Annotated in this window: 101 protein-coding genes, 3 tRNA genes and 1 pseudogene (1 of these 105 cut by a window edge); 45 read left to right on the top strand and 60 right to left on the bottom strand. The window is 55.9% G+C overall.

Annotated features, from left to right (window positions below; genetic code table 11):
- Window positions 1-117: the final stretch of a GIY-YIG nuclease family protein gene (locus SB719_RS12980; protein ID WP_412159288.1), read on the top strand. 171 nt of this gene lie to the left of the window's left edge; the window shows 117 of its 288 coding nt (coding positions 172-288); the start codon falls outside the window, past its left edge; the stop codon is at window positions 115-117.
- On the opposite strand, the gene SB719_RS12985 is transcribed toward SB719_RS12980, so the two are convergent.
- Window positions 101-607 carry a GNAT family N-acetyltransferase gene (locus SB719_RS12985; protein WP_065650263.1) on the bottom strand — a complete coding sequence of 169 codons (507 nt, stop codon included), beginning with the start codon at window positions 605-607 and terminating at the stop codon, window positions 101-103. The genes SB719_RS12980 and SB719_RS12985 overlap by 17 nt on opposite strands.
- A gap of 59 nt (window positions 608-666) precedes the next feature.
- Window positions 667-913, bottom strand: a pseudogene (locus SB719_RS12990) (SCP2 domain-containing protein); the annotation flags it as partial.
- Window positions 914-1214: 301 nt separating this feature from the next.
- Here SB719_RS12990 and SB719_RS12995 point away from each other — a divergent pair.
- On the top strand, window positions 1215-2225 hold the full coding sequence (locus SB719_RS12995; RefSeq protein WP_065650264.1) for a luciferase-like monooxygenase: 1011 nt from the start codon (window positions 1215-1217) through the stop codon (window positions 2223-2225).
- A gap of 69 nt (window positions 2226-2294) precedes the next feature.
- Here SB719_RS12995 and SB719_RS13000 read toward each other — a convergent pair whose 3' ends face one another.
- From SB719_RS13000 to rlmE, 17 genes are all read right to left on the bottom strand, one after another.
- A complete protein-coding gene (locus tag SB719_RS13000) occupies window positions 2295-4196 on the bottom strand; it encodes a DEAD/DEAH family ATP-dependent RNA helicase (RefSeq protein WP_065650265.1) in 1902 nt (633 codons plus the stop codon).
- 16 nt (window positions 4197-4212) lie between these two features.
- Window positions 4213-4269 (bottom strand): protein YrbN, encoded by a 57-nt coding sequence (gene yrbN, locus SB719_RS13005; RefSeq protein ID WP_100229640.1) that lies wholly within the window; start codon window positions 4267-4269, stop codon window positions 4213-4215.
- A 105-nt stretch (window positions 4270-4374) separates the two neighbouring features.
- Window positions 4375-5259, bottom strand: a complete 885-nt coding sequence (gene nlpI / locus SB719_RS13010) for a lipoprotein NlpI (RefSeq protein ID WP_065650266.1) — start codon at window positions 5257-5259, stop codon at window positions 4375-4377.
- 185 nt (window positions 5260-5444) lie between these two features.
- Window positions 5445-7577: a polyribonucleotide nucleotidyltransferase gene (gene pnp, locus SB719_RS13015; protein ID WP_304236305.1), complete on the bottom strand. Its 2133-nt coding sequence runs from the start codon at window positions 7575-7577 to the stop codon at window positions 5445-5447.
- Window positions 7578-7884: 307 nt separating this feature from the next.
- Window positions 7885-8154 carry a 30S ribosomal protein S15 gene (gene rpsO / locus SB719_RS13020; RefSeq protein WP_010615981.1) on the bottom strand — a complete coding sequence of 90 codons (270 nt, stop codon included), beginning with the start codon at window positions 8152-8154 and terminating at the stop codon, window positions 7885-7887.
- Window positions 8155-8288: 134 nt separating this feature from the next.
- Complete coding sequence (truB, locus tag SB719_RS13025) at window positions 8289-9233, bottom strand: tRNA pseudouridine(55) synthase TruB (protein WP_065650268.1); 945 nt, start codon at window positions 9231-9233, stop codon at window positions 8289-8291.
- On the bottom strand, window positions 9233-9640 hold the full coding sequence (gene rbfA, locus SB719_RS13030; RefSeq protein ID WP_039382283.1) for a 30S ribosome-binding factor RbfA: 408 nt from the start codon (window positions 9638-9640) through the stop codon (window positions 9233-9235). The genes truB and rbfA overlap by 1 nt, the downstream gene beginning before the upstream one ends.
- A gap of 66 nt (window positions 9641-9706) precedes the next feature.
- A complete protein-coding gene (gene infB, locus SB719_RS13035) occupies window positions 9707-12403 on the bottom strand; it encodes a translation initiation factor IF-2 (protein ID WP_065650269.1) in 2697 nt (898 codons plus the stop codon).
- Between the two features lie 17 nt (window positions 12404-12420).
- The gene (nusA, locus tag SB719_RS13040; RefSeq protein ID WP_065650270.1) at window positions 12421-13908 is read right to left on the bottom strand and encodes a transcription termination factor NusA; all 1488 of its coding nucleotides are present in this window, start codon (window positions 13906-13908) and stop codon (window positions 12421-12423) included.
- Window positions 13909-13932: 24 nt separating this feature from the next.
- Window positions 13933-14385, bottom strand: coding sequence for a ribosome maturation factor RimP (gene rimP / locus SB719_RS13045; RefSeq protein ID WP_065650271.1), 453 nt, complete (start codon window positions 14383-14385; stop codon window positions 13933-13935).
- Window positions 14386-14598: 213 nt separating this feature from the next.
- Window positions 14599-14675: transfer RNA gene (locus SB719_RS13050), tRNA-Met, on the bottom strand.
- 59 nt (window positions 14676-14734) lie between these two features.
- Window positions 14735-14821 (bottom strand) — tRNA-Leu (locus SB719_RS13055).
- Between the two features lie 53 nt (window positions 14822-14874).
- Window positions 14875-15210, bottom strand: coding sequence for a preprotein translocase subunit SecG (gene secG, locus SB719_RS13060; protein ID WP_039382274.1), 336 nt, complete (start codon window positions 15208-15210; stop codon window positions 14875-14877).
- A 216-nt stretch (window positions 15211-15426) separates the two neighbouring features.
- Complete coding sequence (gene glmM, locus SB719_RS13065; RefSeq protein ID WP_304236274.1) at window positions 15427-16761, bottom strand: phosphoglucosamine mutase; 1335 nt, start codon at window positions 16759-16761, stop codon at window positions 15427-15429.
- A gap of 5 nt (window positions 16762-16766) precedes the next feature.
- The gene (gene folP, locus SB719_RS13070) at window positions 16767-17600 is read right to left on the bottom strand and encodes a dihydropteroate synthase (protein ID WP_412159289.1); all 834 of its coding nucleotides are present in this window, start codon (window positions 17598-17600) and stop codon (window positions 16767-16769) included.
- Between the two features lie 82 nt (window positions 17601-17682).
- On the bottom strand, window positions 17683-19611 hold the full coding sequence (gene ftsH, locus SB719_RS13075; protein ID WP_065650274.1) for an ATP-dependent zinc metalloprotease FtsH: 1929 nt from the start codon (window positions 19609-19611) through the stop codon (window positions 17683-17685).
- Between the two features lie 173 nt (window positions 19612-19784).
- Window positions 19785-20414 (bottom strand): 23S rRNA (uridine(2552)-2'-O)-methyltransferase RlmE, encoded by a 630-nt coding sequence (gene rlmE / locus SB719_RS13080; protein WP_039382266.1) that lies wholly within the window; start codon window positions 20412-20414, stop codon window positions 19785-19787.
- 126 nt (window positions 20415-20540) lie between these two features.
- On the opposite strand from rlmE, the gene yhbY reads away from it, so the two are divergent.
- Window positions 20541-20834, top strand: a complete 294-nt coding sequence (gene yhbY / locus SB719_RS13085) for a ribosome assembly RNA-binding protein YhbY (protein ID WP_065650275.1) — start codon at window positions 20541-20543, stop codon at window positions 20832-20834.
- 121 nt (window positions 20835-20955) lie between these two features.
- Here the strand turns inward: yhbY and greA are convergent, their stop codons facing one another.
- Window positions 20956-21432 (bottom strand): transcription elongation factor GreA, encoded by a 477-nt coding sequence (greA, locus tag SB719_RS13090; protein WP_039382260.1) that lies wholly within the window; start codon window positions 21430-21432, stop codon window positions 20956-20958.
- Window positions 21433-21678: 246 nt separating this feature from the next.
- Here greA and dacB point away from each other — a divergent pair, with 246 nt between their 5' ends.
- Genes dacB through pmrB form a run of 3 tightly spaced genes read left to right on the top strand, consistent with a single transcriptional unit; the run spans window position 21679 to window position 24832 of the window.
- Window positions 21679-23112 (top strand): serine-type D-Ala-D-Ala carboxypeptidase, encoded by a 1434-nt coding sequence (gene dacB, locus SB719_RS13095; protein WP_304236402.1) that lies wholly within the window; start codon window positions 21679-21681, stop codon window positions 23110-23112.
- Window positions 23112-23774 carry a two-component system response regulator PmrA gene (gene pmrA / locus SB719_RS13100; RefSeq protein ID WP_065650277.1) on the top strand — a complete coding sequence of 221 codons (663 nt, stop codon included), beginning with the start codon at window positions 23112-23114 and terminating at the stop codon, window positions 23772-23774. Before dacB ends, pmrA begins: the two co-directional genes overlap by 1 nt.
- Window positions 23771-24832 (top strand): two-component system sensor histidine kinase PmrB, encoded by a 1062-nt coding sequence (gene pmrB, locus SB719_RS13105; protein ID WP_065650278.1) that lies wholly within the window; start codon window positions 23771-23773, stop codon window positions 24830-24832. The genes pmrA and pmrB overlap by 4 nt, the downstream gene beginning before the upstream one ends.
- 58 nt (window positions 24833-24890) lie before the next feature.
- On the opposite strand, the gene cgtA is transcribed toward pmrB, so the two are convergent.
- From cgtA to rplU, 3 genes are all read right to left on the bottom strand, one after another.
- Window positions 24891-26066 carry an Obg family GTPase CgtA gene (cgtA, locus tag SB719_RS13110; protein ID WP_065650279.1) on the bottom strand — a complete coding sequence of 392 codons (1176 nt, stop codon included), beginning with the start codon at window positions 26064-26066 and terminating at the stop codon, window positions 24891-24893.
- A 248-nt stretch (window positions 26067-26314) separates the two neighbouring features.
- A complete protein-coding gene (gene rpmA, locus SB719_RS13115) occupies window positions 26315-26572 on the bottom strand; it encodes a 50S ribosomal protein L27 (RefSeq protein WP_006121751.1) in 258 nt (85 codons plus the stop codon).
- Window positions 26573-26587: 15 nt separating this feature from the next.
- Window positions 26588-26899, bottom strand: a complete 312-nt coding sequence (rplU, locus tag SB719_RS13120; protein ID WP_039382246.1) for a 50S ribosomal protein L21 — start codon at window positions 26897-26899, stop codon at window positions 26588-26590.
- Between the two features lie 254 nt (window positions 26900-27153).
- Here rplU and ispB point away from each other — a divergent pair, with 254 nt between their 5' ends.
- Complete coding sequence (gene ispB / locus SB719_RS13125) at window positions 27154-28125, top strand: octaprenyl diphosphate synthase (RefSeq protein WP_065650280.1); 972 nt, start codon at window positions 27154-27156, stop codon at window positions 28123-28125.
- A 228-nt stretch (window positions 28126-28353) separates the two neighbouring features.
- Window positions 28354-28647, top strand: a complete 294-nt coding sequence (locus SB719_RS13130) for a helix-turn-helix domain-containing protein (protein ID WP_065650281.1) — start codon at window positions 28354-28356, stop codon at window positions 28645-28647.
- Window positions 28648-28703: 56 nt separating this feature from the next.
- Here SB719_RS13130 and murA read toward each other — a convergent pair whose 3' ends face one another.
- The 7 genes from murA to mlaF form a co-directional block, all read right to left on the bottom strand.
- On the bottom strand, window positions 28704-29963 hold the full coding sequence (murA, locus tag SB719_RS13135) for a UDP-N-acetylglucosamine 1-carboxyvinyltransferase (RefSeq protein WP_412159290.1): 1260 nt from the start codon (window positions 29961-29963) through the stop codon (window positions 28704-28706).
- Window positions 29964-30009: 46 nt separating this feature from the next.
- Window positions 30010-30267, bottom strand: a complete 258-nt coding sequence (gene ibaG, locus SB719_RS13140) for a BolA family iron metabolism protein IbaG (protein ID WP_039382236.1) — start codon at window positions 30265-30267, stop codon at window positions 30010-30012.
- 114 nt (window positions 30268-30381) lie between these two features.
- Window positions 30382-30687, bottom strand: coding sequence for a lipid asymmetry maintenance protein MlaB (gene mlaB, locus SB719_RS13145; RefSeq protein WP_065650284.1), 306 nt, complete (start codon window positions 30685-30687; stop codon window positions 30382-30384).
- A complete protein-coding gene (gene mlaC / locus SB719_RS13150) occupies window positions 30687-31325 on the bottom strand; it encodes a phospholipid-binding protein MlaC (RefSeq protein WP_065650285.1) in 639 nt (212 codons plus the stop codon). Before mlaC ends, mlaB begins: the two co-directional genes overlap by 1 nt.
- 19 nt (window positions 31326-31344) lie before the next feature.
- Complete coding sequence (gene mlaD, locus SB719_RS13155) at window positions 31345-31878, bottom strand: outer membrane lipid asymmetry maintenance protein MlaD (protein ID WP_065650286.1); 534 nt, start codon at window positions 31876-31878, stop codon at window positions 31345-31347.
- A gap of 4 nt (window positions 31879-31882) precedes the next feature.
- A complete protein-coding gene (mlaE, locus tag SB719_RS13160) occupies window positions 31883-32665 on the bottom strand; it encodes a lipid asymmetry maintenance ABC transporter permease subunit MlaE (RefSeq protein ID WP_065650287.1) in 783 nt (260 codons plus the stop codon).
- Window positions 32666-32669: 4 nt separating this feature from the next.
- Entirely contained in the window at window positions 32670-33485 is an 816-nt protein-coding gene (gene mlaF, locus SB719_RS13165) for a phospholipid ABC transporter ATP-binding protein MlaF (RefSeq protein ID WP_065650288.1), read from the bottom strand.
- Window positions 33486-33710: 225 nt separating this feature from the next.
- On the opposite strand from mlaF, the gene SB719_RS13170 reads away from it, so the two are divergent.
- The 11 genes from SB719_RS13170 (at window position 33711) to npr (ending at window position 41682) form a co-directional block, all read left to right on the top strand.
- On the top strand, window positions 33711-34694 hold the full coding sequence (locus tag SB719_RS13170; RefSeq protein ID WP_065650289.1) for a calcium/sodium antiporter: 984 nt from the start codon (window positions 33711-33713) through the stop codon (window positions 34692-34694).
- A gap of 12 nt (window positions 34695-34706) precedes the next feature.
- Window positions 34707-35687, top strand: a complete 981-nt coding sequence (gene kdsD / locus SB719_RS13175; protein WP_065650290.1) for an arabinose-5-phosphate isomerase KdsD — start codon at window positions 34707-34709, stop codon at window positions 35685-35687.
- Window positions 35688-35700: 13 nt separating this feature from the next.
- Window positions 35701-36267, top strand: a complete 567-nt coding sequence (gene kdsC / locus SB719_RS13180; RefSeq protein WP_065650291.1) for a 3-deoxy-manno-octulosonate-8-phosphatase KdsC — start codon at window positions 35701-35703, stop codon at window positions 36265-36267.
- A complete protein-coding gene (gene lptC, locus SB719_RS13185) occupies window positions 36264-36836 on the top strand; it encodes an LPS export ABC transporter periplasmic protein LptC (protein ID WP_065650292.1) in 573 nt (190 codons plus the stop codon). The genes kdsC and lptC overlap by 4 nt, the downstream gene beginning before the upstream one ends.
- Window positions 36811-37365, top strand: coding sequence for a lipopolysaccharide ABC transporter substrate-binding protein LptA (gene lptA, locus SB719_RS13190; protein ID WP_065650293.1), 555 nt, complete (start codon window positions 36811-36813; stop codon window positions 37363-37365). The genes lptC and lptA overlap by 26 nt, the downstream gene beginning before the upstream one ends.
- Before the next feature lie 3 nt (window positions 37366-37368).
- Window positions 37369-38094 (top strand): LPS export ABC transporter ATP-binding protein, encoded by a 726-nt coding sequence (gene lptB / locus SB719_RS13195; protein ID WP_039382204.1) that lies wholly within the window; start codon window positions 37369-37371, stop codon window positions 38092-38094.
- Window positions 38095-38142: 48 nt separating this feature from the next.
- The gene (gene rpoN, locus SB719_RS13200) at window positions 38143-39576 is read left to right on the top strand and encodes an RNA polymerase factor sigma-54 (RefSeq protein WP_065650294.1); all 1434 of its coding nucleotides are present in this window, start codon (window positions 38143-38145) and stop codon (window positions 39574-39576) included.
- A gap of 21 nt (window positions 39577-39597) precedes the next feature.
- The gene (gene hpf, locus SB719_RS13205) at window positions 39598-39885 is read left to right on the top strand and encodes a ribosome hibernation promoting factor (protein WP_065650295.1); all 288 of its coding nucleotides are present in this window, start codon (window positions 39598-39600) and stop codon (window positions 39883-39885) included.
- A gap of 137 nt (window positions 39886-40022) precedes the next feature.
- Complete coding sequence (gene ptsN / locus SB719_RS13210) at window positions 40023-40505, top strand: PTS IIA-like nitrogen regulatory protein PtsN (RefSeq protein ID WP_039382195.1); 483 nt, start codon at window positions 40023-40025, stop codon at window positions 40503-40505.
- 53 nt (window positions 40506-40558) lie between these two features.
- On the top strand, window positions 40559-41413 hold the full coding sequence (gene rapZ, locus SB719_RS13215) for an RNase adapter RapZ (RefSeq protein WP_039382191.1): 855 nt from the start codon (window positions 40559-40561) through the stop codon (window positions 41411-41413).
- A complete protein-coding gene (npr, locus tag SB719_RS13220; protein ID WP_065650296.1) occupies window positions 41410-41682 on the top strand; it encodes a PTS phosphocarrier protein NPr in 273 nt (90 codons plus the stop codon). Before rapZ ends, npr begins: the two co-directional genes overlap by 4 nt.
- A gap of 5 nt (window positions 41683-41687) precedes the next feature.
- Here npr and mtgA read toward each other — a convergent pair whose 3' ends face one another.
- Together mtgA and arcB are read right to left on the bottom strand one after the other, a co-directional pair.
- Complete coding sequence (gene mtgA, locus SB719_RS13225; RefSeq protein WP_292975855.1) at window positions 41688-42410, bottom strand: monofunctional biosynthetic peptidoglycan transglycosylase; 723 nt, start codon at window positions 42408-42410, stop codon at window positions 41688-41690.
- Between the two features lie 885 nt (window positions 42411-43295).
- Window positions 43296-45638, bottom strand: coding sequence for an aerobic respiration two-component sensor histidine kinase ArcB (gene arcB, locus SB719_RS13230; protein WP_412159291.1), 2343 nt, complete (start codon window positions 45636-45638; stop codon window positions 43296-43298).
- Between the two features lie 887 nt (window positions 45639-46525).
- Here arcB and SB719_RS13235 point away from each other — a divergent pair.
- Together SB719_RS13235 and SB719_RS13240 are read left to right on the top strand one after the other, a co-directional pair.
- Window positions 46526-52057 (top strand): glutamate synthase-related protein, encoded by a 5532-nt coding sequence (locus tag SB719_RS13235; protein ID WP_304235774.1) that lies wholly within the window; start codon window positions 46526-46528, stop codon window positions 52055-52057.
- A 64-nt stretch (window positions 52058-52121) separates the two neighbouring features.
- On the top strand, window positions 52122-53876 hold the full coding sequence (locus SB719_RS13240; RefSeq protein WP_065650300.1) for a sulfite reductase subunit alpha: 1755 nt from the start codon (window positions 52122-52124) through the stop codon (window positions 53874-53876).
- Between the two features lie 52 nt (window positions 53877-53928).
- On the opposite strand, the gene sspB is transcribed toward SB719_RS13240, so the two are convergent.
- From sspB to zapE, 5 genes are all read right to left on the bottom strand, one after another.
- Window positions 53929-54414 carry a ClpXP protease specificity-enhancing factor gene (gene sspB / locus SB719_RS13245; RefSeq protein ID WP_065650301.1) on the bottom strand — a complete coding sequence of 162 codons (486 nt, stop codon included), beginning with the start codon at window positions 54412-54414 and terminating at the stop codon, window positions 53929-53931.
- A 2-nt stretch (window positions 54415-54416) separates the two neighbouring features.
- Window positions 54417-55058: a stringent starvation protein SspA gene (gene sspA, locus SB719_RS13250; protein WP_039382163.1), complete on the bottom strand. Its 642-nt coding sequence runs from the start codon at window positions 55056-55058 to the stop codon at window positions 54417-54419.
- 327 nt (window positions 55059-55385) lie between these two features.
- Window positions 55386-55778 carry a 30S ribosomal protein S9 gene (gene rpsI / locus SB719_RS13255; RefSeq protein ID WP_039382160.1) on the bottom strand — a complete coding sequence of 131 codons (393 nt, stop codon included), beginning with the start codon at window positions 55776-55778 and terminating at the stop codon, window positions 55386-55388.
- Window positions 55779-55793: 15 nt separating this feature from the next.
- Window positions 55794-56222 carry a 50S ribosomal protein L13 gene (gene rplM, locus SB719_RS13260; protein WP_039382157.1) on the bottom strand — a complete coding sequence of 143 codons (429 nt, stop codon included), beginning with the start codon at window positions 56220-56222 and terminating at the stop codon, window positions 55794-55796.
- 238 nt (window positions 56223-56460) lie between these two features.
- Window positions 56461-57588 carry a cell division protein ZapE gene (gene zapE / locus SB719_RS13265; RefSeq protein WP_292975871.1) on the bottom strand — a complete coding sequence of 376 codons (1128 nt, stop codon included), beginning with the start codon at window positions 57586-57588 and terminating at the stop codon, window positions 56461-56463.
- 189 nt (window positions 57589-57777) lie between these two features.
- On the opposite strand from zapE, the gene zapG reads away from it, so the two are divergent.
- The 3 genes from zapG to degS all read left to right on the top strand — a co-directional run bounded on the left by zapG (window position 57778) and on the right by degS (window position 60834).
- Complete coding sequence (gene zapG / locus SB719_RS13270; protein ID WP_065650303.1) at window positions 57778-58188, top strand: Z-ring associated protein ZapG; 411 nt, start codon at window positions 57778-57780, stop codon at window positions 58186-58188.
- A gap of 109 nt (window positions 58189-58297) precedes the next feature.
- Window positions 58298-59668, top strand: coding sequence for a serine endoprotease DegQ (degQ, locus tag SB719_RS13275; RefSeq protein ID WP_293004926.1), 1371 nt, complete (start codon window positions 58298-58300; stop codon window positions 59666-59668).
- Window positions 59669-59754: 86 nt separating this feature from the next.
- Window positions 59755-60834, top strand: coding sequence for an outer membrane-stress sensor serine endopeptidase DegS (gene degS, locus SB719_RS13280; protein WP_065650305.1), 1080 nt, complete (start codon window positions 59755-59757; stop codon window positions 60832-60834).
- 39 nt (window positions 60835-60873) lie between these two features.
- Here the strand turns inward: degS and epmA are convergent, their stop codons facing one another.
- The 3 genes from epmA to efp all read right to left on the bottom strand — a co-directional run bounded on the left by epmA (window position 60874) and on the right by efp (window position 62852).
- A complete protein-coding gene (gene epmA, locus SB719_RS13285; protein ID WP_304235767.1) occupies window positions 60874-61851 on the bottom strand; it encodes an elongation factor P--(R)-beta-lysine ligase in 978 nt (325 codons plus the stop codon).
- 136 nt (window positions 61852-61987) lie between these two features.
- On the bottom strand, window positions 61988-62122 hold the full coding sequence (locus SB719_RS13290) for an entericidin A/B family lipoprotein (RefSeq protein WP_039382142.1): 135 nt from the start codon (window positions 62120-62122) through the stop codon (window positions 61988-61990).
- A 163-nt stretch (window positions 62123-62285) separates the two neighbouring features.
- Complete coding sequence (gene efp / locus SB719_RS13295; protein ID WP_039382139.1) at window positions 62286-62852, bottom strand: elongation factor P; 567 nt, start codon at window positions 62850-62852, stop codon at window positions 62286-62288.
- Between the two features lie 40 nt (window positions 62853-62892).
- Between efp and epmB the strand changes: the two genes are divergently transcribed.
- Complete coding sequence (epmB, locus tag SB719_RS13300) at window positions 62893-63921, top strand: EF-P beta-lysylation protein EpmB (protein ID WP_293004928.1); 1029 nt, start codon at window positions 62893-62895, stop codon at window positions 63919-63921.
- 93 nt (window positions 63922-64014) lie between these two features.
- Here the strand turns inward: epmB and SB719_RS13305 are convergent, their stop codons facing one another.
- The 4 genes from SB719_RS13305 to SB719_RS13320 all read right to left on the bottom strand — a co-directional run bounded on the left by SB719_RS13305 (window position 64015) and on the right by SB719_RS13320 (window position 67197).
- Window positions 64015-64362, bottom strand: coding sequence for a DUF4156 domain-containing protein (locus SB719_RS13305; RefSeq protein ID WP_039385686.1), 348 nt, complete (start codon window positions 64360-64362; stop codon window positions 64015-64017).
- Between the two features lie 198 nt (window positions 64363-64560).
- Complete coding sequence (gene groL / locus SB719_RS13310) at window positions 64561-66210, bottom strand: chaperonin GroEL (protein ID WP_065650308.1); 1650 nt, start codon at window positions 66208-66210, stop codon at window positions 64561-64563.
- Window positions 66211-66256: 46 nt separating this feature from the next.
- Complete coding sequence (locus SB719_RS13315; protein ID WP_039382130.1) at window positions 66257-66550, bottom strand: co-chaperone GroES; 294 nt, start codon at window positions 66548-66550, stop codon at window positions 66257-66259.
- 194 nt (window positions 66551-66744) lie between these two features.
- Window positions 66745-67197, bottom strand: coding sequence for an FxsA family protein (locus tag SB719_RS13320; protein WP_065650309.1), 453 nt, complete (start codon window positions 67195-67197; stop codon window positions 66745-66747).
- A 376-nt stretch (window positions 67198-67573) separates the two neighbouring features.
- Here SB719_RS13320 and aspA point away from each other — a divergent pair, with 376 nt between their 5' ends.
- From aspA to SB719_RS13350, 6 genes are all read left to right on the top strand, one after another.
- Window positions 67574-69010 (top strand): aspartate ammonia-lyase, encoded by a 1437-nt coding sequence (gene aspA / locus SB719_RS13325; protein ID WP_065650517.1) that lies wholly within the window; start codon window positions 67574-67576, stop codon window positions 69008-69010.
- A 115-nt stretch (window positions 69011-69125) separates the two neighbouring features.
- The gene (locus SB719_RS13330) at window positions 69126-70427 is read left to right on the top strand and encodes an anaerobic C4-dicarboxylate transporter (protein WP_292975890.1); all 1302 of its coding nucleotides are present in this window, start codon (window positions 69126-69128) and stop codon (window positions 70425-70427) included.
- Window positions 70428-70509: 82 nt separating this feature from the next.
- Window positions 70510-72198, top strand: a complete 1689-nt coding sequence (locus tag SB719_RS13335; RefSeq protein WP_304235761.1) for a protein-disulfide reductase DsbD — start codon at window positions 70510-70512, stop codon at window positions 72196-72198.
- 64 nt (window positions 72199-72262) lie between these two features.
- Window positions 72263-72841, top strand: coding sequence for a division control transcriptional repressor DicD (gene dicD, locus SB719_RS13340; protein WP_314688806.1), 579 nt, complete (start codon window positions 72263-72265; stop codon window positions 72839-72841).
- Window positions 72842-72947: 106 nt separating this feature from the next.
- Window positions 72948-73023, top strand: a tRNA-Phe gene (locus SB719_RS13345).
- A 250-nt stretch (window positions 73024-73273) separates the two neighbouring features.
- Window positions 73274-74158, top strand: a complete 885-nt coding sequence (locus SB719_RS13350) for a sugar phosphate isomerase/epimerase family protein (RefSeq protein ID WP_065650313.1) — start codon at window positions 73274-73276, stop codon at window positions 74156-74158.
- A gap of 54 nt (window positions 74159-74212) precedes the next feature.
- Here the strand turns inward: SB719_RS13350 and SB719_RS13355 are convergent, their stop codons facing one another.
- Window positions 74213-74386 (bottom strand): hypothetical protein, encoded by a 174-nt coding sequence (locus tag SB719_RS13355; protein ID WP_304235753.1) that lies wholly within the window; start codon window positions 74384-74386, stop codon window positions 74213-74215.
- Window positions 74387-74456: 70 nt separating this feature from the next.
- Window positions 74457-75569: an RNA-guided endonuclease InsQ/TnpB family protein gene (locus SB719_RS13360; RefSeq protein WP_304235749.1), complete on the bottom strand. Its 1113-nt coding sequence runs from the start codon at window positions 75567-75569 to the stop codon at window positions 74457-74459.
- Between the two features lie 108 nt (window positions 75570-75677).
- Between SB719_RS13360 and SB719_RS13365 the strand changes: the two genes are divergently transcribed.
- From SB719_RS13365 to SB719_RS13375, 3 genes are all read left to right on the top strand, one after another.
- On the top strand, window positions 75678-76697 hold the full coding sequence (locus SB719_RS13365) for a LacI family DNA-binding transcriptional regulator (protein WP_304235746.1): 1020 nt from the start codon (window positions 75678-75680) through the stop codon (window positions 76695-76697).
- Between the two features lie 101 nt (window positions 76698-76798).
- Window positions 76799-77680, top strand: coding sequence for a glutathione-dependent disulfide-bond oxidoreductase (gene yghU, locus SB719_RS13370; protein WP_293004934.1), 882 nt, complete (start codon window positions 76799-76801; stop codon window positions 77678-77680).
- On the top strand, window positions 77680-77970 hold the full coding sequence (locus tag SB719_RS13375; RefSeq protein ID WP_039382107.1) for a DUF1330 domain-containing protein: 291 nt from the start codon (window positions 77680-77682) through the stop codon (window positions 77968-77970). The genes yghU and SB719_RS13375 overlap by 1 nt, the downstream gene beginning before the upstream one ends.
- A gap of 83 nt (window positions 77971-78053) precedes the next feature.
- On the opposite strand, the gene SB719_RS13380 is transcribed toward SB719_RS13375, so the two are convergent.
- The gene (locus tag SB719_RS13380; RefSeq protein ID WP_304235740.1) at window positions 78054-79295 is read right to left on the bottom strand and encodes an MFS transporter; all 1242 of its coding nucleotides are present in this window, start codon (window positions 79293-79295) and stop codon (window positions 78054-78056) included.
- 418 nt (window positions 79296-79713) lie between these two features.
- Between SB719_RS13380 and SB719_RS13385 the strand changes: the two genes are divergently transcribed.
- Window positions 79714-80307, top strand: coding sequence for a hypothetical protein (locus SB719_RS13385; RefSeq protein WP_304235737.1), 594 nt, complete (start codon window positions 79714-79716; stop codon window positions 80305-80307).
- A gap of 289 nt (window positions 80308-80596) precedes the next feature.
- Window positions 80597-82975: a glucose/quinate/shikimate family membrane-bound PQQ-dependent dehydrogenase gene (locus SB719_RS13390; RefSeq protein WP_065650518.1), complete on the top strand. Its 2379-nt coding sequence runs from the start codon at window positions 80597-80599 to the stop codon at window positions 82973-82975.
- A gap of 48 nt (window positions 82976-83023) precedes the next feature.
- Here the strand turns inward: SB719_RS13390 and SB719_RS13395 are convergent, their stop codons facing one another.
- From SB719_RS13395 to SB719_RS13405, 3 genes are all read right to left on the bottom strand, one after another.
- On the bottom strand, window positions 83024-84244 hold the full coding sequence (locus tag SB719_RS13395) for an MFS transporter (RefSeq protein WP_412159292.1): 1221 nt from the start codon (window positions 84242-84244) through the stop codon (window positions 83024-83026).
- 109 nt (window positions 84245-84353) lie between these two features.
- On the bottom strand, window positions 84354-85244 hold the full coding sequence (locus SB719_RS13400) for a LysR family transcriptional regulator (RefSeq protein ID WP_314688924.1): 891 nt from the start codon (window positions 85242-85244) through the stop codon (window positions 84354-84356).
- 104 nt (window positions 85245-85348) lie between these two features.
- Entirely contained in the window at window positions 85349-85717 is a 369-nt protein-coding gene (locus SB719_RS13405) for a helix-turn-helix domain-containing protein (RefSeq protein WP_065650321.1), read from the bottom strand.
- A 178-nt stretch (window positions 85718-85895) separates the two neighbouring features.
- Between SB719_RS13405 and SB719_RS13410 the strand changes: the two genes are divergently transcribed.
- The 3 genes from SB719_RS13410 to SB719_RS13420 all read left to right on the top strand — a co-directional run bounded on the left by SB719_RS13410 (window position 85896) and on the right by SB719_RS13420 (window position 89843).
- Window positions 85896-86555 (top strand): response regulator, encoded by a 660-nt coding sequence (locus tag SB719_RS13410; protein WP_065650322.1) that lies wholly within the window; start codon window positions 85896-85898, stop codon window positions 86553-86555.
- The gene (locus SB719_RS13415; RefSeq protein ID WP_314688923.1) at window positions 86552-87910 is read left to right on the top strand and encodes a HAMP domain-containing sensor histidine kinase; all 1359 of its coding nucleotides are present in this window, start codon (window positions 86552-86554) and stop codon (window positions 87908-87910) included. Before SB719_RS13410 ends, SB719_RS13415 begins: the two co-directional genes overlap by 4 nt.
- A 1069-nt stretch (window positions 87911-88979) precedes the next feature.
- A complete protein-coding gene (locus tag SB719_RS13420; RefSeq protein ID WP_065650324.1) occupies window positions 88980-89843 on the top strand; it encodes a nucleoside-specific channel-forming protein Tsx in 864 nt (287 codons plus the stop codon).
- A 54-nt stretch (window positions 89844-89897) separates the two neighbouring features.
- Here the strand turns inward: SB719_RS13420 and yjdN are convergent, their stop codons facing one another.
- From yjdN to SB719_RS13440, 4 genes are all read right to left on the bottom strand, one after another.
- Window positions 89898-90335 carry a VOC family metalloprotein YjdN gene (gene yjdN, locus SB719_RS13425; protein ID WP_039382083.1) on the bottom strand — a complete coding sequence of 146 codons (438 nt, stop codon included), beginning with the start codon at window positions 90333-90335 and terminating at the stop codon, window positions 89898-89900.
- 163 nt (window positions 90336-90498) lie between these two features.
- Window positions 90499-91815, bottom strand: coding sequence for a c-type cytochrome (locus SB719_RS13430; RefSeq protein ID WP_065650325.1), 1317 nt, complete (start codon window positions 91813-91815; stop codon window positions 90499-90501).
- An 11-nt stretch (window positions 91816-91826) separates the two neighbouring features.
- Window positions 91827-93611, bottom strand: a complete 1785-nt coding sequence (locus SB719_RS13435) for a GMC family oxidoreductase (protein WP_292968360.1) — start codon at window positions 93609-93611, stop codon at window positions 91827-91829.
- Window positions 93612-93613: 2 nt separating this feature from the next.
- Entirely contained in the window at window positions 93614-94348 is a 735-nt protein-coding gene (locus SB719_RS13440; protein WP_412159293.1) for a gluconate 2-dehydrogenase subunit 3 family protein, read from the bottom strand.
- 296 nt (window positions 94349-94644) lie between these two features.
- Here SB719_RS13440 and sbmA point away from each other — a divergent pair, with 296 nt between their 5' ends.
- Window positions 94645-95895, top strand: coding sequence for a peptide antibiotic transporter SbmA (gene sbmA, locus SB719_RS13445; protein ID WP_065650328.1), 1251 nt, complete (start codon window positions 94645-94647; stop codon window positions 95893-95895).
- Between the two features lie 74 nt (window positions 95896-95969).
- Here the strand turns inward: sbmA and SB719_RS13450 are convergent, their stop codons facing one another.
- Complete coding sequence (locus SB719_RS13450) at window positions 95970-97610, bottom strand: dihydroxyacetone kinase subunit DhaK (RefSeq protein ID WP_293006318.1); 1641 nt, start codon at window positions 97608-97610, stop codon at window positions 95970-95972.
- Between the two features lie 131 nt (window positions 97611-97741).
- Window positions 97742-98911, bottom strand: coding sequence for an MFS transporter (locus SB719_RS13455; RefSeq protein WP_412159294.1), 1170 nt, complete (start codon window positions 98909-98911; stop codon window positions 97742-97744).
- A gap of 106 nt (window positions 98912-99017) precedes the next feature.
- On the opposite strand from SB719_RS13455, the gene SB719_RS13460 reads away from it, so the two are divergent.
- Complete coding sequence (locus tag SB719_RS13460) at window positions 99018-99974, top strand: AraC family transcriptional regulator (RefSeq protein WP_412159295.1); 957 nt, start codon at window positions 99018-99020, stop codon at window positions 99972-99974.
- Between the two features lie 3 nt (window positions 99975-99977).
- On the opposite strand, the gene SB719_RS13465 is transcribed toward SB719_RS13460, so the two are convergent.
- The 4 genes from SB719_RS13465 to gltP all read right to left on the bottom strand — a co-directional run bounded on the left by SB719_RS13465 (window position 99978) and on the right by gltP (window position 105590).
- Window positions 99978-101522: a methyl-accepting chemotaxis protein gene (locus tag SB719_RS13465; RefSeq protein ID WP_065650332.1), complete on the bottom strand. Its 1545-nt coding sequence runs from the start codon at window positions 101520-101522 to the stop codon at window positions 99978-99980.
- 269 nt (window positions 101523-101791) lie between these two features.
- Entirely contained in the window at window positions 101792-103225 is a 1434-nt protein-coding gene (murP, locus tag SB719_RS13470) for a PTS N-acetylmuramic acid transporter subunit IIBC (protein WP_412159296.1), read from the bottom strand.
- On the bottom strand, window positions 103225-104136 hold the full coding sequence (gene murQ, locus SB719_RS13475; protein WP_314688787.1) for an N-acetylmuramic acid 6-phosphate etherase: 912 nt from the start codon (window positions 104134-104136) through the stop codon (window positions 103225-103227). The genes murP and murQ overlap by 1 nt, the downstream gene beginning before the upstream one ends.
- A gap of 152 nt (window positions 104137-104288) precedes the next feature.
- Window positions 104289-105590 carry a glutamate/aspartate:proton symporter GltP gene (gltP, locus tag SB719_RS13480; RefSeq protein ID WP_065650335.1) on the bottom strand — a complete coding sequence of 434 codons (1302 nt, stop codon included), beginning with the start codon at window positions 105588-105590 and terminating at the stop codon, window positions 104289-104291.
- A 579-nt stretch (window positions 105591-106169) separates the two neighbouring features.
- Between gltP and acs the strand changes: the two genes are divergently transcribed.
- The 4 genes from acs to SB719_RS13500 form a co-directional block, all read left to right on the top strand.
- Window positions 106170-108125, top strand: a complete 1956-nt coding sequence (gene acs, locus SB719_RS13485; RefSeq protein ID WP_292968340.1) for an acetate--CoA ligase — start codon at window positions 106170-106172, stop codon at window positions 108123-108125.
- Window positions 108126-108298: 173 nt separating this feature from the next.
- Window positions 108299-108628 carry a DUF485 domain-containing protein gene (locus tag SB719_RS13490; protein ID WP_039382048.1) on the top strand — a complete coding sequence of 110 codons (330 nt, stop codon included), beginning with the start codon at window positions 108299-108301 and terminating at the stop codon, window positions 108626-108628.
- Entirely contained in the window at window positions 108625-110277 is a 1653-nt protein-coding gene (locus tag SB719_RS13495; protein ID WP_065650337.1) for a cation acetate symporter, read from the top strand. The genes SB719_RS13490 and SB719_RS13495 overlap by 4 nt, the downstream gene beginning before the upstream one ends.
- A 119-nt stretch (window positions 110278-110396) precedes the next feature.
- A partial coding sequence (locus tag SB719_RS13500; protein ID WP_412159297.1) for a hypothetical protein occupies window positions 110397-110580 on the top strand: 184 nt, incomplete at its 3' end.

Below are 110580 nucleotides of genomic sequence, written 5' to 3' on the forward strand. Positions count from 1 at the left end.
CGCGCTGCGGCCTCACGCCTGGAGTATCAGGTCAAGCAACTCGCCCGTACCCATAAACTGCTGCTGATCGCGCAGCAGCCGGCGTGTCTGACGACCTGGTTTACTCAGCGTGGTTGAACGGCGCAGCAAATACGACTAACCCTTCCGCGCCGCTGAACGCATCGTCAGCCAGCTTATAAACCTGAAATGCGCTTTCGCTGTCGGGCCAGCGGCAGTGCAGCCCATGGCGCGCCGCCGGCTCGAAACCCAGCGGCTGGTAAAAAGCGGGATCGCCCAGCACCACGACCGCGCTGTAGCTGAATTCGTTCAGGGAATCGAGACCCTCATAAACCAGCTGCTTTGCAAGACCCTGCCCGCGCAACGAACTGTCAACAGCCAGCGGGGCCAGCGCCACCCAGTTACGATCTTCACCCTGCAGCGTCACCGGACTGAAAGCAGCGTAGCCCAGCACCTGACCTTCATCGTCGGTCGCCACCACGCCCAGCGTGAGCAATCCATCTTCGCGCAGCTGCTGTACCCGTTCAGCCTCAGCTGTCGTCGCAAAACTGCGTTTTAGCAGGCTATCGATGCCGGCAGCATCAACGCCAATCTCAGTACGAATTAACATGGCATCCCCGTGCGTGACGCATAAGCCTGCGCCTCCTGTTTCCTTTCTGCTTTAGCCAGAGCAGCTACCAGCAGCAAGTCATTGGCTTCGCCGCGAAACCCGGCATCTGCTTCGGCATCGCGTGAAACGGTCAGACGCCGCCTGCAGCGTAGCGATGCGGCAAAACTGACTCGCAGCAATCCGATCGCCCAGGCCGCGCCCTTGCAGAAAGTCTAACTCACCTTTGACGAAAACATGACGAAATTGCGCGTTTAAGAGTTGTTGCAAAAGACTTTTTTCCGTCTGATTTGCAGTTATGCCCGCAATAAACGCGTAATCAGAAGACTTTTTCCGCCAACAGGCAGTGTACAGACGCGAACAGTGTAGCGCAGCGCATTCTGTAAAATGTGATCAATTATGCCACGTCAGTCGCACGGGGTTCTGTGCTGAGATCAACAAGGTGGTCACTGCGCGTCAGGAAAAGCGGGAGCCCCCGCGGGAAATGGTTAATAAAGGCACAATCCGGCTATATCCCTGCCCGTAATAGCAGTTTTAATATGGGTAATGTTGCGTAATACTTATGGCAGCAGGCTGCTCAACGCCTGCGCCATCATTTGCTGGAGTACTCATGTCTGAGAAAAAACCTGTTCGCCTGTCCGTGCTGGATCTGGCTCCTATTCCGCAAGGCGCGTCTGCGCGCGACGCCTTTCACAACTCACTGGCGCTGGCGCGCCAGGCGGAAGCGCTGGGTTTCCACCGCTACTGGCTCGCTGAGCATCACAACATGACCGGCATTGCCAGCGCAGCGACTTCGGTACTGATTGGTTATCTCGCAGCAAACACCGAAACTCTGCGTCTTGGCTCCGGCGGGATTATGCTGCCCAATCATGCGCCGCTGGTGATCGCCGAACAGTTTGGTACCCTGGAGTCGCTCTACCCTGGCCGTATCGATCTCGGGCTGGGCCGTGCACCGGGTTCCGATCAGCGCACGATGATGGCGCTGCGCCGTCATCTCTCCAGCGCTCAGGCTGACAGCTTCCCGGAAGATGTCGCTGAACTGCTGCGCTGGTTTGACGCTGAAGAGGGCGAACATCATCCGGTACAGCCTGTGCCGGGACTCGGCCTGAAAATTCCGGTATGGCTGCTCGGTTCAAGCCTCTATAGCGCCCAGCTGGCGGCGAAGCTCGGGCTGCCGTTTGCCTTTGCCTCGCATTTTGCTCCGGATCTTCTGCTGCAGGCGCTGCACCTGTATCGGGAAAAATTCCAGCCTTCAGCGCGGCTGGCAAAGCCATACGCTATGGTGTGTGTGAATATAGTCGCGGCGGATAGCGAACGCGACGCGCGCTTCCTGTTTACCTCTATGCAGCAGCAGTTTATCAACCTGCGCCGCGGTAAACCGGGCCCGCTGCCTGCGCCGGTGGAAAATATGGACAACCTCTGGTCACCGTCAGAGCAGTATGGGGTGCAGCAGGCGCTGAGCATGTCGATAGTGGGCGACAGCGAAAAGGTGCGTCACGGTCTGGCTGCGCTGCAGCGTGAAACGCAGGCGGATGAGATCATGGTTAACGGTCAGATCTTTGATTCCAGCGCGCGGCTGCGCTCCTTTGCACTGGCGATGGAAGCCGCCAGCACGCTGTAACGGCTGAGCCAAAAAGATAAAAAAAGGGACGCCATATGGCGTCCCTTTTTACTGCTTAACGTTTAGCGATTATGCATCACGACGACGTGAGGTGCCTTCGTCGCGACGTGGGCCACGGCCCGCTTCACGGCTAAAGCGTCCGCCTTCGCGGCCACCTTCACGACGCTCTGAGAAGCGACGCGGTGCGCCTTCACCACGTGGTGCACTGTCGCCACGCGGTGCGCTGCTGCGACGCTCGCCACCGAAGTCACGACCGCCACTGCGGCGCTCAGTACGTTCGTGCGGCTGCGCATCACCCAGCAGCTGCATATTCATCGGCTTGTTCAGAATACGCGTGCGGGTAAAGTGCTGCAGAACCTCACCCGGCATGCCTTTTGGCAGCTCGATGGTGGAGTGCGTGCCAAACAGCTTGATGTTACCAATGTAGCGGCTGCTGATATCACCTTCGTTAGCGATAGCACCCACAATGTGGCGAACTTCAACGCCGTCATCGCGGCCCACTTCAATGCGGTAAAGCTGCATTTCGCCAACGTCACGACGCTCACGACGCGGACGATCGCCATCACGGCTCTCACCACGGCTGTCACGGTCACGGCGTGGACGATCAGCGCGGTCATCACGATCGCGGAACTCACGACGCTGCGGACGCGGCGCGTCAGCCGGTACGATCAGCGGACGTTCACCCTGAGCCATTTTCAGCAGGGCTGCTGCCAGCGTTTCGATATCCAGCTCTTCTTCCGGCTGCATTTTGCTCAGCAGTGCACGATACTGATCCAGATCGCTGCTTTCCAGCTGCTGCTGAACTTTAGCGGCGAACTTAGCCAGACGACGTTCACCCAGCAGCTCTGCGTTTGGCAGTTCTACTTCCGGAATAGTCAGCTTCATGGTGCGTTCAATGTTGCGCAGCAGACGACGCTCGCGGTTCTCAACGAACAGCAGCGCACGGCCAGCACGACCTGCACGACCGGTACGGCCGATACGGTGAACATACGATTCCGCATCCATCGGGATATCGTAGTTTACGACCAGGCTGATACGCTCTACGTCCAGGCCACGGGCCGCAACGTCGGTAGCAATCAGGATATCGAGACGGCCATCTTTCAGGCGCTCCAGCGTCTGCTCACGCAGTGCCTGGTTCATGTCGCCGTTCAGCGCGGCGCTGTTGTAGCCACTGCGCTCTAAGGCTTCAGCCACTTCCAGCGTTGCGTTTTTAGTCCGCACGAAAATGATCGCTGCATCAAAATCTTCTGCTTCCAGGAAACGCACCAGCGCTTCAGTTTTACGGCCGTAAGCGGTCCAGTAAGACTGTGAAATATCCGGGCGCGTGGTTACGCTTGACTGGATACGCACTTCCTGCGGATCTTTCATGAAGCGTTTGGTAATACGACGAATCGCTTCTGGCATAGTTGCAGAGAACAGTGCGGTCTGATGACCTTCCGGGATCTGCGCCATGATGGTTTCAACGTCTTCGATGAAGCCCATACGCAGCATTTCATCAGCTTCGTCCAGTACCAGACCACGCAGGTTAGAGAGGTCCAGAGTGCCACGTTTCAGGTGGTCCAGCAGGCGACCCGGGGTACCCACAACAATCTGTGGTCCCTGACGCAGGGCGCGCAGCTGTACGTCATAACGCTGGCCGCCATACAGGGCCACGACGTTGACGTTACGCATGTGTTTAGAGAATTCTGTCATTGCTTCAGCCACCTGCACCGCCAGTTCGCGGGTCGGTGCCAGCACCAGGATCTGTGGTGCGCGGACAGAAGGATCAACGTTGTTTAACAGCGGCAGTGAGAACGCCGCGGTTTTACCACTACCGGTCTGCGCCATACCCAGAACATCACGGCCCGCCAGCAGGTGAGGAATACACTCAGCCTGGATTGGGGAAGGCTTAACGTAGCCCATACCGTTCAGAGATTCGAGGATGTCGGCGTTCAGGCCCAGATCAGCAAAAGTGGTTTGAATATCAGTCATGTAGTACACGTGCCTCTTAGATTGCGGCGGCCAGTCTACATAACTCGTCGTGAAAATTTTCAGTCATTTTCATCAAAAAGTGTGAACCGGCTCAAATTAGAAGTTTTGACGAACAGAAAAGCCCTCACCTCTTAAGGTGATGACTTTACAGGTACAACAGGCAATAAAAGTTCGTCAGCTATTGCTGGTCAGATTCTGATAAATCGTCTTGTGTCTGGCCGAGTTGCGCCAGTTCCAACAATGCGTATCGGTGTTCAACAAAGTTGTTAACGTTGTTAGACACCGCCAGTTTGAACAACGCTTTCGCGTCGTCCTTCTCCCCCAGACTTAGGTAGTACTTACCTAAATAGAAGTTGGTTTCACTGAGATGTTCAGCGAGCGAGGTGTTATCCGTTGCGTCCGCCTTGAGACGTTCCATCAATGTTTTTTCACTGATGTCGCCCAGGTAGAACTCGACAATATTCCATCCCCATTGGTCCTTAGCCGCTTTGTCATAACGCTGTTTCAGCGCTACTTTAGCCTGGTCTTTATCCATCTCGCGTTCAGTGAGATAGAGCCAGAGGCTGCGGAACGGATCGTTAGGATCGTCTTGATAAAACGCCAGCAGATCATCTTGCGCTAACCTGTATCGACCACCGTAGTAGAGAGCGATACCGCGGTTCAAATGCGCATAATTGTAAGTTGGATCAAGCTCAAGTACAGAATCAAACGCTTCGTAGGCGGCATCAAAGTTGCCAGCCTGCGTTAAGTATATACCAAGATAGTTAAACACTTCTGGCATATCTGGTCTTATAGACAGCGCTTGCGAGAAATCGTTCCGCGCCAGTGCCCTCAGACCCAAACTATCATACAACACTCCGCGCTCATATAACAGCTGTGCGCGTTCATCGTCGGTCAGGGCCCGACTGGCAAGAATTTGTTCCATTCGCGCCAGAATGACCTCTTGCTGCAGTGTGGGCTGCAAAGGTACTGCCAGAACTTCGTTCTTACGCCAATTGGAGTTGCTGCATCCTGCCAGCGAAATAGCTGTCGCAACAATACACCAGCGCAAAAAAGGCTTCATTTCCCACTCCCGATACAAACATTGGGATAACCATCCTGTCATCCGCCTGCTATGCACAAGGGTTCCCGCCCTCGCGATGATACCCCGGCGGTGTCAACTTATCGGCACAGCCGCCGAAATCTGACGCTACCAGGGTATACAAACACCCCTTCCCGCCAGGCAGGAAGGGGCTAATCAGGACACGCTTATTCGGCGTCAGAAGCGTCCACAGCAGCAACGGCGTCTGCCGGCTTCTGCTCAGTGGCTTCTTTGATGCTCAGACGTACACGGCCCTGACGATCAACTTCCATCACTTTAACCGGTACTTCCTGACCCATCTGCAGATAGTCAGTCACTTTCTCTACGCGCTTGTCGGCAATCTGAGAAATATGAACCAGACCTTCTTTACCGCCACCGATAGCCACAAACGCACCGAAATCAACGATACGGGTCACTTTACCGGAGTAGATGCGGCCTACTTCGATTTCAGCGGTGATCTCTTCGATACGACGAATCGCTTCTTTCGCTTTCTGACCGTCGGTCGCAGCGATTTTTACGGTGCCGTCATCTTCGATTTCGATGGTAGTGCCGGTTTCTTCGGTCAGCGCACGGATCACCGAGCCGCCTTTACCAATCACATCTTTGATCTTGTCAGAGCTGATTTTGATGGTGTAAATACGCGGTGCGAATTCAGAGATTTCCTGACGCGGCGTGCTGATAGCCTGTTCCATAACGCTCAGGATATGCAGACGCGCACCTTTAGCCTGGTTCAGCGCAACCTGCATGATTTCGCGGGTAATGCCTTCAATTTTGATGTCCATCTGCAGCGCAGTAATACCATCACGGCTACCGGCTACTTTGAAGTCCATATCGCCGAGGTGATCTTCATCGCCCAGGATGTCAGACAGCACGACAAACTTCTCATCTTCTTTCACCAGACCCATAGCAATACCGGCAACGGCTGCTTTGATCGGGACACCTGCATCCATCAGGGCCAGAGAAGCACCGCACACGGAAGCCATAGAAGAAGAACCGTTCGACTCAGTGATTTCTGATACAACACGTACGGTGTACGGGAACTCTTCCTGCTTAGGCATCACTGCCAGCACGCCGCGCTTCGCCAGACGACCGTGACCAATTTCACGACGCTTCGGTGAGCCAACCATGCCGGTTTCGCCCACGGAGTATGGAGGGAAGTTGTAGTGGAACAGGAAGCTGTCGGTACGCTCGCCCATCAGCTCATCCAGGTTCTGCGCATCACGTGCGGTACCCAGTGTGGCAGCAACCAGCGCCTGCGTTTCACCACGGGTGAACAGTGCAGAGCCGTGCGTGCGCGGCAGTACGCCGGTACGGACGTCCAGACCGCGGATCATATCTTTCTCGCGACCATCGATACGCGGTTCACCGCTCAGAATGCGGGTACGAACCACGTTCTTTTCCAGGCTATGCACGATATCGCCGATTTCTGCATCATCCAGCGCAGCATCTTCAGCCAGCAGCGCAGCAACCGTTTCATCTTTGATCACGCCAACCTGCGCGTAACGCTCCTGCTTGTCGGTGATGCGGTAAGCATCAGCGATGCGCGCTTCAGCCAGTGCCGCAACGCGTGCAATCAGCGCATCGTTAGTCGCTTCTGGTTTCCAGTCCCAGCGCGGTTTGCCCGCTTCGGCAACCAGTGCGTTGATGTTTTCGATAACAACCTGCTGCTGGTCGTGGCCAAATACCACAGCGCCCAGCATCTGCTCTTCAGTCAGAATATCTGCTTCAGATTCAACCATCAGTACCGCATTCTGGGTACCGGCAACCACCAGGTCCAGACGTGACTGTTTGATCTCATCTGCGGTCGGGTTCAGGACATACTGGTCGTTGATGTAACCAACGCGAGCAGAACCGATTGGGCCGTTGAACGGAATACCTGACAGTGACAGCGCAGCGGAAGCGCCAATCATTGCAACGATGTCCGGGTTAACCTGAGGGTTAACAGAAACCACAGTCGCGATAACCTGCACTTCGTTAACGAAGCCTTCCGGGAACAGCGGACGCACCGGGCGGTCAATCAGACGCGCAATCAGAGTTTCGCCTTCGCTTGGACGGCCTTCACGGCGGAAGAAGCTGCCCGGGATACGACCAGCAGCGTAGGTACGCTCCTGATAGTTAACGGTCAGCGGGAAAAAGTCCTGGCCTGGTTTCGCTTTCTTCTGGCCAACCACGGTAACAAATACCGCGGTGTCGTCCATGCTTACCATCACTGCTGCGGTAGCCTGACGTGCCATCATGCCGGTTTCCAGCGTGACAGTATGCTGACCATATTGGAATTTGCGTACGATCGGATTCAGCAAAATTAACATCCTTAAATTCAGGGCAGAGCCATTGCGGCCCGCCAGTAGTAACCGATCTTTGTCGCATCCTCGCGACTAATGACAACCCTCAACCGCCCCTGCGGCAAAGCCTCTCATTAGCCGCGCGAACCTCTGCAAACAAAGATCACACTCAGCAACAATACATGACTTTGGTCTGGATTGCTGCGGATTGCTCGTAAAAAGGGGCCTTAAAGGCCCCCTTTTCGCGAAACTCGCACAAATCTGATCGTCAGATGCGTTTTTTTGCATAATGCATGTAATACATCCTTGATCAGATTCTTCAGACTTAGCGACGCAGACCCAGGCTTTCGATCAGGCTGGTGTAGCGAGCAACGTCTTTACGCTTCAGGTAGTCCAGCAGCTTACGACGCTGAGATACCATGCGCAGCAGACCGCGACGGCTGTGGTGGTCTTTCTTGTGCTCAGAGAAGTGACCCTGCAGGTGGTTAATCTGAGCAGTCAGCAGAGCAACCTGAACTTCAGTTGAACCGCTGTCATTAGCGCCACGACCATATTTAGCAACGATCTCTGCTTTAGCTTCTACGCTTAGAGACATAATAAACTCCAGTAAAAAAATGAATGTATGGGTGCCGATCTCTAATTCAGCAGCCCGCTTTTAAAGCCGAACTATTCTACTCTGCGCCCGCAGGCAACGCAAATGCGCTGTTGCAGCGAAGCTGAGCAGCGCGGTCAGCCAGGAAACTCCACCACCAGACGGCGGGGCGCGACCCGTCCATCGGCGGCTATTTCAGCCATGCCGATAAATTTTTGTGTTTCGCCTTCCGTTACCCGTACCAGTCCTGTTGCCGGCGCGTTTGCAGCCTGAACGGGCATACCCTGCTTAAAGCAGGCGGCAACGGCTACAGGCAGATTGACTACCGGAAAGTCTTCTGCCGGGCTGTCCATAGGCAACAGCAGCGCATCAAGTGCACTGTAGTCAGGCGTTTCAGCCGCTGTCGCGTCTGCTGCCACCGCCTGCAGCTGCTCCAGCGTCATCATTCGTGCAATCGGGTAGCGTGCGACCTGCAGGCGACGCAGCATAATGACATGCGCACCACAGCCCAGCTTCTCGCCCAAATCGTCGATGATGGTACGAATATAGGTACCTTTGGAGACGTGGATCTCCAGCTCCAGCTCATCACCTTCCCAGCGAATAAACTGCAGCTCAAATACGGTAATTGGCCGGGCTTCACGCGGTACGGTTACGCCTTCGCGCGCATACTCATACAGTTTACGCCCCTGATATTTCAGGGCCGAAAACATGGTCGGCACCTGCATCGTATCACCGCGAAAACTCTCCAGCGCTGCATCCAGCTCAGGCTGGCTGAAGGTCACCGGACGCGTTTCCACAATGTTGCCATCTGCGTCGGAGGTATCCGTACGCTCGCCCAGCCGGGCGATAACGCGATAGCGCTTATCAGAGTCGAGCAGATATTGCGAAAACTTAGTGGCTTCGCCCAGGCAAACCGGCAGCATGCCGGTGGCAAGCGGGTCCAGCGCACCGGTATGACCCGCTTTGTTGGCATTAAACAGGCGCTTAACTTTTTGCAGCACATCGTTAGACGACGCGCCCTGATGCTTATCGAGCAGGAATACACCGTGTACGTCGCGGCCGCGACGACGAGGACGACTCATCAGTCCTCCTTGTCATCTTCCGCCGGGGTTTCACCGCGCCGCTCTGCATCGTTTCTGATCACGTTAGAGACCAGATTCGACATGCGCATCCCTTCAATCAGTGAATTGTCATAGAAGAAGGTCAGCTCCGGCACGATGCGCAGACGCATCGCCTTGCCCAGCAGAATGCGGATATAGCCTGACGCCTCTTTCAGCGCTTTCAGACCATTTTTTACCGCTTCCTCATCCTGATCGTTCAGGAAGGTCACAAATACTTTGGCATAGGCCAGATCGCGCGACACTTCAACGCCAGAGACCGTCACCATCATGCCCAGACGCGGATCTTTGATTTCGCGCTGCAGAATAATCGCGATCTCTTTTTGCAGCTCCTGAGAAACCCGCTGCGGGCGACCAAATTCTTTCGCCATAATGATATCTCCCAAATAATTCGGGAGGCCAGTGGCCTCCCAAATTGCAGTACATCGATAATAGAATTATGCGATGGTGCGTTTAATTTCAATGATTTCGAACACTTCGATCATATCGCCAACGCGAACGTCGTTGTAGTTCTTCACACCGATACCACACTCCATGCCGTTACGCACTTCGTTGACATCATCTTTGAAGCGACGCAGGGATTCCAGCTCGCCTTCATAGATAACCACGTTGTCACGCAGAACACGGATTGGGTTGTGACGCTTGATGTTGCCTTCGGTAACCATACAGCCCGCGATCGCGCCAAATTTCGGTGATTTAAACACATCACGTACTTCGGCCAGACCGATGATCTGCTGTTTGAATTCCGGCGCCAGCATACCGCTCATCGCAGCTTTCACTTCGTCAATCAGATTATAGATGACAGAGTAGTAACGCAGGTCGACGTTTTCAGAATCAATCACGCGACGCGCAGATGCGTCAGCACGGACGTTAAAGCCGAGGATAATTGCGTTGGAAGCAGCCGCCAGCGTAGCGTCGGTTTCGGTGATACCGCCCACGCCAGAACCGATAATCTTCACCTTCACTTCGTCGGTGGAGAGTTTCAGCAGCGAGTCGGAGATCGCTTCTACCGAACCCTGTACGTCAGACTTCAGTACGATGTTCAGCTCGGAGACTTCGCCTTCAGTCATGTTCGCAAACATGTTTTCCAGCTTGGACTTCTGCTGACGCGCCAGTTTCACTTCACGGAATTTGCCCTGACGATAGAGTGCGACTTCACGCGCTTTCTTCTCGTCACGCACCACGGTCGCTTCATCACCCGCTGCCGGCACGCCAGACAGACCGAGGATTTCGACCGGAATGGATGGGCCTGCTTCCTGTACTTCACGTCCCAGCTCATCACGCATCGCACGTACACGGCCATACTCGAAGCCGCACAGAACGATATCGCCCTTGTTCAGCGTACCTTCGCGTACCAGCACGGTAGCAACCGGACCACGACCTTTGTCGAGGAAGGATTCGATAACTACGCCGCTCGCCATACCTTCACGAATTGCGGTCAGCTCCAGCACTTCCGCCTGCAGCAGAATGGCGTTCAGCAGATCGTCGATACCGGTACCTGCTTTCGCAGAAACGTTAACGAACATGTTTTCGCCGCCCCACTCTTCCGGAATGATTCCGTACTGAGTCAGCTCATTCTTCACGCGATCCGGATCGGCTTCTGGCTTATCACACTTGTTCACGGCAACCACAACCGGGACGCCGGCCGCTTTTGCGTGTTGAATCGCTTCGACGGTCTGTGGCATCACGCCGTCGTCCGCTGCAACGACCAGGATAACGATATCCGTTGCCTGCGCACCACGAGCACGCATAGCGGTAAACGCGGCGTGTCCCGGGGTATCCAGGAAGGTGACCATGCCGTTTTCAGTTTCAACGTGATAGGCACCAATGTGCTGGGTGATACCACCCGCTTCGCCAGAGGCGACTTTCGTTGAGCGGATGTAATCCAGCAGGGAGGTTTTACCGTGGTCAACGTGACCCATGATGGTCACGACTGGCGCACGGCTTTCCTGCGCTGCATCGGTATCACGATCGTCCATTACCGCTTCTTCCAGCTCGTTCTCGCGGCGCAGGATCACTTTATGACCCATCTCTTCCGCGACCAGCTGTGCAGTTTCCTGGTCGATAACCTGGTTGATAGTCGCCATCGCGCCCATCTTCATCATCGCTTTGATGACCAGTGAACCTTTCACTGCCATCTTGTTCGCCAGTTCAGCTACGGTGATGGTTTCGCCGATAATCACGTCGCGGTTAACGGCCTGAGCGGGCTTGTTAAAGCCCTGCTGCAGCGCGCTAGGTTTGCGATGCTTACCGCCTTTACCGCCGCGAACCTGCGCACGCGCTTCTTCACGGTCGGTTTTGGCTTCTGAATGCTTGTTGCCTTTTTTCGCAGGACGCGTGGCTTTAGCGGTGGTACGTGCACGTGCACGGCCCGCTTCAACCTGACGATCGTTTTCGTCTTCTGCCTGACGGGCATGAGTTGAAGTTGTGACGTGGTAGTCACCTTTATCTTCTTCCTCAGGTTTGTCCCACTCAGCGCCTTTCTCTTCTGCCAGGCGGCGCGCTTCTTCTGCTACGCGGCGTGCACTCTCTTCAAGCTTACGGCGAGCTTCTTCTTCGGCTTTACGCTTCAGTTCAGCCGCTTCAGCTTCGCGACGGGCTTTATCAGACTGCGTAGCCTTGGTCACTTCATCGGTAGGTTGGTTTGTCACTTTATCTTTTTCCGCTGCTTCACGCTTGGCCTTGTCAGCGGCTTCGCGCCTGGCTTTATCTTCGGCTTCACGTTGCGCTTTTAATTCAGCCTCGCGACGGGCTTGTTCTTCCGCCTCGCGACGCGCCTGCTCTTCCGCTACGCGCTGTGCCTCGGCTTCCGCTTCTGCCTGAGCCTGCTGCTCAGCTTCTGCATCACCCTTCACGTATGTGCGCTTTTTGCGAACTTCAATTTGCACCGATTTACTTTTACCCCCGGTGCCCGGAATATTCAAGGTGCTGCGCGTTTTGCGCTGCAACGTCAGTTTACCTGAACTGGTTTGACCGTGCTCACGGTTCAGGTGGGACAGTAATGTCTCTTTCTCTTGCTGGGACACCGCGTCGTTTTCAGACTTAGGGATCCCCGCATCAGCAAATTGCTGTACCAGGCGATCGACCGGAGTCTGAATTTCGGCGGCCAGCGATTTTACGGTTACATCTGTCATGCTGTTCCTTCCTGTTATTACGCGTCATCGCCGAACCAGCAGATATTACGTGCAGCCATAATCAGCGCACCGGCCTTCTCATCATCCAGCCCTTCAATATCTGTCAGATCGTCAACACCTTGCTCAGCGAGATCTTCCAGCGTGCAAACGCCTTTTGACGCCAGGCGATAGGCCAGCGCACGATCCAGGCCTTCAAGATTCAGCAAGTCCTCAGCGGGCTCCTGATTACCAAGGCTTTCTTCTTTCGCTAATGCCAGGGTGGTTAACGCATTTTTGGCTCGTTCACGCAGGGCTTCAATGGTCTCTTCGTCGAGGCCGTCAATTTCCAGCAGCTCGTTCATTGGCACATAGGCCAGTTCTTCCAGCGAAGAGAAGCCCTCTTCCACCAGTATGGTGGCGAACTCTTCGTCGATGTCGAGATGTTTCGTGAACATATCGATTGCTGCATGGGCTTCAGCCTGATGCTTCGCCTGCAGATCGTCGACGGTCATCACGTTCAGCTCCCAGCCGCTCAGCTGGGAAGCCAGACGCACGTTTTGGCCATTACGGCCGATCGCCTGAGCCAGATTACCGGCCTCAACAGCGATATCCATGGTGTGATTATCTTCATCCACCACGATCGACGCCACATCGGCAGGCGCCATGGCGTTAATTACAAACTGTGCCGGGTTATCATCCCACAGCACGATATCGATACGCTCGCCGCCCAGCTCACTGGAAACAGCCTGTACGCGCGCGCCGCGCATACCGACGCAGGCACCTACCGGATCGATACGCTTATCGTTGGTTTTTACCGCGATTTTAGCGCGTGAACCCGGATCGCGGGCGGCTGCTTTAATCTCGATAACTTCTTCGCCAATTTCCGGTACCTCAATGCGGAACAGTTCGATCAGCATCTCAGGTTTGGAGCGGGTAACAAACAGCTGAGCACCGCGCGCTTCAGGACGCACAGCATACAGCACGCCGCGAATACGGTCGCCCGGACGGAAGTTCTCACGTGGCAGCATATCTTCGCGGACGATTACCGCTTCGGCGTTGCTGCCCAGATCCAGCGTGATGTTGTCGCGATTCACTTTCTTCACCTGACCGGTGATGATGTCGCCTTCCTGCTCGCGGAACTGATCCACAACCATCGCGCGTTCAGCTTCACGTACTTTCTGAACGATAACCTGCTTCGCAGTCTGTGTGGTGATACGGTCAAAGGTGACAGATTCAATCTGATCTTCAACGTAATCGCCCAGATTGAGCGCTTCATCTTCGAAGCGAGCCGCGTCCAGCGTAATTTCACGCGTAGGCTGAGTAACTTCGTCAACGATTACCCAACGACGGAACGTATCGAAATCGCCGCTGCGACGGTCAATACTGACGCGCACGTCGATCTCCTGCTCATACTTCTTTTTGGTCGCAGTGGCCAAAGCGCTTTCCAGCGCTTCGAAGATTTTCTCACGCGGCAGAGCTTTTTCATTAGAAACGGCTTCTACTACAGCTAAGATTTCTTTATTCATCCTGGTTAGCCTCAATCCGGACTTTTAAAAGTGGGGGACCAGGTTCGCTTTCTGAATGTTGCTCAGCGCGAACACTTCATCGTTACCCTCGACGGTCACTGTGATCATCTCGCCTTCCACCGACTTGATGATGCCCTGCCATTTGCGACGATTCTGTACCGCCATCCGCAGGACCAGGCTGACTTCCTCACCCGCAAAGCGCGCGTAGTGTGCTGCGGTGAAAAGTGGACGATCGAGACCCGGCGAGGAAACTTCAAGGTTGTAAGCCACCGTAATTGGATCTTCCACATCCATTACAGCGCTCACCTGGTGGCTAACATCGGCGCAATCATCAACATTGATACCCTCTTCGCTATCAATATAGATGCGCAAGGTTGATGTGCGACCACGAACGAATTCAATACCGACCAGTTCGTAGCCAAGCGCTTCTACCGGAGCAGAGATCAACTCTGTCAATTTTTGCTCTAATGTGGACAAGCCCACCCCCAAGACATAAAAAAAGGGCCTAAAGCCCAGTGTTACGATTTCCTGATAACAAAAAACCCCGAAAAATCGGGGCTTTTTATGACTGGACCCTGTATGCCGCAGTGCGGCTTCGGCGCACAATCCAGAAGAATTTTTTTCAAAAACTCACTGATAGTGCGTCCGTCGATGCATACAGTATATTTGAAAAAGAACTCTAAGGGAAAGTGGTTGCGGGGGCCGGATTTGAACCGACGACCTTCGGGTTATGAGCCCGACGAGCTACCAGGCTGCTCCACCCCGCGTCCGAAAACGTGGCGAATATTACGCCGATCTTGCGAAAATAGCAAGTTTTACTGAGAATTGGTACCGAGGACGGGACTTGAACCCGTAAGCCCTTTCGAGCACTACCACCTCAAGGTAGCGTGTCTACCAATTTCACCACCTCGGTACTGCACTGACTGCGACGATAGTATGGTCGCTTAAGCGTTGACGATTTACTGCTTACTGCGGGATATCATTGCCCGGGGTTGCCGGTTTAGCTGGCTGAGTCTGCTGTTCAGACTGAGCTGGCGCAGTGAGGTTTTCCCACTCGCTTCCTTTGGAAGTCTTGTTGCTGTTCAGGTTACCCAGAATCAGACTGATAATGAAGAACAGCGAAGCCAGTATCGCGGTCATACGTGTCATAAAGTTACCTGACCCGTTTGAACCAAACAGCGTACCGGAAGCGCCTGCACCGAATGAGGCTCCCATATCAGCGCCTTTGCCTTGCTGCAGCATGATCAGACCAACCAGGCCAATCGCCACAATAAGGAAAACAACTAACAGAGCTTCGTACATAATCAACCTGTTTCCTTGCGCGTAACCGCACAGTTAAAGCTTCAACCAATACAGACGGGTAGTCTCGTCATTACCCATCAGAAGCGGGTGTGAATACTAACCAAAGGCGCCTGGCTCTGCAAGTGCAATTTTAGCCATAAAATTTAATTGCAGAAAAAAGCGCCAGCATGATGATTTACCAGGCGAAAAGGCGACAGACCTGCCGCCTGGCTGGCTTTAAGCCGCTTTTACCGCTGCGGCAATATTATGCGCCAGCGCGGTGACCTGCGCCTCATCTTCGCCTTCTACCATCACACGGATCAGCGGCTCTGTGCCTGATTTACGCAGCAGTACCCGCCCGCGTCCAGCCAGCGCGCGCTCCGCTTCGGCAGCTGCGGCTTTGACGCTTTCACTCTCCAGCGGATCGTGGCTGCCGGTAAAGCGCACGTTAACCAGAATTTGCGGCAGCATTTTCATGCCGCTGCACAGATCGTGCAGGCTCATGTGGTTACGTACTATCGCAGTAAGCACTTGCAAACTTGCTACAATGCCGTCGCCGGTACTGATTTTATCCAGCAGAATGACGTGCCCGGAGTTCTCAGCCCCCATGCGCCAGCCTTTTTCCTGCATCTTTTCCAGTACATAGCGATCGCCTACTTTAGCACGGGTAAACGGAATACCCAGCTGCTTCAGCGCCAGCTCCAGACCCATGTTACTCATCAGCGTTCCGACCACGCCACCGCGCAGCTGCCCCTGACGCAGTGCTTCGCGCGCAATGATGTAGAGGATCTGGTCACCATCCACTTTCTGACCCAGATGATCCACCATCATGATGCGATCGCCGTCCCCGTCATAGGCAAGACCAAGATCGGCCTGCTCTTCCAAAACCCGCTGCTGCAGCTGACGCAGGTCAGTTGCTCCGCATGCCTTGTTGATGTTCATGCCATCGGGCTGCACGCCAATTGCTATTACCTGTGCCCCCAGCTCACGCAGCACGTTAGGAGCGATGTGATAGGTGGCACCATTTGCGCAATCCACCACGATTTTCAGGCCGTTCAGGCTCAGTTCACCGGGGAACGTGCCTTTGCAGAACTCAATATAGCGACCCGCGGCATCAACAATGCGGCTGGCACGCCCCAGTTCGGCAGACTCCACGCAGGTCAGGGGCTTTTCCAGCTCACGCTCAATCGCTTCTTCCACATCATCCGGCAGCTTGGTGCCCTCAGCGGAGAAGAATTTGATGCCGTTATCGTCAAACGGATTGTGAGAGGCGGAAATAACGATCCCTGCTTCTGCGCGGAACGTTCGGGTCAGGTAGGCGATTGCCGGGGTTGGCATCGGTCCGGTAAACGCTGCAGAGAGACCGGCGGCTGCCAGCCCGGCTTCCAGCGCCGACTCCAGCATATAGCCAGAAATACGCGTGTCTTTACCGATTAATACCTTTCTGGAACCTGAACGCGCCAGCACTTTGCCTGCTGCAAAACCCAGCTTCAGTACAAAATCGGGCGTAATCGGCGCTTCGCCTACTTTGCCTCGGATGCCATCTGTACCAAAATATTTACGCTCACTCATGCCTGTTATCCTTTTGCTCTCTGGGTCGCTTCCACGATGCGCATCGCTTCAACCGTCTCTTTCACATCATGCACGCGAATAATCTGCGCGCCCTGCATCGCAGCAATCACTGCGCAGCTCAGGCTGCCGGTAAGTCGCTGTGCCGGGCCGACATTAAGCAGCTGGCCAATCATCGATTTACGCGACATTCCCACCAGCAGCGGTAAGCCGTAATGGTGAAAATGGCTCAGGTGGGCCAGCAGCTCATAATTGTGGCTGAGATTCTTACCGAAACCAAAGCCCGGGTCGAGTAACAGTTGCGCTTTTTTAATACCTGCCGCTTCACAACGCGCAATTTGGGCAGCGAAGTAAGCGTCCACTTCGCTGATGACATTTTTATATGTGGGGGTCTGCTGCATGGTACGGGGTTCACCCTGCATATGCATCAGGCAAACCGGTAAACCGGTCTTTGCCGCCGCATCAAGCGCCCCTGGCGCCGAAAGCGAGCGAATATCATTGATGATGTGAGCACCCGCTTTCGCGGCTTCACGGATTACCTCAGGCTTGGAAGTGTCAACGGAGATCCAGACCTCAAACCGCTGCGCAATGGCCTCCACGACCGGAATAACCCGCTCCAGTTCCTCTTCAACGCTGACCTCCTCCGCTCCGGGCCGGGTCGACTCACCACCGACATCAATGATGGTTGCGCCGGCGTTCACCATCTCATTGGTGTGCGTCAGCGCGTTTACCAGAGAGTTATGTGCACCGCCATCAGAAAAGGAGTCGGGGGTCACATTCAGAATACCCATTACGTGGGGGAAGGAGAGATCGAGAAAGGCATCACGTGCGTGGAGTTTCATGGCAGGTCTTGTCCTGAAGTGGTCAAATGTTAAATGTAAAAAACCCCGGACTGGCCGGGGTTTTTGCTGAGGTGATGGCCTCTTATTTATTGAACTGCTCAGACATGGTGTTACCCGGGTTCGGCGTACGCGGTTCATCAACCGGACGTGGCGCCTTTGGCGTACCGTTACTGTCAGAGTTGCTGCTGCCGGGATCTTCCCAGCCCGCTGGTGGTCGCACATCGCGGCGCGCCATCAGGTCATCAATCTGCGGAGCATCAATGGTTTCATACTTCATCAGCGCATCTTTCATCGCATGAAGAATATCCATGTTCTCACCCAGAATACGACGTGCACGCTGGTAGTTACTGTCGATCAGGTGTTTAACTTCCTGATCAATAATGCGCGCAGTCTCATCTGACATATGCTTGGCTTTCGCTACGGAACGGCCAAGGAACACTTCACCTTCTTCTTCCGCATAAAGCAACGGACCCAGCTTCTCTGAGAAGCCCCACTGCGTCACCATGTTGCGTGCCAGATTGGTCGCCACTTTGATGTCGTTAGAGGCACCGGTAGAGACATGCTCAGCACCGTAGATGATCTCTTCTGCCAGACGACCGCCATAAAGCGTGGAAATCTGACTTTCCAGCTTCTGACGACTGGCGCTGATAGCATCACCTTCCGGCAGGAAGAACGTCACACCCAGCGCGCGACCGCGCGGAATGATCGTTACTTTATGGACCGGATCGTGTTCTGGCACCAGACGACCAATGATCGCATGCCCGGCTTCATGGTAAGCCGTTGACTCTTTCTGCGCTTCCGTCATCACCATGGAGCGGCGCTCTGCACCCATCATGATTTTATCTTTGGCTTTCTCAAACTCAACCATCGACACCACACGCTTGTTACCGCGGGCAGCAAAAAGTGCAGCTTCGTTGACCAGGTTTGCCAAATCGGCGCCTGAGAAGCCCGGCGTTCCGCGTGCGATAATACCGGCATCAATATCCGTTGCCAGCGGCACACGGCGCATATGCACTTTCAGAATCTGTTCACGACCGCGCACATCCGGCAGGCCAACCACAACCTGACGGTCGAAACGGCCTGGACGCAGCAGCGCCGGATCCAGTACGTCCGGACGGTTTGTGGCAGCAATAACGATAATGCCTTCATTACCTTCAAAACCATCCATCTCAACCAGCATCTGGTTCAGCGTCTGCTCGCGCTCATCGTGACCACCGCCCAAACCGGCACCACGCTGACGTCCTACTGCATCGATCTCATCGATAAAGATGATGCACGGCGCCGCTTTTTTCGCCTGTTCGAACATGTCACGCACACGAGATGCACCGACACCAACAAACATTTCTACGAAGTCTGAACCGGAAATGGTAAAGAAAGGAACTTTTGCTTCACCGGCAATCGCTTTAGCCAGCAGCGTTTTACCTGTACCCGGCGGGCCCACCATCAGGACGCCTTTCGGGATTTTACCGCCCAGCTTCTGGAAGCGGCTTGGTTCACGCAGATACTCTACCAGCTCACCCACCTCTTCTTTCGCTTCATCGCAACCAGCGACATCGGCAAAGGTGGTTTTGATCTGGTCTTCCGTCAGCATGCGGGCTTTGCTTTTGCCGAAGGACATCGCGCCCTTTCCGCCGCCGCCCTGCATCTGACGCATAAAGAAGATCCATACGCCAATCAGCAGCAGCATCGGGAACCAGGAAATGAAGATAGAAGCCAGCAGGCTTGGCTCTTCAGGTGGTTCACCCACTACTTTGACGTTTTTGGTCAGCAGGTTATCGAGTAACTTGGGATCGTTGACAGGAATGTAGGTGGTATATTTATTACTGTCTTTTTTGGTTACGTTAATTTCACGCCCGTTAATACGTGCCTCGCGGACCTGATCCTGGTTCACTTCCGACAGGAAGGTTGAATAATCAACCCTACGGCCATTCGACTCGCTGGGCCCAAAGCTCTGGAATACTGACATCAGCACGACCGCGATGACTAACCAGAGAATCAGGTTTTTCGCCATGTCACTCAAGGGATTAACCTCATATTACAACGGTGTTAACAGACAGCGTAGGGTACTATATATCCTTCATACCTGGAATCGCAGCATGGATGAATTTACTGGTTTATCCTGAAACTCAGAATCAGGCCGGGATAAACGCAGTATTCAGCTTGCTTTGACGCCGGTAATCGGGCCTACAGTTTGCGCCCTGTCGCCACAATATACACTTCACGTGAACGTAACCGCGAAGCGTCTGGCTTACGAATTTTCACTTTCGTAAATAGGGAGCGAATTTCCCGGAGGTATTCATCGAAGCCATCTCCCTGAAACACTTTCACAACAAAACTGCCGCCGGGAGCCAATACATCCCGACACATTTCCAGCGCCAGTTCAACTAAATACATTGAACGTGGAATATCCACAGCCGGCGTGCCGCTCATGTTAGGTGCCATATCTGACATCACTACCTGAACTTTCTGGTCCCCTACCCGCTCAAGCAGCGCTTTCAGCACAGCCTCGTCGCGGAAGTCACCCTGCATAAAATCAACGCCGACAATCGGATCCATGGGTAGCAGATCGCAGGCAATAACCCGCCCGCTGTTGCCAATCTGTTGTACCACATATTGTGACCAGCCACCGGGCGCCGCGCCTAAATCCACTACGGTCATACCGGGTTTAAACAGCTTGTCACCCTGCTGAATTTCATCAAGTTTAAACCAGGCACGCGAACGCAGCCCTTTTTTCTGTGCCTGAAGCACATATTTATCGCTAAAGTGTTCCTGAAGCCAGCGACTGGAACTGGCCGAACGCTTTTTACCCGTCATAATTTTTCCAGTTAAATCGTCATCGTAGCGATAAATCAGCGCGCAATGGGTAGCGATGATTTGGCGATATACCCGAGATGGCGGTAGAATGACCCGTTTTCAATCCCTGAGTAAGCAAAAAATACGATGAATCTGAGTACCAAACAAAAACAGCACCTGAAAGGCCTGGCCCACCCACTGAAGCCAGTAGTCATGCTGGGCGGCAACGGCCTTACTGAAGGCGTGCTCGCCGAAATCGAACAGGCGCTTGAGCATCACGAACTGATTAAGGTGAAAATTGCCTCAGAAGATCGCGAAACCAAGCAGCTGATCGTTGAAGCTATTGTACGTGAAACCAACGCCAGCAATGTGCAGGTTATCGGCAATGTGCTGGTGCTGTACCGCCCGGCGAAAGAGCGTAAAATCACGCTGCCTCGTTAAGCTACACACTACGCGCGGCGCTGCGGGCAGAGAAAGTGCCACGCTCACGCATGCGATAAAAGGCCGCCATGCGGCCTTTTTCCTTTCTTTACAATCTGCCCTGCGTCACCACAGCGGGTGCTTACAGATATTCAACCTTCAGCACTTCATACTCCACATCACCGCCTGGCGTTTTCACAATAGCTACGTCATCGGCCTCTTTACCTACCAGACCCCGCGCCATTGGAGAGTTAACCGAGATCAGATTTTGTTTAAAATCTGCTTCATCGTCACCCACAATGCGGTAAGTAAACTCTTCGTCTGTATCAACATTCAGCACAGTTACCGTGGCACCGAAAATGACGCGACCGGTTTTTGGCATAGATGTGATGTCGATCACCTGCGCATTAGAAAGTTTAGCTTCAATCTCCTGAATACGCCCTTCGCAAAACCCCTGCTCTTCACGCGCAGCATGGTACTCGGCGTTTTCTTTCAGGTCGCCATGCTCACGAGCTTCAGCGATGGAGGCGATGATGCGCGGACGCTTTACGGTTTTCAGTTCGTTCAGCTCTTCACGCAGCTTCTCAGCGCCTTGTAACGTCATCGGAATCTGATTCATTTTGGCTCCTCGTCTCTATCCTGGTTAACGGTGTCATCCTGACTGGTGACAGCAGAAAAATCGCTTCTGCGGCACACGGCCCCTTTTCAAAAGCAAAAGAACCCTGACCCGGAAAGCTTTCCGGGTCAGGGATCGGTTTTGCATTTTGATACGTATTTTACCCCAGAGTTCCCTGTGGGTCATCGTTTACTTTGCCCTGTCCGGGGACGTAGTATTGACGCCCCATCCGTCAGTTACCGCGAGATTATGCGATTTTCACGACTTGTTACCGGACTAACCTGCGCGGTAATGCTGCAGGCACAAGCGGCCCCCGTTGAAGAATACATGCAGTATTTACCTGACGGCGCGAACCTGGCGCTGATGGTACAGAAAGTGGGCGCATCAACCCCTATTATCGACTATCACGGAAAACAGATGGCTTTACCGGCCAGCACCATGAAAGTGATCACGGCGCTGGCGGCACTTCTGGAGCTGGGACCCGACTTCCGCTTTCAGACTACGCTTGAGACACGCGGTGCCATTACCGACGGCACGCTGAATGGCGATCTGGTGGCGCGCTTTGGCGGTGATCCTACGCTGAGCAGGCAGAATCTGCGCAATATGGTCGCTGCGCTGAAGCAGCAGGGCATCACCCATATTAAAGGCAATCTGGTGATTGATACCTCTGTTTTTGCCAGCCATGATATGGCTCCCGGCTGGCCATGGAACGACCTGACCCAGTGCTTCAGCGCACCACCCGGCGCGGCGATTGTCGACAAAAACTGTTTCTCGGTGTCGCTTTACAGTGGCAAAACCGCCGGCGAAACAGCCTTTGTTCGTATCGCTTCTTATTATCCGGCCCATATGTTCAGCCAGGTCCGGACGCTTGCTCCTAACAGTGGCGAAGGCCAGTACTGCGAGCTGGATGTGGTGCCGGGTGAACTCAACCGCTATACGCTGACAGGCTGTATGCGCCAGCGTGCAGAGCCGCTGCCGCTCGCCTTTGCGGTGCAGGATGACGCCGCCTGGTCCGGTGAGATCCTGAAAGCGATGCTGCGTGCAGCGGATATCGACTACAGTGGCCATCTGGTACGCCAGACGCAGGTTACGTCGCCGGGCACCGTACTGGCCTCCACACAATCCGCACCGCTGCATACGCTGCTGCGCATGATGCTGAAAAAATCGGACAATATGATTGCGGATACGGTATTCCGCACTATCGGCCATCACTACTTTAACGTACCAGGTACGTTTCGTGCCGCCTCTGATGCCGTGCGGCGAATTCTGCGTGAAAAAGCCGGTATCGATATGGGTAACAGCATTCAGGTCGATGGTTCCGGCCTCTCGCGTCACGATTTGATCTCTCCGGAAACAATGATGCAGGTGCTGCAGTACATCGCTAAAAACGATGCCACGCTCAACTACATCTCCATGCTGCCGCTGGCCGGCTACGATGGCACGCTGCAGTATCGTGGTGGTCTGCATGAAGCGGGGCTTGATGGCAAAGTCTCAGCAAAAACCGGTTCTCTGCAGGGCGTCTATAATCTGGCTGGGTTCATCACCACGTCCAGCGGTGCGCGGGTTGCCTTTGTGCAATTCCTGTCAGGCTATGCTGTACCGCCGGAAAATCAGAAAACGCGGCGCATTCCGCTGGTACGCTTTGAAAGCCGCCTCTACACGGACATTAACAAAAACAACTAATGAAATTGTTAATTGTTGAAGATGATGCACTGCTGCAGTCGGGTCTGGCACAGGCACTGAGCGCTAAGGGCTATGCGGTCGACTGCGCCGGCAGCGCTGCAGAGAGTAACGCGCTGTTGCGCAGCGGTCAGTATACGCTGATCGTACTGGATCTTGGTCTGCCGGATCGCGACGGCGCCTCGCTGCTGCGCCAGTGGCGGCGCGAAGGCCTTACGATCCCGGTGCTGATCCTGACGGCGCGTGATGCGCTGGAGGATCGCGTTGAAGGTCTTGATGCCGGCGCGGATGATTATCTGATCAAACCTTTCGCGCTTGCAGAGCTGCAGGCGCGGGTGCGGGCGCTGATCCGCCGCTATCAGGGTCACAGCGATAACCAGCTGCAGCAGGGCGATCTGACACTCAATCTCAGTTCTCAGCAGGTACTGCTTGAAAATCAGTCAGTAGATATTACGCCCAAAGAGTTTGCGCTGCTGACGCGCCTGCTGATGCGCATCGGACAAAATGTGCATCGTGAAACGCTGCAGCAGGATCTTTACAGCTGGAACGACGATCCCGGATCCAACACGCTGGAAGTGCATATTCACAACCTGCGCCGCAAGCTGGGTAAAGATCGTATTAAAACGGTGCGCGGGGTGGGTTACCGGCTGGAACTGCGCGAATGAACAGTATGCGGCAGCGTTTACTGATCATGCTGGCGCTGATCCTGCTGATCTGTCAGGTGATGAGCGTGATCTGGCTCTGGCACGAGAGCCGGGAACAGATCAGCTTTCTTGTCAATGAAACACTCTCGGCGCAGGCGCGCAATCAGCGGGTAGAAAATGAGATCCGCGAAGCGATCGCTTCGCTTTTGCTGCCCTCACTGGTCATGGTATGCCTGACGCTGCTGCTCTCATTCTGGGCGATCAACTGGATTATTCGTCCGCTCAAACTGCTGCAGGACAGCCTGGCGCATCGCTCCGCCGATAATCTCACTCCCCTGCCGGTGTATGCTGACATGGATGAAATTGTTGCCGTCACCGGCGCGATCAATCAGCTGTTCTCCCGTCTGGACCATACGCTGCAGCAGGAGCGGCTGTTTACCGCCGACGCAGCGCATGAATTGCGTACGCCACTGGCAGGACTGCGGCTGCATCTGGAACTGCTGCAGCAGCAGCACGTGCCGCAGAGTGAGATGCTGATTAGCCGGATTGATCAGCTGATGCACACCGTAGAGCAGCTACTCATGCTGTCACGTGCCGGTCAGGCGCTGGCGGGCGGCCACTATCAGCAGCTGTGGTGGCAGCAGGATATTATGCAGCCGCTGAAACCCGAGATGGACGAGCTGTTGCTACAACGTCAGCAGCAACTGTACTGGCCAGAGGGCCATGATATCCCGCAGCAGGGAGAAGCCGTGCTGTTGCGTCTGATGCTGCGCAATTTGCTGGAGAACGCCTCGCGCTATAGCCCGGAAAACAGCGAAGTGCGGGTTAAGCTGTACCAGGATGCACAGCAGGTAAAAGTCGAAATATGGGATGAAGGGCCAGGTATTGACGCCGGCGCCGCAGAGGAGTTAACCCAGGCCTTTCGCCGTCGCGATCAGCGCTATGGCGGCAGCGGACTGGGCCTGAATATCGTACTGCGTATTGTGCAAATGCATCGCGGTACCCTGACGCTGGAAAATCGTGAAGATCGCAGCGGACTGATTGCCCGCTGTACGCTGCCACATCAGCTCAACGGCTAAACACCCCCCCGGTTATCCCGATAAAAAAAGCGGCCCGGAGGCCGCTTTTTAGCTGCGATTAGCGCTGATAGATAATTTCAACGCCTTCGTCGTCTTCATCATCCCAGTCCTCATCCCAGTCATCATCTTCTTCCACTTCCTGAGCGGTCTCCAGCGCTTCACGGTGATAGTCATCCCACATGAACGCGACCTTCTCAGGCTGCTTCTCTTCTTCTTCCGCTTCTTTCGGATTGGCGATGATAAAGCTCATCACATCCCAGCAGAGCTCATTAACACCGGTACGGCTGGCTGCGGAGATCAGATAATATTTTTCATCCCAGCCGAGAGCTTCTGCAATCGCTTTAGCGCGGCTTTCCGCTTCTTCCTGACTCAGCAGGTCAGTTTTGTTGAACACCAGCCAGCGCGGCTTCTGATAGAGCTTATCGCTGTATTTTTCCAGCTCGCCAAGAATGATACGGGCGTTTTCTACCGGATCGGTTTCGTCGATAGGCGCAATGTCGATCAGGTGCAGCAGAACGCGACAGCGCTCAAGATGCTTCAGGAAGCGAATGCCCAGACCAGCACCTTCCGCTGCGCCTTCGATCAGCCCCGGAATATCTGCCACGACAAAGCTTTTTTCACTGTCCATGCGCACAACGCCGAGGCTGGGAACCAGGGTGGTAAACGGATAATCCGCCACTTTTGGTTTTGCCGCAGACACAGCGCGGATAAAGGTCGATTTACCGGCATTTGGCAGACCCAGCATGCCAACATCGGCCAGCAGCATCAGTTCCAGCTGCAGATCGCGTTTCTCGCCTGGCGTACCCATGGTTTTCTGGCGCGGAGTACGGTTAACCGAGGACTTGAAACGTGTGTTACCAAGCCCGTGCCAGCCGCCTTTCGCCACCATGAGTTTTTGCTCATGGCGCGTCATATCGCCCAGCGTTTCACCGGTGCCCTGATCGATAATGCGCGTACCGACCGGCACTTTGATGGTGACATCTTTACCGCGTTTGCCGGTACAGTCGCGGCTCTGACCATTCTGACCGCGCTCAGCGCGAAACGCTTTTTCAAAGCGATAGTCAATCAGGGTATTAAGGTTTTCATCTGCCAGCAGATAGACGTCACCGCCGTCACCGCCGTCGCCGCCGTCCGGGCCGCCTTTAGGGATATATTTTTCACGGCGGAAGCTAACGCAACCGTTGCCGCCATCACCTGCGACCACAAGGATCGTTGCTTCATCAACAAACTTCATTCTATTTCTCCGTCACACTGTCGTCTGTCGCTGTACCCAGCGGCAGACGGGTCCGCCAGGGTCTTCTGTGCTGACCGGCGGCGGATAATGCAAATCTGGTAATATGACCTGTACAGAAAGTGTACAACAAACTGCACAGCTCAGTTAGCGGTGAATCGATAACCGGCGGCAGAATGTAAAAAGCCCCGCAAAGCTGCGGGGCCTTTCCTTCGTGTGTTCAGACGATGAACGTCTGCAGCACGACAACCTTACTCAGCAACGATGCTGATATATTTACGGTTGTTCGGGCCTTTCACTTCGAATTTAACTTTGCCGTCTGCGGTAGCAAACAGGGTGTGGTCACGACCACAGCCTACGTTGTTACCGGCGTGGAACTTGGTGCCACGCTGACGAACGATGATGCTACCTGCCAGAACAGATTCACCACCGAAACGCTTAACACCCAGACGTTTTGCGTTGGAGTCGCGACCGTTACGGGTCGAGCCACCAGCCTTTTTATGTGCCATTTGTCAGATCTCCTCTTACGCGCTGATCGTCGTGATTTTCACATCAGTGAACCACTGACGGTGACCAGCTTGCTTACGGTAGTGTTTACGACGACGAAACTTAACAATCTTGATTTTTTCGCCGCGACCGTGAGCAACAACTTCTGCTTTGATCATACCGCCTGAAACCAGTGGCGCGCCGATTTTCACGTCTTCGCCATTTGCAATCATCAGAACCTGGTCGAACTCAATGGTTTCGCCGGTTGCGATGTCCAGCTTTTCCAGGCGAACGGTCTGACCTTCGCTTACTCGGTGTTGTTTACCACCACTTTGGAAAACCGCGTACATATAAAACTCCGCTTCTGCGCTTGCCTTTCTGTGTAATCAGGCGGCGCGATAATATTCACAATAGGGCGCGAATTCTACGCAAATATCCAGCAGAAAACAAGCGCACTTTGCACTCTCCTGCAGAAAAAAAGCGCAGAGTGAATGCAACCGTTTCTCATCCTGAATTTTCAAGTACAATCAGTAACAGATTACCTGAACTCACGCTGGGTAAAAGCGCCTACCATGCAAAAAACCAGTCAAAGCTGAACAGACGAATGAACCTAGAACAAATTAACGAACTAACCGCGCAGGATATGGCGGCCGTCAACCAGACCATCCTCGACCAGCTGAATTCAGATGTCTCACTGATCAACCAGTTGGGCTACTACATTGTCAGCGGCGGAGGAAAACGCATTCGTCCTATGATTGCCGTGCTTTCAGCGCGTGCGCTCAACTATCAGGGTTCGCTGCATATCACCAACGCAGCGCTGATTGAATTTATCCACACGGCAACGCTGCTGCATGATGACGTGGTAGATGAGTCAGACATGCGTCGCGGGAAAGCCACTGCCAATGCAGCGTTTGGTAATGCCGCCAGCGTGCTGGTGGGTGATTTTATCTATACGCGCGCTTTTCAGATGATGACCAGTCTGGGATCCCTGAAGATCCTGGCGCTGATGTCAGAAGCGGTGAATGTGATCGCAGAAGGCGAAGTGCTGCAGCTGATGAACTGTAACGATCCCGATATCACTGAAGAGAGCTACATGCGCGTGATCTACAGTAAAACGGCGCGTCTGTTTGAGGCCGCTTCCCAGGCCTCAGCGATCCTGGCAGAGGCTTCGCCTGCGCAGGAGAAAGCGCTGCAGGATTATGGTCGCTACCTTGGCACAGCTTTCCAGTTAATTGACGATCTGCTCGACTACAGTGCCGATGGCGAGACGCTGGGTAAAAATACCGGTGATGACCTCAGCGAAGGTAAACCGACGCTGCCTCTGCTGCACGCCATGCATCATGGCACCCCAGAGCAGGCCACGATGATCCGCAGCGCTATTGAGGAAGGTAACGGGCGGCATTTGCTGGAGCCGGTGCTGGCTGCTATGCAGCAGACCGGGTCCCTGGAATGGACGCGTAAACGCGCTGAAGAAGAAGCAGATAAAGCGATTGCTGCGCTACAGCTGCTGCCTGAGAGTCCATGGCGTACTGCGCTTGAAGCGCTGGCGCATATGTCAGTGCAGCGCGACTTTTAATCTCTGACGGAGCCACCCGGCTCCGTTTTTTATTCTCTCCGTACTTTCCTGCCCCCGTTTGCACAAGTTTGCACACTTTTTGAGAATACCAGCCGGGTTTTGCAACTAGGGTGTAACAATTACTGGAAATTAATGGAACCTTTTTGCTATATAGAGCCGTTAATTTCCAGTTTTACCCTTCACTGCCGTGGCAGCGATTACGCATTACATGGATATGGAGAACAAGTTATGCAGACAAGGAAAGAGGATTGGCATCCTGCAGATATTATCGCAGCGCTACGTAAACGTGGCACTTCACTGGCGGCACTGTCACGTGCCTCAGGGCTTTGCTCCTCAACGCTCGCAAATGCGCTGTCTCGTCCCTGGCCTAAAGGTGAGTGGCTGATCGCAACGGCGCTTGAGGTACACCCGGCAGAGATCTGGCCTAGCCGCTATTACGATCCTGACACCCTGCTTCTGCTGGATCGCAAAAAACGGATCCGATCGCCCGATAGCCTGAAAAAGATCCCGCCTAAGAAATAACAAAAAAAAACCAGCCACACTGCTGTGACTGGTTCTATTACATCGTCGTATCTGGCTTATTCGCCGCTGATACGCTCGATGTTTGCACCCATCGCTTTCAGCTTATCTTCGATATGCTCATAACCGCGATCGATATGGTAAATCCGGTCAACAACCGTGGTGCCTTCAGCAATACAGCCGGCCAGCACCAGGCTTGCAGAAGCGCGCAGATCTGTCGCCATAACCTGTGCACCCGAAAGCGTCTCCACACCGTGACAAATCGCTGTGTTGCTCTCGATTTCCGCATGTGCACCCATACGGATCAGTTCCGGGATGTGCATAAAGCGGTTTTCGAAGATCGTTTCCGTGATCACACCTGTACCTTCTGCCAGCAGGTTCAGCAGCGTAAACTGCGCCTGCATGTCCGTTGGAAAACCCGGATGCGGTGCGGTGCGAATATTCACTGCTTTTGGCCGCTTGCCGTGCATATCCAGGCTGATCCAGTCTGCACCGGTTTCAATCTCAGCACCCGCGTCGCGCAGTTTAGCCAGCACCGCATCCAGCGTATCCGGCTGTGCGTTACGGCAGAGTACTTTACCGCGCGAGATAGCCGCAGCCACAAGGAAAGTGCCGGTTTCAATACGATCCGGCAGCACGCGATAGACACCGCCGCCCAGACGTTCCACACCTTCAATCGTGATTTTATCCGTGCCTGCGCCCGAGATTTTTGCGCCCAGCGTATTCAGGAAGTTTGCTGTATCGACAATCTCCGGCTCGCGCGCCGCGTTCTCAATTACCGTGGTGCCGGTTGCCAGCGTGGCCGCACTCATAATGGTCACGGTAGCGCCGACGCTGACTTTGTCCATGACAATATGCGCGCCCTTCAGGCGACCATTGACAGAGGCTTTAACATAGCCCTCTTCCAGCTTAATCTCCGCGCCGAGATGTTCCAGACCGGTGATATGCAGATCGACCGGACGGGCGCCAATTGCGCAACCACCCGGCAGTGATACCTGACCCTGACCAAAACGTGCCACCAGCGGGCCGAGCGCCCAGATAGAGGCACGCATCGTTTTCACCAGATCGTACGGAGCGCTGAAGACGTTCACATCGCGCGCATCAACATGTACTGAACCATTACGCTCTGTGCGTGCACCCAGCAGGCTCAGCAGCTTCATGGTGGTGTCAATATCACGCAGCTGCGGCACGTTCTGAATTTCTACCGGCTCTTCTGCCAGCAGCGCGGCAAACAGAATCGGCAGCGCTGCGTTTTTTGCGCCGGAAATGGTCACTTCACCACTTAAGCGGGTGGGGCCTTGCACACGAAATTTGTCCATTAACACGGCTCTCAATTATCTATCAACAAAACAACCAGACGGGTACTCAGAATCCGTTAAGTTTACGGTCGCGAGCCCACTCGGCGGGAGTATAAGTTTTGATGGAAACGGCATGAATACGATTATCCGCAATGTATTCCATCAGCGGCGCATAGACAGCCTGCTGTTTTTTTACCCGGCTTAGTTCACCAAACATTTCGCCCACGGCGATCACCTGGAAATGGCTGCCGTCGTTGCTCATCACGTGGACTTCATCTAATGACAGCGCCTGCATCAGGACTGCCTGAACTTCACTATTTTCCATGGTTTATAACTTCACTTGATAATAATAAGGCGGATATCTTAGAGGAAAGCGGCTGAGTCTTAAATATGCAAAAGCCCCTGAGCGCATCAGGGGCCTGGTTTTTCAGCCGTCAGATCAGACGCTTTTTCCCGCAGAAACAATAATCTGCTGAAGATTATAAAGCGTGATAAGAGAATGGAGTTTATCTGTCACCCCTGAGAACAGCGGCGTACTTCCCTGCGCGCGTACCATCTCGCGCAGATGCACCAGCAGCGCCAGCCCGGCAGAGTCGACTCGCTCCAGAGCCGCGACATCAATGACGTTTATGTTCTGCATGACCGTTTCGCGCTGCTGCCATAGCGTCAGCAGCGTATCCCGATCAAGCTTGCCGCTCAGTACCAGCGTATCCGTACTGCGCTGCCAGCGTAACGATTCACTCATTATTGCTGTTTATCCAGTGTAATAGGTTGTGCCGCAGAGGTTTTCAGCTGGGCAGTGAGGCCATCAATACCTTTAGTGCGCAGCAGATCGCTCCACTCATTCTGCTTGGTGGTGATCATACTGATCCCTTCTGCAATCATATCGTAGGCCTGCCATTTTCCGCTCTGGCTGTTTTTACGCCACTGAAAATCGAGACGCACCGGCGGGCGACCGTTAGGGTCAATAATGGTAACGCGAATAGCCACGATGTTGGCATCACCCAGCGGTTTCTCCGGCTGGATTTGATATGTCTGCCCATGATAAAGCGCCAGCGCCTGTCCATATGCCTGCGCCAGATAGTCACCGAATGCGGCAAAGTAGGCGTTGCGCTGTGCCGGCGTCGCTTCACGATAATAACGACCTAAAACCAGCGCGCCGGCATATTTAATCTGTACATAGGGCAGCAGTTCCTGACGCACAATCTCACGCAGATAATTGGGATCCTGCTTGATCTTTGGTTGTTCATTCTTTAGCCGGGTAAAGGTTTTGGCTGCGGCTTCATTCATCAGCGTGTACGGGTTACTTTGGTCCGTGTCCGCTGCTGTGGCTGCCAGGGGAGCGATTGCCAGCAGGGCAACCATCAGAAAACGTTTCAACATCGTGTTTTACCTCTCTGGATTATTCCGTTGTGGCAGGCGCAGGTGCACGCTCACCATCCTGTGACTGATTCTCTTTGCTGCCGTCGCCGCTTTTATACAGGAACTGACCAATCAGATCCTCAAGCACCAGGGCAGATTTAGTATCGCGCAACGTTCCGCCATCTTTGAGCATAGCTGACCCGAGATCCGGGTCGTCAAAACCCAGATTCAGCGCCAGAAACTGTTCGCCCAGCAGCCCCTGCGTGCGAATGGCCAGTGAACTGGTATCCGGGATTTTATCCGCGTACTGTTCGCTGATATCCATGGTCACGCGCGGCGACAGGCTTTTATCATCCAGCGAAATATCCGTGACGCGGCCAATGACAACGCCGCCAATTTTTACCGGTGAACTGATTTTCAGCCCGCCAATATTGTCGAAGGTGGCGTACAGCTTCCATGTCGGTTCAGTGCCCAGCGATTTGAGATCGGCCACGCGCAGACTGAGAAACAGCAGCGCCACCAGCGCCGCCAGCATAAACACCCCTACCCAAATTTCATTTTTCTTGCTTTGCATTGCATCAGTTCCCAAACATCAGTGCGGTCAGCACAAAATCAAGCCCAAGCACCGCCAGTGAAGCGTGTACGACGGTACGCGTTGTTGCCCGGCTGATGCCTTCCGACGTCGGAATCGCATCGTAGCCGTTAAACAGCGCAATCCAGGTTACCGTGATGGCAAAAACTGCGCTCTTGATCAGGCAGTTAAGGACATCATTATGAAAATCTACCGCGCTTTGCATCGCGGACCAGAAAAAGCCGGGATCGATACCTTTCCAGCCCACGCCAACCAGCGCGCCACCGGCAATACCGACCGCGGTGAAAATCAGCGTCAGCAGCGGCATACTGATAAAACCCGCCCAGAAACGTGGCGAGACCACGCGCCGCAACGGATCAACCGCCATCATCTCCATGCTGGAAAGCTGCTCTGTGGCTTTCATCAGCCCAATCTCTGCCGTCAGCGCCGAGCCGGCGCGCCCCGCAAACAGCAGCGCCGTGACAACCGGTCCCAGTTCACGCAGCAGCGACAGCGCCACCAGCATGCCAAGACTGGTCTCTGCGCTGTAAGTGGTCAGCACTAAATACCCCTGCAGTCCCAGCACCATGCCAATAAACAGCCCGGACACCACAATAATCAGCAGCGAGAGTACGCCAACGCTGTAGAGTTGCTTGATCAGTAATGGCGCATGGCGACGAAAAGCGGGTTTTCCCACCAGCGCATGAAACAGCATCAGACCGGCCCGGCCAAAAGTCGCACAGCTGTTTATTCCCCGACGCCCGAACGACGCCAGTGCCTGTAACACCATGAGTTTACTCTCTCCCTGTCCGGGTCAAATCACTAAGATAGTCGCCGGCGGCGAAACGAAACGGCACCGGACCATCAGCATGCCCATCAATGAACTGGCGTACCCGCGGATCGGCATTCTCCTTCAGCTCCCGGGTGCTGCCTTCGGCAATGATTTTTTGTCCGGCAACAATATAGGCGTGATCGGCGATGCTCAGTACTTCAGGCACATCGTGTGACACCACAATACAGGTCACGCCCAGCGAGTGGTTCAGCTCATCAATCAGCTTAACCAGCACGCCCATGGTTATCGGATCCTGTCCGACAAACGGCTCATCGAACATAATAAGTTCGGGTTCCAGCGCAATGGCTCGCGCCAGCGCAGCGCGTCGTGCCATCCCGCCGGAGAGTTCTGCCGGCATAAGCTTCGCCGCGCCGCGCAGCCCTACGGCTTCAAGCTTCATCATTACCGTGCTGTGCAGCAGTTCCGGCGGCAACTGCGTGTGCTCGCGCAGTGGCCAGGCGACGTTTTCATAGACGTTAAGATCGGTAAACAGCGCGCCTGACTGAAACAGCATGCTCATTTTCTTACGGGCTTCATAGAGCCTGCGCCGTGACAGGCTGGGGATATTCTGTCCCTGAAACCAGATTTCGCCTTTGTCAGGCTGCAACTGACCGCCAATCAGGCGTAACAGCGTTGTTTTTCCGATACCGGAAGGCCCCATAATCGCGGTAACTTTGCCCGCCGGAACCGTAAGTGAAATATCATCGAATATCGTGCGATCGCCGCGGGTGAAACTCACTCCGCGCACCTCGACCAGATTCGTTTGCTGCTGAGTCATTATTACCTCGTTAAGCGGGTCGGGCGTAATAAATGGGGTGGATGGTAGCCTGGTACACCGCAATTCACGATAGTTTTACAGAAACTTACCGGTTCAGTGTGGCGAAAACGGTCATTAAATTTACTTTTGTCGCTCAGAGAGTCAAAATCAGCGGCTGACTCCCCCGCGTCTCAGGTTTTTTTGCCGGCCAGGGTCCGCCGGCACCGTATCCACCAAGGATTTTTCATGTTTGTAGCTACCGCCCTGCTGTTTATCGGATTGCTGTTACTGGTTTACGGGGCCGATCGACTGGTCTTCAGCGCCGCCATTTTATGCCGATCGTTTGGTATTCCGCCGCTGATTATTGGCATGACGGTAGTGAGTATCGGCACATCTCTCCCGGAGCTGATTATCTCATTTTCAGCTGCGCAACATGGACAGATGGATTTAGCCGTGGGCACCGCGCTGGGCTCAAATATTACGAATATCCTGTTAATTTTGGGTGGCGCAGCGTTACTTCATCCTTTAACCGTACACTCCAATTTGATTCGGCGCGAACTTCCGCTACTGCTGCTGGTGTCTTTACTGAGCGGCATTATGCTGTTTGATAATTACCTCAGCCGGCTGGATGGGGTGGCGCTGCTGCTAATGGCGCTGTTCTATCTGCTGACGGTTATACGCATTGCCCGCCGCGCCGGGCATGACAACAGCGATACGCTCACCCGGGAGCAGCTGGCAGAGCTGCCGCGCGATGAAGCAGGTAACACGGTGGCTTTTCTCTGGCTGGCAGTCGCGCTGATTATATTGCCGATGTCGACCCGCATGGTCATCGACAATGCCACCGTTTTTGCTGACTATTTTGGCGTGAGCGAGCTGGTGATGGGCCTGACGCTTATCGCTGTAGGGACCAGTTTACCGGAGCTGGCCACGGTGGTCGCAGGCGCGCTGAAAGGTGAAGATGATATAGCGATTGGCAATCTGATCGGCGCCAATATTTTCAACCTGGCGATTGTTCTTGGCCTGCCCGCGCTGTTTCATCCGGGTGAGGTCAATCCGCTCGCGTTCAGCCGTGATTACTGGGTGATGCTGGGCGTCAGCGTGCTGTTTGCCCTGTTTTGTCTGCTGCGTAAACGGCGCGTAGGCCGGTTAGCAGGCACGCTGTTACTGAGCGGATTTCTTCTCTGGGTGCTATGGCTGTGGCTCAGCCCCACCCTTCTTACTGGCTATTAAGGATGCACTGATATGTCACAGCAGCAGGCAGAGTTTGATTTTCAGCAGGCGGGTAAAAAGGTTCTGCGCATCGAACGTGAAGGACTCGAACAGCTCGATCAGTATATTAATGACGATTTCAGCCGCGCCTGCCAGCTGCTTTATGCCTGCGCGGGTAAAGTTGTGGTGATGGGCATGGGCAAGTCAGGGCATATCGGTAAGAAAATGGCCGCGACCTTTGCCAGCACCGGCACCGCCTCCTTTTTTGTACATCCGGGCGAGGCGAGCCATGGCGACCTGGGTATGGTGAGCGCCAGCGATGTGGTCATTGCCATCTCAAACAGTGGCGAATCTGCCGAAATCCTGGCGCTGATCCCGGTGCTGAAGCGACAGAAAGTTCAGCTGATTTGTATGACCAGCCGGCCGGACAGCGCCATGGGCCGCGCGGCAGATGTTCATCTGTGTGTGAAAGTGCCCCAGGAAGCGTGTCCGCTTGGGCTGGCACCGACATCCAGCACCACGGCAACGCTGGTGATGGGCGATGCGCTGGCGGTGGCACTGCTTGAAGCGCGCGGTTTTACGCCAGAGGATTTTGCCCTGTCGCACCCTGGCGGCGCGCTGGGGCGTAAACTGCTGCTGCACGTCAGCGACATCATGCACAGCGGCGATGAAATTCCGCACGTTACGCGCGAGGCGTCCCTGCGTGATGCCCTGCTGGAGATCACGCGTAAAAACCTCGGTCTCACGGTAATTGTCGATGATTTAATGAAAATTGAAGGGATTTTTACCGATGGCGATCTGCGCCGTATCTTTGATATGGGCGTCGATTTTCAGTCAGCCCGTATTCAGGATGTTATGACGCGCGGCGGGATCCGCGTACGGCCTAATATGCTGGCGGTAGACGCTTTAAATCTGATGCAAAATAAAAACATTACCGCCGTACTGGTTGCCGATGAAGACCGGCTGCTGGGCGTCGTCCACATGCATGACATGCTGCGCGCTGGCGTAGTCTGAACAGGAAATGTAAATGAACGCTGAAAATGCGATGGTCGCCACCTGCTATGGCCCGGTCTCTGCTGAGGTTATGGCACGAGCAGCGCAAATTCGCCTGCTGATTTGTGATGTCGATGGCGTCATGTCAGACGGCCTGATCTATATGGGAAACAGCGGCGAAGAGCTGAAGGCGTTTAACGTACGCGACGGCTACGGTATACGCTGCCTGCTGACCTCCGGCATCGAAGTCGCTATTATAACCGGCCGTCGCGCGAAGCTGCTGGAAGATCGCTGTGAGACGCTGGGCATTACGCATCTTTACCAGGGACAATCAGATAAGCTTTTGGCGTGGCGTGAACTTCTGGATAAACTGTCACTGGACAGCACACAGGTGGCCTACATTGGTGACGATCTGATCGACTGGCCGGTTATGGCGCAGGCGGGTCTGAGTGTTGCCGTAGCGGATGCGCACCCGGTGTTGCTGCCACGTGCCGACTATGTCACACGTATCAGCGGCGGACGCGGCGCGGTACGCGAAATATGCGACCTGATATTGCTGGCGCAGAATAAATTTGAGGATGCCAGAGGGCAATCAGTATGAGTAAAAGCAGGCGTTGGATAACGCTGATTCTGGCTCTGGTCGCGCTGATATTGATCGGCTGGAACCTGACGAATCAGGATGAGAGCGCCACGCCGTTGGCTTCAAACGATCAGGAGCCAACCTATACCAGCGCGAACTCTAATACCGTGGTATACAACCCAACGGGTGCACTGGCCTACAAGCTTGTCTCCGACAAAGTCACCTACTTTTCAGCGGATGAAGTCAGCTGGTTTGATCGTCCCGTCATGACGACCTTTGATGAAAACAAAGTGCCAACCTGGTCAGTACGGGCGGACAAAGCAAAGCTAACGAAAGATCGTATGCTTTACCTGTATGGCCATGTTGAAGTGCATACGCTGACGCAGGATTCTCAGCTGGAACGCATTATCACCGATAACGCGCAGGTCAACCTGGTGACCCAGGATGTGATGTCTGACGACCAGGTGACGTTATTTGGCCGCAGTTTTAACTCCACGGGCATGAAGATGCGCGGCAATTTGCGGACAAAAAACGCCGAACTGCTTGAAAAGGTCAAAACCTCTTATGAAATTCAAAATGAACAAAAATAGTGTTAATGCGCTGCTGCTCGGATCGCTGTTGATTGGCAGCCTGCCCGCCCTGGCTGTCACCGGCGATTCAGAGAAACCGGTCAATATCGACTCGGTTAATCAGGCGCTGGATCTGCAGGGCAACGTGGCGACCTTTACCGGCAACGTTATCGTCACGCAGGGTACGATTAAAATCACGGCCGATAAAGTGGTGGTGACCCGTCCCGGCGGCGACAGCAACAAAACGATTGTCGATGCCTATGGTAACCCGGCCACGTTTTATCAGATGCAGGACAACGGCAAGCCGGTTAAAGGCCATGCCGCTAAGCTGCACTATGAGCTGGCCAACGATTTTGTCGAACTGACTGGCAACGCTTTCATTGAGCAGCAGGACAGCAATATCAAAGGCGATCGCATCACGTATCTGGTGAAAGAGCAGAAAATGCAGGCCTATAGTCAGGGTCAGAGCAAACGCGTCACTACGGTGCTGGTCCCTTCACAGCTGCAGGATAAAAACGGTTCCGCTGCAAACCCTAAAAAGAGTAACTGACCGATGGCAACTTTAGTCGCTGAAAATCTGGCCAAAGCGTATAAAGGCCGCCGCGTAGTGGAAGATGTCAGCCTGCAGGTTAAATCGGGCGAGATTGTCGGACTATTGGGTCCCAACGGTGCCGGTAAGACCACGACGTTTTATATGGTGGTTGGCATTGTACCGCGCGATGCGGGCCGCATTATTATCGACGATGAAGATATCAGTATTCTGCCCCTGCATGCGCGGGCGCGTCGTGGTATCGGGTATCTGCCACAGGAAGCCTCTATTTTCCGTCGGCTGAGCGTCTACGACAATCTGATGGGCGTGCTGCAGATCCGTGACGATCTGACTGAAGAGCAGCGCCAGGATCGCGCCAATGAGCTGATGGAAGAGTTCCATATTGAACATCTGCGCAACAGCCTGGGCCAGGCGCTCTCCGGTGGCGAACGTCGCCGTGTGGAAATTGCACGCGCGCTGGCGGCCAATCCAAAATTTATTCTGCTGGATGAGCCGTTCGCCGGGGTTGACCCCATCTCCGTTATCGATATCAAAAAGATCATTGAGCATTTGCGTGACAGCGGCCTGGGTGTCCTGATCACCGATCACAACGTGCGTGAAACGCTGGCCGTCTGCGAGCGCGCCTATATTGTCAGCCAGGGCAATCTGATTGCACACGGTACGCCAGATGAAATTCTGGCAGATGAGCAGGTTAAGCGGGTTTATTTGGGCGAAGAGTTCAGACTCTGATAAGGTGTCGATCAACCCGATATTCGCTTAGGACATTCAAGCCGGATTATGAAGCAAGGTTTGCAACTCAGGTTCAGCCAACAGCTGGCGATGACCCCCCAGCTGCAACAGGCCATTCGCCTGCTGCAGCTCTCTACGCTTGAACTCCAGCAGGAGCTCCAGCTGGCGCTGGAGAGCAATCCGCTGCTTGAGCAGACCGATATTCATGATGAAGTGGACGCACGCGAAACGCAGGAAAGCGATACGTTAGATACCCGTGAGGCGCTGGAACAGAAAGAGATGCCTGACGAACTGCCGCTAGATGCGTCATGGGATGAAATTTACACCGCCGGTACCCCTTCCGGCACCGGAACTGATTATCAGGATGATGAGCTGCCGGTGTACCAGGGAGAAACCACGCAGTCGCTGCAGGATTACCTGATGTGGCAGGTGGAGCTGACACCGTTTACCGATACCGACCGCGCTATTGCGACATCCATTGTTGATGCGATCGACACCACCGGTTATCTCACCGTGACGCTGCAGGACATTTGCGACAGTATCGGCGACGATGAGCTGACGCTGGATGAAGTGGAAGCGGTGCTCAAACGCGTCCAGCGGTTTGACCCGGTTGGTGTAGGCGCGCGCGATCTGCGTGACTGTCTGCTGGTTCAGCTATCGCAATATGCGGCGGACGCTCCTATGCTAAAAGAGGCGCGCCTGATTGTCAGTGAACATCTTGATCTGCTGGCTAATCACGACTTCCGCAGCCTGATGCGGGTGACCCGCCTGAAGGAAGAGGTGCTGAAAGAGGCGATGCTGCTGATCCAGTCGCTCGATCCGCGCCCCGGGCAATCAATTAATACAGGTGAACCGGAATACGTTATTCCGGATGTGCTGGTACGCAAAGCGGGTGCACGCTGGGTGGTGGAACTGAACGCTGAAAGCCTGCCGCGCCTGAGAATTAATCAGCACTATGCCGCCATGGGCGGTTCAGCGCGCAGCGACAGCGACAGCCAGTTTATTCGGAATAACCTGCAGGAAGCGCGCTGGCTCATCAAAAGCCTGGAGAGTCGTAATGACACGCTGCTCAAAGTTACCCGCTGCATCGTTGCTCAGCAGCAGGCGTTTTTCGAGCAGGGCGAAGAGTATATGCGCCCGATGGTGCTGGCAGATATCGCGCAACAGGTCGATATGCATGAGTCCACCATCTCACGCGTGACCACGCAAAAATATCTGCACAGTCCGCGTGGCATTTTTGAGCTGAAATATTTTTTTTCCAGCCATGTCAGCACGGAAGGCGGCGGCGAAGCCTCTTCCACGGCCATTCGTGCGCTGGTAAAAAAACTGGTCGCGGCAGAAAATCCCGCAAAACCCTTGAGCGACAGCAAACTGACCGCCATGTTATCTGAACAGGGTATTATGGTAGCGCGACGTACGGTTGCGAAGTATCGCGAGTCTTTATCTATACCGCCATCAAACCAGCGTAAACAGCTGGTCTGACTGAACTAAGAAGGAAGACCTATGCAGCTAAACCTTACCGGACTCAATGTCGAAATCACTGACCCGCTGCGTGAATTTGTGAACAGCAAATTTGCCAAACTTGAACACTATTACGATCGTATTAATCAGGTTTATATTGTTCTGAAAGTGGAGAAAGTGACTCAGATTGCAGAGGCAACTCTGCATGTTAACGGCGGTGAGCTGCACGCCACAGCAGAAGCGGAAGATATGTACGCGGCCATTGACGGGCTGGTTGATAAGCTGGCACGTCAGCTGACCAAACACAAAGACAAACTGAAAAAACACTAACCTTCACGTTTGCAGAGCGCTGACCCGTTCAGTGCTCAGGGAAAAATGGGGCGGAAGAGCGCCCCGTTTTATCATCTGCGCAAACGCCAGCAGGGCCTTTCGCTCTGTGGCTATGTGAACTCGCAAGTGAAACCACGATGAACAACGATCTGACACTGGAATTGAGCTCGGTTCTGACGCCTGACTGCACCCGCAGCGGCGTACACTGCCAGAGTAAAAAACGCGCGCTGGAGATAATCAGCGAACTGGCGGCTAAGCAGCTCAATCTGCCGCACCAGACGCTTTTCGAAGCGATTCTGACCCGGGAGCGTATGGGCAGTACCGGCATTGGCAATGGCATTGCTATTCCGCATGGCAAACTGGAAGAGGATACGCTGCGGGCGGTTGGTGTGTTTATCAGCCTCGATCAGCCCATTGCCTTTGATGCGGTGGACAATCAGCCGGTCGACCTGCTGTTCGCTCTGCTGGTGCCCGCCGATCAGTGTAAGACGCACCTCCATACCCTGTCGCTGGTCGCAAAACGTCTGGCAGATAAGACGGTCTGCCGCCGCCTGCGCGCGGCGCAAAGCGATCAGGAGCTCTACGCCATTATCACAGAAGCTCAGGAAGCGCATTCGTAATCAGTACATAGCGTTACCGGTCTGCGAACCGGATAAAACAGGGGAGAATTGTGATGGTGCTGATGATCGTCAGTGGTCGATCAGGCTCAGGTAAATCAGTTGCGCTGCGTGCTCTGGAAGATATGGGCTTTTACTGTGTCGATAATCTGCCAGTAGTCCTGCTGCCGGAACTGGCTAATACGCTGACGGAGCGTAATATTTCAGCGGCGGTGAGTATTGATGTCCGTAATATGCCGGAGTCGCAGGAAGTCTTTGAGCTGGCGTTAAATAATCTGCCTGACTCTTTCTCTCCTCAGCTGCTGTTTCTGGATGCCGATCGCAATACGCTGATCCGGCGCTACAGCGATACCCGTCGTCTGCATCCGCTTTCCAGCAAAAACCTGTCGCTGGAAAGCGCCATTGATGAAGAGAACGATCTGCTGGAGCCGCTGCGCTCGCGTGCCGATCTGATTATTGATACCTCAGAGATGTCTGTGCATGAGCTGGCTGAGATGCTGCGTACGCGCCTGCTGGGCAAGCGCGAACGCGAACTCACGATGGTGTTTGAATCGTTTGGCTTTAAACACGGTATTCCGATTGACGCCGACTACGTGTTTGACGTGCGCTTTCTGCCTAATCCGCACTGGGATCCTAAGCTGCGTCCGATGACGGGCCTCGATCGACCGGTGGCGGCGTTCCTGGATCGGCATACGGAAGTGCACAATTTTATCTACCAGACGCGCAGCTATCTTGAGCTGTGGCTGCCGATGCTGGAAACCAACAACCGCAGCTATCTGACCGTCGCGATAGGCTGTACCGGCGGTAAACATCGCTCTGTGTATATTGCTGAGCAGCTGGCTGACTATTTCCGTTCGCGCGGTAAAAACGTGCAGTCGCGTCATCGCACACTGGAAAAGCGTAAATCATGACCGTAAAGCAAACTGTCGAAATCCGTAACAAGCTGGGCATGCACGCCCGCCCGGCGATGAAGCTGTTTGAGCTGGTGCAGAGTTTCGACGCTGATGTTCTGCTGCGCAATGAAGCGGGCACCGAGGCTGAGGCCAGCAGCGTCATTGCGCTGCTGATGCTGGATTCCGCGAAAGGCGGTCATATCGAAATTGAAGCCAGCGGACCGCAGGAAACAGCGGCGCTGGCCGCCGTCATTGAACTGTTTGAAGCCGGTTTTGACGAAGAATAAATGCCTTAGTGCAGCTGGTAGCGATTCAGGAACCCCTCTCCTCCCAGCTGGCGCATCTGACGCATAATCCACTGCTGACGCTGACGGACATAGCCTGAAGGCGCATCCGCACGAAAGCGGATCGGGTTAGGCAATACCGCGGCCAGCAGGGCAGCCTCTGCAATCGTCAGGCGGCTGGCGGGCTTATGGAAATAGCGCTGCGCGGCAGCTTCAGCGCCAAAAATACCGGGGCCAAATTCAGCAATATTGAGGTAGACCGTAAGTATACGACGCTTGGTCCAGACGGTCTCAATGCCAACCGTCATGCCCGCTTCCAGCCCTTTACGCAGCCAGCTACGCCCGTCCCACAAAAAGAGATTTTTTGCCGTCTGCTGAGAAAGCGTTGACGCACCGCGCATACGCTCACCGCTATTGTTGTCCAGCACCTGCTGAATGGCACCGACGTCAAATCCCCAGTGTTCCGGGAATTTCTGGTCTTCGGCGGCAATTACTGCCAGCGCCATCCACGGAGAGATCTTATCCATGCTGGTCCAGTCTGAATGCGCTACATAATCCGTTTTTCCCTGCAGCCATGCGCCTGCCTGCCGTTCTGCCATAACGGCGGAAAAGGGCACGGGTAAGAAAGCGAAAATAACAATCCCCCCTATCCAGAGGGCTGCCCATACCAGCAGGCATCTGGCGATCAGTGATGTAAACCGGCTGAACCGCTTTCGTTTGTTTTTTTTCATAGTCTTTTCCTGTATCCCTTCCCTGTATTAATTAATCACTCTGGTCATGATTGCGCCCTGTGCTCATCGTTATACCCGCTTTCATACTGCCAGCCGGTTTCGGAAGATAAAAAAGCGTTCAGAGCGGGCCGAGGTTCTTCTGCTGATACCCTGAAACATCAATGACTTCCATTTATAAGGAATCGGTTCCATGCATAAAAAACACTCAACCTGATCTTCAGGACGCAGTTAACCTGTACTAATAGTCATGTAAATCAGACTTTCATTTATCTTAACATTGGCGGGAAATAGCTTAGGCTTTTTTGACTATCGTCTGTTATGAGATCGGTTTCAGACATATTTTATGCTGCCCGACGCCGCAATCCCCCGCTAATTCTCCGTAAATCAAATTTTACAGTCTGGCTGGCGTATTTTTCAAAATAGCCGATCTGGAAGTTTACTAACCTGCTTTCCAAAACGTTTCGGATAAACAGAACATCTGTAGGATATTTTTATTACAAAACAGAGACATAAACATTATTTACTCTAAAACAATCGGCTATCTTCTCGCTATCAGTGCTTTCACAGACTCACCTGATTGAGCTGGCGAAAAAACAGTCAAAACGGCTTCATATTGGTTAAATAGCAAACAAATCAGCAGGGAAATTGATTCCCTGCTTGACAGTGTTATCAAATTAATGTTTTCTGTAGCGGAACGTTGTTCAACATCACACAATTTAATGAATCTTGTCGCGCAGGCTGGCAAATTTGCTAAGGTGATTTTGTAACGTTAACCAATACCTGACAGCTGCTTTTTACTTCAACTAACCATAACAGCAGCAGTCGCTTTTTCCCTGGTGTTGGCGCAGTATTCGCGCACCCCGGTTTCGACCGGGGTCATTTTTTTTAGTGCTTCTGCTTTTCCCGCTCAGCAACCCATTCGCGCAGAACAGCCACATCCTGGCGCCACTCCTGCCTGAGTTCATCGATCCACTCCTGCACGTTGTCCCACCATGCCGGCAATTCCGGCGACTGAATCTGTTTTGCCAGCGCCTGCAGATGCAACAAGCCTACCGAGCCTGCAGCACCTTTAATTTTATGCCCTTCTTCAGCAATGCCTTTTTGATCGCGCGCCATCATGTTGGAATCAAGAACATCAAGATAACCCGGCATCATCTGCTCAAACATCGTCAGGCTTTGCGTAATTAAGTCAGGCCCTACCAGCTCGATATACTGCTCCAGCATCGCCACATCCAGCAGCATGCGCGACTGCGTATCAGCGACAGGCATATCTGTCTCTTGTGCCTCGCCCTGATAATCCCAGAACTTTTTGATCACTGCCGTCAGCGCCGGTACCGCCAGTGGTTTACTTAATACGTCATCCATGCCGGCATCGAGATACTCTTTTTTATCTTTGAGCACGTTAGCCGTCAGCGCGACCAGCGGCGGCAGCTGCACGCCGTTGTGCTGCTGATGAATAGCGCGCGCAACGTCCAGCCCGGTCATGTCCGGCAGCTGGATATCCAGCAGTACCAGGTCAAACTCCTGCGGATCAAACAGGCTCAGTGCATCATGCCCATTCATTGCGACCTCAACGCTGCAGCCAAGCTTCTCCAGCACTGAGCGGGCAACAATCACGTTAAGTTCAATATCCTCCACCAGCAGGACGTGCAGCGCCGGCAGCGGCAGGCTGTCATCCAGATCGGCATCTTCCACTTCATCAGCCACGCGCGGGGCGTTAACTTCAACCACAAAACAGGAGCCCTTACCCGGCGCGCTGCTGACGGTGATATCACCGCCCATTGCCTGCGCCAGGCGACGCGATACCGCCAGCCCGATACCGGTGCCGGTTGCGGGCTTACCGCCGTGCTGATCTTTAACCTGATAATACATGGCAAAGATTTTGTCCTGCTCCTCCTGCGGGATGCCCATTCCTGAGTCCTGAACTTCAAAACGCAGCGTTTCATTCGCGCTATACGCGACCCGCACAACAATTTCTCCCTCGCGGGTGAATTTCACGGCGTTGCCAATCAGGTTCCACAGGATCTGCCGTAAACGGGTGCCGTCAGCCAGAATTTTATGCGGCAGCGGCAGCGCAGGCTGCATAACAAATTTCAGATCTTTCGGCTGGGCCAGCAGGCCGGATAAATTTTCGAGATCGGCAAGGAAACCGGTGAAATCAAGCGGCTGGTTATCCAGCTGGACTTTGCGCCGCTCAATTTTGTCCACTTCAATCACATCGTTAAAAATATTGCCCAGCGTAATAGCAGAAACGTGGATGGTTTTCAGGTACTTCAGCTGCTCCTGGCTAAGCTCCGTATCCAGCAGGATACGACTCAGGCCCACAATGCCGTTAAGCGGCGTGCGCAGCTCGTGACTGATGGTCGAAATAAAGGTGGTTTTCTCCCGGCTGGCGTTCTCCAGCGCGTCCTGATAGCGCTTACGTTCAGTGATATCGCGCCCGAACCCCATCAGCCCGCTGCGTTTGCCCACCCGATCGTAATAGGGCACTTTGCGGATCTCAAAACAGGCTTTGCGCTCATCCGGGTATTGCAGCCACTGCTCGTAGGTGAGTGATACATTATGGCGAAACACTTTTTCATCTGTTTCCAGCACTTTAGTTGCTGCTTCATCGTCATAAATATCGCGCGGCGTCAGTCCGATAAGTTGTTTTTCACTTAACCCGGTCAGCAGCTCCATGGCGCGGTTGCAGCCGGAAAACTGTTTGTCGATATTGCGGTAGAAGACCAGATCGGGCGACGCATCCAGAAATGAGCGCAGGAACGAGGATTGCTGCTCCAGCTCAATCTGCGCCTGCTCGCGGCGCGCCATCTCTTCACGCAGTTTATCCATCACCTGTTTACGCGCCTCTTCAGCGCTGATGCGATCGCTGATCTCCTGATTCAGCTGCGTGATGGTCTGTTTCATCTGCTGGTTAAGTTCGAGATCGCGCGTGCGCATCTCTTCCAGCTTATCAACCAGCTTTGACAGCCGCTGACGCGAATCCTCAAGCTGATCGACCACAACCGACAGGAAATAGACCGCCCAGGGGGTAATAAGCAGGCCGAAGAAGACCGAGCGCACCACGTCGATACTTTCCACATGCCCGCGCAGTACCATGGTTACCGCCATCTGGACAATCATCGCCAGCACCACCAGCGCTGATGCCAGGAGCAGTGAAAAGCGTACCAGACCGAGTTTGACCATCAGGTCGACATAATATTGAGCTAACAGACGAATTTGTTTCATGGCAGATCCCCTGAACGAATGGCGCCATCATAACGTAATTAGCCTGTAACTGCCCGGGCTGACCGGGATATTGCGCCTGTTTCACGCCCCATAATAGTGCATCTGCGTCCGGTTTCTGCCGCATCTGGCGCACACTGAGTAAAGCACTTGACTAATTTGCACAGGTGAATAATCTGAAAGGCCGTCTGTGCGCAGCTAAGCGTCAGACCTGATTGCTTTCTTTCTCTTGTGGCAGCTGATTCCTCAGCATAGTGCCACCCTCCTTCATTGCATATCAATTCATATTTAATGAACTTTTACTCAGTCAATTTCTGATTAATTTTACTTATACAGATGTGAATTTAATTCAAAACAGACGCCATAAGAAAAACAGATACATGAAATGCCAGCTTGCACAGTTACGATATTTTATGCTGCCATAAGCGATTGTACCAGCAGGGAGAGGTAATATCGCCGCCTGCAGATAGTGAGACGGCTCACACTTAGCAGGGGTTTAATTTAGCGATTATTGACATAAATTTACTCTTAAAATCAATAAAATTCATGCAGTTATGCCATTTTTACTGCAGATATATGGCTCAGCGCTGGCTATTTGACCTCTGTGCGCTTTCCCGATAAGTTGAAATTCCGCTGGATGCTTTCCAGTCGGGACTGTGTCTCGACATATCTATGCAGCAAGAAGACTCCCTCTGGATGCAAGTTATCTCCCGTTAGAGACCGGATTGAAGAGCAACTCATCAAGGACGTTATACCCGGATCCTGAGAGTCATTGCTCGGTGTTGCGACGCCCGCGCTTAATGCGGAAAAAACCAGTGATACAGCACGCGTCAGCGCTCTGTGCCTGAAACAGAACAGGCAATGTCTAAAGCAGTTTAAGGAGACTCTCAATGTCCACGCAAAAACCTCATTCCTATGGTTTGTACGATCCGGCCGCAGGCAGCGATAGTTGTGGTGTAGGTTTTATTACCCGCAAGGACGGCGAGCAGACACATGACATTCTGCAGATGGCGCATAGCGCACTCTGTACCGTGCCGCATCGCGGCGGGATGTCCGCAGAGGGTGTCGGTGATGGTGCCGGCATTAACGTCGATCTTTCGCTTAACTTTTTCCGTAAATTAACCGGTCAGGCGCTGGAAGCTGGCCAGTTTGGCGTCGGCAACTTTTTTGTGCCGAAAGATGCCACGCTGCGGGCTAATGCGGAACGCCTGGTTGAAGAGACCCTGGCCGCATGGAATTTCCCGGTGCTGCTGAAGCGCGACATGCCGCTGGATAACAGCGTGACACGCCCTGCCGCCGTGGCTTTTCAGCTGCCGATTGTGCAGTGGGTTTTTGCCGCACCGCCTGCGTTAACGAATCAGACTGAATTTGAACGGCAGATCTACCGGGCGCTGCTGGATATCGAAGCGCGCGCGTTTACCGAAAGTGAGTTTGGCGGCCTCTATCCGCTCTCACTCTCTTCACGCACGCAGGTGTTTAAAGCGCGTCTGAACTCCAACGAAGTGATCCCCTACTTCAAAGATCTTACCGACAGCGATCACCAGGTGCGCGGGCTCTTTTTCCATACCCGCTTCTCTACCAATACCGATCCCCACACCACTATGGCACAGCCGTTCCGCCTGATGGCGCATAACGGAGAGCTGAATACCGATCGTAAAAACCGCATTGCGGAAGCCGCACTGATGCTGGCGCGAGGTAAAAAAATTGTCCGTCCTAAAGGCCAGTCCGACAGCTCGCGTCTTGACCAGAGCATTCACAGCCGCCTGATGGAAGATGATCTCGACCTGATCACCGCCGTGGTCTCTATGATGCCTCCGGCGTGGGAGAATGACAGTTCACTCTCCGCTGACGTGCGTGCGATGCTGGAGTACTTTTCACTGTATGAAGAGAAAAATGATGGCCCGGCCGCGCTGATTTTTGGCAACGGCGAGGTGATTGGTGCACGTCTGGACCGCCTGGGCCTGCGTCCGCTGCGTTCAGTGGAAACCGCTGATTATATCGGTGCCATGTCAGAAGCGGGTCAGATTGCGTTTCCGCCAGAAAGCGTGCTGCGTCGCGGCCGCATCGAAGCGGGCGGCATGCTCTATTACGATCACAAAGAAAAGCGCGCCTATACCACGACTGAAGCACTGGAAAAACTGGCGGCTGCAAAAGATTACCGTGCCCTGCTGCAGGCGGCACGCGTTGAGCTGCACGAGCTGCCGGAAATTCCGGCCGAGAAGCTTGGCTCTCCGCTGCGCTATCGCGGCGATCTCAAAACCTATCAGCGTTTTGTTGCTTACTACTACAACCAGGAAAGCTTCAAGTTCATGATGGATCCGATGCTGCAAACCGGTGCTGAAAAGATCTCAGCAATGGGTTACGGCAACGCCATCAACGGCCTTTCCGATCATGAAGGCGGCATGGCGCACTACTTTTCGCAGCGTTTTGCGCAGGTGACTAACCCGCCGCTCGACTCTATCCGTGAAGCGGACGGCATGACGCTGCGCGTAGCGCTGGGGGCTAAACCGCACCTTGGCCGCAGCAAAGGCCAGCAGATTATTGTTCCCAGTCCGATCCTGACTCATCTTGATATGCTGCGCCTTCGCGAGCAGAACGTGGCGCCCTATGCGCGTTTTGAAATGCTCTATGAGCCGGTGACAGGCAAAGATATCGTCAGCCGCGCCGCTAACGCCAGCGCGCTGGAAAAAGCGATCGACAATCTGGCTCAGCAGGTGGTGGATTTCGCCCGCGCGCAGGGCGGCATTGCCGTTATCACCGATCGTCATGTTTCAACCACGCATGCCGCCATGCCGATGCTGCTGGTGATCTCCGCCATTAACCAGCGTCTGGTGCAGGAAGGGCTGCGTCTGGATGTCTCTCTGGTGGTCGAGAGCGGTCAGAGCATCTCATCGCACCATATCGCCGCCACGCTGGGCTTTGGTGCTTCCGCCGTCTACCCGCTGGGCGTGCAGATGCGCGCAGAAGAGAAATTTGGTGAAGGCGAAGAGGGTAACAAGGCGTTCAGGCGCTATGCCAAAGCCGCTGAAAAAGCATTGATGAAAACCATGGGCAAAGTGGGCCTCTGCACCGTTGAGAGCTACAGCTGCGGTGAGTTCTTTGAGCCTAATTTTCTCGATACTGAAGATCCGGTGCTGAAAAAATATTTCCCGAATATTAAAACCCCGGTGGGGGGTGCAGGCTTCCCGGCGATCGCCCAGATGGCAGTAGACTGGCATCAAAGCGCGCTGAAAATTCAGGGTGAAGCGGAAGTGCCGCTGCTTGGCCTGTTCAAAGAGCGGGCGGAAGGTGCTGGTCACTCCTATGGCACCATCGCCGTGCGGACCTTCATCGATATGACGGAACAGCCGATCCGCTTTACCGATAAAGCGCGCGAAGAGGATAATTTTATCCGTCTGATGACGCTCGCCAGACTGGAGAACGCGTTTGGCATTAAAGCGGACAGCTTTAAAGAGAGCAGCTTTGAGCGCATCCCGAACGCGGTCATCGATACTTTTGCCATCACGCCGGATTACCGCCAGTTCTCCAGCCTGATGCATGCCGAGCGTAAACGCCGTCCGGCAGCCCTGCGCGATATTCTTGCCCTGCCCTGCGATCTGACTCACGTGGACAGTGAAGCGGAATTTGGCCGCAAGCTGGGCCGCTATTCACTGGTTAACAATGGCTTCGCCATCCGTGGCCTGCAGTGTCAGGCCGCCGCGGGCAGCCTGAACCAGTTTGAGCTGCGCCTGATCGACGCGATTGCCGGTCTGAAACCAGAGCAGGAGCGTCTGGCAGCGCTGGCGCGCGCGCTCAGCACCCGTTTCCGGGATGACATTGAGAGCAGCAGAGTAGAAGAGAATGTGCTGCACATTACCGCCTATGGAAAGGCCGCAGAGTATCTGGCAAAAATCTTTACGGCGCTGCCTTCGCTGCCGCTGGAGGAGATCCAGCCGGCACACGAAATCACCCGCACCTTCGCCTCCGGTGCGATGAGCCACGGTGCGCTGGTGGCGCCCGCACATGAAGCCGTCGCGCACGGCACCAACATGGTGGGCGGCATGAGTAACTGTGGTGAAGGCGGTGAGCACTATTCGCGTCACGGTACGATCCGCGCTTCACGCATCAAACAGCTGGCATCAGGACGTTTTGGCGTCTGGGCGGCCTATCTGGCCGATCCAATGCTGGAAGAGCTGGAGATCAAAATTGGTCAGGGTGCAAAACCTGGTGAGGGCGGTCAGCTGCCGGCGCCTAAGGTCACGGTAGAGATTGCTGCCGCCCGCGGCGGTACGCCGGGTGTAGAGCTGGTGTCGCCTCCGCCTCATCATGACACCTACTCTATTGAAGATCTGGCACAGCTGATCCACGACTGCAAAGCTGCGCGCGTGCGCGTTATTGTCAAACTGGTCTCCTCAGAGGGCATCGGCACCATTGCCGTTGGCGTGGCCAAAGCCGGCGCCGACGTGATTAACGTGGCAGGTAATACCGGCGGAACCGGTGCGGCATCGGTAACCAGCCTGAAATATACCGGCCGCGTGGCGGAAATCGGTATTGCTGAGGTGCATCAGGCGCTGTGTGCCAATGGCCTGCGCGATAAAGTACAGCTGCGCTGCTCCGGCGCGCAGCAGACCGGCAGCGACGTCATCAAGTCTGCGCTGCTGGGCGGCGACAGCTTTGAGTTTGGTACCACGGCCCTGATGATGCTGAAGTGTGTCATGGCGAAGAACTGCAACGTGAAATGCCCGGCAGGCCTGACCACTAATGCTGAAGCTTTTGATGGCGATCCGCGACAGCTGGCACAGTACTTTATTAACGTGGCTCAGGAAGTGCGTGAGTTTCTTGCCCGCCTCGGCCTGCGCTCGCTGCGTGAAGCGCGTGGCCGTGCCGATCTGCTGCACCTGATGGATCACCCGCTGGAAGTGGGCAAACTCGATCTGCGCGCCATGCTGACAGTGGTACCGGAACAGAAAATCGCGCATCCGGTCTATCTGGAAAAAGATTTCACGCTCGACGATGGCTGGGTTACAGAAGTGACGTCGCAGCTGATTGAACAGGCAGGCCGTGAGGTTACCCTGGGCAACGGCGTGACGCTGAACAACCGCAACAAAAGCGTCGGCGGACAGCTGGCTATCGATATTGAGCGGCTGCTGAACCATACGCTGCCTGCTGAGCAGCGTACCGTGCTGCCGGCAGTACTGAAAGACGACCGCGGGCGTCACTACCTGGCGCCACGCACCGTGCACATCCATACCCAGGGCGCAGCCGGACAGTCATTCGGAGCGTTCTGCAACGACGGTATGCTGATGCAGCACTATGGCACCTGCAACGATGGCGTAGGCAAAGGCCAGTGCGGCGGTGAGCTGGTGGTCATGTCACCCGGCGGCGGCGCGCAGGATAGCGACGGCAACGTGCTGATCGGCAACTTTGCGCTGTTTGGCGCAACCGGTGGCCGGCTGTTTGTGCAGGGCCAGGCAGGCGATCGCTTCGCGGTACGCAACTCCGGCGCCACTGCCGTAGTGGAAGGCGTGGGCGATTTCTGCTGCGAATATATGACCAACGGCGCCATCCTGAACCTCGGCACGTTTGGCAAAGGCTTTGGCAACGGCATGAGTGGCGGTTTCGCTTACCAGTATGATCCGTATGGCAACCTTGCCGGCCATGCGGCGGGAGACTCCGTACTGTTTGGTTCCATTGCGGATGACAACGAGATGGCGCGCGTGCATAAGCAGGCGGTACTGACCATGCTGAACTGGCATCTGGAAGCGACGCGTTCACCGCGCGCGGCCTGGCTGCTGGCGAACTGGGAGAGCGAATGCCAGCACTTTGTTTACGTCATGCCGCGTTCGCTGCTGCTCTACCAGGATGGCGGCGAGATCCTGAAAGCAAAATCACGCAAAGACCTGCTGGAAGAGCTGTCAACCTCGCTGGCTGCGCATCAGGTAGCCAAATTCAAAGCGGCGTGGCGCAGCGGCAAAACCATTGCTGACGGGGCCGTGCCCGCCTACGGTGCAACCGATACACAGGAGATGTTTGTCCTGCTTAACAACTACACCGTGCTGAGTTTTGCGCAGCAGCTGGCGCTGGGCAAGCTGCCGAAAGGCACCGCAGTGGAAGATCCGGCAGTTGAAAAAGCCGTACGCAACCTGCTGATGACTGAGGACTTCTCGCTGGTCAGCAAGCTGCAGCGGCACGCCCGTGCGGCGATTGAGAGCTACAGCGATGATGAGCTGGCAAGCCTGATCGCGGCAAAACGCATGGCGGATTACAAAGCGGCTTTAACGCAGCGTAATATCCGTTCCATGGATAGTCTGGCGACCTATGGCTGGATCATTTATCAGGATGCGCGCCATCGCGATGTGCTGGGTCACCTGCCGGACTTTGAAGAGCTGTTTGCGCGTGCGGCGCTCCCGGAGATTGCGGCGGCGGTCGGAAAACTTTCCTGATCGCGTCAGCCCGGCATTTGAGCCTTAAGAGTGAACATTACTAACAGGATTGAGTACCCGTATCATGAAGATTCCTTACATTCCTGAAGACGCACCGTTTAACGGTGAGCAGAAATACTGGCTGGCGGGCTTTCTCGCCGGTCTCCACTCGCGCCTGTTAGTGCTGGACGATAAGCAGACAGCACCTTCCGCCGGCGCCGGCGCGACCACGCAGCTGCACATTCTGTTCGGCTCTCAGACCGGCAATGCCGAAGCGCTGGCCCAGACTGCAGCCAAAGCAGCGCGTGCCAAAGGTCTGGTACCGGTGGTGCAGGCGCTGGGCGAGGTGGATCTTGAAGTCTTCACGACCATGCGTCATGTGCTGATTGTGACCTCAACCTATGGTGAAGGGGAAATGCCTGACAACGCGCAGCTGTTCTGGCAGGCGATTTCAGCCAGCACCGCGCCGCGCCTGGAGCAGATGCACTTTGCCGTACTGGCAATTGGTGATACCGGCTACGACGGTTTCTGCCAGGCGGGTAAATTTATCGATATGCGTCTTGAACAGCTGGGGGCCCGCCGGGTGGTGGATCGCATCGACTGCGATATCGATTTTGAAGAGCCGTCCGATGCCTGGATTGGCAGCGCGATGCCACAGTTTGCGGCCAGCGCCGGCAGCAGCGGTACCGTGCTGGAAAGCGCACCGGAAGCACCGGTTATTCCCGGCAGCAATAAACAGAACCCGTTTGCGGCTGCACTGATCACCAATAAACGCCTTTCTGGCGAACAGTCGGCTAAAGATATCCGCCACTTTGAGTTTGACCTCAGCGGCAGTGGCCTGAAATATGAAGCGGGCGATGCGCTGGGTATTATCCCGGTCAACGACGCTGCCCTGGTCTCGCTGCTGCTGACTGAGCTGAAAGCAGATTATGAAACGCCGGTGCCGGGCTTTGATCGCAATCTGGGCGATCTGCTGACCTATCAGTTTGAGATCTCCGAGCCGTCACGCAAGCTGATCGAGTGGATTGGCCAGCACACCGCCAACCAGGAGCTGCTGCATGTACTGCAGCACGATGATAAAGATACGCTGGCCAACTGGCTGTGGGGCAAAGACAGCCTCGATCTGCTGCAGCTGGAGCTGAAGCGCAGCCTGTCGGTGCCGGAATTTGTGGCCATGCTGCGTCCGCTGCAGCACCGCGCTTACTCCATCTCATCCAGCGCCAAAGCGCATCCCGATCAGGTGCACCTGACCATCGCTTCTGTGCGCTATCACAGCGGCGGACGCGAGCGTAAAGGCGTCTGTTCTACCTATCTGGCTGAGCGCGTACGTCGCGGCGAGAAACCGGCAATCTTTATTTCGCCCAACAAAGCGTTCCGCGTGCCAGCTGATGGCAATGCGCCGCTGATTATGGTCGGGCCGGGCACCGGTATTGCACCGTTTCGCGCGTTTCTGCAGGAACGTCAGGCAACGGAAGCGAAAGGTAAAAACTGGCTGTTTTTCGGCGATCAGCATCAGGAACATGATTATATCTACAATGATGAGCTGCATGGCTGGCAGCAGAGCGGTCTGCTGACGCACCTCGATCTCGCCTTCTCGCGCGATCAGGAAGAGAAAATTTATGTGCAGAACCGGATGCTGGAGAAAGGCGCCGAGCTTTACGCCTGGCTGCAGGAAGGCGCGTACTTTTACGTCTGCGGTGATGCATCGCGTATGGCGAAAGATGTCGACGCCGCGCTGTATGAAGTGGTACGTCAATGCGGCGGCCTGTCCGGAGAGCGTGCCGCAGCGTATATCGATCAGCTGAAGAAAGATAAACGCTATCTGCGTGACGTCTACTGAGTCACAGCATAAAAAAACGGGCCATCAGGCCCGTTTTTTTTACGCAGAGAGATTACTTAACGACGCGCAGTGAAGGACGGCCGCCGCGCGGCGGTGGTTCGTCGTCAGGAGAATGATCCTCATCCGGCGCATCATCCGGGCGATCGCCATCGATAACCGACATCACCGTCTCTTCGTGACCCGCTTCCTGATCGTCCATCGCCTGGTCGTAGACCGGTTCCGGTTCGAACATGGTACCCGCGCCATTTTCACGCGCATAGATAGCCATGACCGCTGCCATCGGCACGGAAACCTGACGCGGCACGCCGCCAAAGCGCGCGTTAAAGCGCACTTCGTCATTAGAAAGATCGAGATTGCCTACCGCACGCGGCGCAATATTCAGCACGATCTGTCCGTCGCGCGCATACTCCAGCGGCACCTGTACACCAGGCAGATTGATATCCACTACCAGATGCGGCGTCAGCTGGTTATCCAGCAGCCAGTCGTAAAATGCCCGCAGCAGGTAGGGGCGACGCGCGGTGAGTTGCGACATTTCCATACTTAGCCCCGAGCCTGCAGGCGCATTTCCCGTTCAGCTTCCGTCAGCGAGGCGAGGAAGGAATCACGTTCAAATACGCGTGTCATATAACCTTTCAGCTCTTTAGAGCCGGCACCGCTCAGATCAACGCCCATCTGCGGCAGACGCCACAGCAGCGGCGCCAGGTAGCAATCCACCAGGCTGAACTCTTCGCTCATAAAGAACGGCGTGCGGGCAAACAGCGGCGCAATCGCCAGCAGCTCTTCGCGCAGCTGTTTGCGCGCGGCATCTGCCTCAGCACCGCTGGTGGTTTCAATAGTGCGCAGCAGGCTATACCAGTCCTGCTCGATGCGGTGCATCATCAGACGGCTTTCGCCACGTGCAACCGGATAAACCGGCATCAGCGGAGGATGCGGAAAACGCTCATCCAGATACTCCATGATGATGCGTGATTCATACAGCGTCAGTTCACGGTCGACCAGCGTAGGTACAGTGCGATACGGGTTGAGGTCAATCAGATCCTGCGGCAGATTATCTGGTTCAACCTGCTCGATCTCCACGCTGACGCCCTTTTCAGCCAGTACGATACGTACCTGATGGCTGAAAATGTCAGTCGGACCAGAAAACAGCGTCATTACCGAACGTTTGTTGGCAGCGACAGCCATGAAAACCTCCAAGTTTGTTCACAAAAATATACTGCGAATAGCCAACCACACGGCGACTCACCTGCTCATCGGACTCGCACACGGCAGGGCAGCACTGATAGCCTGCTCATGTCCGGAGCGGAGCGTCAGTTCAGGCCGCGGCTCGCGGGCGCAAAGTGTCAGTGAGTTTACCAGATTTTAAGCAGCTTGTGGGGCGGGGTTACGTATTTGCGGGCAAATAGCCGGGAAAGCTCGCGTTTTTACACTGCTTTACCAGCGTAACGGCCAATAAAAAACCCGCCGAAGCGGGTTTTTTGAGCCAATTGACACTGCCGAAGCAGTAAGCAATTAACGCTTGGAGAACTGAGGACGACGACGTGCTTTACGCAGGCCGACTTTCTTACGTTCAACCTGACGAGCATCACGGGTAACAAAGCCCGCTTTGCGCAGTTCTGCACGCAGAGATTCGTCGTATTCCATCAGAGCGCGGGTGATACCGTGACGGATCGCACCAGCCTGACCAGAAATACCACCACCTTTAACGGTGATGTACAGATCCAGTTTACCAACCATATCAACCAGCTCCAGCGGCTGACGCACGACCATGCGTGCAGTCTCGCGACCGAAGTACTGCTCCAGAGAGCGCTGGTTAATTACGATGTTACCGCTACCCGGCTTGATAAAGACGCGAGCGGCAGAGCTTTTGCGGCGACCAGTGCCGTAGTTTTGAGTTTCAGCCATTGCCTATAATCCCGATTAAATGTCAAGAACTTGCGGTTGCTGCGCCGCGTGGTTGTGCTCGTTGCCTGCGTAAACTTTCAGTTTACGGTACATAGCACGACCCAGTGGGCCTTTTGGCAGCATGCCTTTAACCGCGATTTCAATCACACGCTCAGGACGGCGGGCAATCATCTCTTCGAAGGTCGCCTGCTTGATACCACCGATGTGACCAGTGTGGTGATAGTAAATCTTGTCGGTACGCTTGTTGCCGGTTACAGCAACTTTGTCCGCGTTCAGAACGATGATGTAATCACCGGTGTCAACGTGCGGAGTGTATTCCGCTTTGTGCTTACCACGCAGACGGCGCGCCAGTTCAGTCGCCAGGCGACCCAAGGTTTTGCCAGTTGCGTCAACAACATACCAGTCACGCTGTACGGTTTCTGGTTTAGCTGTAAAAGTTTTCATTGAAAAGCTTACCCAAATAAAAGTTACACGTTGGTGAAATCCCAAACGCTAAGTTAACGATTGAGGCTCACGCGACCATTTCGCCCAGCAAGCCCACCCCCTCAGGTAGAGTTACCGGATCACACAGCTTTCCGGGAAAAGAAATGCTGTGCTGTAACGTGGGGTCGCAAGATTATAGAGAAGTCAGATTTAAAAATCGAACCTTTTTGCGACAAAATTCACGATTTCTGGCCAGGCGTTACGGCAGATGCGGCAGCCGGAGATACTCCTCGCTCTGCATCTCCTGCAGGCGTGACAGACAGCGCTGATACTCAAACTTCAGCCGGGTTCCCTGATAAATTTCAAACAGCGAGGTTTCTGCTGCTACCACCAGCTTGACATGGCGTTCGTAAAATTCATCCACCAGCGCCAGAAAGCGGCGCGCCTGATCTTCGGTTTTATAAATCATTACCGGCACATCAAACAGCAGTACGCTATGGAAGCGCCGCGACAGCTCGATATAGTCATGCTGGCTGCGCCCCGCCCCGCACAGCGTCAGAAAATCGATCGCGAGCACGCCTTCATGTACCCCCCGGGTAGGCATCTCCCGATGGTTAATCTCCAGCACCGGTGCATCCTCGGGCGCTCCGCCCGCCAGCGCACGAAACATGCGCGTCATCTCCGCCTGCGTGGCGTCGTTAAGCGGATGATTCCACAGATGTGCCGACGTCAGCGTACGCAGACGGTAGTCGATGCCGGCATCCACGTTCATGACCTCACAGTGCTGTTTGATCTGTTCAATAGCGGGCAGGAAGCGCGCGCGCTGCAGACCGTTGCGGTAGAGATCATCCGGCGGAATATTGGAGGTGGCGACCAGAGCAATACCGCGTGCAAACAGCGCCTCCATCAGCGTACCCAGCAGCATGGCATCGGTAATGTCAGAGACAAAAAATTCATCAAAGCAGAGAATATCGGTCTCCGCTTTAAAACGGTCGGCCACAATCTGCAGCGGATCGCTTTGCCCCTGCAGCTGCGTCAGCTCTTCATGCACCCGCAGCATAAAGCGATGAAAGTGCAGCCGCAGTTTACGATCGCCAGGAATTGACTGAAAAAACAGGTCCATGACCCAGGTTTTTCCCCGGCCGACGCCGCCCCACATATAGAGGCCCCGTACCGGTGCTTCTGGCGCTGCTTTCTCCTTGCTGACCAGCCGGGAGAGGCGTCCCAGCAATCCGCGACTGCTGTTTTCACGCGGCTGCTGACGGGCAATCAACCCTTGCTGGATAGCGTCCAGGCGGGTAATAGCTTCACGTTGTACGTCGTCCGGGCGGAACTCGCCCTGCGACAGCGCCTGCTCATAGCGCGCAAGCGGAGATGAGGTTTGCATGGTTCTCTCTGAATCCCTGAAAAGTCCGATTCACGTGTCGGTTGCTGAAAATTAGGCCGCTCTACACTAAGCGATACAGTCCGATAGTTCCACTTCCTGCAGATTAACGGGTATAGTGACTCATAGTGAAACTGAAGTTGAAGTTGAAGCAATGCCCTACGAAGCAACGGAAATTACACGGGAGTTATTATGACCTGGGAATACGGGCTGATTGGTTTAGTGATTGGCATTATTGTCGGCGCAGTCGCTATGCGTTTTGGCAACAAAAAACTGCGGGAACAGCGCAGCATGCAGTATGAGCTGGAAAAATCAAAGGCTGAGCTGGCGGATTATCGCGAAGAGCTCACCAACCACTTTGCCCAGAGCGCAGAGCTGCTGGATAATATGGCGCGCGACTATCGCCAGCTGTATCAGCATATGGCGAAAGGATCTAACGATCTGCTGCCTAATCTGCCGGGCGAAAAAAATCCGTTTGCCTATCAGCTGACGGAAGCGGAAGCAGATAACGATCAGGCGCCGGTTCAGATCCCGCGCGACTACTCTGAAGGTGCCTCCGGATTACTGCGCGGCAGCGAGCGCAACACGCCAACCCGCAATTAATCTTTTCAGGGCACCGCCTCATGCGGTGCCCTTTTTGTTTCGAACACTTGCAGTAAACGATTGTCACACTTCCTGTACTCCCCTATTCGCAGCGAGAGCCTGATAACCCATGAAAAAACAAACAAAACTATTAAGCGCACTGGCCCTGAGTATCAGCATGAGCCTGGCCGCAACGCCAGGGGCGATGGCCACGCTTCCGGCGCAGATTCAGGGCCAGGCACTGCCGAGCCTTGCCCCGATGCTGGAGAAAGTACTGCCGGCGGTGGTCAGCGTGCATGTAGAGGGCAGCGACAGTGGCCAGCAGGCGCAGGAGATCCCGGAACCGCTGAAGCGCTTTTTCGGCCAGGCACCCGGCCAGTCGCAGCCTCAGCCGTTTGAAGGTCTGGGTTCAGGTGTCATTATTGATGCGGCAAAAGGCTACATTCTGACGAATAACCACGTCGTGAACGGCGCGGATAAAATCAGCGTCCAGCTCAGCGACGGCAATGAATATGATGCCAAACTGATTGGTCATGATGAACAGACAGATATCGCTCTGATTCAGGTCGAAGGGGCTAAAAACCTGACGCAGGTGAAAATCGCAGATTCCGATGCGCTGAAAGTCGGCGACTTTGCGGTGGCCATCGGTAACCCGTTTGGTCTGGGTCAGACGGCCACCTCCGGGATCATCTCTGCACTCGGCCGCAGCGGCCTTAATCTTGAAGGTCTCGAAAACTTTATCCAGACTGATGCGGCAATCAACCGCGGCAACTCCGGTGGCGCGCTGGTTAACCTGAACGGCGAACTGATCGGTATCAACACCGCGATTCTGGCATCAAGCGGCGGGAATATTGGCATCGGCTTCGCCATCCCCAGTGATATGGCGATCAACCTGGCGCAGCAGCTGATTCAGTTCGGCGAAGTGAAGCGCGGCCAGCTGGGGATCAAAGGCACAGAGATGACGGCGGATATTGCGAAAGCGTTCAACGTTGACGCACAGCGCGGCGCATTTGTCTCTGAGGTATTGCCAAAATCCGCCGCAGAGAAAGCGGGGATAAAGTCGGGCGATATCATCACCTCTATCAACGACAAGCCGATCGCCAGCTTCGCCGAGCTGCGCGTTAAAGTAGGCACCACCCCGCCAGGCCAGCAGGTGAAACTCGGCCTGCTGCGCGACGGTAAGCCGGTCAGCGTGACCGTTACGCTGGAGCAGAGCGCGCAGAGCACCGCCAGTGCGCAGCTGATGTCTCCTGCCCTGCAGGGCGCGCAGCTGAGCGACGGCAACACCAAAACAGGCGATAAAGGCGTTAAAGTCGACACCATCGAAAAAGGCACGCCCGCTGAGCAGGTCGGCCTGCAGAAAGATGATGTGATTATTGGTGTGAACCGTACCCGGGTACAGAGCCTCGCCGAGATGCGTAAAGTGCTGGAGGGCAAACCGCCGGTGCTGGCGCTGAATGTTGTGCGCGGCGACGAGAGTATCTATCTGCTGCTGAGATAATCCCACCGACAGGCGGACAAGCAGGTGTGTGTCCGCCTTTCTCATGTTATTCTGCCCTGCGATCTCACCTGGCTTGAAATAACACCATGTTTCTTAAACTTTTGCGTGCAGTGGTGATGGGCCTGATCGTAGCAGGCTTGCTGCTTGTTGCGATTCCGGCGCTGCGTATGGGCAGTGACGTCACTTTTGATCATGAAAGCAGCGCTGACGAAACCCCTTTCAGTTTTAACCCGGGGGTGCGCCGCGCCGTGCCCGCCGTAGTCAATGTCTACAACCGCAGCGCCCACGGTAATAATAATCGCGGCATCACCACTCTGGGTTCGGGTGTGATCATGAACGCGAAAGGGTACATCCTGACCAACAAGCACGTTATCAATAACGCCGATCAGATCATCGTGGCGCTGCAGGATGGCCGCTTTTTTGAGGCGACCCTGGTAGGCTCCGATGCTATGACCGATTTAGCCGTGCTCAAAATCAGCGCATCAGGCCTGCCGGTTATCCCCATTAATGCCGCGCGGATAGCACACATTGGTGACGTCGTGATGGCGATTGGCAACCCCTATAATCTCGGGCAGACGGTCACACAGGGCATTATCAGCGCGACCGGACGCATCGGGCTGAGCTCCTCCGGCCGGCAAAATTTCCTGCAGACCGATGCCTCAATTAATCAGGGCAACTCGGGCGGCGCCCTGATCAACTCGCTCGGCGAGCTGATGGGTATCAACACGCTGACGTTTGATAAAAGCAACGACGGAGAAACACCGGAAGGTATCGGCTTCGCGATCCCTACCGCGCTGGCCGCAAAAATCATGGATAAGCTGATCCGCGACGGCCGGGTGATCCGCGGCTATATCGGTATCACCGGACGTGAACTGCCGCCGCTGCACGGTCAGGGCAGCAATCTCGATCGCGTACAGGGAATAATTGTTAACAGCGTAGCGCCGGGCGGTCCGGCAGACAGCGCCGGGATCCAGGCCAACGATGTGCTGCTGCAGGTCAATGGCAAGCCTGCCCTTTCCGCGCAGGAGACGATGGATCAGGTGGCAGAAATCCGCCCCGGTTCAGTGATTGATGTGCAGATCCTGCGTAATGAGCAGAAAATGACGCTGCCGGTCACGATTCAGGAGTTTCCGGAAGCTGCCGCGCCCGTGACCACCGCCCAGTAAGCCGCGGCGCCATCAGGCGCCGCGCTTAACCTGACGTTCTCAGCTTCTGTCGACCGGAAACGCGATCACGTCGCTCAGCGCACTGGCTTTCAGCGCCAGCATAATCAGACGATCTACGCCCAGCGCCACGCCGGAACAGGCTGGCATACCGTGCGCCAGCGCATCCAGCAGATAGTGGTCAATCGGATGCTGCGGCAGTCCGCGTGCCGCGCGACGGCGGTTATCCTGTTCAAAACGCTGACGCTGCTCGCGGCTGTCGGTCAGCTCGCGAAACCCGTTCGCCAGCTCAACCCCTTTGTAATAAACCTCAAAGCGTTCAGCAACGCGATGATCTTCGGTACTGATCTCCGCCAGCGCAGCCTGGCTTGCCGGGAAGTGGTAGACAAAGCAGGGTTTGTCATTGCCAATTTTGGGCTCCACGCCCAGCATAAACAGCAGCTGCAGCAGCGTATCACGGTCATCTTCACGCTGCGCCAGCTCTCCCTCGCCAAGCTTTGTCGCGGCTTCGCGCAGCTGCGTTTTATCCGCAGAGAGCGGATCAACCTCCAGATGACGGATAAACGCCTGCTGATAGGAGAGGGATTCTGCGCTGTCACACTCCAGCACCTGCTGCAGCAGATCGTCCACCTCGTTCATCAGACGATACATATCGTAGTGCGGGCGGTACCACTCCAGCATAGTGAATTCAGGATTGTGATGGCGCCCCGCTTCTTCATTGCGGAAGCAGCGCCCCATCTGATAAATCGGCCCGCTGCCGGCGGCCAGCAGCCGTTTCATATGATATTCCGGGCTGGTCATCAGCCAGAGATCGCGACCTTCGCTGGCGCCAGGTCCGACAAAACGCGTCTGAAACGGCACCAGGTGAATATCTGTGATGGTGGCCTGGCTCATTGCCGGGGTATCCACTTCCAGCACGCCGCGATCGGCAAAGAAACGCCTGATTTCCGCCAGAATCGCGGCGCGTTTCAACAAATTGGCAATGGGTGCGCTCGGCTGCCAGCTTGCCGTTTCGCTCATGGTGATGACTCCTCATACGAATAAGGGGTGGAAGTCTACCCGGAACAGAAGCTGCAAACAACGAGGCGTAGCGGAAGAGGATCCGGCAGGTCAGGCGAGAAGAAGAGCGGTGCGAAGGCTTTCGCACCGGCAGATTTTACTGGGTGCTGCGCTGAATTGCCTGACCACCCGCTTCAACATCCTCACCAACGCCGCGCGTGGTGTTACAGCCGCTCAGTACTGAAGAGAGCACCAGCACAGAGAAAATTGCGACAATACTTTTCTTAAACATAGCCATATCCTTGTTGGTTGCAGTAAAAGTACAGCTTTTAAAGCATAGCCTGCTTCTGCAGCCCTGGTAGCTGTGCCCCGGAAAAATTCACGCCGGCATCGCGTTTCGCGGCCATAAAAAAAGGCGCATCACTGATGCGCCTGATTGAGTGCTGATGTCGTGCTTATTTTACGCGGGAAACGTATTCACCCGAGCGGGTGTCAACTTTCACCACTTCGCCAATCTGAACGAAGAGTGGCACTTTGATCACTGCGCCGGTAGAGAGGGTCGCTGGCTTGCCGCCGGTACCTGCGGTATCGCCTTTCAGGCCCGGATCGGTTTCAGTGATTTCTGCTTCGATGAAGTTTGGCGGCTGAACGGCAATCGGTTTATCGTTCCACAGGGTTACGATACACTCTGCGTTGTCCTGCAGCCACTTGGTCACGTCATCCAGTACTTTGGCTTCAACCTGGTACTGTTCAAACGACTCAGGGTGCATGAAGTAGAAGAAGTCACCGTCGTTGTAAGAGTACTGCAGCGTCATATCACGAACGTCTGCGCCTTCGGCAGAGTCGGTAGATTTGAAGGTCTTCTCAACGCGAGAACCGGTCAGCAGACGACGCATTTTAACGCGTGCGAAAGCCTGGCCTTTACCCGGTTTTACGAATTCACTGGATTCGATGGCATACGGTTCGCCTTCGAACATGATTTTAAGACCGGAACGAAAATCGTTGCTAAGATAAGTCGCCATAAAGGCCCTCTGTAGATATTAACTGGTAATAGCCAAAAAAATGGCACACATTGTAACCCTAAATTCCCCTGTCAGAGAAGATTGGTTGCAGCAACTTGCTGATGTTGTCACCGATCCTGCTGAATTACTGCAACTTTTAGGCCTCGAACAGCATCCGGAACTGGCTGCCGGCCACGCTGCACGCCAGCTTTTTGCCCTGCGCGTGCCGCGCGCCTTCATTCAGCGCATGCGCCACGGCGATGCCGGCGATCCTCTGCTGCTGCAGGTGCTGACCAGCCGCCAGGAATTTACCGATGCGCCGGGCTACACTACCGATCCGCTGGATGAACAGAGCAGCGTGGTGCCGGGCCTGCTGCATAAGTATAAAAACCGCGCGCTGCTGCTGGTCAAAGGGGGATGTGCGGTTAACTGCCGCTACTGCTTCCGCCGTCACTTCCCTTATCAGGATAATCAGGGCAACAAGCGTAACTGGCAGGCAGCGATTGACTATATTGCTGCACACCCGGAGCTGGATGAAATTATTTTTTCCGGCGGCGATCCGCTGATGGCTAAAGATCATGAGCTGGCCTGGCTGATTGCGGCGCTGGAGCAGATCCCGCACCTGAAGCGCCTGCGCATTCACAGCCGCCTGCCGGTGGTGATCCCGGCACGCATTACGGAAACGCTGTGTCAGCTGCTGGCTGACACCCGCCTGCAGGTGCTGCTGGTAAGCCATATCAATCACGCGCAGGAGATTGATGATGCGCTGCGCGCGCGCCTGCAGCTGCTAAAGCGCTCGGGCGTAACGCTGCTGAATCAAAGCGTGCTGCTGCGCGGCGTCAATGATAATGCGGATACGCTGGCTGAACTGAGCAACGCGCTGTTTGATGCCGGCATTCTGCCCTACTATCTGCACGTGCTCGACAAAGTTCAGGGCGCTGCCCACTTCTTTGTTTCAGATACGGAAGCGCGCGCGCTGATGCGCCAGCTGCTCAGCCGGGTCTCCGGCTATATGGTCCCCAGACTGGCGCGTGAGATTGGCGGTGAGCCGAGCAAAACGCCGCTGGACCTGCAGCTGCGTCAGGAATAACGTGCCCGGTCAGCTACCGGGGATGGCGATCATGCAGCCACCGAAATCAAAAACAAAAAAAGCCGCATCAGCGGCTTTTTTATCGCGGCGCGTTTACGGACACTTGTAAACCTGGCCGGTCATTTTGCTGTCGAGCGGCGCGAACGCAGAAAGCAGATTCTGCGTCGGGCTGGTGGCACCATAAATAACGTTGCCGCCCATTTCAGCCGCCCGGTTACGCAGATCGTTGGCAGCCCCGCGTAATGCACTGTTTTCGCCGCCTGCACCGCTCAGCCAGTTGCTCTGTGAGCCGGTGACGTTGCCCAGAAGCTGACATTGACTTGCTGGCTGCTCATCGACAAACGTGACACGTTCGCCAGCGGCGCTCAGCTGATTTGAGCTGCTGCAACCCGCCAGCAGCATGATGCCCGCTGCCAGTCCGGGCAAGAGGTTAATCCGCATTGTAATCCCCATTTTATTATCATCAGTGTCGGGCGGCAGCGTAGCAGAAAAGCGCACTTTTTTTCTGAACATTCATTGCCCTGAACCCGCAAAGCCGAAAGATCGCGTCCCTACTTATACCCTGTTCGCCAGCAAAAGAAAAACCCCCGACCGTTTCCGGTCGGGGGTTTCGCAGATAGCTTACGCTGTCGGGAGCAATTACATCATGCCGCCCATACCGCCCATGCCACCCATACCGCCTGCGCCCGCGCCTAAATCAGGTGCGTCGCCTTTAGGCAGATCGGTAACCATGCACTCGGTGGTGATCATCAGACCTGCCACAGAGGCCGCGTACTGCAGCGCAGAACGGGTTACTTTGGTCGGGTCCAGGATACCGAAGTCGATCATGTTGCCGTACTCTTCGGTCTGCGCGTTGTAACCGTAGTTACCGTCGCCTGCTTTCACGTTGTTTGCTACAACAGAAGGCTCTTCACCGGCGTTGGACACGATCTGACGCAGTGGAGATTCCATTGCGCGCAGCGCAACTTTGATACCCACGTTCTGATCTTCGTTCTGACCACGCAGATCGGTCAGCTGAGCAGCAACGCGTACCAGCGCGACGCCGCCGCCTGCTACCACGCCTTCTTCTACCGCAGCACGGGTAGCGTGCAGGGCATCTTCAACGCGGGCTTTCTTCTCTTTCATTTCCACTTCAGTAGCGGCGCCTACTTTCAGTACGGCTACGCCGCCTGCCAGTTTCGCTACGCGCTCCTGCAGCTTCTCTTTATCGTAATCAGAGGTCGCTTCTTCGATCTGCTGACGGATCTGCGATACGCGGCCAGAGATAGCACCCTGATCGCCCACGCCATCGATGATGGTGGTGGTATCTTTGTTGATCACGACACGCTTCGCCTGACCCAGATCTTCCAGCGTGGATTTCTCCAGCTCCATACCGATCTCTTCAGAGATCACGGTACCGCCGGTCAGGATAGCGATATCCTGCAGCATCGCTTTACGACGGTCGCCAAAGCCTGGTGCTTTAACCGCAGCCACTTTCACGATACCGCGCATGGTGTTCACCACCAGCGTTGCCAGTGCTTCACCTTCCACATCTTCCGCGATGATCAGCAGTGGTTTGCCCGCTTTTGCAACGGCTTCCAGTACTGGCAGCATTTCACGGATGTTGGAGATTTTTTTGTCAGCCAGCAGAATGAACGGGCTTTCCAGCTCAACTGCGCCGGTTTCTGGCTTGTTGATGAAGTAAGGAGAGAGGTAGCCGCGATCGAACTGCATACCTTCAACCACGTCCAGCTCGTCCTGCAGGCCGGTGCCTTCTTCAACGGTGATCACGCCTTCTTTACCCACTTTTTCCATCGCCTGGGCGATCAGGGTGCCGACGCTCTCATCGGAGTTAGCAGAAATGGTACCTACCTGCGCGATTGCGCGGGTATCCTGGCAAGGTACAGACAGCGCTTTCAGCTGCTCAACAGCAGCGATAACGGCTTTGTCGATACCGCGCTTCAGATCCATCGGGTTCATGCCGGCCGCAACGGCTTTCAGGCCTTCGTTAACGATAGACTGTGCCAGTACGGTTGCGGTGGTGGTGCCGTCGCCTGCTGCATCGTTTGCTTTAGAGGCGACTTCTTTCACCATCTGTGCGCCCATGTTTTCGAACTTGTCTTCCAGCTCGATTTCACGCGCAACAGACACACCATCTTTAGTGATGGTCGGTGCACCAAAAGATTTATCCAGAACCACGTTACGGCCTTTCGGGCCCAGGGTAACTTTTACTGCATCTGCCAGTACGTTCACGCCACGCAGCATTTTTACGCGTGCGTCATTACCGAATTTTACGTCTTTAGCTGCCATTTCAAATATCCCTTAAATTCGTTTCGTTCAGTGAATTACGCGTAAATTACGCTTCGACAATCGCCAGGATGTCGCTTTCAGAGATGATCAGAACTTCTTCGTTGTCGATTTTCTCGGTTTTTGCACCGTAGCCTTCGCTGAAAATCACCAGATCACCCACTTTCACGTCCAGCGGCTTAATCTCGCCGTTGTCCAGGATGCGGCCATTGCCAACAGCCAGAACTTCACCACGGGTTGATTTGCCTGCTGCAGAGCCGGTCAGAACGATACCGCCTGCTGATTTAGCTTCAACTTCTTTACGCTTGACGATAACGCGATCGTGCAACGGACGAATTTTCATTTGATAGCTCTCCTTTGAGAAGTCCAATCATTCATTTTTGGGTTGAACGCCGGGCTTGAGGGTTCCGGCCTCGTGCAGGAAGAGATAGGGGGCAGACAGGGGACTTTCAAGGGCAAAAAAATAAAAAATTTTTGTTTGTGCTACAGATGCTTAAAAAGAATACAAATAAGGCGGCTTCCGCCGCCTCGCTTGTTTCAGCGATCTTTATCGTGACCGATGCGATCCTGATCTTTACGCTCAAATTCACCATCCATCGTTACACCGCTGTCTGGTCCCTGCCCCGGACCGCGCCAGACGCGCAGATGCGGCATCAGCCTCAGCGTCAGGAGCTTTTGCACCGGCGGCAGCAGCAGCAGCAGGCCGAGAAAATCGGTAAAAAAGCCGGGCAGCAGCAGCAGCACACCGGCGATGATCAGCGAAACGCTTTTGATCATCTCTGCCGCCGGGCTTTCATTACGCGCCAGCTTCTCCTGCATCAGCATAAAGTTTTTCATGCCCTGATTTTTCACCAGCGACACACCGATACAGGAGGTGAAAATCACCAGCAGCATCGTCATCAGCACGCCCAGCGCATGAGCGACCTGGATAAACAGCGTGATCTCAATCCACGCCAGGGCAAAAAAGAGTAAAAACGGTAACCAGCGCACCGGTGTCTCCTGTGAGTTGGGCCACCTCGCGATAAGCCAGGCGGCAGAAACAGAGCGATCGTGACGATCATAGGTTCAGAGATGGGCACCTGCGCGGTGAATTTCAACCGTACCGGCCAAATATTTCCTTTTGACATAAAAGTGAGAGATACATCACATATCGTTGTTACCACTCGCCGGGCAAATGTCCGTAAAGTGATCTGTGTACGAGCATTTCTGTCGTGACAGAATATGATCGTGCCCGCCAGCCCGAAGATGGATAAAATGTCGGCACTGGTATTCCACGACAATATAATTGCTTCACCTGCGTGTTATTCGCTCTCCATCCATGCCGGATGCGTGGCGGTATCAGAGCAGCAATAATAAGAAGGTAATCATGGCGAACAACATTCGTATCGAAGAAGACCTGTTAGGCATGCGTGAAGTGCCGGCGGATGCTTACTACGGTGTTCATACTCTGCGTGCGATTGAAAATTTCTATATCAGTAGCAGTAAAATCAGCGACATTCCTGAGTTTGTCCGTGGCATGGTGATGGTTAAAAAAGCAGCCGCGCTGGCCAACAAAGAGCTGCAGACGATCCCACGCAACATTGCGAATACCATTATTCAGGCCTGCGATGAGGTGCTGAACAACGGCAAATGCATGGATCAGTTTCCGGTGGATGTTTACCAGGGCGGCGCCGGCACCTCGGTGAACATGAACACCAACGAAGTGCTGGCGAATATCGGTCTGGAACTGATGGGCCACCAGAAAGGTGAGTATCAGTACCTCAACCCCAACGACCACGTTAACAAATGCCAGTCAACCAATGATGCCTATCCGACCGGCTTCCGAATCGCGGTTTACGCCTCTATTCTCAAGCTGCTGGATGCGATTGCGCAACTGAGCGAAGGCTTCCAGCGCAAGGCCGTGGAGTTTGAAAACATCCTGAAAATGGGGCGCACCCAGCTGCAGGATGCGGTGCCGATGTCGCTCGGCCAGGAATTCCACGCGTTTAACGTGCTGCTGAACGAAGAGACCCGCAGTATTCTGCGCACCGCCGAGCTGCTGCTGGAAGTGAACCTTGGCGCAACTGCAATCGGTACCCGCCTTAACACGCCGGATGGCTATCAGCAGCTGGCCGTGCAGCGTCTGGCAGAAGTCAGCAATCTGCCGGTGGTGCCGGCGGAAGATCTGATTGAAGCAACGTCCGACTGCGGCGCCTACGTCATGGTGCATTCAGCGCTGAAGCGTCTGGCGGTGAAGCTGTCAAAAATCTGCAACGACCTGCGCCTGCTCTCCTCCGGCCCGCGCGCGGGTCTGAACGAAATTAACCTGCCGGAACTGCAGGCGGGCTCCTCGATCATGCCAGCCAAAGTGAATCCGGTAGTGCCGGAAGTGGTCAATCAGGTCTGCTTTAAAGTTATCGGCAACGATACCACGGTAACCATGGCGTCTGAAGCGGGTCAGCTGCAGCTCAACGTGATGGAACCGGTAATTGGCCAGGCGCTGTTTGAATCCGTCAGCATCCTGACCAACGCCTGCTATAACCTGCTGGAAAAATGCGTTAACGGCATCACAGCGAATAAAGCGGTCTGCGAAGCCTACGTGTTCAACTCTATCGGTATTGTCACCTACCTCAATCCTTATATCGGCCACCACAACGGCGATATCGTGGGTAAAGTCTGTGCCGAAACCGGTAAGAGCGTGCGTGAAGTGGTGCTGGAGCGCGGCCTGCTGACCGAGGCGGAGCTGGATGACATCTTCTCCGTTCAGAACCTGATGCATCCGACCTACAAAGCCAAACGTTATACCGACGAAAACGAACAGTAACCTGTTTCCGATCATGTCGTCCCGGGCACGCCTGTATACAATACGGCGTGCTTTTTTTATATGTGGCGACTACAACATTCAGGGGGCACGTTCTGCAGCCTGAGGAGAGAAACGGATGATAGCAGTGGAATTGGCAGTGGTATTGCTGGCGATCTGGCTCGGTGCCCGTCTGGGCGGTATCGGTATCGGCTTTGCCGGCGGCCTGGGAGTGCTGGTGCTGACGCTGGTTTGCGGTATGAAGCCGGGCGCGATCCCGTTTGATGTGATCGAAATCATCATGGCTGTTATCGCGGCGATTGCTGCCATGCAGGTTGCAGGCGGCATGGATTACCTGGTCGGTCTCGCGGAAAAGCTGCTGCGCCGCCATCCGCGCTATGTGACTTTTCTTGCGCCGCTGGTCACTTACCTGATGACGCTGCTGGCCGGCACCGGCCATACCGCGTTCTCCACGCTGCCGGTTATCGCTGAAGTTGCCAAAGAGCAGGGCGTCAGGCCATCGCGCCCGCTCTCTATCGCGGTGGTGGCCTCTCAGATTGCGATCACCGCCTCTCCGCTCTCTGCGGCAGTGGTATTTTTTGCCTCCATACTGGAACCCCGCGGCGTCAGCTATCTGGCGCTGCTGGGCGTGGCGCTGCCCTCAACCATGGCGGCAATCTTCTGCGCCGCGGTGATCACCAACTTTCTCGGTACAGAGCTGAAGGATGATGCTGTCTATCAGACGCGGCTTGCCAGAGGCGATGTCACGCTGCGCGGTAAAAAAGTCTCTGCAACCCGTCCCGGCGCGCGGCGCGCCGTGCTGCTGTTTCTGACCGGCATTGCAGCAGTGGTGCTCTATGCCACCGCCATCAGCGACAGCGTGGGCCTGATCGCCAGCCCGGTGCTGCCGCGTAACGAAGCGATCGTGGTGTTTATGCTCACGGTCGCGACGCTGATCTGCCTCACCTGCCGCGTGGACAGCAGTGAGATCCTCAGCGCCAGTACGTTTAAGTCGGGCATGAGCGCCTGTATCTGCGTCATGGGCGTGGCGTGGCTGGGTGACACCTTTGTCAAAGCGCATCTGAGTGAGATTCAGAGCCTGGCCGGCGACATGCTGCAGCGCTATCCCTGGATGCTGGCGCTGGTGCTGTTTTTTGCCGCCACCCTGCTCTATTCGCAGGCGGCAACCACCAAAGCGCTGATGCCGGCAGCGCTGATGCTCGGCGTCTCGCCGCTTGCGGCAGTGGCCTCGTTTGCTGCGGTATCAGCACTCTTTGTCCTGCCCACTTATCCGACGCTGCTGGCGGCGGTAGAAATGGATGACACCGGTTCGACGCGAATCGGTAAGTTTGTCTTTAACCACTCCTTTATCATTCCGGGCGTACTGGCCATCGCCTTCTCGGTTGCGTTTGGCTTTCTGTTTGGCAGTCTGATCCTCTGACGCCGTTACATTGTGAAATCCTGTGCCGAAGCGGGCGTGTTATGCTCACCGCTTCTGCACTACCGGAGTTGATTAATCTGTTATGGCTGCATCTCTTTCCCGCCTGCTGACGCTCTGCCTGACGTTACTGCTGTGCCTGTCGGCTCAGGCCGATCTCTTTGCGCCAAAATCCACCAGCCGCTTTGTGCCGGTTGATCAGGCTTTTCAGTTTGATTTTTCTCAGCGGGGCTCAACGCTGACGCTGAACTGGCAGGTCAGGCCCGGCTACTATCTCTATCGTCAGCAGATCAAGATCGCGGCTCAGCACGCGCAGCTGGCTCCGCTGACGCTGCCGCCCGGCGAAGCGCATGAAGATGAGTTTTACGGCAAAAGCGAGATTTATCGCCAGGCCGTGACGCTGCCGGTCACGCTGCAGCGGGCAGATGCGGGTGCCACGCTGACGGTAACGTATCAGGGCTGTGCCGCAGCCGGCTTCTGCTACCCGCCGGAGAGCCATACCGTTCCGCTGAGCGCCGTCAGCGGCGGCAGCGTGCCGGTTACTGAGCCGCCCGCCGCCGCCGCGCCGTTGCCCTTCTCTCCGCTCTGGGCGCTGCTGATCGGGATCGGTGTTGCCTTTACCCCCTGCGTCCTGCCGATGTACCCGCTGATCTCCGGTATCATCCTTGGCGGCGCACGACGCTACACTACCGGCCGCCTGCTGGCGCTGGCGCTGGTCTATGTGCAGGGCATGGCGCTGACCTATACGCTTTTAGGCGTTGTGGTCGCCGCTGCCGGGCTGCGCTTTCAGGCGGCGCTGCAGCATCCGTACGTCCTGGCGGGTCTGTCGCTGCTGTTTATTCTGCTGGCGCTATCAATGTTTGGCCTGTTTTCCCTGCAGCTGCCCGCCAGCCTGCAGACGCGGCTCGCGCACTGGAGCAATCAGCAGCGCGGCGGCTCGCTGCCCGGCGTGTTTATCATGGGTGCGCTGGCCGGACTCATCTGCTCCCCCTGCACCACTGCGCCGCTCAGCGCAATCCTGCTGTATATCGCCCAGAGCGGAAATTTGTGGGCCGGTGCCGGTACGCTGTGGCTCTACGCCGTGGGAATGGGGCTGCCGCTGATCGCCGTGACGCTTTACGGGCATCGTCTGCTGCCCAAAAGCGGCCCGTGGATGCAGACGGTGAAAGAGGGCTTCGGGTTTGTCATTCTGGCGCTGCCGGTATTTCTGCTGGAGCGTATTCTCGGTGATACCTGGGGCCTGCGGCTCTGGAGCCTGCTGGGCGTGGCGTTTTTCGTCTGGGCATTTATTCACAGCATGCATGCGCGCGGCAAGTGGCGCGTTGTGCCGGTGGTGATGTTAGGGGCAGCGTTGATCATGGCGCGGCCGCTGCAGGAGTGGGCATTTGGCGCCGCGGCAAGTCAGAGCATGGCCCATCTGCCGTTTAAGCGCATCAGCAGCAGCGCGGAGCTTGAGCAGGCGCTGCAGCAGGCGCAGGGGCGCATCACCATGCTCGATCTCTACGCCGACTGGTGTGTCGCCTGTAAAGAGTTTGAGAAGTATACCTTCAGCGATCCCGCGGTCGGTAGCGCACTCGCTGACGTGCAGCTGCTGCAGGCGGATGTCACTGCGAACAGCGCGCAGGATAACGCCCTGCTGAAGCAGCTGCAGGTGCCGGGATTACCGACCCTTCTGTTTTTTGACGCGCAGGGCCGCGAGATCCCGGGCTCGCGCATCAGCGGCTTTCTGCGTGCGGCAGCGTTTCGCGCGCATTTGCAGAATCTGCCGCGTTAAACGACACTGGTTCAGCCACCGCCCGCTCATCGACGAGCGGGCCGATATTCCAGAGGAGAGTCATGTGCAACGCGAACAAATTCTGGAGCATGCGCTGAATGTGCTCGAACAACATGGTCTGGCGGCCACCCTGTCGCTGCCACAGCTGGCAGGTGAAACCGGACTCAGCACCGAACAGCTGACCCGCTACTGGCCCGACTGCGATGCGCTGCTCTATGACGCACTGCGCTATCACGGTCAGCAGATCGACAGCTGGCGACGTCAGGTGCAGCTGGATGAGCGGCTCAGCCCCGCGCAAAAGCTGATGGCGCGCTATGACGTGCTGGCAGAGTATGTCAGCAAAGGCCGTTTTCCCGGCTGCCTGTTTATTGCTGCCTGCAGCTTCTATCCGCAGCCTGATCAGCCGGTGCACCAGCTGGCAGAGCAGCAGAAACGCCACTCGTGGCAGTTTACCCATGAGATACTGGTTGAGCTGGCGCTGGATAATCCCGCAATGGTGGCTGACCAGATGGAACTGATCCTTGAAGGCTGCCTGAGCAAACTGCTGGTGAAACGCCACGTACAGGATGTGGCAACCGCCCGGCGGCTGGCGGAAGATGTCTTTAGTATTGCGCTCTGTCGTCAGAACGGCGCGCTGGCCTGAAAACCGGCTGACATGCCTGAAAAGCAGGCAGTCAGTCACGGATAGCGCGCTTTTTTGCTAAAACCCGTTGACGATATGCGGCCATTAAGGTTTAATGCGCCCCGTTGCCCGAATAGCTCAGTCGGTAGAGCAGCGGATTGAAAATCCGCGTGTCCCTGGTTCGATTCCGGGTTCGGGCACCAAAATTCAGAAAACCCAGCCTTATGGCTGGGTTTTTGCTTTTCTGCATTGTTCATTCCGCTTTGCCTGCACTTCCTGCGCACCGTGCCCGGTGCCGTCCTGATGGTTTTACATCAGTAAAACCGTAGAGCGCCCTGATGTCTCTTCTTATAGTGGCTGACAAATACACTCTCTGTCTGCCTGGCGTCCTGCATCAGCTTCCGCCTGTCCGGAACAACGCTGGCAGCGGAATCGCGCAGGAGAAAAGACAGCATGAAAATTGCTTTTGACGTGGACGTTATCCGGGATCTCGGCATTACCCGGATGGTGCATCAGGTAGCAGAATGGGGCTATAAATACATTGAGCAGTCGCCTCATCCGCAGATCAATCCCTTTTATAAACACCCCAAAGCCAGCCGCGAGATCCTGCGCGAATATAAAAATGCGCTGAATGCCACCGGCACTGAAATCTCTTCATTCATCACGGTTTATCGCTGGTCGGGACCCGACGAACTGCGGCGTCAGGCGGCGGTAAAAAACTGGAAGCGCATGATTGAGATTGCGGTTGAAATGGGCGTGCAGGTTATCAACACCGAGCTCTCCGGCAATCCTAATGAGCCAGAAATCTGTGAAGAGATGTTCTACCGCTCAATGGAAGAGCTGCTGCCGATCGTCGAGCGTGAAGGGATCCGCATTGAAATTCAGGCGCATCCGTGGGATTTCTGCGAAGAGAGCAATGAAACGGCGGATATCGTGAAGTCGTTTCGCAGCGATAACGTGAAGTATATCTACAGCGCCCCTCACACCTTTTATTATGACAAAGGCAAAGGGGATGTGAAAAACATGCTGCAGTATGCCGGTGACGATCTCTCGCATATGCTGATTGCCGATACCATGAACCATACCAAACACTGCCGCTATATTGTGAATCCGCCCGGCGTGGACGCGACCATTCACCAGCACGTCGCGGTCGGCGAAGGGGAGGTAAACTTCGACGCGCTGTTTGAAGCGCTGCGCGAAATGGACTTTGCCCGTCGCAGCTTCAAAGTCGGCGGTGAGTCGATTATCTCAGCAGCCCTCTTTGGCTATCCGGAGAAGATGCGCTATCAGGCGGTGGAAACGCGCGAACTGATTGAGCGCGAGCTGCTGAATCTCTGATTGCAGCATCGGGTAGTATTTTCCCCCTGTGCCCTGCAGGGGGAAACGCACCGCTTACATCGCGCCAGGCTTCACCGCGCCCTTCTGCAGCGGCACTATTATCACCGCCATATCAACATCAAAGCTGCGGATCTCCTCCTTTAGCTCACACTTCAGAATGCCCTGTCTTGTCAAAATATCCCGTTCTGGCAGGCTGTCAGAACGCAGTTTTTGATGGAATTCACTCAATTGACAACTCCCCTCCCTAAAGGAAGGGATTCTTGTTTCGCGGAGTCGAACCTTACTACCTGAGAAGGCATTAAGGATTTACAGACTCTCCACAAGCTAACACTGCCAGCCCGGCAGCTTTGATATTCTTCGCGGCGTTAACGTCACGATCATGGGTTGCCGCGCATTCGGGGCACGTCCACAACCGCACGTTAAGCGCCAGTTTCGGCAGGGTGTGCCCGCACGCACTACAACGTTTAGTAGACGGGAAAAACTGGTCAATCGCGACAACAGAACGTCCAGCCCATTCGCCTTTGTACTGTAGCTGGCGAACAAACTCACTCCAGCCCGCATCCGCTATCGCTCTGGACAGTTTAGGGTTGCGTATCATGTTTTTTACTTTCAGGGATTCGACGCAAACAACTTGGTTTTCGTTAATCAGTTTGCGGGATAGCTTGTGCAGCCCATCCAGACGGCAATCGGAAATCTTCGCGTGGATGCGGGCGACTTTGGTACGGGCTTTGGCGCGGTTCTTTGAGCCTTTTTGTTTTTTGCTCAAACGGCGTTGTAGCAGTGTCAGGCGCTTCGCATATTTAGCGGTGTGGCGGGGATTGCCGGTTTTAAATCCGGTGTCAGTAACGAATAAATCTTTTAAACCAACATCAATGCCAACCGTCTTAGCGGTGATTGGCAGTGATGCGGGTTCAAACTCGCACAGGCACGAAACAAAATAGCGTCCGGGAGCGTCTTTGCTGATGGTGACAGTAGAGGGCGCACACGGCAGCGGGCGAGACCAGCGCACGTCTAATGATGTTTTGCTCTTTGCCATATACAACTTGCCATCACGGTATTTAAACGCGCTGGCGGTCAATTCCGCCGCCTGTTTATGGCGTTTGCTTTTAAACGCTGGATATGCGGAACGCCCGGCGAAGAAGTTAGAAAAGGCGCTCTGCTGGTGGCGTAGCGACTGCTGGAGCGGCACACAGGAAACATCATTCAGCCAGGCAAATTCAGGCTCTTTTTTGAGCGCTGTTAATCGGGCATTGGCTTGAATGTAGCCAACCTTCTCCTGGCGCTCATAGTAAGCATCGGTGCGCCAGCGAAGGATTGAGTTATAGACGAAACGGACGCAGCCAAAAGTTTGAGCCAGAAGCTCAACCTGATCGGGCGTGGGATAGAACCTGTATTTATATGCGCGTTTCATAGTTTCACATAATACGGAGTAAAATGTGAGAATACAAAAGATGTTAGGTCGGTTAGCTCCCCCTTACCTCCCCGCCCTGAAAGGACGGGGTTTCACGGGGGCATCCCGATGAAAACAACCACGCTGGCCGGACTGGCGAAGCGCGCAGGCGTTGGCGTCGCAACCGTGGATCGGGTGTTAAACGATCGCGGCGGTGTCTCACCCGCCATGACGCGAAAAGTGCTACAGGCGGCCCGGGAGGCGGGCTTAAAACGTATTCTGCCGGAGGAGCATCGTCACAGCTGGCAGATCGAGGTCATCCTGAGCGGCAACGGCTCCTTCTTCTTTCAGCAGCTGGCGCAGGAGTTTGCCCGCCTGGCGGATGCGCTGGGCTACCGGCGGGTCCGGCTGCATCGCACGCTGATCCCGGAAGATGCCCCGGAAAAACTGGCAGCACACATCGATTCCGGCAGTAAAAAGCGGGACGGACTCATTGTTTTTGCCCACGCCAGCCCGCTGATCTATCACGCGCTGGCCGCCTGCAAGGCGCGGGGCGTGCCGGTCATCACGCTGGTCAGCGATCTGCCTGACGCGGCGCGGCTCTGCCACGTCGGCATCGATCAATACAAAGCGGGGCGCACGGCGGGCCTGATGCTAGGCAGTATGGCGGCCCGTACAGGGGACGTGGTGCTGATCAGCGGTCGTGCTGACTACCTTGCGCATCAGCAGCGCATTGAAGGTTTTCAGCAGGTACTGGCTGAGCGCTTCCCGGAGCTGCGACTGCGTGAGATCCTCGCCGGTCAGGACGATCGTGAACGCATCAGCCGGCTGCTGGAGAAAACGCTGGCGGGATCGCGCCAGATCGCCGGACTCTATAACACCGGCATGGGCAATACCCAGATTTATGAAGCGCTGGCGCGCCACCGGCTGTGCGGCAGCACGGTTTATGTGACGCATGAACTCTATGCGACCACGCGCCAGCTGCTGCAGCAGCGTATTCTGACCCTGACGCTCGATCAGAATACGCAGCGCCACGCCGAACTCGCCCTGACGCTGCTGCTGCGGCATCTGGAAGAGCGTGAGCAGCCTGATACTTACGCGCCCGGCAAAGTCGACTTTATGCTCTATACCCAGGAGAACTGTACCTGATCTGACCGGCACGCTCACCGCCAGCGCGGTTAAATGGGCGCGGGATTGCGCTGCTACACTCAGTGGCAGCACAACGCTCACGACCATAAGGTGAAATGACGATGTCAGATAATCAGTATCAGCCCGCAAAAGTCTGGACCTGGGAACCGGAAGCCAAAGGCAACGGTGCCAAAACCAACCGCCCCGCCGCTGGCGCCACGCATGAACAGGCGCTGCCGGTCGGTCAGCATCCGCTGCAGCTCTACTCGCTTGGTACACCAAATGGTCAGAAGGTCACTATTCTGCTGGAGGAGCTGCTGGCGGTGGGTGTGAAAGAGGCAGAGTATGACGCCTGGCTCATCCGCATCGGCGAAGGCGATCAGTTCTCCAGCGGTTTTGTTGATGTGAACCCTAACTCCAAAATTCCGGCACTGAGTGACCACTCCGTGACGCCACCGCAGCGGGTATTTGAATCGGGTAACATCCTGCTCTATCTGGCAGAAAAGTTTGGCTACTTTATTCCGGAAGATGTGGCGGGCCGCACTGAAACCCTGAACTGGCTCTTCTGGCTGCAGGGCTCTGCGCCCTATCTTGGCGGCGGCTTTGGCCACTTCTACCACTATGCGCCTGAGAAAATTGAATACGCCATTAACCGCTTTACGCTGGAGGCGAAGCGCCAGCTGGATGTGCTGGATCGTCAGCTGGCTGATCACCGCTTCCTCGCAGGCGACGCCTATACCATCGCTGATATCGCAACCTGGCCCTGGTATGGCAACCTGGTGCTGAACGGCCTGTATGGTGCAGCAGAGTTTCTGGATGTGCAGGCTTACACCAACGTGGTGCGCTGGGCGAAGGAGATCGCGGAACGTCCGGCGGTAGTCCGCGGGCGCAAAGTTAATCGCGCCTTTGGCGCTGAGCCGCAGGATCAGCTGCTGGAGCGGCATGACGCCAGCGATTTTGAGCACAACACCGAAGATAAACGTCAGGCACGGGGAGAGAAGTAATGACCGCTTATATGGTAATGATTAAGGATGAGACGCTGGACAAAGATGAGCTGGCAACCTATTCACAGAAAGCGGGCGACGCGCGGGGCGATCATCAGATCACGCCGCTGGCTTTCTATGGCGAACAGGAAGTGCTGGAGGGGCGCGATGCTGAAGGCGTTGTCGTTCTGGCGTTTGCGGATATGGACGCCGCGCGCGCCTGGTATCACAGCCCGGCTTATCAGGAAGCGAAAGCGCACCGCGTGAAAGGCGCTAACTACCGCGTTATCCTGGTTAACGGCGTCGCATAACGCGATGCCGACAGGCAGACCGGCACCCTGCTGCCGGTCTGCTGATATGCCCGGCGGCGTGATGCTGCTCCGGGCACACTCATCTACACGCCGCTTTCATTCTCGAGCTTTTGCCGTTTGCGCAGATGCGGGAAAAGCGTCATCCAGACGGCTACCACTACCAGCGTCCCTATTCCGCCCAGCGCAGCCGCCGGTACCGCCCCCAGCCACGCGGCCAGCAGGCCCGATTCAAACTCCCCCAGCTGGTTAGAGGTATTGATAAAGATAGCGTTGACGGCGTTGACGCGGCCACGCATATCATCCGGCGTATCCAGCTGTACCAGCGCACCGCGGATCACCATGCTGACCATATCGAACCCTCCCAGCGCAGCCAGCGCCAGCAGTGAAAGCCAGAGCTGAGTTGAGAGCGCAAACAGCAGCGTCGCCAGACCAAAACCGGCAACCGAGCCAAACATAATCATACCGACATGCTTTTCCAGTTTATTGCGGCTAAGCCAGACACCCACTACCAGCGCCCCGACTGAAGGTGCGCCGCGCAGCATACCCAGCCCCCACGGCCCGGTATGCAGAACATCCTGCGCAAAAATCGGCAACAGCGCCGTGGCGCCGCCCAGCAGGACGGCAAACAGGTCAAGCGAGATCACGCCCAGCACATCTTTGCGTTCACGGATAAAGCGCACGCCGGCGAACATATTGGTCAGGTTCATCGGCATACGCGACTGAGGCGGCCGCGCGTAGCGCAGGCGGCTAATCAGGACAAGTGAGAAGAGATAGAACAGCGCTGAGACGCCATATACCACTTCAGGTCCGGCGACATACAGCAGGCCCCCCAGCGTCGGGCCGACGATCACCGCTGCCTGACCCCCCACTGAACTGGCCGCCATGGCGCGGGCCAGAACCGGCGGCGGCACCAGCGCCGGCAGCATTGATGTAATGGCCGGCCACTCCAGCGCTTTTGCCACTGAGATCAGAAATACCAGTCCCCAGATCTCTATCCTGCCGGCCCAGTGCAGCAGCGTCAGCGCCACCAGGCCAAGCAGCGCTACCCACTCAATCAGCTGGCCCACCAGAACAATACGACGGCGATCGTGCTGATCGGCCAGATGACCGGCCGGCAACGCCAGCAGTACCGAGGGTAAAAACTGCATTAAACCGATCATGCCCAGCGCCAGCGCACTGTGTGTCAGCGCATAGATTTGCCAGCTGACCGCCACTGAAAACATCTGGAAGCCGAATGACGAGCAGGTGCGCGCCAGCCAGAAAGCCACAAACGATCGATGCCGCAGCAGTGACGCTTCTGCAGCAGTGCTTTTTATACCTGTCATATGATCCCATCCTGAAATAATTAACTGATTAGCGTCATTGCACTAATCTGGTCAGAAGCCAGGCAGCAGCTTCTGTTATCGTTTTGTCTCTCTGAGAGTGCGCGATAACACTCTGGCAGGCAATGGCGGGTTGTGCGCTTTTGAAACAGCAGGTTAACCGCCTGAGCAATAAACATTGGCCTCTATATATCAGGAAGGTTATTGTTATCGATGGAAAACAGGTATTAATTTATTGATTACTGAATTAACAGCTTAATTATCCTTTTTAACGCCAGGAATATCTCTGTATCAGAGACAGGTAAAAAAAGGTGATTTGGCACTCTCTTTCGATCTATATTAGCCGCCGGTAAATTACAGACATAACACGCATTTATAATAAAACATATCGTTCCGGTTAATAATTTTTTTGCAGAGATACATGAAAAACAGTACTTATAATCCTTATGTTACTGAGCGCATTCATCGCTTTGACAACACGCTGTGCGGCGTGTGTTATTCAGCACCCTTTATGCATTGCGAGCAGGATGCTGATACATTACTTAATGGACATAACATAATTGCTTTGCATAATCAGTTGCCTGACAGACCTGAATTAATAATTATTCCGCTGGCGGGAAATAGCCTGATGGAATTTTTGCGCGCCCCGGAAAATTATCCGATGCTGCAGGCTGCGCACGTCCGTCTGGCAATTGATTATGCAGGGCTGCTACAGGGTGGTGCTCCCCTGCTTGCCGTTGCGCACCACTTCTCATTCTGGTTGTGCGATCTCGCGCCGCCGGGAACAGAATGGAAAAAAATCGTGGCGTTTCCATTTAGCGGCGTGGTTTTAGCTGAAGATTTTTTTAACGATAATTACCTCAAGTTCAGCTTTCCGTTTTTAATTGAGTCTCTCAGGGAAAGAGAAGCAGATGTTATATTACGTACCGCACAACTGACGCTGAATAGCGAACATTACCAGCGTCTGCAGTTAAGCGGCTGGCAGCAACAGCGCACACCCGGCACGCTTTTTTAGGGTAACCGTTTACACAATCTGCTACTCCGCGGCGTGGCAACCTGATTTGATCGGAATTAACGCCGCTATTCCCCCATAAAATGTCGCAGGATTTAGCCAGACAGAGTTAAAACCGCTAAAAAAAGCAAACTCGTTAACGTTTTTAAGATAAAATTTAACGCAAAGGGATCATCTGGCGTCACGGAAGAACGCTGCGTGAACATTTCTGCTCACTTCGTACTCTATGTCGGGAAACAGCCTGAAGCGTTGTTTCCTTTGTTTTTCTATGGCAAAGAAAGAGGTCAATATTATGGGGAAAGCTTCCTCATCTTTTGGCGTAATCCGCTTACTCACGGTGCTGTTCGCACTGCTGACAGGCGCGTTTATGCTGGTTGGTGGCGTTTGGTTAGCTACCATTGGAGGTTCCTGGTACTACGTTATTGGCGGTGTGATGATGCTGATCACCGCTGTTCTGCTCTGGCGTCGCAGTAGCGCCGCGCTGATGCTGTATGCGCTGCTGCTGCTCGGCACGCTGATCTGGGGCGTATGGGAAGTCGGCTTCGACTTCTGGGCGCTGGCACCGCGCACCGATGTGCTGGTGATTTTCGGTATCTGGTTGATCCTGCCTTTCGTCTGCCGCGCGTTTAATCCTGCCGGCAGAGGCGCGATGCTGGTGGCGCTGATTGCCAGCGTACTGGTTCTGGCGTGGGCCGTTTTCCACGATCCGCAGGAGCTGAATGGCGAACTGCCTGCTGCAGCGGCCACTTCACAGACTCAGCCTATCAGCAATATTGCTGATGCTGACTGGCCGGCGTATGCGCGCGATCAGCAGGGCACCCGTTTCTCTCCGCTGAAGCAGATCAACACCAGCAACGTTAAAGAGCTGCAGGTTGCCTGGCAGTTCCAGACCGGCGATCTGAAAAATGCTAACGATCCGGGTGAAATCACTGATGAAGTAACGCCGATTAAAATCCGCGACACGCTCTATCTCTGCTCACCGCACCAGATCCTGTTTGCACTGGATGCCACAACCGGTAAGCAGAAGTGGAAGTTTGATCCGGCTCTGAAGCAGAATCCGACCTTCCAGCACATCACCTGCCGCGGCGTTTCCTATCATGAAACCCCTGCAGCAGCGGATAGCGCGGCAACTCAGCCGGCACTCTGCGCGCGTCGCATCTATCTGCCGGTCAACGATGGTCGTCTGTTTGCACTGGATGCGGAAACCGGCGAACGCTGCCCGTCATTTGGTAACAACGGCGAGCTGGACCTGCAGCACAAGCAGCCGGTTACTACCCCAGGTCAGTATGAACCGACCTCGCCACCGATTATCACCGATACCACTATCGTGATCGCCGGTGCCGTAACCGATAACTACTCTACCCGTGAGCCATCGGGTGTGATCCGCGGCTTTGACGTCAACACCGGCAAACTGCTGTGGGCATTCGATCCGGGCGCGAAAGATCCTAACGCGATTCCGGAAGATGAGCACACCTATACCCTGAATTCACCGAACTCATGGGCACCGGCGGTTTACGATCCGAAACTGGATATCGTTTATCTGCCAATGGGCGTGTCTACTCCGGATATCTGGGGCGGCAACCGTACGCCTGAGCAGGAGCATTATGCAAACAGCGTTCTGGCGCTGAATGCCACCACCGGTAAGCTGGTCTGGTCTTATCAGACCGTGCATCACGACCTGTGGGATATGGACCTGCCTTCTCAGCCGACGCTGGCTGATATCACCGATAAAGATGGCAACACCGTTCCGGTGATCTATGCACCGGCGAAAACCGGTAACATCTTTGTGCTGGATCGCCGCAACGGCAAGCTGGTCGTACCGGCACCGGAAACCCCGGTTCCGCAGGGCGCAGCGAAAGGTGACCACGTATCACCGACGCAGCCTTACTCTGAGCTGACCTACCGTCCTAAGCAGAATCTGACTGACAAGGATATGTGGGGCGCGACGATGTTTGACCAGCTGGTGTGCCGCGTGATCTTTAAACGCCTGCGCTATGAAGGTCCATTCACGCCGCCATCTGAACAGGGTACGCTGGTCTTCCCGGGCAACCTCGGCATGTTTGAATGGGGTGGTATCGCCGTTGATCCACATCGTCAGATTGCTATCGCCAACCCGATGGCGCTGCCGTTTGTCTCAAAACTGATCCCACGCGGACCAGGCAACCCGGCTGAGCCACCGAAAGGTGCGGAAGGCGGTTCCGGTACTGAAACCGGCGTGCAGCCGCAGTATGGCGTGCCGTTTGGCGTTGAGCTGAATCCGTTCCTGTCACCTTTTGGCCTGCCGTGCAAACAGCCAGCCTGGGGTTACATTTCAGCGGTGGATCTGAAAACCAACGAAACCGTGTGGAAAAAACGCATTGGTACCGTGCGCGACAGCGCGCCACTGCCGCTGCCGTTTAAAATGGGTATGCCAATGCTGGGCGGCCCAATCACCACGGCGGGACACGTTGCCTTTATCGGCGCAACGGCAGATAACTATCTGCGTGCGTTTGATACCAACACCGGTGAAATGCTGTGGCAGGCGCGTCTGCCAGCCGGTGGTCAGGCAACGCCGATGACTTATGAAGCGAACGGCAAGCAGTACGTTGTCATCGCGGCTGGCGGTCACGGCTCGTTTGGCACCAAACTGGGCGACTACGTGGTTGCCTATGCGCTGCCTGATACGAAATAACCTTTCGTAACAGCAGCATAAATCAGGCGGGCCGGTGGCCCGCCTTTTTTATGCCTCCTGTTTCTCACGCACCACGCTGCGTACCAGCAAAGCACACAGCGCCATCATCAGCGCGGTGATCAGAAACACCGGCTGCATCCCAACTGCTCCGCTGACGATCCCGCCGCAGAGCGGCCCGGTCACCTGTCCGGCATACTGTGCCGAGGTTGCATAGCCCAGCATTTTTCCCGTCTGCTGCTGCGGGACATGGTGGCGTATCAGCGCAGTAATACAGGGCAGCAGCCCGCCCAGTGCCATACCCATCAGAAAACGCAGGCCGGTAAGCTGCCATACGTGGCTGATAAAGGCCTGCGGGATCAGCAGCAGCGCGCTGACTGTCAGCCCGGCAAACAATACACGGCCGTGTCCGATACGATCCGCCAGTCGCCCGGCAAGCGGCGCAGCGATAATGCTGCCCAGCGCGGCCGCCGCCATCACAATCCCGGCGTTGACGGTTACCGCGTGCTCGCCCTGCACAAACTGCGCAATATAGAGCGTGATAATAGGTTCGACAGACATGGTGGCAAACATCATCAGCATCGCCGTCAGCCACATCAGCCGTACCACCCGCAGGTTAGCAGGCTGCTCTGGTGCGACCTGCCCTGCCTCAGCCGCGCGTTCTGGCTGCCGCGGCGCCTCTTTCAGCAGACACGCCGTGCCGAGAAACGCAAGGAAGATCGCTGCACCCGTCAGCCAGAAGGTGTGACGGATGCCGATCAGCGGCGGCAGTATTCCGCCCAGCAGCGGCCCCGCGACGTTGCCTGCCATAATGCCCGCTGAGAGAATGCCCAGCGCCCAGCCGGTGCGGGCTTTCGGCGTCTGTGCGGCGACCAGAATCGTAGAGCCGGAGGCATAACCCCCCAGCAACCCGGCCAGCAGGCGCAGCGCCACCAGCTGCCAGGGGGCGGTGGCCATACCAATCAGCGACATGGCTATCGCCATGCCCAGACTGGCGCGGATCAGCATCAGTTTGCGTCCATAGCGATCCGCCAGCCGGCCCCATAGCGGGGCCGTCAGCGCGGCGCTCAGAAACGTGGCCGCATAGGCGGCACCTGACCAGCGGGCGATCGCCGCCGGTTCCTTAATACCAAGCTGCTGAACATAGATCGGCAGAAACGGCAGCAGCAGCGTCATCGCCACAATGGTAGTAAATGACCCCAGCGTGCAGACCAGCAGGTTGCACTTCCAGTGTTGCTGTTCAGCTGTTAATGATAATGATGCGTGTGGCATACCTTCTCCCGCCGGCTGTTTTTTATCAGGCTAACAGCGCAAAACGGCAGAAAACAGGCGGCGCAGAACAGTTACCTGTCAGCCCGCCACCGTTGCCAGACAGCAACAATCAGGGATCATGCAGCGCGGTGATAAGCGCATCGCACAGCTGTGTGACCGGCGATGAAGGCTGCGGCTGTTCTTTCAGTAGCAGGTAGCTGTGAAAGCGATCCATCTGCCAGTCGCTCAGCACCGGCTGGATATCGCCGCGCGCCAGCGCCTCACGCGTCATATAGGAAGGCAGATAGGCAATGCCGCCGCCAGCCAGCGCGGCATTGAGCAGCGCCATACTGTTATTGGCGCGGAAGCGGCTGCGTACCTCCAGCGCCAGCCGCTGCTTGTCACGCCGGAACGGCAGAGCGGCGGTATGTGCCGGACCGTGAAACAGCAGCAGGTTGTGGCGTGTCAGGGTGCGCGGATGATCAATCAGCGGATGCGCGGTCAGATAGCCGGGCGTAGCGTAAAGGCCCCAGTCGATAGTACTGAGTTCGCGCCAGGCGCCTCCCTGCGGTGCACGGCTGCGGATCGCGATAGTGATATCTGCGTCAGGGTGAGGATCGTCGCTGGTGGTGAGGTCCAGATCAACATGCAGATGAATATGGCGGCGAATAAAAGCGTCCACCACCGGCGCCACACACTGACAGCCAAATGTTACCGGAGCCTGCAGGCGCAGATTGCCGGCCGGCAGCTGATGCAGCTGCTGCACAAACGTATCCGCCTGATGCAGCTCGTCCAGCATGCGCAGGCAGAATGGGTAGTACGCCTGGCCGTGCCCGGTCAGCGCCACATGACGCGTGGTACGCTGCAGCAGTTTGATCCCCAGCCGCACCTCCAGCCGGGCAATTTCGCGGCTGACATAGGATTTAGAGACGCCGAGAATGCGCGCGGCTTCGCTGAAACTTTGCCGCTCTGCCACGTGCGCAAACAGCAGCATGGCTGTCAGATTATCACCAGGGTTCATGGGTCCGGCTGTCAGAGAAACATGCCCCGCAGCTTAAAAGGTATTGTGCCGTTCTGCATCCGATTTTCTCTCCGCCGCAGGCCGGCCGGTACGGGCACCGTCCCTTATACGGCGACGGCAAACGGCAGCAGCAGCCGCTCCGGCTCAACGCGACGCTGACGACGCAGCTGTCCTGGCGTGACGCGAAAGTAATTTTTAAAGGTCCGGGTGTAGGCCTGCTGCGTATCAAAACCGTAGTTCATGGCAACCTGCAAAATAGCGTCGTCACTGTTGAGCAGCGTTAACGCCGATTCCGTCAGGCGGCGCTGACGGATATACTCAGCCAGTGAAAAACCGGTGTGCTGACGAAACAGGCGCTGCAGGTGCCAGCGTGAATAGCCCGATCGACGCGCCACCTCATCCAGATGCAGATCGTGGCCTAAGTTATCTTCAATCCACTCCAGTAAACTACGGATAAACTCTCGCTGATTCATCGCACCCTCCGGCTTAACAGCCTGTTCCTGAGTGGCCACTGTAGCGCAGGAGATTTATCCCTTAATTAGCGAAGAATTAGCGCAGAATTAGCAAAGCGGGCAGCGGCAAAAATTCAGCGGCGATAATTGTTTGCTAATAAAGCGGCGTTACACTGCCCGACACTGATAAGGAGACTCCATGCGCGTGCTGCTGGTAGAAGATGATGAAATGATTGGTGCCAACCTGCAGCAGGCGCTGGAAGCTGCAGGCTGGTCGGTAGACTGGGTGCGCGACGGCCGGTTTGCCTCGCACGCCTGGTCGGAAAGCAATTACACCTGTGTGCTGCTCGACCTTGGCCTGCCGCGTGAGGATGGTCTCGACGTACTGCGGCGCGCCCGCGCGCGCGGTGATATGACGCCGGTACTGGTGCTGACCGCCAGGGACAGCGTCGCCCAGCGCATTCAGGGGCTGGATAGCGGCGCGGATGATTACCTGCTCAAGCCCTTTGATCTGCAGGAAGTGTTTGCACGTATGCGCGCCATCACCCGGCGCCGTCACGGTGCCGCCGACTCGCTGCTCGGCAGCGGCGACGTGCAGCTGGATATGATGACGCGGGAAGTGCTCTATAAGGGCCAGCGTGAACAGCTCACCGCTCGCGAATATGCCCTGCTCTATGCGCTGCTGGAGCGACCCGGTGCGATCCTCTCACGCGAGCAGCTGGAGAATCGCATCTATGGCTGGGGCGAAGAAGTCACCAGCAACGCCGTTGATGTGCTGATACACGGTATGCGGCGCAAACTGGGGAACGAAGCGATCCGCAACGTTCGCGGCCTTGGCTGGCGGGTACCGGCACAATGAAAAATTTTACGTTTCTGCGCTCTCTGCGCAATAAGCTGCTGATGAGCCTGGTGCTGCTGCATCTGGCGATGATTGGTGGCGTGACCTGGTACTTCTTTCACTGCTACGGCGACATGATGGGCTCGATGAAAGACGATCAGCTCGCAAAAGTGGCCGACGTCTGGTCAGCCAGCCAGACGATGCCCGCGCTGATGCCGACGATCCTCGATCAGGACAGGCTTAAAAGCGCTTATATCGTCCAGCTGTGGGATACGCATCATCAGCTGCGCGCCAGCTCGTGGCCGGCGCTGCAGGCACCGCTGCAGCCGGTTCACGGCTGGTCCGATTTGCGTCTTGGCGACTGCGGTGACGACTGTGAATGGCGCGTCTATACCCGTCCCGGCGAAGCGGGCAGTGAAATCGGCACCGTGCAGGTGCTGCATAATATCGGCTACATGAAAAGCCTGATGGTGAAGCGCGTGCTGTCGGCGGTGATCCCGCTGATCCTGATGATGCCGCTGTCGCTGCTGCTGATCTGGCTGATCGTACGCGCCATTACGCGCAATCTGCTGGTGGCGTCCAGGCAGATCGCGGCGCAGGAGAGCCTGCATCCGCATACGGTGTCGCCGGATGGCCTGCCTGACGAAGTGCTGCCGCTGGTCGCCGCCTACAATGCGCTGCTGGATAAACTGCGCGCCGCCTGGTCCGCCCAGCGGCAGTTTCTGGAGGATGCCGCACACGAGCTGCGCACGCCGGTTACCGCCGTTACGCTGCAGCTGGAGAATCTGCGACAGCATATTCAGCCTGGCGAGGCGCGCCGTCAGTTTGATCAGCTGGAAGCGGGCGTAACCCGCACCCGTCATCTGGTGACACAGCTGCTGGATGTGTCACGTCAGGAGGATCGCTCCGCGGTGCCGGCAGCGGAAACGATCGAGATCGACGATCTGCTGAAGGAGAGTATTGAACAGCTGATGGTGGTTGCCGATAAGCGCGGCATCGATATTGGCTATAGCGGCAGCGCACGTTACCGGCTGCAGGCCAGCCGTTCTGAACTGCGCACCCTGTTTGATAACGTTATCGGTAACGCCATGCTGCATACGCCTGAAGGAAGCCTGGTGGATGTGCTGCTGCACCGCGCAGACGATCGCATTGTGGTGGATATCGTCGATAACGGTTCCGGCATGCCGGAGTCGTTTCTGGAGCGGGCGTTTGATCGCTTTACCCGTTCGCCGGATGTGCAGGCGCAGGGCAGCGGTCTTGGCCTGTCGATTGTGCGCAGCGTGGCGCAAAAGCATCAGATGCAGGTGGCGCTGTCTAACTGTCTGACGCCGGAAGGTGAACGCTGCGGACTGCGGGTGCGGGTGACGCTGCCATAGCATGCGGTGCGCTTAGCCGCGCGGGGCTGTGTACGGCAGCGCGGGGCACTGAGGGATTCCGCCCGCCGGGCTTTTGGCAGTTTCAGCGGCGCTTGCGCACGCGGACGGGCTAAGGGGCGGGTGGGCGCGCCCCTTAGCAATCCGCGCCCCGCGCCGTCCTCGCGAATTCCCGGACGCATCCCTCCGGCCTTAACGGACCGCGCGGATTCGCTCCTGCTCACCCCGCGCTCTCGCCGGCGTCCTGCCGGCTCGCCCTGGCCGTCACGCTGCGCCCGGCGCTGCGGATGGCGCCCCCCTCCCCGCCTGCACATTCATTTTTTTCATTCTTAAAAGTGGGGAAGCCTGAAGCTCAGGCGCAGTAGTGCCAGCCATGAAAAAACAACATAACGAAAAAAAGAGCAGAAGCGGCGGGAAGCGCCATCCGGGTCCGCCGAGGGAAGGCGCGGTTCCGGGATGAGCCGACAGGACGTCGGCGAAAGGGCGCGGTGAGCAGGAGCGAATGGCGGCCGGTCCCCGGGAAGCGGGCGTGAGCGAGGGAACCGCGCAGCGGCGGGCGGGGCTGGCGCAGGGCCGGGGAGTGCAGAGGGCGCGGCCAGGCGTCCTCTGCCCGGTCGCCGCGCCGGGGCAGAGGCAGCTGCCGCTGCTGACGGCGAACGGAACCGGTGCCTGTCCCGGAACCGATGCCTGTCCCGGAACCTCCGCCCCGGGGCACAGGCTGCCGCCGCCGCTGACGGCGAACGGAACCGGCGCCAGCCTCCGTGGCGAACGGAACCGGCGTCCGCGCCCCACTCCCAATCGTATCTCTTCGCGACCACGTAAACGGTTGCGGAGTTCCGTTCGCTGCAGATAGAATATGTGATAAACCTCACAAAATAACTGAATCCTATTGCAACACTTTTTGACAAATGTGATGAAAATCTATTTTCTAACGCTCTGTTACAGGCACATTACGCGGGCCTGACGGCTGACAGTTCGCACGCGTTACCGCCGCATACTGCTCAATGCCCGGGAACGTACTCATCCGATCGTGGCATTTCTGCGGCGATCCTCAGCAAGTGGTCAAACAATAATGAAATTTAAATCGTTGATAGCAGGTGCATTACTGATTGGTAGCGGAATGGGCGCAGCGCAGGCAGAGAGCGATCCGCAATATCTTTCTGACTGGTGGCATCAGAGCGTAAACGTGGTGGGCAGTACCCATACCCGTTTCGGACCGCAGTTTAATAATGATGTCTATCTGGAATATGAAGCCTTTACCAAGCAGGAGTGGTTCGATTTTTACGGCTACATCGATTTGCCGAACTTCTTTGGCGCGGGCAACAGCAACGCAAATGGCATCTTCGATCACGGCACGCCGCTGTTTATGGAAATTGAGCCGCGCCTGTCACTGGACAAGCTGGCGGGTACCAGCCTGGCGTTCGGTCCGTTTAAAGAGTGGTTCTTTGCCAACAACTATATCTACGACATGGGCCGCAACAGCGACAACCGTCAGAACACCTGGTATATGGGCCTCGGTACCGATATTGATACCCACAGCGACGTTGGTCTCTCGCTTAACGTCTACGCCAAATATCAGTGGGAAAACTACGGCGCAGCCAACGAGAACAGCTGGGATGGCTACCGCTTCAAGGTAAAATACTTTGTGCCGATTACCGACCTGTGGGGCGGTAAGCTGAGCTATATCGGTTTTACCAACTTTGACTGGGGCTCCGATCTGCGTGACAAATCTGACCGCTCGCGCACCAGCAACTCGGTGGCCTCAAGCCATATCTTATCGCTGAACTACGACCACTGGCACGTCTCTGGCGTTGCGCGTTATTTCCATAACGGCGGTCAGTGGGCAGATGGTCAGGAGCTGAATTTTGGCAAGGGTCCGTTTGAAGTGAAATCAACCGGCTGGGGCTACTACCTGGTGGTGGGTTACAACTTCTGATTATGACGGGTTCGCCTCTCCGGACATCGCGCCAGAGAGGCGAAAACAGAGAACTTAATCCTGCGATTTCACGACGTTGATGCGCCACGGAATGTTGAACTTATCGATAAACATGCCGAAGCCATCTGACCAGAACGTTTTCTGCCATTCGGTCGTGATTTTGCCGCCGGCAGAGAGTTTATCAAACCACTCTTTGCCCTCTTTCTCATCGGTAGTTGCCAGACTTACCGCATAACCGGCATGCTCAGACGCCGGTGGCTTGCTGGTATCACCGTCACTCAGCATCAGCTCGCCCTGACCAATTTGCAGATGTGCATGCATAATTTTTTCCGGCGGCAGCGGCGGTGCAGACTTGTCGCCCACCTGCTCCCCCTGCTCCGGATTATCACCGAAGGTCATTTTTTGCAGCACTTTGCCGCCGGTGGCCTGCAGGTAAAATTCGATGGCTTCTTCACAGCGACCATACAGAAACAAATAAGGACTTACTTGCATCGTTCCCTCCGCTTATCAGTTAGTGAGCTTTTTGCACTCACCGCTAAGTGTAGACGATCGCGTGCAACCCGCGTCTGCTCTGCCTTCAGGCGATCTGCACCTGTTTTTTACCCATAAAAAATCCGGGCACCAGGCCCGGATAATTAACGCACTGCAGGCGCGTTTACTTCTCTAATGCGTGAATATCTGCGCTGCCCTGATAAGGCTGTACCGTTTTATCCTTACGCTGTTTCGCCACGTCCCCGGCCGTTACGCGGGTGGTGACGCCATTACCCCAGCTGCTGCGGATAAAATTCACCACGTCCGCAACCTGCTGGTCACTGAGACGCCAGCCAAATGCCGGCATGGTGATGGCTGTCGGTGCGCCTTTGACGCCTGGCAGCGTACCGCCCACCAGCACAATGTGGATCAGCGAGGCAGGATCCTCAGCCATGACAACCGGATTGCCGCGCAATGCCGGATAGAAGCGCTGATAGCCCGAACCATCCGTTTTATGGCACGCAGCGCAGCTGTCCACATAGACCGATGCCCCCGGCTGGCTGTCATCACCGTGCCACAGCGCTTTCGCTACCGTGTCATCCGGGGTAAATACCGCCTGCTGCGGATCTCTTGCGCCCAGCGACTTCAGATACTTCGCAATCGCGCTGATATCCTCATCGCTGAGGTACTGCAGGCTGTGTTCAACCACCTCGGTCATGCCGCCAAACGCGGCGGTGTGATCGTTACGGCCAAAGCGCAGGAACTGCTTCAGCTCCTCTTCACTCCAGCGGCCGAGTCCGTCACGGTTATCGCCTCGCAGATTGCTGGCGGTCCAGCCATCAATCGGGGCGTTACTGCCGGCAAGATAGTCGCTGCCGTCACCGTTGTTCAGCGCTTTCTCTTGCATCGTAATGCTGCGCGGCGTATGACACGCCCCGCAGTGTCCGAGCCCCTCAACCAGATAGCGACCGCGCGCCAGCGCCGGATCTTCCTGCGCGGCGGGCTGGAACGCTTTAACGTCTGGTGCAAAGATGCCGCGCCAGATCGCCAGCGGCCAGCGCATGGAGAGCGGCCAGGGAATGTCGCTCTCTTTGTTCGCCTGGCTGACCGGCGCAACGCCCTGCATGAAATATGCATAGAGCGCTTTCATATCCTCATCGCTGACCACCGCGTAAGAGGGATAAGGCATGGCCGGATAGAGCGTATCACCATTTTTTGCGACGCCATGACGCACCGCCTTCTGGAAGTCGTCGTAGCTGTAGTCACCGATGCCGGTCGCTTTATCGGGAGTAATATTGGTGGAGTAGATTGTGCCAATCGGCGTCGCCATTGCCAGTCCGCCGGCAAACGGCTTGCCGCCCGCGGTGCTATGGCAGGCCACGCAGTCTCCAGCGCGCGCCAGATATTCACCGCGTTTGATCAGCGATTCGCTGGCCGTATCGTCAGCCAGCGCACTGAACGTCAGAGTGCCCAGCATCAGGGCCAAAACTGATTTCATCATCGTCATGTTCCTTATGCCTGTACCAGCGGCCCCGGGTTTTTCAGATACTGTTCGCGGATCGCCTTCGCTGACCAGTAGCTCAGTGCAGCGACCATACCGGTCGGGTTATAGCCCAGCCCCTGCGGGAAGGCGGATGCCCCCGGTACAAAGACGTTTGGCACATCCCAGCTCTGCAGATAGCGGTTTACCGCGCTGGTCTGCGGATCTTCACCCATGATCGCACCGCCGCTCATATGCGTGGTCTGATAAGAGGTCGTATCAAAATGGGTACCCGGCGCTTTGGCGGAGCCAATGATGGTTTTCGGGTTCATCGCCTCGGTGATCTTACGCATCTTGCCAATCATAAACTGCGCCATTTTGATGTCGTTATCCTGCCAGTCAAAGGTCATACGCAGCAGCGGCTGGCCGTAAGCATCTTTGTAGTTAGGATCGAGGTCGAGATAGTTAGCGCGATAGGACTGGTGCGCGCCGTGCGCATCCATTGAGACGTGATGCGTATAGGTATCCGCTACCGCTGCTTTCCACTGACTGCCCCAGCCTGGCGTGCCGGCAGGCGTCGGCACGCCGGAGATAGGCTTAGTGCCAGCCTGGTTTACCCAGAATGGTGAACCGCCCACGAAGCCGTGCGGGCCGTGATCAAAGTTGTCTGCGTTAAAGTCATCTACCGCAACACCCGCACCGCCTGCGCCGATAAACGGGTTAGTGGTGGTGTTTTTATCAAACAGCGCTTTCAGCGTTGAGAGATTCTGATAGGCGAAGTTGCGCCCTACCACGCCCTCATTAGTGATCGGATTATATGGTTTGCCGATCCCGGACAGCAGCATCAGGTGAACGTTGTGGAACTGGAATGCGGAGAGGATCACCAGATCGGCTGGCTGCACCACTTCACGTCCCTGACCATCAAGGTAGGTCACACCGGTGGCGCGCTTTTTATCATCGGTCAGATTGACGCGCAGAACGTACGAATTGTTGCGCAGCTCAAACTTCGGCTCCTGACGCAGTGCCGGCAGGATATTGACGTTGGGTGACGCTTTGGAATACATGTAGCAGGCGTAGCCGCTGCAGAAGCCGCAGAAGTTGCACGGCCCCATCTGCGCGCCATAGGTATTGGTATAAGGCCCGGAGGTGTTTGCTGACGGCATATCATAAGGGTGATAGCCAACCGACTCCGCCGCCTGCGCAAACAGCTGCGCAGAGTAAGTACGCTTCTGTGCCGGCAGCGGAAAGTCGCTGGAGCGATCCGGCGCAAACGGGTTGCCGCCGTGTGCTTTGTTGACCACTTTACCGTTAACTGACCAGGCGCTGCCTGAGGTGCCAAACACCTTTTCGGCTTTGTCGAAGAACGGTTCCAGCTCATCATAGCTCACGCCAAAATCCTGAATGGTCATGCCTTCCGGGATAAAGCTTTTACCGTAGCGCTGCTCATAGTGGCTGCGCAGATTCAGCTCAACCGGATCGACGCGGAAATGCACGCCAGACCAGTGCAGGCCCGCACCGCCGGTGCCGGTGCCGGGCAGAAAAGCCGCCAGCTGGCGATAAGGCACTGCGGTCTGCGACGCATCATGACGGATGGTGACGGTGCTTTTGGAGAGGTCCTGAAACAGCTTTTTGCGGACGTTGTAGGTCAGTTCATCAATTGACTGCGGATAAGAGCCATCCGGATAGGTGTCGCGATGCGGACCGCGCTCCAGCGCAACGACGTTAAGACCCGCTTCGGTCAGCTCTTTCGCCATGATGGCGCCTGCCCAGCCGAACCCCACAATCACTGCATCAACTTTTTTTAGTTCGTTTGCCACGCTTACGCCCTCGCTCCGCGAATATCGACTGACGGGAACGGATAACGTTCACCGCGCTCTACCCAATCCATAAAGTCGGCGCGGGCGCCCGGGAAGCCAATCAGCTTCCAGCCCACCATGCCCTGGTTGCCGCCATGGATCGGATCGCAGAAAAAGCCTTCGCGGGTATTCTGCAGCAGATAAGAGAAGAAGGTTTTTGCCGGCAGCTGGGCAAACTCAGCCTTACCGGTTTCAAAGGCGCTCAGCAGCGCATCCTGCTGTTCACCGCTCAGGCTGGCGAACACCTTGCCATGCTGTTTTTGACTCCAGGCGTTGGCATCGGCAATGCCTAAGCGATAGATCTGCTGCGGCACCAGCGGCAGCTGATAACCCAGCTCTTTCGGCATATCGGGGTGAAAAGGTCCCTGCATATACCAGTTGCTGCCGGTAGCGTAAGGCGTATTCATCTGACGATCGATAAATTCCGGTACGCCAGCCTCCAGTGCCCCCGGCCCGCGCTCATCGCTGGGGATCAGCCGCGCCACGGCAGCTGTAATGAAAGCAAACTCTTCGGCGGTAAACCAGCCTGGCTGATAGTCGCATGCCGGCTGCGCTGACGCCGGTACTGCTGTGTCGCGGGCGGCAGCAGGTGCCACCAGCGCGCCCATGGCAGTTGAACCTACCGCTACAGCGGGTGCCAGGGTGATTGTCCTCAGCAGGAAATCACGACGTGAATGACCCTTTTTTTGTTCTGACATGACATTGCCTCAGTACCGCATATAATGCGGCATGGAAGGTTAAGTAGTTGCGTTGTAATGGTTTTTATTCTTGACTTAAGGGATACAGCACGTTTGTTACCGGTAACAAGACGACAATTGTAACACCGAAACGGTAACGAATTTAGTTTTCCGAAACAATTACGCACAAAATACTTAACATTTTCCCGCCCCGGTTTACATTCCGGTGGCGGAATTGTCATGCTCAGAAACAACCCACTACAGACAGATAAACAAAAATAGCGGTATAAACGTGTCTACACCACAGCGGAGTGCTTATGTTTAAATCCTTTTTTCCGCGGCCCGGCGCCTTTTTCAGCTCGGCAGCGATTTGGAGTGTGATTGTTCTCTTTGCCTGGTTTGGCTTCTTCAGCGATCTGCCGGCGCACTGGCCTGCGCTGCAGGCCGCGATGCAGCAGCCGCTGCCGACCAATGCCAGCCGGTTTATTCACGCCAGCCAGCTCTGGTTTTACGGCTATTACTGGTCAGCCGTCGCCCTGTTCGCCATCGCGTGGATGATAATCGATCGCCATCCGTGGCAGCGCTGGTCGGTCTGGGGTACAGCACTGATCATCTTTGTCACCTGGTTTAACGTTCAGGTCAACGTTGCGGTTAACGCCTGGTATGAACCGTTTTACGATCTGATCCAGAAAGCGCTGACCAAAGCGGGTGCCGTACAAATTAACCAGTTTTACAGCGAGATCAGCGATTTTCTCGGCATTGCGCTTATCGCTGTAACCATTCTGGTCGCCAACGTCTTTTTCATCAGCCACTGGATTTTTCGCTGGCGTACCGCAATGAACAGCTACTACATGCATAACTGGCAGCGGCTGCGGCATGTAGAGGGGGCGGCACAGCGTGTGCAGGAAGATACCATGCGTTTCTCCACCACGCTGGAAGACTGGGGAGTCAGCTTTATCAAAGCGATCATGACGCTGGTGGCGTTCCTGCCGGTGCTGCTGGCGCTGTCAAAGCATGTCAAAGATATTCCAGTTCTCGGTTCAACGCCCTATGGTCTGGTGATTGCCGCTATTCTCTGGTCACTGTTTGGCACCGCACTGCTGGCGCTGGTTGGCATCAAGCTGCCGGGGCTGGAGTTCCGCAATCAGCGGGTAGAAGCGGCCTACCGTAAAGAGCTGGTGTATGGCGAAGATGATCCGTCGCGCGCATCACCGCCGACGGTGCAGGCCCTGTTCAGCCGGGTGCGCTACAACTACTTCCGGCTCTACTTCCACTACCTCTACTTTAACGTGACGCGCTTTCTCTATCTGCAGGTAGATAATGTGTTTGGCGTGTTTCTGCTGTTTCCGGCTATTGTGGCCGGTGCGCTGACGCTGGGCCTGATGAATCAGATCCTCAACGTATTTGACCAGGTGCGCTCCTCCTTCCAGTATCTGATCACCTCCTGGTCAACGCTGGTAGAGCTGATGTCGATTTACAAGCGTCTGCGCAGTTTTGAGCAGATCCTGCAGGATATTCCGCATCAGGAGATGCTGCGCGAGGCGGCTAAAGAACCGGCCGGCGAATAACGGGCGACAGCGCCCGTCTTCTGTCTGCTGAGAAGACGGACGCTGCTCCCGGCTGTATCCGTCCGGCGGGCTACTCAGCCTGCCATTACCTGAAACACTTTTTCTACTGCATACGCACCGGGATCTTTTACCCCATCCAGACTCTGCTGATTAAGATAGGCTGAACGTCCCGCCTTTGCACTGTTCATCTGTGCCGTGGCCTCTGCACCTTCTGCCGCCGCCTGCGCGGCAGCGGCCAGTGATTCACCCGCCACCAGTTTTTCCAGCGCCGGCTGCAGCGCGTCAATCAGCGTGCGATCGCCTGGCTCGGCGCCACCATAGTGCTTCATGCGCTCCAGCCCCTGCATTAACGCCTCCGGCAGCGAGCTGCCCTCTTCCAGATGCTGGCCGGCAGAGGTAAACAGAATCGACATCAGTACGCCGCTGGAACCGCCCATCGCGCCTGCCAGCTGCTCGCCAATCAGCGCAATCAGCGTTGGCAACTCATTCAGCGGCAGCTGCTTCTCCTGCAGGGCGCGCTGAATACGTTTTGCACCCGCCGCGAACGTGGAGCCGGTATCACCATCACCGACTTTTGCATCCAGCGCGTTCAGTTCGCTCTCCAGATCGATGAGTGTCTGCGTGACGCGCGTGATCCAGCCCGCCACCTCATCATTTTCTGAAGGATCGAAATCGAGCGCGCTGCTGACTTTCTCTGCCGTCTGCAGACTGATGGGCGCAAACTCATAAGGCGCTACCCACCCCTGCACCTGAACCGGTGCCTGCAGCGCCAGCAGGAATGACTCTTCCAGCGCCAGCACAGAGAGTGAAAAGCCCTTCATATCCAGCGCGCTGACCAGCGTAGCGGGACCAATAAGGTGCGTAATACGCGCCGCCAGCGGCGTGCGCAGCACTTCGCGCGTCAGCAGCGCCAGCTCCAGCTGAGAAAACCCGCCTAAATTGTTGATGAGTAACAGCGCCAGCTTACCGTCCGGCAGCGCCTGCGCCAGTTTATCCGTCATCAGCGCGGTGATTTTTCCGCTGTCCTGCGTATCCAGCGTAATCACACCCGGCTCGCCGTGGATCCCCATCCCCAGCTCGCTGTGACCCGGTGCCACGCGCGCATCGCGCTTTTCTCCGGGAAGATGGCAGGTGGCAAACGCCAGGCCAATGGTGGAAGTGGCATCAATCGCCCGCTGCGCCAGCGCTTTTACCTCCTGCAGTGAATGCCCGTGTTCAGCCGCGTAGCCCGCAATCTTATGCACCAGTGCGGTGCCGGCAAGACCGCGCGGCTGCGGATTATCCGGCAGCGCAATATCATCCTCCACCATCACCAGCTCAACGTGATAGCCCAGATTTTTGGCTTTTTCGGCGGCCAGACCAAAATTAAGGCGATCGCCGGTGTAGTTTTTAACGATCAGCAGACAGCCTGCGTCACCGGTCACGTTGATAATGGCGTTAAGGATCGCTTCCACGCCGGGCGAAGCGAAAATATCGCCGCAAACGGCCGCTGTCAGCATGCCTTTACCGACAAACCCGGCGTGCGCCGGCTCATGACCCGATCCGCCGCCTGAGATCAGCGCCACCCTGCTTTTATCCCAGTCTGAACGCACCACTACGCGCATCTCATCGCCTAAATCGAGACGACGCAGGTTACGCCACGGCGTGCTGAGTAAAATACCTTCAATGGCTTCGTTAACCAGATCGTTCTTTTCATGCATAAAAAACTGGCTCATTGCCTCTCTCCCCCTGGTGTAGTTGTCACTAAAGGTAGCGCATCTGTGCAGAAAACCGGCAAAGCAACGCGCGGAAATGCAAAGGGCGGCACACGCCGCCCCTAAATCAGAAAAAGCCCTGCCGCAGCACTTTAGCCGTGCTGTCTGACGCGCGTATAGAGGGTTATCGCCGCCAGCAGCATCATGACGCCGCCGGCCCCCTGCAGGTCAAACATCCAGCCGCCCGCCGCCGCGCCCGCCGTGATCGCCAGCTGAATAGTCGCCACCAGCAGCCCGCCGCCGGACTCTGCATCATCAGGCACGGCACGCGAAATCCATGCCGACCAGCCGGTGGGCATGGAGCCAAATGCCAGTCCCCACAGCGCCACGCCGGCGCCCACCAGCCACGGCAGCTGCGCCATGGCTGAGAGCACAACGGCCGTCACGCTCATCAGCAGCGCCATGCCGGTCAGCGTCAGTGAGAGGCTGCGCGTGACCAGCACGCCTGCCAGCGAGGTGCCAAAGAAGTTAGCCACCCCAAACGCCAGCAGCGCAAGCGACAGCTGATTAACGTTAAGCTGCGCGCTGCCCTCCAGGTAAGGTCGCAGGTAGGTAAAGAAAGCAAAATGTCCGGTGAACATCAGGATCACCGCCAGCATCCCCCAGCGCATCACGCCCTGCCGCAGCAGATCAAGCACGCCGCCGCTCTGCGTCCGGTTTTCCGGTGGCATGGCCGGTAGCGTGAAGCACTGCCACAGCAGCGCCAGCACGCCCAGCAGACCCGTCATGAAAAAGATATTGCGCCAGCCAATCACATCGCCGAGATAGCTGCCGAGCGGTGCCGCAATAATTGTCGCCAGCGAAATACCGCTAAAGACAATCGACAGCGCGCGCGGTACCTGCTCCGGCGGCACCAGCCGCATGGTGATGGCGGTTGAGAGCGTCCAGAAGCCGCCAATCGCCATGCCCAGCAGCACGCGTGCCAGCAGGATCATCGGCAGGCTGTCAGCCACGGCCACCAGCAGCGCTGAGGCGATAAGCAACAGGGTAAACGCCAGCATCACCAGACGACGATCGAACCGCCGCGTCAGGGTACCAATCACCAGGCTGGTGAGCAGCGCGACCAGCGCGGTTACCGTCACCGTCTGTCCCGCCTGACCTTCGCTGACCTGCAGCGAAGCCGCTATCGGCGTCAGCAGGCTGACCGGCAGAAATTCAGCGGTAATCAGGCCAAACACGCCAAATGCCATAGCAAACACGGCGCCCCACGCAGGTTTTTCTGCCACCACGCGGGCCGTTGTCAGCTCACTTTCCAGACTCATGTGCGATCCCCATCACAAAATAATAATTTCCGCTAAGGATAGAGCGCTGCAGTAAGACGATCTATGATACAGAAAGTTTATTACTTGATAATTCGTCTGGATTGCAATGAGCCGCTATGAAGATCTGACCAGCGAACTGCTGATGGGCATGCGCCTGTATGGCGTAAAATATCAGCGGATTGCGCTGCATGCGCCTTTTGGCCTGCAGTATGACGAGGCGCCAGGCCGGGCGCAGCTGCATTTTGTCGGGCGCGGTACGCTGCTGCTGCGTGCCGCCTCCGGTACGCTCTATCCGCTGCAGGCGGGTGACGCGTTACTGATCCCGCACGGAAAAGCGCATGCGCTGATCTCAGATGAGACGGCGCACTGTGAACCGATCGCCACGTTTAACAGTAAGCCCATCTGCCCCAGCGTCTGCGCGATCAACGATGCGGCAGACGCCGATCTCTGCCCGGCGGACAGCGATGTGATCCTGTTCAGTGCCTGTATGGCATTTGAACTGGGCGGGATGCAGCCGCTGGTGCACACCATGCCGGATGTCATGCTGGTCAGTACCCTGCTGGGACAGTATCCGGAGATCCAGCCGATTCTGGATGCGATGGAGCGGGAAACCCGCCAGCGCAAAGCGGGTTTCGCCGGCATTCTTTCGCGGCTGGCGGATGTGGTGGCCGCGCAGATCGTGCGCGGCTGGGTGGAGAACGGCTGCGGCGCCGGCAGCGGTCTGGTTCAGGCGCTGCGCGACCCGCGCCTGAGTCTGGCGATGGCGGCGATGCACCGTGCGCCGGGCGAAAACTGGACGGTGGAGCGGCTGGCGCGCGCCTCCGGCAGCTCGCGTTCGGTATTCGCTGCCCGCTTTCAGAACGCCACCGGCATGACGCCGCTGCGCTATCTCACCGACCTGCGTATGCGGCTGGCGAAAGAGCGTATTATCGCTCAGGGCGAGGCGGTGGAGAACGTGGCGTTTGAGCTGGGTTATGGCTCGCTGGCCGCGTTCAGCCGCGCCTTCAAACGGGTAACGGGCACGTCACCCGGCGCACTGCGCGCCGGGCGGGAAGTGGCGTGAGCGTTAGCGGAATACGCTAATCGCCTCAACCAGACGGTTCGCCTGATGCGCCATGCGGGTTGATGCTTCTGCGCCTTCAGCCACGCGCGCGGCGTTCTGGTGGGTGATATCATCCAGATCTTCTACCGCCGTGCTGACCTCGCTCAGTGCCGTGGCCTGCTCGGCGGTGGCCGCGCTGATCTGCGCAATCAGCGTCGTCACATTTTGCACCTGGCTGACAATATCCTGCATGGTGCGGCCCGCAGCAGCCGCATAGTCGTTGCCTGACGCTACGCGGCTGGCGCTGGTCTCCACCAGCGTTTTGATTTCGCTGGCGGCTTTTGCGCTGCGCTGCGCGAGATTGCGGACTTCACCCGCGACCACGGCAAAACCTTTGCCCTGCTCACCGGCACGTGCCGCTTCTACCGCCGCATTAAGCGCGAGGATATTGGTCTGAAACGCGATGCTGTCAATCACGCTGGTGATGCTGGCGATGCGCTTCGCGCTGTCGGCAATATCGCCCATCATTCCCGCCATCTCCTGCATCACCTCGCCTCCTTTAATGGCGGCGTGGCTGGTGGTGCCCGACAGCGCATTCACCTCGCTGGCGGTTTCAGTGTTGCTCTTCACGGTAGCCGTCATCTCATTCATGGTGGCGGCCGTCTGCTGCACGTTAGCAGCTGCCTGTTCAGTCCGGCGGGAAAGCTCACTGTTGCTGCGCGCCATCGCATCACTGGCGCTGAGTACGTTGATCGCCTGACCACTGACATCATCCACCAGCCAGCGGAACATCAGCCCCAGCTGACCAATGGCGCGCAGCGTCATGCCGATTTCATCCACGCGGTCGGGCTGATCGACTTTATGGCTGTTACCGGTCGCCACGCTGAGCGCCTGCTGGCACATCCGCTCCACGGGGCGCGAGATCTGCTGCTCCAGCCAGAGGCTCGCCAGCAGCAGGCAGAGCGCGGTTGCGACGCTGAAGCCGCCGAGCGCCAGCGCCGTGAGACCTGCACCCCAGGCGCTGCCGGCTAACAGCGGCAGCAGCAGCAGCAGCGTTGAACGAATGCGCCAGCGCAGCGGCAGCGTTTTCAGCAGCGACGTGGCGCGACGCCAGCCGCTGCCGATAATCAATCCTTTATAGAAGCAGCGTCCTTTACTGCGCCCTTCGCGAAAATCGCGGTACAGCGTTTCAGCCTGCTGCACTTCTGCCGCTGACGGTTTGGTCCGTACTGACATATAGCCGCGCACGCACCCTTCACGCACCACCGGCACCGCATTGGCCCGCACCCAGTAGTGGTCACCATTTTTACGCCGGTTTTTCACCAGCGCACTCCAGGGCTGCCCCTGTTGCAGCGTATGCCACATATCGGCAAACGCTTCGGGCGGCATATCCGGATGACGCACCATGTTATGAGGCTGGCCGTTGACCTCTTCCGGCGTGAAGCCGCTGACCTCAATGAAAGCGTCGTTGGCATAGGTGATATGGCTGCTGAGATCGGTGGTCGACATCAGCGTCGCATCATCGTTAAAAATGAATTCACGCTGTGTGACGGGCTGGTTGTTGCGCATACAGAGATCCCTGGTTAATTCCGGCTAATAAAAATTACTCTGGATCTATCGGCTGATGAGCAGGATGACTTAAGCGCTGATGATTTATTTCTTGCTGCTAAAAAAGCGTTGAATCTGCAACCCGTTGTATACGGTGGGAAAAGAGGTAAAGCAAAAGCGGGATTCTGCGCCGCAGCTCACACTATTATTTAGCCGCGATGGAGAAAACGGTAAAACCTGACGGGCGCAGCAGCGTGCGTAACGCCTTTTTGCTGCGCCCGCAGCGGGCATTAACCCAAATCGATATTTTTCATGCCCCACCACCAGGTGAAGAGAAACCCGCCCGTCCAGGCGACCAGCAGACCGGCAAGATAGACCGCCATCCCGGCAAAAATGCCCTGTGCTGAGGTCATCAGCGGCAGCGTAACCAGGCCGGACGGGCCAAACACCGTGTTCATCCCTACCGGCAGGCCGAGCCAGGCCACCAGACCAATAAAAAAGCCGCCCAGCGCACCACCAAAGCAGGCGGTTACAAAAGGCTTGAGGCGCGGCAGCGTCACCCCGTAAATCAGCGGCTCACCCACGCCCAGCAGACCCGGCACAATCGCGCCTTTGATCTGGCTGCGCAGCAGCGACTGCTTTCCGGCTTTGCACCACAGCGCCAGCGAGGCGCCGACCTGTCCTGCTCCTGCCATCGCCAGAATGGGAAACAGCGAGTTAAAGCCCTGCGTCTCCATCAGCGCAAAATAGACGGGAATAAAGCCCTGATGAATACCGAACATCACCGCAATTAAAAACAGCCCGGCCAGAATGGCACAGCCAAACGGATTGTTGTTGAGGTGAATAAACAGCCACGACATCCCTTTAAATAGCTCGCCACCCACCGGCATAATGAACAGAAACGTCACCGCGCCGGTGATCAGCAGCGTCAGCAGCGAGGTGAGGATCATATCCAGATTATCGGGAATGATTTTACGCAGCTGCTTCTCTGTCCAGGCGCCAAATATCGCGGCCAGCAGCACGCCGATAATATTGCCGCGCGGATCGATGGTCAGCCCGAAGAAGTTTTCCATTCCACTGTAGTAGCCAACGGTCGCCTCCGGGCTGTAGCCGAGCACAAACAGCGAGGCGATAATCGCGCCGTTGACGCCGGTGCCGCCAAACGCTTTCTGGGCGTTATAGCCGATCAGAATGCTGAGAAAGGTAAACAGCCCTTTGCCAAACACTTTCATGTAGGCCACGGTCGCCAGCAGCCACGAAGCGTGCTCACCCGGCTGATTAAGGTGAAACAGCTGCTCAGTCAGAGTGGCAAAACCGAGCAGCAGTCCGGCCCCGATAAATCCCGGGATAAGCGGCGTAAAGATGGTGGCAAAGCAGGCGAGAAAGCGGTGCAGCGCACTGCTCTGTTTCGCTTTCATCTGCTGCTTTTGCGCCTGTGCGATCGTCTGCAGATCCTGTGCCGGCCCGTTTTCACTGAGCAGCAACTGCATCTTTTCCGCTGCGGTTTGCGCTTTGCCAGGCCCCAGTACAATCTGCAGCTGGGCGTCACTGACAATGACGCCCAGTACGCCGGGCAGCTGTTTCAGCTGCGGGCTATCCGCCAGCGCGGCATTGACCAGCGTCAGGCGCAGGCGGGTCATGCAGTTGCCACATATCGCTACGTTACCGGGCCCGCCCACGGCCCGCAGAATATCGCGCAGCAGCGTTTCGGTGATTGCAGCCATCAGCGTACTCCTGAATCACGTAATGCGGCGCGGATAAACCCGCGATTCTGCTCCAGCAGCGTGCGCGCCTCTTCTGCCGTCAGGCCGGCGAGCACCATGACAATCGCGGTTTTACAGTGACCGCCGCACGCCGTCAGCGCCTGCTGTGCCGTCGCGTCGTCGCATTCGGTGGCCTGCTTAACGATGTTTATCTGGCGCTGAACCAGTTTCTGGTTGGTGGCTTCCACATCTACCATCAGGTTGCCATATACCTTGCCGCTGCGGATCATCGCCCCGGTGCTGAGCATATTCAGCACCAGCTTCTGTGCCGTGCCCGCCTTCATACGCGATGAGCCGGTTACCACTTCCGGCCCCACAACCGGCGTCAGCGCGACATCAGCCGCCTGCGCCATCGCACTGTCGGGGTTGCAGGTCAGCGCTGCGGTAAATGCACCCTGTTCACGAGCATAAGCAAGCGCACCCAGCACATAGGGGGTGCGGCCGCTGGCGGCAATTCCGACCAGCACATCGCGGGCACCAAAACCGATATCCGCCAGGTCCTGTGCCCCGCGTCCGGCGTTATCCTCCGCATTCTCTACCGCCTGCAGGATCGCCGTATGGCCACCGGCAATCAGCCCTACTACCTGATCGCGCGGGGTACCAAAAGTAGGCGGACACTCGCTGGCGTCCAGGATACCGAGCCGGCCGGAGGTACCGGCACCGCAGTAAATCAGTCGTCCGCCCTGGCTAAAGGCGTGTGCAATCGCCTCTGTGACCTGCGCGATCTGCGGCACAATCGCCTCTACGGCCAGCGCCACCTTTTTATCTTCATCATTAATGACGCGCAGCATCGCTTCCGTACTGAGCTCGTCAATATTCTGGCTGGCCGGATTGCGGCTTTCGGTGATCATCTTATTGAGATCAAGGGTCATAATACGCTCCTGCGAATGAATTATTTATTCCGAAAAACTTATACCACAAAGAATTGTTAATTCATGTGCAGCCGCGCAGAATTTTTTATTTTTACGGCAGCAGGCATAAAAAAACCCGCCAGCGGCGGGTTTTTTTTATGCTTAATAGCGGATCAGGTGGCGCTTTGCGTGCGCAGCTGCAGCTCGTAGGCGGCGGCCTGCTTAGCGTCAAACTGATTTTCCCAGCGGGCGATCACCAGCACAGCAAGCGCATTTCCCACCACGTTCAGCGCCGTACGCGCCATATCCATAATGCGGTCAACGCCTGCGATAAACGCCAGCCCTTCAAGCGGAATGCCCACGCTGCCCAGCGTTGCCAGCAGCACCACGAACGAGACACCCGGGACACCGGCAATGCCTTTTGAGGTCACCATCAGCGTCAGCACCAGGATGATCTCATCAGTCAGCGACAGGTCAATGCCATAAAGCTGTGCAATAAAGATGGCGGCAATACTCTGGTAGAGCGTAGAGCCATCCAGATTGAAGGAGTAACCGGTCGGCACCACAAAGCTGGTAATCGCTTTCGGCGCACCATACGCCTCCATCTTCTGCATAATGCGTGGCAGCACCGTCTCTGAACTGGAGGTGGAGTAAGCCAGAATCAGCTCATCCTTCAGAATACGCATCAGGGTAGTAATACGCAGCTTGCAGAAACGCGCGACCGCACCGAGCACGACAAAGGCGAAAAACAGGATGGCGGCATAAACCAGCAGCACCAGTTTTGCCAGCGGATAGAGCGATGCAAAACCGAAGTTCGCAATGGTCACCGCAATCAGTGCAAATACGCCCACCGGCGCATAACGCATGATCATGTGCGTCACTTTGAACATGGTTTCTGATACCGAGCGGAACAGGCCGACCAGCGGATCGCGATGTTCCGACGGCAGCGCCGACAGGCCCAGGCCAAACAGCACTGAGAAGAAAATAATCGGCAACATATCGCCTTTTACCAGCGAGGCGAAGATGTTCTGCGGGATCAGCGACAGGATGGTGCTGACCAGACCATGAGGGGCGCCCTGAACCGCTTCGGTGGTGGCTTCATATTTAGAGATGTCCACCGTTGCCAGCGTTGACATATCAATGCCGCTGCCGGGTTGGAATACGTTGGCCAGCGTTATGCCGACCACAATGGCAATGGTGGTGATCACTTCAAAATAGATAATGGTTTTCACCCCGATACGCCCGAGTTTTTTCGCGTCCCCGACGCCGGCAATGCCAACAATCAGCGAGGAAATAACAATCGGCACCACAATCATCTTAATCAGATGAATGAAGATATCACCGGCAGGAGTAAGAATGTTGGTGATTAACCATTCACGATCGTCTGGCTGATTATGCAGCACGGTTCCTACGATAATGCCAAGGATCAGGGCAATCAGGATCTGCCAGGCGAGGGTGAGTTTAAAACCTTTCATAACGCGTTATTTCCTCAGTTAAAACCCCTTTGCTCTGCTGCGAAGGTGCAGGAGATGGTACACACAGGGAAGTGAGCAAAAGCCCGATAAAATAGAGGGTTATAATGGGCTGTATTCCGCTTTGTTCTGCCGGCAATTTGCGCCAGCGCAAGGATACAGCCTGAGTTGATACCTGCTGAACAGCGGCCAGATAAGTACCATTTTCACTACGGTAAATGCAACCCCCGGCGCGATAGCTTAAATCGTGCGCAGCTCAGTAGCATAAAATGCTGTTGTGGTTCTGTGGCTATAACCCGCTGTTATGAAAAGCGTTAGTTCGATAATTTTCCGCATAGCTATTCAGATTTGGTGATTTTCTCACCCGGCGCGTTTGCTCAACATTTAATCGCAAAACCGCGTCTTGCCTGCTGCCGGTCGCTGTCAGCAGTGCGCTTTTTTGCCGGCAGAACCGCCGTTTTTGTACGCTTTACTGCATGCCGACAGGTCGTGATCCAGACTGCAAAACCAAAACAAAGCCCCGGCCCCCTCTTCAATTAACCTTTGATTGACATATGATTAACATCTTCAAGGAGGTCAGCCATGAGCCAAATTCACAAGCATCCTGTACCCGCTGCCATTGCAGCGAACGCCCTGATTAATGCCGACGAATATACGGCGCGCTATCAGCAGTCAGTAGACGATCCAGACACCTTCTGGGGTGAGCAGGGGAAAATTCTCGACTGGATCACGCCTTACAGCACGGTGAAAAATACCTCGTTTGCGCCGGGTAATATCTCTATCCGCTGGTATGAAGATGGCACGCTGAACCTTGCGGCTAACTGCCTGGATCGCCATCTGGCGACGCGGGGCGATCGCCCGGCCATTATCTGGGAAGGGGATGACGCCAGTGAAAGTAAAACGCTGACCTTCCGTGAGCTGCATGCTGACGTCTGCCGTATGGCAAATGTATTAACGCAGCTTGAGATTAAAAAAGGCGATGTGGTGGCCATTTATATGCCGATGGTGCCGGAGGCAGCCGTGGCGATGCTGGCCTGCGCGCGCATTGGTGCCGTGCACTCGGTGATTTTCGGCGGTTTTTCGCCGGAAGCCGTGGCGGGTCGCGTGGTCGACAGCAATGCGAAGCTGGTGATCACAGCGGATGAGGGTATCCGCGCCGGACGCGCCATTCCGCTGAAAAAGAATGTTGATGACGCGCTGGCTAATCCGCTGGTGACCAGCGTGAAGAATGTGATCGTATTTCAGCGCACCGGAAAAACCACGGCGTGGCACGAGGGACGCGATCTCTGGTGGCACGATCTTGTCAGCCAGGCCAGCGCAGAGCATGAAGCGGTGGCGGTTGAAGCGGAACACCCGCTGTTTATTCTGTATACCTCCGGTTCGACCGGGAAGCCAAAAGGCGTACTGCATACTACCGGCGGCTATCTGGTCTATGCCGCCAGCACCTTTAAGTATGTTTTTGATTACCATGACGACGACGTTTACTGGTGCACCGCCGATGTCGGCTGGATCACCGGGCACAGCTATCTGCTCTATGGCCCGCTGGCCTGTGGCGCCACCACGCTGATGTTTGAAGGGGTGCCCAACTGGCCGAAACCGAGCCGGATGGCGGAAGTCGTCGACAAGCACAACGTGACCCTGCTCTACACTGCACCCACCGCTATTCGCGCGCTGATGGCTGAAGGCGACCGGGCCATTGAAGGCACCCGACGCAGCAGTCTGCGCATTATGGGTTCCGTAGGTGAACCGATCAATCCGGAAGCCTGGGAGTGGTATTACAAAAAGATTGGCGACAGTCGCTGCCCGATTGTTGATACCTGGTGGCAGACCGAAACCGGCGGCTTCATGATCACACCGCTGCCGGGTGCCACCGAGCTGAAAGCGGGCTCCGCTACCAAACCCTTCTTCGGCGTGCAGCCGGCGCTGGTGGACAACGAAGGCAATCAGCTTGAGGGCGCAACCGAAGGTAACCTGGTGATTAACGACTCCTGGCCTGGTCAGGCGCGCACGCTGTTTGGCGATCATGAACGCTTTGAACAGACCTATTTCTCCACGTTTAAGCATCGCTACTTCAGCGGTGACGGCGCGCGACGCGATGAAGATGGCTACTACTGGATCACCGGACGCGTGGATGATGTCCTGAACGTTTCCGGACACCGGCTGGGCACCGCAGAGATTGAGTCCGCGCTGGTTTCACATCCGAAAATTGCTGAAGCGGCCGTTGTGGGTATTCCGCACAGCATCAAAGGCCAGGCTATTTACGCTTATATCACGCTGAATCAGGGCGAAGAGCCATCAGCGGAGCTGTATACGGAAGTGCGTAACTGGGTACGTAAAGAGATCGGCCCTATCGCCACGCCGGACGTGCTGCACTGGACCGACTCACTGCCAAAAACCCGCTCCGGTAAAATTATGCGGCGTATTCTGCGTAAAATTGCAGCGGGCGATACCAGCAACCTTGGCGATACCTCTACGCTGGCCGATCCAGGCGTAGTAGAGAAATTACTGGAGGAGAAGCAGTCGATCGCCATGCCGTAATCATTGCCCTTATCAGCGGAGAGCATCAGCCTGTCCCCGGCAGGCTTCTCTCCGTTAGTTCACCTTACGCCGTATGCTGTTCACCATCGCACAACCCTGATAACCAGAATATTCAATCCGTTAAAGCACATTAATGTGAGATTTCCGTCTGCTTTGCCTCTGGAGAAACTGTGATGAATGACACCCTGAATCAACAGGAAGCCGTCTGGCAACAAATAGAAAATAACCCCCGTTTTCAGGAACTGGTGCATAAGCGCCAGGCTTTTGCGCTGCTGCTGAGCATCATTATGCTGGTCCTGTATGTCGGGTTTATCCTGCTGATCGCATTTGCGCCCGGCTGGCTCGGCACGCCGCTGCATGCCGGCACCAATGTGACGCGCGGTATTCCGATTGGCGTGGGCCTGATTGTGGTCTCTTTTCTGCTTACCGGCGTCTATGTCTGGCGCGCCAATGGCGAGTTTGATCGCCTGACTAAACAGATCGTCAGCGAGGTAAAATCATGAAGCGCGCGCTCCCGATTCTGCTGGCGCTGGCGCCAGCAGGCGTCCTGGCAGCCGATGCGCTGACCGGCGACGTCCAGAAGCAGGCAACCAACTATGAAGCGATTATCATGTTTGTGGTGTTTGTTGCGTTCACGCTGGGTATTACCTGGTGGGCGTCAAAGCGCACCCGCTCACGCAGTGACTACTACACCGCAGGCGGCAATATTACCGGTTTCCAGAATGGCCTGGCGATGGCGGGTGATTTTATGTCAGCCGCCTCGTTTCTCGGCATCTCGGCGCTGGTCTATACCTCGGGCTATGACGGGCTGATCTATTCGCTCGGCTTTCTGGTTGGCTGGCCAATGATCCTGTTTCTGATCGCTGAGCGGCTGCGCAACCTCGGACGCTATACCTTTGCCGATGTTGCCTCCTACCGGCTGCAGCAGAAACCGATCCGTACCCTCTCCGCCTGCGGTTCGCTGGTGGTGGTTGCACTCTATCTGATTGCACAGATGGTGGGGGCCGGCAAGCTTATCCAGCTGCTGTTCGGCCTTGATTATCATATTGCCGTGGTGCTGGTCGGCATTCTGATGGTGCTGTATGTGCTGTTCGGCGGCATGCTCGCGACTACCTGGGTGCAGATCATTAAAGCGGTGCTGCTGCTGTTTGGGGCCAGCTTTATGGCGATTATGGTAATGAAAACCACCGGTTTCAGCTTTAACACGCTGTTTACTGAGGCGATGGCGGTGCACCCCAAAGGCGCGGCGATTATGCAGCCTGGCGGGCTGGTGAAAGATCCTATCTCGGCGCTGTCGCTGGGACTGGGGCTGATGTTTGGTACCGCGGGACTGCCACATATTCTGATGCGCTTCTTTACCGTGGCTGATGCGCGCGAGGCGCGTAAGAGCGTGTTCTGGGCCACCGGCTTTATGGGTTACTTCTATTTCCTGACCTTCATCATCGGTTTTGGTGCCATTCTGCTGGTAGGCGCAAACCCGATATTCAAAGACGCCAGCGGTGCCCTGATTGGCGGTACCAATATGGCAGCGGTGCATTTATCCAATGCGGTAGGTGGCAGCCTGTTCCTCGGCTTTATCTCGGCGGTGGCGTTCGCTACGATTCTGGCGGTGGTGGCCGGGCTGACACTGGCGGGCGCGTCGGCGGTTTCGCACGATCTCTATGCCAGCGTGATCCGCAAAGGTCAGGCCACGGAGCGTGAAGAGCTGCGCGTCTCTAAAATCACCGTGCTGGTGCTGGGGGTCGTCGCTATTGCGCTGGGCATTCTGTTTGAGAAGCAGAACATCGCCTTTATGGTCGGGCTGGCCTTCTCAATTGCTGCCAGCTGCAACTTCCCGATTATTCTGCTCTCGATGTACTGGTCGAAGCTCACCACGCGCGGTGCAATGGTAGGTGGCTGGCTGGGTCTGCTCACGGCAGTCGTGCTGATGATTCTGGGCCCTACCGTCTGGGTTCAGGTGCTGGGCCACGCTACGCCGGTTTATCCTTATGAGTACCCGGCGCTGTTCTCCATGCTGGTCGCCTTTGTCTGCACCTGGCTGTTTTCCATTACCGATCACTCAGCCCAGGGCGCACAGGAACGCGCGCGGTTCCGCGGACAGTTTATCCGTTCGCAAACCGGTATTGGTATTTCACAGGGGAAATCGCACTGATCGCAGGCACACCGGAGTTAACCCGGTCGCCATGAATGGCGTTATTCAATTGCGGTGCGGGAATCGACACGGGCGTCATTTATGACGCCCCTACGCGGGGCGATGCAGGGGGCGCATTTATGCGCCCCTGGTTTATTGCGCGCACGGTATCCATCGTCATGAACGGCGTCATTCAATCACGGGCGGGCATCGGCCAGGGCGTCATTTATGACGCCCCTACGCGGGGCGATGCAGGGGGCGCATTTATGCGCCCCTGGTTTATTGCGCGCACGGTATCCATCGTCATGAACGGCGTCATTCAAT

It is taken from the genome of Pantoea sp. SIMBA_079 (assembly GCF_046940275.1).
In the GTDB taxonomy this organism is placed as follows: domain Bacteria; phylum Pseudomonadota; class Gammaproteobacteria; order Enterobacterales; family Enterobacteriaceae; genus Pantoea; species Pantoea borealis.

What these genes read in the sequence shown, in the direction of transcription:
- secG (WP_039382274.1), bottom strand. Translation starts at nt 15,210, where the DNA reads ATGTACGAAGCTCTGTTAGTTGTTTTCCTTATTGTGGCGATTGGCCTG.
- rplM (WP_039382157.1), bottom strand. Translation starts at nt 56,222, where the DNA reads ATGAAAACTTTTACAGCTAAACCAGAAACCGTACAGCGTGACTGGTAT.
- zapE (WP_292975871.1), bottom strand. Translation starts at nt 57,588, where the DNA reads ATGCAAACCTCATCTCCGCTTGCGCGCTATGAGCAGGCGCTGTCGCAG.
- SB719_RS12985 (WP_065650263.1), bottom strand. Translation starts at nt 607, where the DNA reads ATGTTAATTCGTACTGAGATTGGCGTTGATGCTGCCGGCATCGATAGC.
- SB719_RS13400 (WP_314688924.1), bottom strand. Translation starts at nt 85,244, where the DNA reads ATGAACCCTGGTGATAATCTGACAGCCATGCTGCTGTTTGCGCACGTG.
- epmA (WP_304235767.1), bottom strand. Translation starts at nt 61,851, where the DNA reads ATGAGCGAAACGGCAAGCTGGCAGCCGAGCGCACCCATTGCCAATTTG.
- SB719_RS13365 (WP_304235746.1), top strand. Translation starts at nt 75,678, where the DNA reads ATGAAAACAACCACGCTGGCCGGACTGGCGAAGCGCGCAGGCGTTGGC.
- SB719_RS13390 (WP_065650518.1), top strand. Translation starts at nt 80,597, where the DNA reads ATGGGGAAAGCTTCCTCATCTTTTGGCGTAATCCGCTTACTCACGGTG.
- SB719_RS13465 (WP_065650332.1), bottom strand. Translation starts at nt 101,522, where the DNA reads ATGCGCAACAACCAGCCCGTCACACAGCGTGAATTCATTTTTAACGAT.
- lptB (WP_039382204.1), top strand. Translation starts at nt 37,369, where the DNA reads ATGGCAACTTTAGTCGCTGAAAATCTGGCCAAAGCGTATAAAGGCCGC.
- mlaD (WP_065650286.1), bottom strand. Translation starts at nt 31,878, where the DNA reads ATGCAAAGCAAGAAAAATGAAATTTGGGTAGGGGTGTTTATGCTGGCG.
- truB (WP_065650268.1), bottom strand. Translation starts at nt 9,233, where the DNA reads ATGAGTCGTCCTCGTCGTCGCGGCCGCGACGTACACGGTGTATTCCTG.
- rpoN (WP_065650294.1), top strand. Translation starts at nt 38,143, where the DNA reads ATGAAGCAAGGTTTGCAACTCAGGTTCAGCCAACAGCTGGCGATGACC.
- arcB (WP_412159291.1), bottom strand. Translation starts at nt 45,638, where the DNA reads ATGAAACAAATTCGTCTGTTAGCTCAATATTATGTCGACCTGATGGTC.
- mlaF (WP_065650288.1), bottom strand. Translation starts at nt 33,485, where the DNA reads ATGACTCAGCAGCAAACGAATCTGGTCGAGGTGCGCGGAGTGAGTTTC.
- greA (WP_039382260.1), bottom strand. Translation starts at nt 21,432, where the DNA reads ATGAATCAGATTCCGATGACGTTACAAGGCGCTGAGAAGCTGCGTGAA.
- SB719_RS13395 (WP_412159292.1), bottom strand. Translation starts at nt 84,244, where the DNA reads ATGCCACACGCATCATTATCATTAACAGCTGAACAGCAACACTGGAAG.
- aspA (WP_065650517.1), top strand. Translation starts at nt 67,574, where the DNA reads ATGGCGAACAACATTCGTATCGAAGAAGACCTGTTAGGCATGCGTGAA.
- SB719_RS13315 (WP_039382130.1), bottom strand. Translation starts at nt 66,550, where the DNA reads ATGAAAATTCGTCCGTTGCACGATCGCGTTATCGTCAAGCGTAAAGAA.
- mlaB (WP_065650284.1), bottom strand. Translation starts at nt 30,687, where the DNA reads ATGAGTGAATCGTTACGCTGGCAGCGCAGTACGGATACGCTGGTACTG.
- rpsO (WP_010615981.1), bottom strand. Translation starts at nt 8,154, where the DNA reads ATGTCTCTAAGCGTAGAAGCTAAAGCAGAGATCGTTGCTAAATATGGT.
- SB719_RS13335 (WP_304235761.1), top strand. Translation starts at nt 70,510, where the DNA reads ATGGCTGCATCTCTTTCCCGCCTGCTGACGCTCTGCCTGACGTTACTG.
- pmrA (WP_065650277.1), top strand. Translation starts at nt 23,112, where the DNA reads ATGAAATTGTTAATTGTTGAAGATGATGCACTGCTGCAGTCGGGTCTG.
- nusA (WP_065650270.1), bottom strand. Translation starts at nt 13,908, where the DNA reads ATGAATAAAGAAATCTTAGCTGTAGTAGAAGCCGTTTCTAATGAAAAA.
- SB719_RS13430 (WP_065650325.1), bottom strand. Translation starts at nt 91,815, where the DNA reads ATGATGAAATCAGTTTTGGCCCTGATGCTGGGCACTCTGACGTTCAGT.
- SB719_RS12995 (WP_065650264.1), top strand. Translation starts at nt 1,215, where the DNA reads ATGTCTGAGAAAAAACCTGTTCGCCTGTCCGTGCTGGATCTGGCTCCT.
- SB719_RS13235 (WP_304235774.1), top strand. Translation starts at nt 46,526, where the DNA reads ATGTCCACGCAAAAACCTCATTCCTATGGTTTGTACGATCCGGCCGCA.
- rpsI (WP_039382160.1), bottom strand. Translation starts at nt 55,778, where the DNA reads ATGGCTGAAACTCAAAACTACGGCACTGGTCGCCGCAAAAGCTCTGCC.
- SB719_RS13170 (WP_065650289.1), top strand. Translation starts at nt 33,711, where the DNA reads ATGTTTGTAGCTACCGCCCTGCTGTTTATCGGATTGCTGTTACTGGTT.
- SB719_RS13305 (WP_039385686.1), bottom strand. Translation starts at nt 64,362, where the DNA reads ATGCGGATTAACCTCTTGCCCGGACTGGCAGCGGGCATCATGCTGCTG.
- murP (WP_412159296.1), bottom strand. Translation starts at nt 103,225, where the DNA reads ATGGCTGCAATCACCGAAACGCTGCTGCGCGATATTCTGCGGGCCGTG.
- ptsN (WP_039382195.1), top strand. Translation starts at nt 40,023, where the DNA reads ATGAACAACGATCTGACACTGGAATTGAGCTCGGTTCTGACGCCTGAC.
- rbfA (WP_039382283.1), bottom strand. Translation starts at nt 9,640, where the DNA reads ATGGCGAAAGAATTTGGTCGCCCGCAGCGGGTTTCTCAGGAGCTGCAA.
- SB719_RS13000 (WP_065650265.1), bottom strand. Translation starts at nt 4,196, where the DNA reads ATGACTGATATTCAAACCACTTTTGCTGATCTGGGCCTGAACGCCGAC.
- SB719_RS13455 (WP_412159294.1), bottom strand. Translation starts at nt 98,911, where the DNA reads ATGAGTCTGGAAAGTGAGCTGACAACGGCCCGCGTGGTGGCAGAAAAA.
- kdsC (WP_065650291.1), top strand. Translation starts at nt 35,701, where the DNA reads ATGAACGCTGAAAATGCGATGGTCGCCACCTGCTATGGCCCGGTCTCT.
- SB719_RS13410 (WP_065650322.1), top strand. Translation starts at nt 85,896, where the DNA reads ATGCGCGTGCTGCTGGTAGAAGATGATGAAATGATTGGTGCCAACCTG.
- SB719_RS13385 (WP_304235737.1), top strand. Translation starts at nt 79,714, where the DNA reads ATGAAAAACAGTACTTATAATCCTTATGTTACTGAGCGCATTCATCGC.
- ftsH (WP_065650274.1), bottom strand. Translation starts at nt 19,611, where the DNA reads ATGGCGAAAAACCTGATTCTCTGGTTAGTCATCGCGGTCGTGCTGATG.
- mtgA (WP_292975855.1), bottom strand. Translation starts at nt 42,410, where the DNA reads ATGAAAAAAAACAAACGAAAGCGGTTCAGCCGGTTTACATCACTGATC.
- folP (WP_412159289.1), bottom strand. Translation starts at nt 17,600, where the DNA reads ATGAAACTCCACGCACGTGATGCCTTTCTCGATCTCTCCTTCCCCCAC.
- SB719_RS13415 (WP_314688923.1), top strand. Translation starts at nt 86,552, where the DNA reads ATGAAAAATTTTACGTTTCTGCGCTCTCTGCGCAATAAGCTGCTGATG.
- murA (WP_412159290.1), bottom strand. Translation starts at nt 29,963, where the DNA reads ATGGACAAATTTCGTGTGCAAGGCCCCACCCGCTTAAGTGGTGAAGTG.
- rpmA (WP_006121751.1), bottom strand. Translation starts at nt 26,572, where the DNA reads ATGGCACATAAAAAGGCTGGTGGCTCGACCCGTAACGGTCGCGACTCC.
- rapZ (WP_039382191.1), top strand. Translation starts at nt 40,559, where the DNA reads ATGGTGCTGATGATCGTCAGTGGTCGATCAGGCTCAGGTAAATCAGTT.
- glmM (WP_304236274.1), bottom strand. Translation starts at nt 16,761, where the DNA reads ATGAGTGAGCGTAAATATTTTGGTACAGATGGCATCCGAGGCAAAGTA.
- cgtA (WP_065650279.1), bottom strand. Translation starts at nt 26,066, where the DNA reads ATGAAGTTTGTTGATGAAGCAACGATCCTTGTGGTCGCAGGTGATGGC.
- pmrB (WP_065650278.1), top strand. Translation starts at nt 23,771, where the DNA reads ATGAACAGTATGCGGCAGCGTTTACTGATCATGCTGGCGCTGATCCTG.
- SB719_RS13290 (WP_039382142.1), bottom strand. Translation starts at nt 62,122, where the DNA reads ATGTTTAAGAAAAGTATTGTCGCAATTTTCTCTGTGCTGGTGCTCTCT.
- hpf (WP_065650295.1), top strand. Translation starts at nt 39,598, where the DNA reads ATGCAGCTAAACCTTACCGGACTCAATGTCGAAATCACTGACCCGCTG.
- sspB (WP_065650301.1), bottom strand. Translation starts at nt 54,414, where the DNA reads ATGGAAATGTCGCAACTCACCGCGCGTCGCCCCTACCTGCTGCGGGCA.
- zapG (WP_065650303.1), top strand. Translation starts at nt 57,778, where the DNA reads ATGACCTGGGAATACGGGCTGATTGGTTTAGTGATTGGCATTATTGTC.
- SB719_RS13420 (WP_065650324.1), top strand. Translation starts at nt 88,980, where the DNA reads ATGAAATTTAAATCGTTGATAGCAGGTGCATTACTGATTGGTAGCGGA.
- SB719_RS13130 (WP_065650281.1), top strand. Translation starts at nt 28,354, where the DNA reads ATGCAGACAAGGAAAGAGGATTGGCATCCTGCAGATATTATCGCAGCG.
- SB719_RS13360 (WP_304235749.1), bottom strand. Translation starts at nt 75,569, where the DNA reads ATGAAACGCGCATATAAATACAGGTTCTATCCCACGCCCGATCAGGTT.
- SB719_RS13490 (WP_039382048.1), top strand. Translation starts at nt 108,299, where the DNA reads ATGAATGACACCCTGAATCAACAGGAAGCCGTCTGGCAACAAATAGAA.
- epmB (WP_293004928.1), top strand. Translation starts at nt 62,893, where the DNA reads ATGGCACACATTGTAACCCTAAATTCCCCTGTCAGAGAAGATTGGTTG.
- SB719_RS13240 (WP_065650300.1), top strand. Translation starts at nt 52,122, where the DNA reads ATGAAGATTCCTTACATTCCTGAAGACGCACCGTTTAACGGTGAGCAG.
- ibaG (WP_039382236.1), bottom strand. Translation starts at nt 30,267, where the DNA reads ATGGAAAATAGTGAAGTTCAGGCAGTCCTGATGCAGGCGCTGTCATTA.
- acs (WP_292968340.1), top strand. Translation starts at nt 106,170, where the DNA reads ATGAGCCAAATTCACAAGCATCCTGTACCCGCTGCCATTGCAGCGAAC.
- SB719_RS13405 (WP_065650321.1), bottom strand. Translation starts at nt 85,717, where the DNA reads ATGAATCAGCGAGAGTTTATCCGTAGTTTACTGGAGTGGATTGAAGAT.
- SB719_RS13450 (WP_293006318.1), bottom strand. Translation starts at nt 97,610, where the DNA reads ATGAGCCAGTTTTTTATGCATGAAAAGAACGATCTGGTTAACGAAGCC.
- rplU (WP_039382246.1), bottom strand. Translation starts at nt 26,899, where the DNA reads ATGTACGCGGTTTTCCAAAGTGGTGGTAAACAACACCGAGTAAGCGAA.
- infB (WP_065650269.1), bottom strand. Translation starts at nt 12,403, where the DNA reads ATGACAGATGTAACCGTAAAATCGCTGGCCGCCGAAATTCAGACTCCG.
- groL (WP_065650308.1), bottom strand. Translation starts at nt 66,210, where the DNA reads ATGGCAGCTAAAGACGTAAAATTCGGTAATGACGCACGCGTAAAAATG.
- sspA (WP_039382163.1), bottom strand. Translation starts at nt 55,058, where the DNA reads ATGGCTGTCGCTGCCAACAAACGTTCGGTAATGACGCTGTTTTCTGGT.
- gltP (WP_065650335.1), bottom strand. Translation starts at nt 105,590, where the DNA reads ATGAAAGGTTTTAAACTCACCCTCGCCTGGCAGATCCTGATTGCCCTG.
- mlaC (WP_065650285.1), bottom strand. Translation starts at nt 31,325, where the DNA reads ATGTTGAAACGTTTTCTGATGGTTGCCCTGCTGGCAATCGCTCCCCTG.
- SB719_RS13380 (WP_304235740.1), bottom strand. Translation starts at nt 79,295, where the DNA reads ATGACAGGTATAAAAAGCACTGCTGCAGAAGCGTCACTGCTGCGGCAT.
- SB719_RS13350 (WP_065650313.1), top strand. Translation starts at nt 73,274, where the DNA reads ATGAAAATTGCTTTTGACGTGGACGTTATCCGGGATCTCGGCATTACC.
- SB719_RS13440 (WP_412159293.1), bottom strand. Translation starts at nt 94,348, where the DNA reads ATGTCAGAACAAAAAAAGGGTCATTCACGTCGTGATTTCCTGCTGAGG.
- degQ (WP_293004926.1), top strand. Translation starts at nt 58,298, where the DNA reads ATGAAAAAACAAACAAAACTATTAAGCGCACTGGCCCTGAGTATCAGC.
- ispB (WP_065650280.1), top strand. Translation starts at nt 27,154, where the DNA reads ATGAACCTAGAACAAATTAACGAACTAACCGCGCAGGATATGGCGGCC.
- nlpI (WP_065650266.1), bottom strand. Translation starts at nt 5,259, where the DNA reads ATGAAGCCTTTTTTGCGCTGGTGTATTGTTGCGACAGCTATTTCGCTG.
- efp (WP_039382139.1), bottom strand. Translation starts at nt 62,852, where the DNA reads ATGGCGACTTATCTTAGCAACGATTTTCGTTCCGGTCTTAAAATCATG.
- SB719_RS13460 (WP_412159295.1), top strand. Translation starts at nt 99,018, where the DNA reads ATGAGCCGCTATGAAGATCTGACCAGCGAACTGCTGATGGGCATGCGC.
- SB719_RS13330 (WP_292975890.1), top strand. Translation starts at nt 69,126, where the DNA reads ATGATAGCAGTGGAATTGGCAGTGGTATTGCTGGCGATCTGGCTCGGT.
- rlmE (WP_039382266.1), bottom strand. Translation starts at nt 20,414, where the DNA reads ATGACGGGTAAAAAGCGTTCGGCCAGTTCCAGTCGCTGGCTTCAGGAA.
- kdsD (WP_065650290.1), top strand. Translation starts at nt 34,707, where the DNA reads ATGTCACAGCAGCAGGCAGAGTTTGATTTTCAGCAGGCGGGTAAAAAG.
- yjdN (WP_039382083.1), bottom strand. Translation starts at nt 90,335, where the DNA reads ATGCAAGTAAGTCCTTATTTGTTTCTGTATGGTCGCTGTGAAGAAGCC.
- lptC (WP_065650292.1), top strand. Translation starts at nt 36,264, where the DNA reads ATGAGTAAAAGCAGGCGTTGGATAACGCTGATTCTGGCTCTGGTCGCG.
- npr (WP_065650296.1), top strand. Translation starts at nt 41,410, where the DNA reads ATGACCGTAAAGCAAACTGTCGAAATCCGTAACAAGCTGGGCATGCAC.
- dacB (WP_304236402.1), top strand. Translation starts at nt 21,679, where the DNA reads ATGCGATTTTCACGACTTGTTACCGGACTAACCTGCGCGGTAATGCTG.
- sbmA (WP_065650328.1), top strand. Translation starts at nt 94,645, where the DNA reads ATGTTTAAATCCTTTTTTCCGCGGCCCGGCGCCTTTTTCAGCTCGGCA.
- yghU (WP_293004934.1), top strand. Translation starts at nt 76,799, where the DNA reads ATGTCAGATAATCAGTATCAGCCCGCAAAAGTCTGGACCTGGGAACCG.
- lptA (WP_065650293.1), top strand. Translation starts at nt 36,811, where the DNA reads ATGAAATTCAAAATGAACAAAAATAGTGTTAATGCGCTGCTGCTCGGA.
- SB719_RS13375 (WP_039382107.1), top strand. Translation starts at nt 77,680, where the DNA reads ATGACCGCTTATATGGTAATGATTAAGGATGAGACGCTGGACAAAGAT.
- degS (WP_065650305.1), top strand. Translation starts at nt 59,755, where the DNA reads ATGTTTCTTAAACTTTTGCGTGCAGTGGTGATGGGCCTGATCGTAGCA.
- SB719_RS13495 (WP_065650337.1), top strand. Translation starts at nt 108,625, where the DNA reads ATGAAGCGCGCGCTCCCGATTCTGCTGGCGCTGGCGCCAGCAGGCGTC.
- yhbY (WP_065650275.1), top strand. Translation starts at nt 20,541, where the DNA reads ATGAATCTGAGTACCAAACAAAAACAGCACCTGAAAGGCCTGGCCCAC.
- mlaE (WP_065650287.1), bottom strand. Translation starts at nt 32,665, where the DNA reads ATGGTGTTACAGGCACTGGCGTCGTTCGGGCGTCGGGGAATAAACAGC.
- murQ (WP_314688787.1), bottom strand. Translation starts at nt 104,136, where the DNA reads ATGACCCTTGATCTCAATAAGATGATCACCGAAAGCCGCAATCCGGCC.